The organism is Dyadobacter flavalbus, assembly GCF_006149045.1.
GTDB lineage: Bacteria > Bacteroidota > Bacteroidia > Cytophagales > Spirosomataceae > Dyadobacter > Dyadobacter flavalbus.
On record NZ_VBSN01000038.1, the window covers coordinates 115,344 to 230,686 of the forward strand.

Here is a 115,343-nt window from a genome sequence, read left to right on the forward strand (position 1 = left end):
GAATAACAGCATTTTTCGGAAATGGATTGTTATTCAGAAAACAGATGCTGACAGCTTCTGCAAGTTCAATGTATTCCTTTGCCGTAACCGGTTTGGTAATGTAAGCATTGATTCCAAGCTCATAGGCATTGTTGATCAGATCGGGGCTGGATGAGGTGGAAATCATCACAACCGGAATATGACTGCAGGAATCATTGGCTTTTATATGCGTCAGGATTTCAAGTCCGCTGACACGCGGCATATTCATATCCATCAGAATAAGTGACGATTGCTCGCAGATGGTTTTGTTGTTAATCAATTCCATCATATGCACCGCATCACTGATCTCGTAAATATCAATTTCTCCGATTACACTCTCGATTGCCTCCTTCATGAGCATACGATCATCATCGTCGTCATCAACAATGTAAATGGTTTTGATACTATTTTTTATTTCATTCATTTAACAAAAGTAATGGGCTATTCACGTTGTTTTTTCCTGTCTGACGGCGTGCGGAGACGTAGTGGAAAGAAATTGCAATGATAGTACAAATTAAGTTAATGCAGACCGTTTCCGGAAAGTTATGTATTTAATAAAATGAACCGGTTAAAGTACAAAATCAGGTTAAATTTATCAGCAGGTACTTTGCTATTTAAACTGCATTTAAATAAGTTGAACGCTCGGCTGTTTTGCAAAACAAAAACAGAAAGCGAAAATGATACTTTATTCCGCTTCCTGTTTTCAGTTATCAAACCGGTCATTTCCGGTATTACTTCCCGTTATTTACAGAAAGTGCCCTGAAGATCATGCTTTGAAATTTTCATCCTCTGCTTGTTCATCTTCTTTGTCTTCATAATCGTCGTTGCGGTTTCTTTCCACGCCTCTGATTCCTCTTCCGCCTTTTATCGATTGTCTGGCTTCCAGTTCTTCTTCCGCGCCCGGCTTGGAATAATCTATGCCGTAGTCATCTACCGAATCATCGTTGAAATTATCCACTGCATTTCTGCCCTGTGCGGTCGGCGTGGTTTCTTCCTCATTTTGCTGTGTTTTATTATCGTCGTTCTGCATGATATTTCTGTTTAAATCTGGTAAGACAATACAAATATTATACCTGTTATTTTCTGTATTTACAGCGGGACTTTCCGGCTGTTTTCATGCTTTTGTCAACTTGTCCAAATAGTTGCCCGCGTTTCAGAACGTACTTTTGGACAAAAATTCGGGTAACACTTTTTCACCGAACACGTCAATAAACTGCTGCTGCTCGGTATTTACGTTGTGCAGATACAATTCCGTAACTCCGGCTTCAATGTCCCGGGCAAGCCATTCCAGATGCTGATCGGTACTGTCCGAAATGCGGACAGAACTTTTTAGATCTTCGGGCCTCACAACTGATCCGGCCGCATCAAAACCCTTTGCGCCCCGGATGTCAGAAAGCAATGCCGAAGAAAAAATATTATTTTTCCACTGATGATGCGCACCTTCCAGTGCTTTGGCGTAAGTTGTATCGTAAGATAGCTGGACTTTCAGATAAACCGGTTTTCCGGCACCGCCATTTTCCCGGAAAGCGTGCACCATTTTTTTCAATTCTTCGGGTTCTCTGGAAGTGGTGATCATGCCATCCGCCCAGGTTCCCACCCATGCTGCCGTTTCTACCGTGAGCGCCGGTCCGATAATCTGCGGAATGTAATCGGGGCGCGTGTATAGCTTGGCCTCAACTACTTTCACCAGGCCGTCATGTGTAACGGTTTCTCCGCGCCATAAGGCCCGCATGATATCCACGCATTCTTTCAGACGCTGATTTCTCTTTTCCTTGTAAGGCCAGAGTTCGCCTGTAATGTGTTCATTGAGAAACTGTCCGCTGCCCGCTGCAATCCAGAAACGGTTCGGAAACATTTCGCAAAGTGTTGCAACGGCCTGCGCAATAATAGCAGGATGATAACGCTGGCCGGGCGCGTTCACAATCCCGAAGTTCAACGACGTGGCATGCATGGCTGCACCAAGCCAGCTCCATGCAAAGCCGCTTTCGCCCTGGGTTTCGCTCCAGGGAAAAAAATGATCTGAACTCAGTGAGTTGGTAAATCCGGCCTGTTGTGCCTGAACAACAAGTTTCAACAGTTCACTTGGCTTAAACTGTTCGTGCGATGCATGATAACCGATGGCAATTTTGCTCATATAGAATGTGGTGTGATTACGCAACTTTTATCGGGTTGCACTTTTATAATTTACAACTACGCAACCGCTTGGTTAAAACTGTGCCATTGCAACATGGGCAACAATTTGTGGAGTACACTCTGGAGTCTATTTTTTATCCTTTTTGTTTTTCTTTTCCTTTCTGTCTTTCTTTTTATCTTTTTTGTCAGAAGTAAATATTTTCTGGAAGAATGTCTTTTTTTCTTCCTGCTGCGCTTTTACAGAACCGATATTGATTTCATTGTCGATAGAAGGCTGAATGGCATGGATAAATGCATTCTGCAGGATGTTGCTCAATGCAAACCATATGTTGGTGTTCAGGTCGTCTATCCGGCCTTTAAACGGAATTTTCGTTGCCACCTGATCTTTCTTCTGATTTTCAAATATTTCGCCTACACCGCCGGCCACAGCTTCCCACAGTTTCCTGAAAATGTTGTCTTTTCGGTCTTCTTTTCCAAGGATATCAAGATGGGTGATCAAGGGTTTGACGTAACCTGCAAACTGATTGTCTTTGGCTGCTGCTTCGGTATACAAACCAAACCGGCCGTCGTTTACATCAATTTTGGCATATGCCTGGAAAAAGTCATTAAGCTTCACCAGGTTGGTATTTTTCAGTTCCGCACTCATGTCAAAAGTCGGGCTTACTGCAAGCGGGTTCAGTTTTGCCTGCATGGTCAGTTTGCCTTCATAAATGGATGCCGAGGCATTGACAGAAGCGGGCAGCAATGCAGTGGAATCATAACTGTTGCGCAGGTTCTGCGCAAGAAGATCCAGGTTTGTCATGGCGATATCCACGTGCGGTCTGGTTGTATTGTCGTTATACTGCACAATGCCGTCTTCAATCTGAAAACGGTTGATATTAAGCGGCATAAAGCCGTCCAGTACTTTCATGAAATCGGCCGAGTCCTTTACGACCTGTTTCGGTTCCACACGGTCTTTGGTGAAGATCAGCTTCGGTTTGGTCAACACCACATTTCCCACAATATTTCCTTTGAGCAATGCTTTCCATTCCACGGATAAATCAATGGCCGAAGAGGCGAAAAATGGTGTTTGTTTGCTGGTGACGGTATCTGTTTTGTTCAGATAAATGCTGTCGATTTTATAGGCACCCCGGATAATGGCAAGGTCTACATCCTGAATATGACCATAATATCCTTTCATATTGGCCAGGCTTTTATTGGCAAAATGCAGTACAATGAAAGGAAGCAGTATCCGTATGATGATGAGGAGCGTAACAAAACCAAGTATAAACCATAGCGTTTTTCGTTTTCTGGATGTTGGTTTTTCGTTGATCATGCAGGAAGGATATAAGGTTCGTCGGAAGAATGAATCAGGATTTTTGCATACTATCGGCTTTACCCGGAAAGGTCGGAAAGTGGCCGAAGGACATGTTCAGGTTGAAACAGACCTTCGGCCTTGCCGGATTGAAACGGCAGATTTTTTCAGTACAGAAGGCATTTGGTTTTGCCCGGCAAAAACGACGCCAAACTGAATGATACGGCAGGTTAGGCAAGTGCTTCTGTAACCAGGCTGTTACGTCCGATTGCTTTGTTCAGCGGGCAAAAACCGGTTGTACCTCTTGTAATCAGTAATCCGCCGATGAAAGACATTCCTTTTCCCAGCATGGTTTCTTTTTTCGAAAGACCTGCAACGGTCAGGATTATACCGGCAGCGAGGGAGATAATGCGTTCGGAATTGCCAACGTTTTGAGCTTCATGAAGCGTATCTGCTGCTTCGTGCGCTTTGTCTTTTACCTTATCAATTGTTGATTCCATAATAAGTATTGGTCTGTAAATGGAAGAATTATTTTAAAATCTGCCGTTCAAGAATCATACCAGATTCCGAATCTCTGTCTCTGCGTTATCCAAAATGGCACAAGCTGGAAAATTGTTGAAAAAAATTGCCAATACTTGGATTGCAATGATAATAAAGTATGTTCCTCGCCGTTTACTAAAGTGTTTGTTGCATTACGCTGCTGTATGATCATTTCCTGTTCATAGATTAACAAAGATTTTTGACCTAAGCTGAATCAATTCTCCGGCGGTTACCGAACCGTCCATCCTGAAAACTGAATGTGAGAAGATACCGGGCTAATGAATTTCATTTTTCGGATGTTGCGGTTTTCATACGAACCCGCGGACAAATGGCGCCTTAAAAGCGCCATTTTTTTGTTGCATTTCATTAAAAGGAAAATGTATAATGAAAGATGCGAAATCTTGCGTATATAGGGCAACGTACAAGCAAAAAGCTCCGGCCTGTGCACTGCACTGCCGGAGCTATTTGCTTATCGGTGAAAACCCGGATTATGGTGCGAATACAACGCGCATGCAGTTGTCTGTTTTCTGGGTAAACATGTCATATCCTTCCTGACCTTGTTCCAGCCCCATTTTATGCGTAACCAGAAACGACGGATCAACCTGACCGCTTTGTACGTATTCGAGCAGCTGCGGGATGTATTTTTGTCCGTGCATCTGACCCATTTTAAAAGTCAGGCCCTTGTTCATGGCAGCGCCCATCGGAATTTTGTCAACAAAGCCGCTGTAAACACCCACGATTGAAACATTTCCGCCTTTACGGCAGGCCATGATCGCATCTCTTAAAACCAGTGGACGGTCATTTTCCAGTTTGGCCCATTGCTTTACTTTGTCATAGGCATACCCAAAGCCCGAACCGGACGCCTCCATTCCCACGGCATCTATACAACAATCCGGTCCGCGGCCTCCAGTCAGATCCTTCAATGCTTCCAGCACATCGGCTTCTTCAAAATTGATGGTTTCTGCACGGCCTTTTTCACGGGCCATACGCAGGCGATAAGGTTCTTTATCAATGGCAATGACTCTTTCGGCGCCCATTAACCACGCACTCTGGATAGCCATTTGCCCGACGCCGCCACAGCCCCAGATGGCCACTACACTGCCCGGTTTGATATCCGCCATGTCTGCCGCCATGTATCCTGTTGGGAAAGCATCAGAGCAGAAAATAACGGAATCATCATGCAGTCCTTCCGGTACTTTGAACGCACCGATATCCGCAAAGGGAATTCGGATGTATTGTGCATGACTTCCCGAGTAGCCGCCGAAAGCATGCGTATATCCGAAAATACCGGCCATGGTGTCGCCATACATTTTTTCAGGCATGAAGGCATTCGGATTGGTATTGTCGCACAATGAAAAGGAATCGTGCTGGCAGTAATGGCATTCCCCGCAGGCAATCACCGATGAAACCACTACGCGGTCGCCTTTTACAAACTTCCTGACTTCACTTCCCGTTTCCACAACTTCACCCATGAATTCGTGGCCGAGTACGTCACCGGATTTCACGGTCGGGATAAACCCGTTGATGATATGAAGATCGGAGCCGCAAACGGATGAAAGCGTGACACGGATTATCATATCTTTCGGGCTGATAATAGCCGGGTCGGGAATGTTTTCTACTCGGAGGTCTCTGACGTTGTTATAACAAAGGGCTTTCATATTTTTTTTCTATTTTGTCCATGGAATTGTCTTCTGCTGTCGGTGTTTTGCCGGATGGCCTGGATTCACTGACCGGAATTTCACCGGTTTCGATCAGCCTTTTGAACCGGCGCAGGTCTTCTTTCACCATTTGCTTGAATGCAGGATTGAATACTTTTGCAAGTGTTCCGCCGATTGCTCCGGCAGGCGGCAGGTATTTGATGATCACATAAATCTCAGTCCCTTGCCCCGCGGGTGCATCTTTAAACAGGATTTCGCCTGAGTTGTCGACACTTGCATTCGGAACGGACCGCCAGATTATTTTTTCATTTTCCACTTCTTCTATAATTTCCGCTTCCCACTCTATCTTGCCGATACCGCCCGGAACCGGCGCAATCCAGTGTGATCTTTTGGAGTCGATCTGCGTCACTTCTGAAAGATGCTGCATGAATTTCGGCAGGTTTTCCAGTTTTCTCCAGAACTGGTATACTTCTGTTCTCGGCTTGTTGATCGTCAGGCTTTTTGTAATTTCAGTGGATTCCGGCTTTGCGGCCTGCGAGGTATCCCTTTTGACCATATTGTTGACCGGGCAATATCCCGAAGCGCCTCTTTCTACCAATGCAGCTCCCGCGGCAGCCACGAGTAACCGTGGAATGGAAAACTTGCGAAGGCCGAAGCTCATCAGGGCAAGGCCGGCAACTGCGGAAATAATGCGTTCCGATGTTCCGACGTTCATATAGGCTGACCCGCTGCCAATCGGATCGGGAAGTGCTTCGGCAATATATTCTGCCGACGTAACTTTGGTTTGTGTCATTTTCTTGTCTGTTTAATTGTTAAAGTGTAACCCTTACAAATTAATCCGAATACTGTCCGGCCACATTTTGAAATACTGCTTGCGGTGCGTAGACCTAATTCCCCAATTCAAAGAATTGTTCCGGATTTCAGCATTCCGGTGTGTATGCAGGCCTGCGGTGCATGTATAAGGACAAAATTTTCCGCTACAAATCAGTTGTTGGTACTGTTTGCATATGGGATAAAAACTATTCCTTAAGCATGTGTGAAAAGTAAAATGGAGGTAATCCGTGATGTCTGCCGGAAATAAAAATCCCGCTTTGCCAACCGTTGCGGTTGTAAAAGCGGGATGGTAATCAGGAGTGAACCGGAAATATGGTTGATACTGTTTTCCGAAATTGCAGATCCGGAAAACGGATCTATTCAATTGCGCATTTTGACCAGTTTATCATAATTCAGAATGGTGATCAGGCTTCCTTTGATGTCGATCAAACGTTCGTCCTTGAAATCAGAAAGGGTGCGGATCACTGTTTCCGTTGCCGTGCCGACGAGTGAGGCAATGTCTTCTCGGGTGATGGACATGGAAAATGGCTTCGACTGATCGTCCTGATAATGTTTAACGAGCATAATCAATGCCTGGGAAACCCTTTTACGCACCGAATTGTAGGCGAGCTGCAGTAACCTTTCTTCCCGTTCCTTGATTTCATTGGAAAGCATTTTGATAAATTTGGAAGAAACCTCCCGGTTTCCCTGCAAAAGGTTAAAGAAGTCTTCTTTCGGGATAATGGCTACTTCCGATTGTTCCAGCGAAATAGCCGTGTCACGGTACGGTTCACCCTGCAGCAGATCAAGATAACCGAAAAAATCACCTTCCCCGTAAAGGTCCGTGATGTATTCCTTTCCATTATCGTTTGATTTATAGGCTTTTACCTTGCCCTTCCGCAGAAAGTATACATTCGATGGCGAGCTGCCTTCGGTATAAATGGTATCCTTTTTACGGAGCAGTTTAACTTTCTTGTCTTCAGTCAGTTTGGAAATCAGGTCAAAGGAACGTGCTTCTTCTATAAACTGGTCAAAACCTTCGGGCGAGCGGTCGAACTGCTTTTTCAGTCTTTCACTCTTTTTCAGGCGCATTTCCACCACATTCAGAAGCTCGATATCATCATAAGGCTTTGTCAGATAATCGTCTGCGCCCATGGTCATGCCTTTGCGGTAATCCTGTTTTTCGGCCTTTGCGGTCAGAAATACGAACGGAATGGTGGAAGTGCGTTCATCTTTTCCAAGCATGTGCAGGACGCCGTAACCGTCCAGTTCGGGCATCATGATGTCACAAATGATCAGATCGGGTTTGTTTTGCGTGGCAAGCTGCAGTCCTTCTTTCCCGTTTTTTGCCGTAACCACGTTGTAATTGGCAAGTTCCAGGATTTCGGCCGTATTTTCCCGCATTTCGGGATTATCTTCAATCAGTAAAATTTTTCTATTTTCCACAAAAGGTTGTTTATCCTTGAAAAAACAGTTTCCATAAAATAAAATCTAAACAATGGCGCAGTTCCCGGATCAGGGTGAATGATTGGGTAACTGAAGCTGGAAAGTGGTGCCCGTGCCTACGTTGCTTGTAAACTTTACCGTGCCGCCCATCAACGTTACATAACTCTGTACGATATTGAGGCCGAGGCCCGTTCCCTGTGCATTGCCGGCATTGGCAGCCCGGAAGAAACGTTCGAATATATGCACCTGATCATTTTTGGGAATACCGATTCCCTGATCTTCAATTTCAACCTGGATACTTTTTTCTAAGGAAATAACCTTCAGAAAGATCCGTTTGCCGGCATCGCTGTATTTGATGGCATTGGACAGCAGGTTGAAAAGTATATTGCGCATCATTTGTTTATCCAGCCAGACCTCTTCATTTCCCCTGTAATCAAATATGATCTGCTGATCTTCCTTGCACAGTCCCTTCATTTCTTCCATCAGGCTCTGACAGAATTCTTTCAGGTCCATACGCGCCGGAATATTCTGAACTCGTCCTTCTTCCAGTTTGCCGATGGAAAGAAAATCATTCAGGATCTGTGTCAGGTTGGTCACCGTAGACTTGATGCGCTGGACGTGCTTATGCCTTTTTTCCTCATCTTCCGTCCGCGTGTATTTACCGATAATCGAAGCGGATGACAAAATGGTGGCCAGCGGCGTGCGGAATTCATGCGAAGCAATGGTCACAAACTGGCTTTTCATATTATTGAGCTCCCGTTCTTTCTGCAGCGCACGGATGACTTCTTCCTGCGATTTTTCCACGTTGATGATCGCAGCAGCCAGTTCCTTCGTACGTTGTTCAACCCTTGCTTCCAGCTCGGCATTCAGCTTCTGGATTTCCGAATGTGCTTCGATAATGCGGTTCTGCTGGATTTTCCTTTCGGTAATATCTACTACAAAGCTGACGACAAATTCGCCGTCCGTTGTCTTGAAAGGGCTGAGGCTTACTTCAACCGGAAATTCAGTTCCGTTTTTTCTTCTTGCAAAAAGATCCCTCAAATGGCCCATTCCGCGCGCCCGGGGCAAATGCAGATATTTGTCTCTGTAACCAATATGATTTTCGTTGAATCGTTCCGGAATAAGCCATTCAATTTTCTTGTTGAGCAGCTCTTCGTTGGAATAACCGAACATTTCACTTGCTTTTGGATTCAGTTTAACAATATTTCCCGTTTTGTCAATCACAACAATACCTTCTGTCGCATGCTTGAACAATGCGTCTAGCATTTCTATGTGACGTGTTATCATTAGGGCATATTTTAGTTTTTTCTTATCAAACATACCAAGTTACAGTACAAAGGTTAACTGCGCAAGCGTTTCCATATTAAATAGTTTGATTCCAGTTAATACATTGTTGTAATTTTCAGCTTTATAAAAGTAGAATATTGTATTATTATGAGTAGAATACATTCTATAATTTGGATTCGTATTCGTGTAATTTGTTTATAATCTTTGAACATTCGTTCTTTTGCCTCTTCTGCGGAAGTACGTAGTATTATTACAAAATGTATTTTTCCAAATTCACCCGTTCCGAACGACTTTATAAATTATGCCGTGAAAATCAAAATTAAACAAACGGATTTTGCGGGAACATGACGAAAATCATGTTTGCGGATAATAACCTTCCTGAAAAGACGCAGTTTTCCTGTTTTCTGCCGTATACGCTTTGCAGACAGAACCTTTACTATTAAAACACAGGCAAAACCGTCTTCACCGGCGCGGAAATGCCGTTCAGAACTCTTGCAAAAAACCGGGCAGGGCAGGGCAGAGCAGAAGCAAACCGCTTTTTAGCGCGTTATGATCCGGGCAATTTCCGTTTCTCCGTTGGTAAGATGCATAACGATAAAGTGAAGTCCCGGTTGCAAGGCAAGCCCGGATAGTTGTATTTTACAACCTTCCTCTGAAAACTGGATGTTTGTTCTTACGATATTCCGTACGCTGCCATCCGGTTCCATAATCTGGATTCCGGAAATTTGCTTGCGTATATCAGCCAATTCAATTTGTATGTGATCTGTAACGGGGTTCGGATAAAGCAGGGGTTTCATGCCGGCCTGTTTTTCTGCCGGAGTTTTTTCATAGCCCGTTTCACGCAGAAACCATTTTACAGCTGCTGTCCTCAGGCTGGAAGCCGCATCTTTTGCTTTAACGATGATAATGTAATTGGATGCACTTCCTGTTGCCGGACTCCGCAGGTTTCCGCCGATTGTTACCGATCCGGCCGGATAATCTTTGCTGTAAAGCAGTAATGTGTTGATGCCGGGTTCGTTGGTGCCAAGCTTTTCGGTGATGGGTTGCCAGCCCTGCAGCCATTCGGGCAGTGTGGTTGCACGCGGATCATAGGCTGCATAAACCGTCGCATCTTGCATCAGGCTGAAGGTGAGCACGGACGAGCTGTTGTTTTTCTTGTCATTATTCGGCGTTTTGATGAATGGTGCATCCAGCAGAAACTCGGGTACGGAAGTGATCACGTATGTACGGTCACTGTAATACAAGCTGTTGACATGCAGCTGCGACTGCTCGTAAATGCCGGAAGAATTTGTATGGATATCGGTTATCAGCGAATTGGAAGCCCCGGAAGTTACCTGCAAATTAACGCAGAATGATGCCGTGGAGCCGGTGGAAAGTCCCGTGGCTTTAATGGTACCGGTGTAGCTGCCGGCTGCAAGTCCAAGCGTACTGATGCTGACTTCCACATTCGTGCCGTTCAGGTTTACATTGCCGGATGCATTTTTCATTATTTTTAGCCAGCCGGCATTTGAAGTAACAAGGTATGGAGCCGTGTCCTCGATGCAGTAGAGCAAATTACTGAATACAGAAGAGGTTCCTGCAGCCAGCGTTCGGGACGTACACGGAACGGAAAAAGCAAGTGTCCTTGCATTGCTCCGCTTTACCTGGAATGAATAGGTTTCCTTGCGTTCATTGGCGTAATTGTCCAGAGCACCGTTGGTTATGATAAAAGAACTTCCCGCAACTTTGGATGACAATCCCAGAAAACTGCCGGGCAATTTGTATGTTGACAAATTGGTCCAGCTGCCCGAGCCGTTATTCGACTGAGGGGAAAACTGGTAAGTAGTGTTCTGCGTATGATTGCTTGCACCTTGTCCGGCAACCAGAAAAATTTTACCGTCCATGGCAAAAGTGGAAGCTTCGGCATGCGAGCGCTGAACCGGAATATCCGTAAGCCTTCTCCAGGTATTTGTCACAGGATCGTAAACAGGGCAGTATTTCTGATCAACTGCCAGACAATCATGCTTGAACTGGCCGCCGAGTGCATATATTTTACCGCCAAGAACAACATAGCTGAGGTGATTTCTGGGAATGGGCATGGGTGCAGACTTGTTTTCCCAAGTTGTGTTTAGGGGATCTGAAAGATATTTGTCCACGTCCAGCGTAAGATGCAGTTTCGACTGGTCTTCGCAGATCGTTGGCCCGAAACCGCCGAATACGTGAATGGTCCGCCCGACAAGACCGTATCCGCCGCCCCCGATCGGAAATTTTTCACCCGTTGCAGGATCAATCAGATCCGGACCGTTCGACCAGGTGTCTGTTGTAATATTGTAAATGATCACCTGACTGCTAACCGGTCCGTGCCCGTCTACAGACCTTCCACCGATGTGCCATACGTTATCATCAACCAGCACGACACCCTGATGCGTAATTTCCTTTCCGGCCGGAAATGGCGCCAGCGCTTTCCATTTGTTGGTTGCAATATCATAAACTTCATTTTTGCTTTCAATAACCGGGTTGTCGCCAAATCCGCCAAATACATAAAATTTGTTCTGGTAAATTACATTGTTGCCTTCAGCGCGTTTGTTAAGCTCGTCAGCCTTCCTGATCCATTGTGCATTTACTGTTGAGGCACTGAAAAAAAGAAGTAAAATAGCTTTATAGACAAGCCTTTGAAAACAAGCGGGAAGGTGCCAGAAAAACCGGGGATTGTAAAGGTGTTCCATAAATTCAATTCAGATATAAGATGTTGATTATAAGTTGATATTGTGGCGAAATCTATACAGAAAGCTGTCTAAATACAAGCTGATAAGTATTTGTTTCAGCACTATACGTATATTCTTAAACATGAATCGGTTTTATAATCCGGTTTTGCTATATAACCGGGATAAGGAAAATGCCGCGGCGGTTTATTTGTTTACAAGACAGCCGTTAAATAAGTGTTTTGCATATGCATGCTTCCCGGTTATAACCCGGCATGGTTATATAGACAAAAGAAATATCCCTGACCTCGGGCCGGGAAAAAAGGAAGAAACACACTTGTTCAGAAAGTGGCTTTGCCGAAACCGGAAAACCATTCGGATTGAAAAATTACTTGCTGCAAACCGGGTATAAAATTCCGAATGATTGCCTTACTATTAGCAAACAGCAAGAGCTGATATCATTCATAAAAAATCCGGAATTGTAACAACCCTTAAACCTTAATCCTGGATTCTGTGTACTCTCAGGATTAATGACAAATCAGGTTCATGTGCTTAGATGGTTGTGGTTATGGCAGATACGAATTACATCAATCAGATATTTAAAGCTTTGCCGACGCCCAGTCTGGTATTGCGAACGGATGCGCCGAAATTTACCATCATCGAAGTGAATGACGCGTACCTCAACATTGTAAAATGCACCCGGGAATCGATCCTGGGAAAAGGATTTTTTGAAGCTTTTGCCAACTATTTATATTATGAAACGCCCGGCGAAAACCTGCTTAAAAAACTGGTGGAAGACCATAAGCCGAATCAGACGCCGGTATGCAAGTACGAGTTTCACAATAACGGCACCGGCAATTATGAAGCAAGGCTGCTGATATCGTCCAATATGCCGGTTTTTAACGAATACGATGAAGTTGAATATATAATCCGTTCACTCACAGACGTTACAAGCATCAAGGTTCCTGCGCCGGAACATACGCCCGATCTCAATTTTCTCCGGAACATTCTTCTGGATTCCGTAGAGGCCAAAAGGTTTGAGAATCTGGAACGGCTGGAAAGAAACATTCTGCAGCTGAGTTCACGCAAATACAATCCGCTTTCAGATGTTTTAAAGGAATACCTTTTAGGCATTGAACAGATTTTCCCGCAGATGAAATGTTCGGTCATGCGCATCAAGGACAACATTCTCCAGAATCTTTCTTCGCCTTCCCTGCATCCGGATTACATCCGTGCGATCAACAATTTGCCGATCCGAAATGATACGGCAAGCTGCGGAAGTGCTGCCTATTACAAGAAAAGGATTGTTGTGAGTGATATTGCAACCGATCCGTTATGGGCAGATTACAAGGAAACTGCGTTAAAATTCGGTCTTCTGGCGTGCTGGTCCAGCCCGATTATTGATTCGGATGATAACGTGATCGGAACGTTTGCGGTTTATTATGACCGTATCAAAACGCCGGATGAAGATGAAATCAAGGGAATTGAACGTGCCATAACCATTCTGAATGTCATTCTGGAGAACAGGCAGAGTTCGGAAATTATTCTTGCCAGTAAGACCAAGCTGAAAAGCCTCGTAAAAGCGCTGACCAAGAGCAATGAAAAGTATGAGCTCATCAGCCGCGCCACAAATGATGCCATTTACGACTGGGATATAACTTCCAACCATATTGAATGGGGGCAGGGCTATTATAAAATGTTCGGTTTTGAAATGAACGACGGAAAGTTTCCGCTTGAATACTGGTCCATGCATATCCATCCCGCAGACCGGAGAAAAATTAAGGAAGGACTGGAAAATACCCTGGATGACAAATGCCAGAGCAACTGGATCGGGGATTACAGGTTCAGAAAAGCCAACGGCAGCTATGCCTGCATACAGGCAAACGGATATATCCTGAGAAAGCCGAATGGCAATGCTTACCGCATGATCGGGATTTTGCGCGATGTCACGGAAAGGCTGTCTTATATTGAAGCCATTGAAGAGAAAAACAAGAAATTTCAGGAAATTGCCTGGATGCAGTCGCATGTGATTCGGGCGCCGCTGGCCCGGCTGATCGCGCTTGTGGATCTGATCAGGAATTATGAAAATACCGAAACGGAAAGGAATGAGCTGATGGATTATTTACTGGAATCTGCTTACTCGCTGGACGATATTATCCGCAACATTTCAGACAAAACCGTGTCAGGCTAAAGTTCAAATTTTAATCCGAATGCAAGATTTACAATTTTCCATGGTTTGAGGTATTTCGGATTCTGTACATAACTGATCAAAAGTAAATCATACGTTCCGAGTTCGTAATATAGTTCAGCCTTTCTTTTCTTGTGGTTGAATTGAATGTCACGTCCGGCTTTTCCTCCAATGTAGGCTCCCGGACGGAAAGAGGTTGCCCACCAGTAATAACCTTTCGGGTAATAAGAAGGCCATTTGGTGTCAAATTGCGGCCCGAACGTATAGCTGAGATAAAATCCGATGGAAAACGGAACGATGTTCAGCGTGTTTTGCAATGGAATGCGCCATGGTGAATAAGTAGTTTTTGCCGTGATGGTCACCAGCGCGTCGCCACCGTATTTCTGGGGAAGGAACCCGAAAAGCAGATCCGTTTCCAGTGTTTTGTTGCGGGAAATATATCCGGGCCCGGCTGACAGAAATCCGATGTTTCCGGCAAACTGTAATTTTACATGGTCCGGTGCGTACCATTTTTTCAGCCCGGGCTGGTCATCCTGTGCAAAAGCAGTTGTAAAAAACAGTAACAAGGTTGCGGTAAGCAGGTTCTTTTTCATCATCAGTATTCGATTTGTTCCGCTTTGTATCCGCCTTTCCACGTTGTCATGACGATATATCCCCGTTTGCCCATAGCAGTTGACAATATATACTGCACGCCATCCTTATAGTATTCTTCGTTCCGAAACGAATGCTGATGCCCGTATAAAGAAAATTTTACATTCGGGTCATCGGCCAGCATTTGGGAATAAGGAACTTCCAGATCGCGGTCGAAATCGCCGTCAAACGGCGGCACATGTGCGATGACTATGGCGTTTTTATTTTCCGGATTGTTCCGCAGTTCTGCCCGCAGCCAGTTCAGGTCGGGAATGGTGCCGTCAAAGGCATACTCGCGGGAATTGGTATTGATAAAGATAAACTTGTTGTTGCCGTGCTCGAACGAGTAGTTGAGTGCGCCGTACATTTTGCGATAGGAGGCCGATCCGTTTGCAACGATATCGTGATTGCCGATTACTGTTAAATAAGGGTATTTCAGCCCGGACATGATCTCGTTTACCCATTTGAATTCCTGTGACAGGCCAAAATCGGAAATGTCGCCGGCGTGAAGTACAAATGAAATATCTTTCTGGCTGTTGGCGCTTTTTACAAACAGTTCCGCCTCATCGTACCAGCGCTGCGTGTCGCCCATCAGAATAAAACGGACGGTATCTTCCGGAGGAACTGAACGAATGCGTTCGATATTTTTGACAGTCAGGTTTTTTTCATTGTCACGAAAAATAACCTGATTGGGATTATACTGGAATATGCCGTTGCAGGATAACGAAACCAGTCCCGAAATCAGAACGGCATATACGGAGAAGTTCTTCAGAACGTTGGTAAAGGGAGCATTCAAGGCGATTATCGGTTTACTCAGCAATAAGAAGTAAACTCCTAAATCCGTGCTATAATTCCAGTCCGGGCCTTTTTAGCCTATTTACCCATCCACAGCTTGAACTCATTGGACTTTTCCCGGCTGATCACCGTTTCCTTGTCGTAAGCCGGGTTCAGCACAAGGGCTAGCCTGTTATTGTAGTACGGTTGAATCTGAACGACAGACTGATGCGTAATGATGATACTCCGGTTTATCCGAAAAAAATGTTCCGGGTCAAGGAAAGATTCCAGGTCGTCCATACGGTAATCCACCACGAATTTTTGTCCCTGAAAATTCTTGAAAAAACTGATTCCGTCTTCTATATAAAAATAGGCAATGTCACCAACTTCAATCGAAACCATGCGCTGGCCCTGCTTGACAAGAAAACGTTTTCTGTACTCTGTCGCGGGCTGATGCTGGAGCTGGATATTTTTCAGAATACTTTCCAGATTGGAGGTTAACGATTCTGTGTTCTTGCTGCGCTGCTGGCCGGTAAGGTCATAATATTTCCGGAGGCTTCGCTGAAGATCTTCTTTTTGGACCGGTTTCAAAAGATAATCGATGCTGTTGACCTTGAAAGCCTGCAGTGCATATTCATCATAGGAAGTCGTGAAGATGATCGTACTCCGGAGATCTACTCTGTTAAATATTTCAAAGCTTTGTCCGTCGGCAAGTTCGATGTCCAGAAATATAAGGTCGGGCTCGCTTTCTCCTTTTGCACGGTTGTCCAGAATCCATTCTACAGTTGCCTCGATACTCGGGGTATTTCCTTTGATTTCAAATTCAGGCGCAGTTTCTTCGAGCAGTTTGGTCAGCTTTCGTACCGCCAGTTTTTCATCTTCCACAATCAGGATATTCATTGGATTTCGGATTTGTCGTTCAGTAAGGGTAAAAGGATCGTAAAATAATCAGCACTCGCTTCAATCACAGGCTGGCGGTCAGAAAGGAGTTGATATTTGGCCTGAATATTGGCCAGGCCGAGTTTGGTGGATTTTACCGGGGTTGACTTTTCCAGCAGGTTGTTCCGTACTTCCAGCAGGTTATTCCCGACAGACCGGATTTCGATCAGCAGAGGATTTTTTTCAAGAATGGTATTGTGCTTTACGGCGTTTTCTACCAGCAACTGCAGCGTAAGCGGCGGAATGAGCATGGAAAGCTGGGATTCACCGACATCAACAACCATTTCCAGCCCTTCGTCATATCTGGTCCTGAGCAGGTGATAATACGACTGTATAAATTTGATTTCCGCTGCAAGCGTTGTCAGTTCATGCTGGTTGGTTTGTAAAAGATAGCGGTAAACTTTTGCCATTTCATCCACAAACTGTTCCGCACGCTGCGGTTCGTCCATAATCAGTGCGGAAAGCGTATTCAGGCTGTTGAAAAGAAAATGCGGATTAACCTGGCTTTTCAGGCTTTGCAGTTGTCCCTGCAGACCTGCTTTTTTGATCGCTTCTTTGTTCATTTTGATCTCTTTCCATTTTCCCAGCGAATAGTTTACCTCGTATAGCCCGGTAAGCAGCAGCACGGCCACAAATTCAAAGGAATATACATAAACCATTTTATCCATCGTAAGCTGCGCATTCAGCGGCTTGAACCGGATGATCGCAAACGCATAAACGGTAATGTACGTTCCGGTAAGCAGTAAAAAAGCCAGCGCAGTGTACAATGCCCTTTTGAAAGTGGAATTCAGCGCCGGATACCTTCCTGCAATATATTGCGCCGCCCAGTCGTGCGGGATAAAGGCCAGGATCGTCAGCAGCAGGATCAGCAGTGTGCCGTACACAAAGTTGCCGATGCTGGCAAAGTAAGGATCTCCGATCAGCAGATAGGTAATGGTGGGTACAAACCACGGAACAAGCAGCGCAAACATCCAGCGGCCAAAAAGGCTGAGCCAGATCAGTCGGCCGATGGAATGAAATTCAATAGAAGGCATTTACGTATAGATCAATGGCAAAACGACCGCAAAACCAGTTTCATCTTCTTTTATCTGAATGGTGCCCGCCTGATTAAACAATATTTTATAGCGCGTTACAAGCGTAGCCAGCCCGGACGTGTTGAACGGCATCCTTACTTTTCGTTTCTGCAGATTGTTTTTAACTTCCAGTTGTCCTGTGGCTGTCGTTCGAATGACAATGTGCAGCGGCTGGCCGGGTGATACAATGTTGTGCCGGACGGCATTATCCACAAGCGTCTGCAAAGTCAGCGGGCCCATTTGCCCGGTAAGGTAAATATCCGCAACGTCGATTTTTACATCTATTCCGTCTTCATATCTTGTCTTGAGCAGATAAATATAGGACTGAATAAAGCGGATCTCACTATCGAGTGTCACAAGATTGGTTTCAAGTTCAGCGGCATTTACATTCAGCAGGTACCGGTAAACTTTCGACATTTCATCTACAAATTTCTCGGCCGTTGAAGGTGCCTCGGAAATAAGTATGGACAGCGAATTCAGGCAATTGAACAAAAAATGCGGGTTAACCTGCTGTTTTACAACTTCCAGCTCTGTCTGGATCTGCTTTTGTTCCATTTGCTGCAGTTCGAGCTGATTGGTTTTCCACTGCCTGAAAGTATAGGCAAGTTCGGACAAACCCGCACCCGCAAGCGCAGCACCCAGAATGACAAAGACGCTCCATAATACATGATCCCTTTTCATGGAGAAACCAAACAGGCCGAACTGATCGTAAATGGTGAGTACAATGTAAAGAATGGAAATCGTTATGCCCGAATAAAGGATAAACCAAAGCAGTACGCGGTAAACAGATTGTCCGATATCCGGATAGAGCCTTGCAATAAAGCCGGCTACAACGTGGTTGAAATGATAAGTTGTCAGACAAATAATCAGGTTAAAAGTGCTACCGGCCAATGAAATCCGCCAGTCTGAAAAATAGTTTTGTCCCCAGGTAAGATAACCTGTTAACGGAACCAGCCAGAGAAATACAAAAAATAGTATAAAAAACCGGGTGTTCATCATAAAATTCAACCAGCATCTGTAAATATAGCAAAGCGTTGGTGCAGCTTTAAATGACAGGTTGTCCAAATGTTAATATTTACTTCTCAAATGTAAAATTTGTTGGGTTAAATGGTTTAATACCACAAACTGACCGGGTCTGTCATCCCAAAAATCAGCGGGCATGGTTATTGCAATCTTGGATTTATGCATTTAACTAAATAATAACATGATGAAAATGAACCGGATTTTAGGCACGCTGGGAATGATGCTGATGACATTGTCGCTGTCGGCACAGGTCGTATCTAAGGACTCCATGAATACGCTTAAAGCTGAGAAGGAACAGATTGAAGCCAACAAAAAACTGAATGACCGCAAACTGGAACTTGCCAAGTTGGAAAACGAGCTGGAAAAGAAAACCAGAGATGCTGAAAAGGCGGCGGACAATGCACAGAAATCTGCCGACGAAAATAAAAGGATTGCTGAAAAACTGGGCGATGATCCGCAGGACAGAAAGCTGGCGCGCAGGGCCAGCAAAAGTGCAGGCGCAGCACAGCGCGACGCAAAAAGGGCCCGGAAAGCTTCCGATGATCTGGACGAACTCCGAAAAGACATCAATTCATTACGTGATAAAATCGCTAGCGACGAGTCCAATGTTTCTGCAAGACCGTAACCGGTAAATCCGGCATTTGCCGAAAAATTCATCCGCCCGGAGTAACTGGAAGTGCTCACCGGCGGATTTTTTGTTCAAGGCATACTTTTTTAAATACTGAGTTAAAAACCAAAAACATCAATCATGGCAACTAAAAGCAACAGTACAACGAATCATGATGAAATCCGTGCTTGGGTTGAGAAAAGAGGAGGTAAGCCCGTTACGGTAAAAGGAACCGGCGACAGCGACGAACATGCCGGAATATTAAGGATTGATTTCCCGGGTTACAGCGGCGGCGATTCGCTTGAACCGATCAGCTGGGAAGAATTCTTTGAGAAGTTTGACGAAAGCGGTCTTGAATTCCTGTATCAGGAAGAAACCAGCGAAGGCAAGGAAAGCCGCTTCAATAAATTTGTAAACAAGTCCAAGTAAATCAAACGGACGTTTGCTGATTATAAACCGCTGAACGGCGGTTTTTTTTGTGCGATGTGAAAGGAAAATTTTGTGGTAAGATCATAAAATATTAACTGTACTTATTAAGAATAAAGAAAGTATTAAAAATATCATATAGATTTATATGTAATATATGTTTATCCCTTACTAAATGACTTGTACTTGCCATACATCGTATATTGCAGTAAAGTAAAAAAATCCGGATCAATGAATCCGGATTTTTATGCAACTGGTCATAGCAGTGTGTATAGTGTAAATAAATGTGTGTATAGTTTTAATAAAACTATTTGATGACTTCAATTCCATACAAACAAAATACTTAAACGATACTTCACCAAAGCAGATGATTGAGAGGCAGAATTCAGTTAACGATCGGTAAAAATGAACCGGAATGTTGTAGCCGAAGGTTATATATTTCTGTTTTTTACACGATAATTGACATACTGGTTTGTAAAAGTACCGTCATCAAAAAGATCTATAACGGCATAGCCGGCTCTTGTTTCCTGTACTTCCCCGAACCAGTAGTTGCCGCAGACGGCTCCGTTACAGCAGTAGCTTACATGATTGTAATCCACGCGGTCCAGCACATGTGTATGTCCGCTGATGGCCAGCCTGACATTGGGATGTTTGTTAAAGATGCCGATGATATCTGAAACATCGGTATGCATCCAGCTTCCGGAAATAAGCCAGTTGTCGTTCTTAAAGTTTTTGTCACGGACAAATACGCTAGCGCACAGAATCGGAATGTGCGAAACAACCATTACGGGCGTCTGCGATGAGGTCTGGTTCAGGTCTTTTTTCAGCCAGTCCGTTTGTTCCTCATCCAGCTTTGCATAATATGTAAAACCTTCTTTCCGGACATGAATGCTGTCCAGAAATATGAAATGCCAGCCATTTTTGTCAAGGCTGTAATACGGTTTCTGTAATTGGAATTCGTCCATGGCCCATTTTTTCCCGTCCTCAAAAGCTGCGCCCTGTTCCCTGTTGCTCCAGATATCGTGATTTCCGATGACAGAACAGAACGGCAGTGAGTTTTCGTCCTTCATCACCTGATGAAAGAGCTTCCATTGCGTGGCAAGCTTGGACTGCGTGCTGCCGCCGGCTCCCATAATGGAATCGCCGCCATTGATAATCATGTCAGGCTTAATGGAAAGGTCCTGGATATGATGAAGGCATTTTGCCATGCCGTTGGCTGCCCAAAGCTGAGGCTGAACGTGAATGTCCGTGATGTGTGCAATCCGCATAACCCTCGCCGGCGCTTTCTTGACCGCAGCATCTGCAGATTCCGGTAGTGAAAGTCCGGCCGCCATCAAACCTATATTCTTTAACAGACTTCTTCTTTGCATAACATGGAGTTGAGTTAACCATCTGGTAAATACAAAGAATAATGCCTGAAATCAGCAACTTAGCCTTAACCGCAATAATTTAATAAAACCTTGATCCGGCCAAATCCCGGAGCCGTGCGGTCAGGACGGATTCAGTTTTCCGGCTGCTCGATTTTGCTGATGATTTGTTCCAGATTAATGCCTTTTTCAAGAACGGGTTTAAACAGGTCACCTTCATTTCTAATCCGGTCCATTGCGTTGAATATGGTAAAGTTCTGAAGCTGCAAACCTTTTTTTACTTCATCCCAATGCAACGGCATGGAGACGGTCGCACCCGGTTTTGGCCTGACCGAATACGGCGCTGCGAGTGTCGCCTGCGGACGGTTCTGCATATAGTCAATATAAATTTTTCCTTTCCGGTCTTTGGTCATACGCTCGATGCTGGTAAAATCCGGAAGTTCCTGCTGCACCTGACTGGCAATCCACTGCGCAAACAGCTGGCACTGATCATAATTGTACTTTGCATCCAACGGAATGTAAATATGGATTCCTGTGGAACCCGATGTTTTGCAGTAACTCGGGACCTGCAGCGAATCCAGCAGTTGTTTGATGGTTTGTGCCGTGGTAATAACCTGTTCAAAAGAATTGGATTTGTCGGGATCCAGGTCCAGCAGGCACCAGTCGGGATAATCCGGCTGTTCAATCTGACTGTTCCAGGGATGCATGTCGATACAGCCCAGATTGGCTGCATAAAGCAGGCTGGCCTCATCCTTGCAGAGCATGAAATTTTTCTGCTCGTCATCGCCTTCGGCTTTGTATGGAAAAGTCCTGATCCAGTCCGGCACTTTCCCCGTTACATCTTTCTGGTAAAAACCTTTTCCGGTAATGCCGTTCGGGAAACGGTACAATGAAAGCGGCCTGTTTTCAAGATAAGGTAAAATATAAGGAGCAACTTCATGATAATAATTGATCAGATCGCGCTTTGTAATTTTCTCTTTTTCCCAGTAAAACTTGCCGAGATTTGTAAATTTCACCTCGTTGCCATTCAGTTTTTTAAGCTGCATTTCTTCTTCGGCGTTCAGCAGTGATTTACTTTTTTTACCTTTTGACTTTGCGGTAGGCTGATTTTCCATGTGCTTTTCTTCTGCTTTATCCAGGATCTTTTCTGTTGAAAGTTCAACTTCCTTCACTACTTCGGTTGCTTTTTTATCTTCCCGCATTCCTTCAAACGACGGATGCCGGAAAATGCCGTCGGCCGTAACTTCTGTAAAACTTACTTCGCAAATCAGTTCCGGTTTCAGCCACGTTGCATTCCATTTGGCCGGATTGGTTTTCAAATGCGAAGGTTTACTGTATTCGGGTGAATCTTTAAAAGGGTTTTTCTGGGTTACATACGGTTTGAAGGTTTCCAGCATCTGCCTTTGCTGTTCCATTTTGAAACCCGTCCCGACTTTTCCGACATATTTCAGAAAACCGTTTTCATACACGCCCAGCAGCAGTGCACTGAACAGCCTCGGCGTTCCGGCATTTTTGGTATAGCCCGCGATAATGACTTCCTGCCTTTTATGGATTTTTATTTTTAGCCATTCATTGGTACGCATTCCGGGAAAATACCTGCTGTCTGATTTCTTGGCCATGATCCCTTCAAGCCCCATTTCGGCTGCGGCCTTGAAAAACTCCGTTCCGTCGGCAACAATGCTGTAACCCGTTCTGACTACACCTTCCTGGGGTATGATGGTTTGCAAAATAGCTTTTCTTTCAGTTAGCGGCAGGTTTGCAAGTCCTTTTCCGTTCAGCCACAAAACATCAAAAACATAATAAACCAATTGTCCGTTTTCTTCACTGCGCCAGTTTTGCAATGCATTGAAATCGGAATGTCCTTTGTCGTTGATCACCACAATTTCACCGTCCAGAACAGCATTCAGTTTCATGGCGGCCAAGCTATTGTAAACCGGGTAAAACCGTTCGTTGTATGAAAGCCGGTTTCTGGACTGAAGCTCGGTTTTTCCTTCATTCATGAACGCAACGGCTCGGTAACCGTCCCATTTAACTTCATATTCCCATCCCGGATCGTCAAAAGGTTCGTCTACAAGCGTTGCAAGCATCGGGTCCAGCGTTTCAGGAAAGGGTTCCGTTTTGCCGCTTTCACCCGTAATAACCGGATTGTTTCCGGCTTCAGGGGCCGGGTTTTCAGCCTGATTTTCCTTTTCTTTACTGCTTTTCTTCAGCGATTTTCCCGGAGCTTTTTTCTCGCCTTCCGATGCCTTTTCGGGCGAATCGGGTTCGGATTTATTTTCACTTGTATTATTTATTGTTTCAATGGTTTTGTCCGAAACAACGGATTTGTCTTTTTCGGTAATGTCCGATTCGGAAGCAAATTCGTCTCGATGTTTGATCAGCAGCCAAGCATTTCCGCCCATTCCTCTGGTTTTGACCAGCGCAAATTCACCTTTCAGCTTTTTACCGTTCAGCCGGAATTTAATCGACCCCGATTCCAGTTCACGCAACAAAATCCGGATCTGGTCTTCTTTGTTATCTGCCGTTTCCAAAGACTCATAGGTGCCGTTGTCCCAAACCATTACTGTTCCCGAACCATAATTTCCTTCCGGAATGATGCCTTCAAAATCCTTGTAATCGTACGGATGATCTTCCACCATCATGGCCAGCCTCTTTACCGACGGGTCCGTGGAAGGTCCTTTGGGTACGGCCCAGCTTTTGAGCACGCCGTCCATTTCCAGCCGGAAGTCATAATGCAGTCTGGACGCATCGTGTTTCTGAATGACAAATATGAGCTGATCCGAATCGGCTTTTCCGCCTTCCGGCTCGGGTGTATGCGTAAAAGAGCGTTTTTCATGGTATGTTTCCAGACTCATTCCTTTTCATTTATACAAGTTAGGCAAACTTTTAATTTAAAAATCATCTTGCGCAAAAAGGCATTAGCTGTTATTTGATCCTGAAATTGCTTTAATTGTAACCGTTTTTCAGGAAAACAGCACCTGCAGAGTGGATTTACGGTTATCCTGAACAACGGCATCCATGCATTTCAGAAACCGTTTTCAGTAAAATAATTATACCGGTTGTAAATAGTGATTTTGCTTTACTGAAGGCGGGAAGGAACGGGATTTTTGCACAAAGTATATCAATCAGCAATTAACTTAATCGGATTTATACATGAGCGTTATAGATATTCTGGGTGAGCAGGAGGAAACGCTGGGGACTGCGGAAGACCTTCGGGAAGAAATCATTGTGGAAGTTGCACAGCAGGAAGTTTCCGGCAGTCTGGTAAAAATTGAATTTGAAACTTCACTCGGCTTGTGTACGGGCTATTATCATTCCAGCGAACTCGGCCATGAAGAAATCAACATGGATACGGATTCCATGAACATGCTGCAACTGCTTTTTCCCGCATGCAACGGCGTATTTGTGCATCAGAGTAACCGCGCTTGGGTTGAAATCAGCCTTGCAGAACATATTCACGGCCTTCCGGAATATAAAATTTATAACAGGATCATTACTGCCCAGATCTGAACCGGCAAGTACAACCTTGTATTTTTATGAAAGAAATCCATGCTGCCGATCTGAAGCAGATCGAAGCTTTTCACCATGTTCCTGAAGACCAGCTTGAATGGATGATCCGCCACAGCAGTCATTATGAACTGGCGGAGGATGCATTTGTGGCCCGGCCCGGCGATCCGCTGAATGCCACACATATCCTGATCAGCGGAAGAATAGAGATTTACCGTCTGCAAAACAATGCGCGGATTTTCGTGGCGGAACTTATGCCGGGAAGCATCACGGGCATGCTGCCGTTTTCAAGGGCTAAAAATGCATTCGCCTATCTGCAGTGCGTTGACGCTTCGCAGCTGATGTCGTTCCCGCTGGAAAAAATGCGGGAGCTGATCGTATCGCATTATGAACTGACGCAGGCGCTCGTCATTGTCATGACTTCACGCGTTCGGGAATTTACCGAGCTGGAACAGCAGAATGAAAAGATCATGGCGCTTGGCAAATTGTCTGCCGGGCTTGCGCACGAACTCAATAATCCGGCGGCAGCCATCATCCGGGGATCGCTTTCGCTGAAAAAACATCTTCAGCTTCAGCCGGAAGCATTCAAAAGACTGATTTCCGTTCAGATGGATCCGGAAGAAATTGACGTGATCAATGAAAAACTGTTTGCAGTACTTGCAAACAAGTCGAGGCCCACGCTTACGATGATGCAGCGATCGGAAAAAGAAGACGAACTGCTGGACTGGCTCGATGACAATCAAATTACTGATGTCATGGATATGGCCGAGAATTTTGTCGAGTTCGGAATTACCATCGACGATCTGGAAGAAATGCAGCGCCGCATTAAAAAAGTAGATCTTTCGCCTGTACTGACCTGGATCAATACCAATCTAACAACCGAAAGAATGGTCGCCGATATTCAGGAAGCGTCCGGAAGGATTGCCGATCTGATTGGTTCTGTCAAATCCTTTACGCATATGGACCGAGGCGGTGAAAAGGATTTTACGGATATTCATACCGGGCTCCGCAATACGCTGATCATGCTGAACTACAAGCTGAAACAAGCGAAGGTTAAGGTCATTGAAGAATTCGACCTCAACCTTCCGCAATTAAAAGCAATGGTCGGCGAGCTGAACCAGGTCTGGACCAACCTGATTGACAATGCCATTGATGCGCTGGACGGACAACCGGATCCTGAACTGAAAATTTCAACCTGTCTGGACAAGGAATACATCCGCGTGGCAATCTGTGACAACGGTCCGGGTATCCCGCCGGAAATCCGCAGCAAGATTTTTGACCCTTTTTTTACAACCAAACCGATTGGCAAAGGAACCGGCCTCGGACTTGATGTTGTCATGCGCATTGTCAAACAGCATGGCGGCTCGGTTACGCTTCATTCCGTTCCGGGGAAAACGGAATTTGTGGTATGTTTCCCGATTAACAGTTCATACACCTGAGCGGTTGTTGGCGATCCGCGGTTAGCGGCCGGCAGCTGGCGTCTGGGTTCCAGCTGTCAGAAAGGGAAACGAATGATACCATGCGGATTGTAAAAACTGATATTCTCAGCTAACTTTAAGTAATTACTTATTCATACAAAACAGGTTTCAAGCTATGGGTTTGCCCATTATTTTTTCAATTGATGATGATGCGCAGGTTTTGAGAGCAATCAGCCGTGATCTGAAATCGCATTACAGGCAGGATTACAGAATACTGAGCACCACTTCTGTCAGTGAAGCGATGGAAAGTTTGCTGGATCTTCAGAATAAAGGCGAGGAAATAGCCGTTTTTATCTCGGACCAGCGGATGCCGGAAATGCAGGGCGTTGATTTTCTTGAAAAGGCTATGGTGATGTTTCCGTTTGCAAAAAGAGTTCTGCTCACTGCCTATTCCGATACCGATGCTGCCATCAAAGCCATTAATGATGTTCAGCTGGATTATTATCTGATGAAGCCCTGGGACCCGCCCGAAGAAAAGCTGTATCCGGCCATTGATGAACTGCTGCACGACTGGCAGGGAAGTTACCGTCCCGAATTCAGGGGAATAAAAGTAATCGGTTACCAATTTTCGCCCAAATCGCATGATATCAAGGATTTCCTTGCCGGAAACCTGATCCCGTATGCCTGGCATGATGCCGCTTCCAGCGAACAGGGAAAGCAGATTACCAAAACAAATAATCTGTGCCCGATCGATTTTCCGGTGGTGATTCTGGAAGACGGTACTTTACTTAAAACACCGACACGGATTGACCTTGCATCGCATATCGGACTGAATGCCAAAACCAAGCAGCAGATTTATGATGTCATTATCATAGGAGCGGGGCCGGCCGGACTCGCCGCTTCCGTATATGGTGCCTCGGAAGGTTTAAGTACGCTGCTGATCGAACGCAAAGCGCCGGGCGGGCAAGCCGGTACAAGTTCAAGAATCGAAAATTATCTTGGATTTCCTTCAGGATTAAGCGGTGCCGATCTGACGCGCCGTGCCATCACGCAGGCAACCAGGTTCGGAACAGAATTTCTTTCTCCGCAGTCCGTCAAGGAAATCCGGCTGAAAGGAAAATACAAAACATTAATACTGGGCGACGGCAGTGAAATCAATGCGAAAGCCGTAGTGATTACAACCGGTGTGGATTACCGGAAACTGGAAACCAAAGGCATTGAAGAATTCACGGGCAAAGGCATTTATTACGGAGCGGCAAGTACGGAAGCCAGTTCCTGCGGCAACAAAGATGCGTATGTGCTGGGCGGCGGCAATTCTGCCGGGCAGGCAGCCATGTATCTGGCTAAGTTTGCCCGCAATGTATATGTTCTGATCCGAAAGCAGGACCTTACTTCTTCCATGTCATCCTATCTGATCGATCAGATTCGTGGAACCGAAAATATTACGGTTTTGGGCTGTACGGAGATTCTGGAAGCCATGGGTGACGAACATCTTGAATCGCTCCGGCTTGTAGACCTGAACACTTCGGAAGAGCGGGTGGTGCCGGCAGATGCATTGTTTATATTTATCGGAGCCAAACCGTTCACCGACTGGGTTGGGCTGGAAATAATCAAGAACAGCAAGGGATTTATCGAAACCGGCAGAGAAATGAAAAGCTATAAGGATTTCAAGCAGATCTGGAAAGCAGAACGGGATCCGTATTTACTGGAAACGAGTTCACCGGGAATATTTGCGGCCGGCGACGTAAGGGCAGGTGCTATGAACCGCGTTACTTCCGCAGTTGGTGAAGGCTCCATGGCAATCAGTTTTGTACATCAATATTTAAGCGAAGTATAATGAAAGGAATTTGTGAGCACATTAATGAAATTGCAGAACTGAAAATGCCCGCAGAACTTGTCTGTGAGGAATGTATGAAAACGGATGGAACCTGGGTTCATCTGAGAACCTGTCAGACTTGCGGCACAACTTTGTGCTGCGACAGCTCGCCGTCAAAACATATGACCAAGCATTTTCATCAATCCGAACATCCTGTCGTCATCTCAGCCGAACCGGGTGAAAAATGGCTCTGGTGCTACAAAGACGAGTCATTTGCAGAATACGAATAAACAGGATTTCCCTTTTTTAGAAGCGCCCTTTTCGTGGAAAAACACAAATTCGTGTTTATTCCGGAAAGGGCGCTTTTCTTTTTAGACATCTGTCATTTATGGAAACCAATAAAATACTTTTAGCTGCTTTTTAAAAAAAAGGAGCAACTTAAAAGGCCTCGCTACCAAAAAAATGATTTAAATATTTGAAGTGAAATACTTTTCCGGACAGTATTTACAAATTCCATTATATGGATTTTAGGTCACATTGCCGGTTTTCTAACAATGTTCATTTTTCTGCTGGTTGCAGATATGATTTTTAGCCGGAACAAAACTGTAATTCGATTATATTTAAGCTGCAATCTGATTTTGATTTTTTTATTCGAACTCCATCAATGCTGTTTGTTAAATTTAAATCCTTTTAATTGAAAATATTGTAGAAAAAGATTCAGAGAATTTAGAAACAACAAAGTGGAAGTCTGGAAATAATTCAATTTGCTGAATTCAACTTTTACTTTTTGAAGTGAACTTGTTGTGTCTGCTGTTCACTTAAACAGCATAATTCCTTTACAAATATGTACGGAAAAGCAGTATACAGGCCAAACGGAGAAAATATGTTGATGCGGTACTTTATACCATTCGCCCGAATTGTTATTGAATTGAATAAATCGGATATTTGTACCCGATTTAATTAATCATTCCCGGAGTAATGTCAAGAAGAGGACCAATCATTTCTATTGAAGACGACACTGACGATCAGTTGTTAATCAAAACAATCCTAAAAGAACTTGAAATAACAAATACGCTTAAATTTTTTTCAAATGGCCTGGATGCGCTGCTTTATCTGGAAACGACTCAGGAGCAGCCTTTTTTAATAATTTGTGACATCAATATGCCGATTATGAACGGCATTGAACTTCGCAGGCGCATTGAGCAAAATGAATATCTTAAAAGAAAATCCATTCCCTTTCTGTTTTTGAGCACAGCAGACAATCCGGTAGAAATCCAGATTGCCTATGATATGACAATTCAGGGATACTTTAAAAAAGACAACAGTTTTCACGACCTTAAAAGCAAGTTTCGTACCATTTACGATTACTGGCAATGCTGTCTGCATCCCAATAATAAAAACAGCTGACACATTTAATTTTCAGGAATCATAGCATTACATCCGCCAATATATTCAGGGCTTAACCCACAGGCTGTCAGTAAAATAATGCTTGCAATCCAGAAAATGCTCCATAACTTCAAAGCCGTTGTCAACAGCTGTTCTCTCAATTTCTTTTAACGTATACTTTTTAGACAATTCGGTCCAGATCAGTTCATTCTGTTTAAATTCGTAGTTTTTGCCAGTTTGTGAAATATGCACCCGCTGTGCCGCCAGACTTACCAGATAGCTTCTGACTTCGCCGTTGATCGGGTTGTAAAAAGAGTAAAATTCAAACTGGTTCAGGTTGAAATTTCCGCCGAGTTCGCGGTTGATCCTGTTCAGTAAGTTGAGATTGAAATCTCTGGTTATACCTTGCGGATCATCGTAGGCCAGCCGAATTGTTGACGGGTTTTTCTGAAGATCAAACCCAGTCAGTAATTTGTCGTTCGTTTTCATGTTCCGGTAAAATCCGGACAGAAGATCATGAACTTCCTTGGGTTCATAATTTCCGATGTTGCCGCCGAGAAACAGAAAAAGGTTTGGCGTGGAAGAGGACGACAGTTCTCCGATCATGGAAAAATAGTTGCCGGTCAGCGGTTTGATGTTCAGCGCAGGCAAGTGCGCAAGCATATTTGTTTTCAGTTCATCAATGGCTTTGCGGGAAATATCGACCGGGACATAGGAGAAATCGATGCCTTTTTCCACCAGTTGTTTCAGAAGCTGTCGTGTTTTTATCCCGTCCCCGGCGCCGAGTTCTACAATATTGAAGGGTTCAGCAAAGTTCAGCTTGTCAATAATTCTTTCTCCCTGCAAAGAAAGAATCTCGAATTCGCATGCCGTAGGGTAGTACTCAGGCATTTTCATAATGTCCTGAAAAATCACACTGCCAATATCGTCGTAAAAGTATTTGGAGGAAATGTGTTTGAAGGGTGCGGATAAGCCTGTATGTATATCTTCAGCAAAAGTATTGTCTGACATGTCAATCTGATTATCTGGCCAGTCTGATGCCGGTATATTGCCAGCGTTCGTGGGCGTGAAAAAAATTGCGGTAAGTTTTCCGGCTGTGTTCCGGTGAAGTGGCCACGGATGCGCCGCGAAGCACCATTTGGTTGATCATGAATTTGCCGTTGTACTCACCAACAGCACCTTTAGCTTTTGTAAAACCGGGATAAGGAAGATAGGAGCTGTTGGTCCATTCCCACCGCTGGCCCCATTGAAGCTGGTCGGAAGCAATTTCCCACTCTGCTTCGGTCGGCAGCCGCATTTCTTTCCATTGTGCAAACGCAGCGGCTTCATAAAAACTAATATGGCTCAAAATGGCATCCGGATTCACTTTCTGAAGTCCGGCAAGTGTGTAATAATGCCATTCGCCGCTTATTTTGTACCAGTACATCGGCGCTTCCACGGCATGCTGATTCACCCACGACCAGCCTTCGTCCAGCCACAAATTAAAATTCTGGTAACCGCCGTCCTCCATAAAACGGATGTATTCGGCATTGGTAACGAGCGATTTACTGATTTCAAATTCTTGAAGATAAACTTTGTGGCGGCCCAGTTCATTATCGAAGCAAAACCCGTTTCCTTCAAACCCGATACTATAAACGCCTTCTTTTATGTTCAAAAATCCGGTTTCTGAATTTTCGGCATTTACAAGATTATGTCCTGTCTTATAAACAGGAAACAGCGGATTATGGCCGAGAATATACTTGATATCCGTTACCAGCAGTTCCTGATGCTGCTGTTCATGATGCAGACCTAACTGAATCATGGAAATTGCATTCGTATCTGTCAGATTTTCCATGAGTTCGTTCATGCAACGATCCACATGTTGACGGTATGCATACACGTTTGCAGTAGTGGGCCGTGTAACATTTCCCCTGTCGGTACGAAGCGTGCGTTCGCCTACATTATTATAATAACTGTTGAACAAAAAACTGAAATCTTTGTCGAAAACCTGATAGTCCGGTATGAAGTTCTTTAATATAAATGTTTCAAAAAACCATGTTGAATGCGCCAGATGCCACTTCGGCGGACTTACAAAGGGTACGGGCTGCGGTACATAATCTTCTGTTTCCAATGGCTCGCATATACTTTCAGAATATTTTCTAACCGTGTTATACGACGCGCTGAGGCCGTTAATGTTCATTAGAGGAAAATTGTTTTAAATCCGTAATAGTAGTTATATTCAATGATTGTGCCTGTTCCTTGCGCATCATCAGTGCGTAGGCATTGTTGAACCCGATCGGTTTAAGCCATTGCAGGTTAAATTGTCTGGAAAATTCACTTCTGACAAAATCATAAACTTTTTCACGGCTTCCGGATATCCGTTTCATTGTATTTGCATCCGGCTTTAGAATTACGAGCAGTCCGGTTCCGGTATATTCGGGATAAAGGTCAATTTTGCCGTTCACAAGTGCGTCAAAGCATATTTTTGTGCCGCCCAGACCTGTATGTGTCTGCACTTTAAGCCGTGTATTTCCTTCAATAAGCGCTTTATACATTTCTACGAGAATGTACTGCTCTGCAAATATTTTTGATCCCAGTCTGATTACACCTTTATCTCCGTTCAATGGTTTTTTATAAAGTCCTTTTGCCTTCAGGAATTCATGAGCCACTTTTTCCGGTGCAAGTTTCAGATAATCCACTTTGTAGTTCAGTTCTGTCATGATGGAATCATTAATCGTTCCGGAAAGCAGGTTTAAGGCCGTTTCGACCTCGGGATAATGTTCAAGAACTTCCTTTCTGATCAGCGGACATGCATAATACGGCGGAAAAATGTGTTGATCATCCTGTAAAGTCAGCAAATTGTACGCTTTTAACCGCCCGTCTGTACTGTAACCGCTTATTACGTCGAGTTTCTTTTCAAATGCGGCTTTATACATGACAGCATCACTGATCACAACCGTTGGAATATCCAGTTTATACTTAGATTTCAAACCGAGATAACCGTCTTCGCGACCCATGAATTCGGGAGTAAAGCCGCCAAGCAATCTGTTTCCGGTATAAGGTACAAGGTAAAACGATGATAAAAAAAGCAGCAGAACCGGTAAGATGACGGTTACTTTGTTCATGCGCCGTATGCCCGACTTTTGTAACAAGGAAAGAAGGAAATCCAGAAAAATGGAAAGCAAAGCAGCCGGGATTGCGCCAGCCAGGATCATATTGGTATTATTCAGTGCGATACCTCCGAAAATGAATTCGCCCAGTCCGCCCGCGGCAATATAAGCTGCCAAAGTTGCCACGCCCACATTGATGACGGTAGCAGTACGGATCCCGGCCAGAATAACCGGCATTGCCAGCGGCAATTCCACACTGGTCAATATTTGCCATTTGTTCATGCCCATTCCTTTTGCCGATTCCGTAACAGCTGCTTCAACGCCCGAAATTCCGGTATAGGTATTGCGGATTACCGGCAGCAAAGCATACAAAAACAAGGCCGTAATGGCAGGAAGGGGCCCGATTCCCAGTAACGGGATCATAAAACCGAGCAAGGCAATACTTGGAATGGTCTGCATAATCCCTGCAAAACCAAGCACGATCCATGCTGCCTTTTTTCTGTCCGCAATCCAGATTCCCAATGGAACTCCTACAAGTACGGCCATCAACAGCGAAATACAGGTTAATCCAATGTGTGCAATCGTTTGGCTCCACAGCTTGTCGGATTGCTGAAAAAGGAATTCCCATAAGCTTTGCTGCACTTCCATTATATGCGTTCTTTATACTTTTTGTATGCGGTCTGAATAGTTGTTAAAGTAAAGTACTTTAATGATTTATCTGCTGATTTATAAACATTTAGCATCTTTTCGTTCAAGTTGGACAGCTTTTCCATGCCGTCCCATAAACTGGTTGAGCTCGTGAAATCTTTTGTTCCAAAGGGCTCGTCAGCAGTTTCCAGTTCATTCCATACATCGTCGAATGTTAAAGATTTCAGTTCAAGAAAAAACCGCTGCTGACCGAAAAATGATTTTACAAACGCATTCTTTGGTTTAAATACCAGTTCCTTTGCCGTTCCTGACTGCACGATTTCACCTTTGTCCATCAAACAGATTGCATCACCGAGTTCAAAAGCTTCCTGAACATCATGCGTAACCAGAACAATGGTTTTTCTCTTCAGAAATGGCATTGCAGTAAACTCCGCTCTGACCTGCGCGCGCGTGATCGGGTCCAATGCGCCGAATGGTTCGTCCATCAACAAAACAGGCGGATCTGAAATAAGCGCCCGGGCCAAAGCGACGCGCTGCTGCTGTCCGCCGCTGAGTTCGCTCGGGTATATGTCTGCAAATTGCTCAAACGGCAACTTCAGCTGATCCAGCAGTTCTTCTGTTTTGGCATGTATTTCCGCCTTGTTCCATCTCAGCAAATTGGGGACAATGGCAATGTTTTCAGCAACCGTATAATGCGGAAACAAGCCGTTATTTTGTGAAACGTAACCGATTGTACGCCGCAGCAATTCCGGCTTCTGATCAAAAATATTGTGTCCGTTGATATGAATGGTACCCGAAGACGCTTCAATCAAGCGGTTCAGCATTTTCAGCGTTGTTGTCTTGCCGCAGCCGCTTGTTCCCAGCAGAACAAGCGTTTTTCCTTCTTTGACTTCAAAAGAAACGTTTTTTACCGCATGAATGCCACGGAAATCTTTACTGATGTTTTCTGCAATGATCATGCATGACAGTTTATACCGGAGAAATCAGGCAGTTTGCACCTGCCATTTCAAATTACTAAAATTTGTACAAAACGCAATGGTACCGGCTATTTTTCGAGTGTCATAAACAGGTTGTTAAGTGATTCCGCATAAGTGGGGTGTGCAAATACACCGTTAAGGATCTGATCGTACGTTACGCCGCCCATCATGGCCATCTGCAGAATGGTAACGATTTCTCCTCCTTGTTCGGCCAGAACGGAGGCACCCAGAATTTTGCCGGTTGCCGTATCAACAACAGCTTTCATCATGCCTCTTTCGTCGCCGGTTTCAATGGAACGTGCGACACTGCTGTTTTTCAGTGTGGCTACTTTCACGTTCAGTCCTTTTTCCTTTGCTTCCTGCTCCGTAATACCGATTCTGCCCAATTGCGGATCAATGAACATGCAGTAAGGCACCATTCTGTCTTCCGTCGTCCTGTTTTCTTTATTGATGACATTGGCTGCAATGATCCGGTAATCGTCAAATGCAATATGCGTAAAAGCCGGTCCGCCTTTTACATCGCCCAGAGCGTAAATGCCTTTTACATTGGTTTCCAGCTTCTCGTTTACTTTAACATAACCTTTGTTGTCGATCTCAATGCCGGCTTTTTCCGGCTTCAGTGCTGAGGTTTGCGGCTTTCTTCCGGCAGCAACAAGAATGTGTGTACATTCAATGGTGTTTTTCTCACCGTTACTTTCCACGCTGACCGTAATCCGGTTTTCGTTTTTTGAAACTGAAACGGCCTTGCTGTTGGTAAGCAGCCTGATGTTTTCCTCCGACAGAATTTTTGTTACATCTTCTGCAATATCCGCGTCTTCTCTCGATAATATACGTTCCGAAGGTTCCAGAATGGTAACTTTGCTTCCAAAGCGGCTGTACATTTGTCCGAATTCAAGACCAATGTATCCGCTTCCGATCACAAGCAGCTGTTCCGGAATTTCGTTGAGTTCCATAATGGTTGTGGAAGTCAAGTATCCGGTTTCTTCAAGACCTTCAATGTCCGGAATCTCCGGTTTTTCACCGACATTGATAAAGATCTGATCCGCAGTAAATAGTTCGGTATTGCCGTCATTCATGGTTATGCTCAATTCCTTTTCAGCAGTAAATTCGGCTGAACCGTAATACAGATCCAGGTTTTCTGTTTCAAGAATCCCTTTTTCGGAGTTTTCACGCATCATTTGAACAATGCTGTCTTTGCGCTTCAGAATGGCTGCAAAATCCAGTTTTACAATTTCTGAAAAAACGCCAATATTCTTGTTGTGATACGCAGACCATACTGCTTTTGCAGATGCAATCATGGCTTTGGTAGGAGAGCAGCCGTCATTGACGCATGTGCCGCCAACCCATCTTTTCTCGATTAAAGCCGTTTTCAATCCCGCATTTGCAAGCTTTTTGGATAAAGGCGTTCCTGCCTGGCCGGAACCAATGACTATCGCATCATAATGTTTCATATATAGAGGAAATTAATTACTGCACAATTTTGACGCCTTTCCAGAATGCAACATAGCCTTTAATGTTGGCGGCAGCTTCCTTGGGTTCAGGATAATACCAGGCGGCATCCTTATTGATCGCACCATTAACGTTGATATGATAATAAGAAGCAATTCCTTTCCACGGACAGGTTGTATGCGTTTCCGAGGTGGTAAAAAATTCTTTGTTAACAGCAGATTCAGGGAAGTAATGATTGTTTTCTACAACAACGGTTTCAGTACTGTCGGCTATGACTTGATCGTTCCAGATGGCTTTCATTCGGGCAATGTTATGAGGTATACGTCCAATAATAATAAAAGCGTGCCTGTACAGACACGCTTGAAGGATATATTTGAAGAATGAGGCCTCAGGAAAAGAATGCCAGCGAATGCTGCTTGTCCACATTAATTTGCTGAACAAGCTTGTCGAGGCTGTCAAATTTTTGCTCCGGACGTAAATAATGCAACAATTGAAGTTTCAGATCTTCGCCGTAGATTTCCTTATCAAAATCAAACAAATGAGCCTCAATCGTTCTGATGCTGCCATCCACAGTGGGTCTTACGCCGATATTCAGCATGGCATTATACCTTTTTTCCTGATGTGTCGCCCGGATAATGTAAACACCGTTTTGCGGAACAAGCTTGTAGGATTCATGCAGAAACAGGTTTGCCGTTGGAAAACCGATTGTGCGTCCCAGCTGTTTTCCTTTCACAACCGTTCCTGAAAGCGTGTAAGGTCTTCCCAGCAAGTCATTTGCTTCGCTGATGTTGCCCGAATTCAGGGAATTGCGGATGCGGGAAGAACTGATCGCCATGTTTTCAATATCTTCTCTGGGAATCTCTTCTACTTCAAAGCCGTATTGCAGACTGTTCTTTTTCAGGAACTCAAAACTGCCTTCCCGGTTCCTGCCAAAACGGTGATCGTAGCCAATGACCAGCTTTTTAGTCCCGATTTTTTCAACAAGTATCTGCTGGATAAATTCGTCTGAAGATAATTCCGAGAATGCGCGGGTAAACGGAACAATGGCAAGATGCTGAATGCCCAGTTCGGAAAACAATTCTATTTTCTCGTCAATGGTGGAAAGCAGGTGGAGTCCCTGGCTGTCTTCGGAAACAACCGTACGCGGATGCGGCCAGAAAGTAAGAACAACGGATTCGCCGCCCGACTGTTCACTGATTTCTTTAAGCCGGTTAAGTATTTTTTTATGTCCAAGATGAACACCGTCAAAAGTGCCGCTTGTTACGACGCCATATTCCAGTTTATGAAAGGAATCCAGGCTGTGATAAATATTCATTCGTTGACTTCTAACTTCAGTTCCAATCTTTTCTGCTGAATGAAATCGGTCAGATTCCAGGCATTCTTCAATTCAAATGCGCCGATGCGCGTTCTGCAGAGTGCGCTCATGTAAGCACCGCTGCCTGCTGCCAGACCAAAATCACGAACAATACTGCGAATATAAGTACCTTTTGAGCAAATGATCCTGAAATCAACTTCCGGAAAGCGGGCCGCATCTATTTCAAAAAGGGATATTTCCACATTTCGCTTCTTGATTTCCACTTCCTCGCCGCGTCTTGCTTTTTTGTAAAGGCGCTCGCCATCAATCCTTAACGCGGAATAAACAGGCGGTATCTGTTCAATGTGGCCGATAAACTTCAGACGGGCATTTTCCAGTATCTCCGGTGAAATATGTGCCGTTGGAAATTCGGCGTCAAATCCGGTTTCGAGATCAATGGAAGGAGTTGTTTTTCCAAGTACAAGCGTGCCGGTATATTCCTTTTCCTGCGCCTGAAATGTATCGATCTGTTTGGTTTTTTTGCCGGTACACAATATAAGCAGACCGGTAGCCAGCGGATCAAGCGTTCCGGCATGGCCTATTTTCCTGAATTTGCAGGCCCTTTTCAGCTTGTTGGCAACATCAAATGAAGTCCAGGTCAAAGGCTTGTCAATCAAAATGACTTCCCCTTCGTCCGGTTGGTTGTTATCGTTGTTCAAATCTTAATAAACAAGTTAAAGGTTCCGCTGAAAATTTACACAATATCCAGCTTGTAACCCGATGCAAGCAATCCCAGCAGAATCAAACCAAGAATAATGCGGTAATATCCGAAAACCTTGAAACCGTATTTGGTCAGAAAGCTGATGAAAAACTTGATGGCAAGCATGGCCACCACAAACGCAACCAGATTTCCGATCAACAGCACTTTGATGTCTGTAGCCTGAATGGTATCGTACGTTTTGAGCAGTTTGTAACCGCCTGCCGCAGCCATGGTCGGAACGGCGAGAAAAAATGAAAATTCGGCTGCCTGCTTGCGCGACAATCCCTGAAGCATACCGCCGATGATTGTGGAAGCAGAACGGGAAACGCCCGGAATCATGGCGATGCATTGAAAAAAACCGATTTTTAGCGCATCAAAATAGGAGATTTCCCTATCTCTTGTATTCGGGTTGGCAATCTTGTCAATAAAAACAAGTATAACGCCGCCAACCAGCAACGAAATGGCTACAACCACTACATTTTCGAGCATGGCATCAATAAAATCATTCAGCAAGAAACCGATGACTGCGGCCGGAAGAAATGCAACGAAAAGTTTAAAATAAAAATCAGTAGATTGGAAAAACCGTTTCCAGTATAAAACCAGAACGGATAAAATGGCGCCGAACTGGATGTTAACGGTGAACATTTTGGTAAATTCCAGATGACTGATCCCCATAAAGGAGGAAGCAATAATCATGTGGCCGGTGGAAGAAACGGGCAAGAATTCGGTAATTCCTTCAACAATAGCTAAAATAATGGCTTGCCAGATACTCATGAATTGGTGGGTTTACGTAAAATCGCCCAGAACTCAATGACAAAGCCGACAACGGTAATCAACGGGCCGAGCGTCAGGCCCAGAAAACCAAAGCCGAATTCTTCACTGTCAAACGTCATGATCAGAAAACCGCTTAATATGACGGCAATACCGATCAGCATCATGGTGTAATTGGACGACGAAAATGGAAGTTCGTTTTTATTGTTATTCATTTTTATGGCTGTTTATGCGTTGATAAATTGTTGAAATCTGTCATCAATACAGATCGTCCAGCGCCATTCTGAGGTAACGCGAAAGGGACTGGTAAGTACTGGATACGCCGATCAGTACGCCGAGAATCAGCACGATGGCGACAAGAATAACAAGCTTGTTGTATTCCTGCAGCATTGCCAGTCCTTCCACATTACGGACCGCAACCTGCTGCAGTACAATCAGTAAAACACCCGCCAGGATTCCGCCGATCAGACCCTGAATGGCGCCGCGCATGACAAACGGTTTCTGTATAAATCCATTTGTTGCACCAACAAGCTGCATGCTCCGGATCAGGAAACGCTGTGAATAAATGGCCAGTTTGATCGTATTATTGATAAGCAATACAATAATAATCAGCATGATCAGGGCGAAACTTGCCAGAACAATATAGATTTTCGTCACATTGCGGTTGATGTTGTCGGCCAGATTTTCCTGATATACAACTTCATAAACACCTTTTATTTTTTCAAGGTCTTTTTTGATCAGCTGCAATTTGGCTTCTTCAAAATAATCTTCCTGAATTTTGACGCGATAACTGTCACGCAAAGGGTTTTCGCCCAGAAACTCTGCAAAGTCCTCTTTGGTACCCTGGATAAATTCCTTGGCAGCTTCTTCTTTGGAAACAAAAATGATGGGCTGTGATTCTGCTGAAACAAGTACGTAAGGTTTTGCCTTGATAACACTGAGAATGGAATCCTGGCCGGCTTTATTTACCTCTTTGTCAATGAAAATACGCACTTCTATATTTTCACGGATAATGGAAACCAGTTTTTTGGATTGGATCACCAGAAGTCCGCAAAAACCGATCAGGAACAATGCAGCCGTCAGGCTAATAACAATCATGGTATTGGGATAACTTCCAATCTTCTTTTTTTTAGGCATAGCAGCGTAAAATTTCGCTTATCGTTATAGAGGATAAAACGATCAACAGCAAAAATAAGGATTAAAATCTTAAATGAGCGAACCGGAGCAATCCTTAACTATTTTTAACTCTGTGGAAAAACGGGTGCCTCAATTTCTGCGGCCCATTTCGTCACGGATTTTGGCAGCTCTTTCGTAATCTTCCTTCGACAAGGCATCTTCCAGCATGCGCTGAAGTTCGTCATAAGCAAGGTCACGAAGCTGGTTTTTACCGGCTCCCGCGGTTTTAAGTGTTTCTCTCACGGCCTCTTCATCTTCATCCTCATCTTCGGACAACGAGCTGGAAACAATTCCGGCTTCGGACAAAATGGCTTCGTATGTATAAATAGGTATGTCAAAACGCAGACCGATTGCTATGGCATCCGAAGGCCGTGCGTCAATTTCAATTTCGCGCAGCGTGTCGGTACAAACGATTTTTGCGTAGAAAATCCCTTCTTTGAGATCTGAAATGACAATTTCCTTTAATGTATAATTCATTCCGTCCGCAAATGACTTGAACAGATCATGCGTCATCGGACGGTTGGGAATAATGTTTTCAATCTGAACAGCGATAGCCTGGGCTTCAAATACACCGATAATAATAGGCAGACGTCGGTTGCCTAATTCTTCTCCAAGAACCAGGGCAAAGGAACCCGCCTGTGACTGGCTTGGGGAAAGCCCCAGAATTTCTAACTTGATTTTTTTCACGTTAAACTAAATGCAGTAGAATTGTTTTAATTGCAATGAACTGTGCTTGCGTTCTGTAATGATTGCTCCTGTAAGCAAGCTACTTTTAAAATCCTGATATCTGAATTGATAGTCAATGCATTAACATCCGGATAATAGAAAGTGTTCCTTGCTTTTCACATCATGGATATGAATGAAGGTGCAAAAATAAATAACCCATGCTGCATAAAAAAATACAGTATGGGCTAAAAACGGGTTTTACAATATTTAATTTTAACTATTGCTGTTAAAACTCTGATTTATAAGCTACTTCTTCAATAATAAGATAAAATTTACAGCTTAATTAATTAAAATAAAGCAAATGAACGCTTATTTCAGCTTTTTTGCAGCTTCGGTAAGTCTGGGCAAAATCTCGAAGATATCACCGACAATGCCGTAATCCGCAGCCTTGAAAAAGGGCGCTTCCGGATCCTTGTTGATCACAACAATGCATTTGGAACCATTTACGCCGGCAAGATGCTGGATCGCACCGGAAATCCCGCAGGCAATGTACAGATTTGGCGCAACCTTGATCCCGGTCTGGCCGATGTGTTCATGATGCGGACGCCAGTCAAGATCGGAAACGGGTTTTGAGCATCCTGTTGCAGCGCCGAGTGCACGGGCTAAATCCACCAGCGGCTGCCAGTTTTCAGGGCCTTTCATGCCGCGTCCGCCGGAAACAATGATATCCGCTTCGGTCAGTGAAAGTTCGGTATTTGCCTTTTCAACCTGCACGACGGTGGCCTTGAAGTCATCTTCACGGAATGCCGGTGAGAAAGGAACGATTTCAGCGTTTTCGGTTGCGACGGCATTTTCATCCATTTCAATGACATTCTTTTTGACAACCAGAATCTTGATTTCCGAATGGATCTGCGTTTTTGCAAATGCTTTACCGGAAAATACGCTTCGCGTTACGGTGAAAACGCCATCGGTTTCCGGAAGCTGCGTAACGCCGGAAACAACCGCAGCTTTCAGTCGTGCGGCTGCGCGTGCCGCCATGGCATCGCCCAACCCTGATTTGGCAAGAATGACCACTTTGCTGTTTTCCTGCTGAACAGCCTGCACCAGAATGTCGGCATATGCCATGCTGTTTTCATGTTCCAGCTTCTGATCTGTTGCATGCAGCACTTTTGCAGCACCATATCTTCCGGCTTTTTCCAGTTCGGATGCATCGGCACTTCCAATGGCCAGTACAATTGCCTTTCCACCGGTTTTTTCCGCAACTTTGGCGCCGTAAGCAATGGTTTCCAATGATGTTTTTTTAATTGAACCGTTTTCCAGTTCTATATATATCAGGACTGACATGTTCTTTTATTTTAATGGTAAAAAAATCAGTGATTAAAGAACCTTCGCTTCCGTTTGCAAAAGTCTTATCAGCGTTTCTGCCTCACTGGCCGGAATCATTTTGCACGCACCTTTTGGTGCAGGCAAGGTATATTTTTCAGGCGTTGTCAGGACTTCCGATCCAACAGATTCCACTACATTCAGCGGTTTGGTCCTGGCCGTCATGATGCCGCGCATGTTCGGGATTTTCCATTCGGCAATCGGTTCCTGGCAGCCCAGTACCAGCGGCAGTGATACTTTCAGAATTTCATTTCCGCCGTCTATTTCTCTGGTGATGGTTGCATTGTTCCCATCCAGGTCCAGCTTCATAACCGGCGAGTAGGAGGGGATTCCGAGCATTTCACCAACAAGCCCGTGAACAACCCCGCTGTTGTAATCAATCGATTCACGGCCCATCAGGATCAGGTCATAATTATTCTGCTTTGCGATATGTGCAATCTGAAGTGCTGTAAAATAGGAATCCAGCGGTTCTGCGTTCACACGAATGGCATCATCGGCGCCGATGGCAAGGGCTTTCCTGATCTGCGGATCGGCTTCGGCGCCGCCCACATGCAGTACGGTCAGTGTGCCTCCAGACTGTTCCCTGATTTCCACTCCGCGTGCCAGTGCATAATCATCATACGGCCCGATGATGTATTGTATTCCGTTTTTGTTTAGCTTGGTGTCGTTATCTGTAAAGGCTATTTTAGCGGTTGTATCCGGTACATTGGTTATACAAACGAGTATTTTCATGGTCATGTGGTTATGAATGGTAACACTTCTGAGAATAACTTTGTCCTCGCAATTTACGTAAAAACTTAAATAGTATGCAAGCATAATAATACCATGAAAAACTCCCTGCTCGAAAATTTACTGGCATTTTACAACGAAGATCCCGGCGATCCGTTCAATATATATGCGCTTGCCATGGAGTATGCCAAAAGCGATCCGGCCAAAGCCGCACAGTTTTACAACCTGCTGCTGACGGAGCATGGCGCTTATTTGCCGACCTATTATCATGCAGCAGCTTTTTTTGCATTGCAAGATAAAGTGGAACAGGCTGATGAAATTTACCGGAAAGGCATTGAACTGGCTCTTTTTCAAAAGAATAATAAAACTCACCAGGAATTGTTGCGGGCTTACCGGAATTTTCTGGATGAAATGGATGATTAAGTCATTTCATTTGAATTTGGTCATTGTTGCTAAAAACCGTACCTTTAAAAACTAGTAAGAGTTACTGCATTTCGACCGGATTTCGGTTAACACTTTTCCTCAGCACAGGTTAGTTATAAGTATATTGTGGAGTTCCCCATTATTGAGGGTAAAATTATTCGTTAAAATTTATGGAAAAGGAATTATATATTCCACTTGTTGTAAAGTGGGCCCAGGCTCATGGATTCAAAGACATTCAGGCAAATATGGAAGGGTATGAAATCCCGAAATCCTATGAAAGAGCTGCGGACAATATCAAATTCACACCCGATGTTACCGGCGTGAACATGTTTAACCGTCATTATCTTGAAGTTTCGGTTAAAACAGATCAGCTTCGCGGCAGCATCAGCAAATGGAAACTGCTGAGCGAACTGGCAGGAATGAAAGGCGCAAAACTTTACCTGATGGCGCCAAGAGGGCACGTAAGGTTTACACGCGAACTGATCGACCAGTATAATATTCCTGCAGAGGTTGTTAAAATTGACTGAAAACCAGAAATTAGCCTGTATATAGGTTTCAGGTGTTGTTATGAACGTTTCATAACAACACCTGATTTCAAATCATGTATCTTACTTCTCAGGCTTTTGGATATTTCCATTCGCCTCTGTATTCCCTGCTTAGTAACTTGTTGGCTTCTTCATCGCCGGTTATCAGCTCCTTTTCTCCGTCCCAGGCAATACTTCGTCCCAGTTTGTAAGACAGCATTCCCAAAAGTGCCACATTCGTCGAACGCTGACCGGTTTCTATATCGCAGACCGGAGGTGTGTTCGTTTTGATGGAAGTAAGAAAATTGGCCCAGAGCTGCTGTATGTTCTGGTCATCCGGCTTGTTCAGCTGCGCATCCTGATGAATGACAGGTTTGTTCGGATTAGTCGGGTAAAATGTCCAGCCGTCCAGCCAGCCCATGTGGAATGTTCCTTCCGTACCATAGAAATAAACACCGACAGCTTGCTGCGGATGCGTTTTTTCAGCATGATTGGCAGCAAAGTTACGGTGCTCCCATTCCAGTGTAAAGCCGTCGAAATCATAAACCGCAACCTGATGATCCGGCGCATCCGTATTGTCCTGACGAATGGCTCTTCCACCGGTCGAATACACTTTTTTAGGATATTTCTGTTCCGACCACCAAAGTACCTGATCCAGCCAGTGGATTCCCCAGTCGCCCAATGTACCGTTTGCAAAGTTGAGGTAATTCCGGAACCCTTTCGGATGAATGGTTTTATTGTAGGGAACCAGGCTGGCGGGCCCGCAGTAAAAATCCCAGTCCAGGCCTTTCGGCGGTTCTTCTTCGGCTACCTTTTGCCCGGGGCCGCCGCCATAATGTACAAACGCCCTGGCCATACCGATTTTGCCAGCCTTTCCTGATTTCAGAAATTCCATTCCGGAAACATTATGCGGAGAAACACGCCGGTGCGTGCCCACCTGAACAATTTTGCCCTGTTTACGCGTAACATTCACCATGGCGCGTCCTTCATTGATTGTGTGAGAAACCGGTTTTTCAACATAAACGTGAGCGCCTGACTCGACAGCCGCAATGCAGCACAGCGCATGCCAGTGATCCGGCGTAGCCACAATCACAATTTCCGGCTTTTCTTTCAGCAGCAGTTCCCTGAAATCACGGTACAGTTTGGGTTTGTCTGAAGTCAGTTTCCCGACTTCACTCTGACAGATTTTAAGCTGGTTTTCATCCACATCGCAAAGTGCAACTACTTTGCTTTCACCGGCCTGTATCGCACAGCGCAGAATATTTGTTCCCCACCAGCCGGCTCCGATTAACGCGGTCCGGTATGGAGCTGCGCGTTTTAAAGCTGTAAATAGCGGAAGTGAAGAAAGTGCTGCGCCCGCCAGTGAAGATTTCTCAATAAAAGTTCGACGATCCATATATGGCTGTTACTGAATGATTTTTTGATTTAATAATGAGCAATGGATTATGAGTTTTCAGGGATCAGCTATTAGCGATCAGCTTCATGCCTGTCAATATAAAAAAATTCCCTTCTCCCATCCTCCTTTGTTCCCTTTTCCCTTTTCACCTTTCACATCTTACCCCCCTTCAACTTCCCGATCAGCCAGTTATTCATCAGATCCTTTTCTTCCTGATAGGTCCAGTGACCGGTATCCTGATACAGTTTCAGTTCTTTAGGTGCAGTTGTCACATTGTAAGCGGCGTACATGGAGGTAGGAGGGCAGGTTTCATCGTTATAGCCCCAGATGTAAAATCCCGGAACTTTCAGTCTTCTGGCAAAATTTACAACATCGTAGTAACCAAGCGTAGCCAGCTTTTCCTTTGTATTATTTGCCTTCATGCTCCCTTTGTCAAAATAATGCGGCCATCCGCCGGCGCGTCCGTGAAGATAGCCCGTTACATCGCTGAGCGCAGGATAAAAAGCGCCGAGCCATTTTACGCGCGGGTCAAGTGCAGCCGTAACAATGGACAGCGCACCGCCCTGACTGCCGCCGGTTACAGCCAGATTTTGTCCGTCGAATTGCGGCAGACTGGTCAGGAAATCATTCGCGCGAACGCAGCCCAGGTAAACTCTTTTGTAATAAAACTTATCCTTGTCATCCAGATGATACGACTGGTAGCCATTCAGCGCGCCATTGCCAAGGTCGGAATAAACCGAAGGATCCATAATGACAGAAATGCCGTGTATGCCTATTTCCAGTGTAATGATTTCCTTTTCTGCCGTACCGATATCGCCGTAATACGGACGTATACCGGCGCCGGGAACACGCAGCAGCGCAGGATATTTTCCTTCTTTTTTCGGGATGCTCAGAATGCCGTAAACTCTGGTTCCCTGTCGGTTATTTTGTAAATTAAGGTGATAAACATTCGTTTTCTCCGTGCAGCGTTCCGGAATCAGTGTCATTTTTGCATCCATCGGAACGGCGGCAAGTTCTTTTTTTGCCGTTTCCCAGAAAGCATCAAAGTCATCCGGATTGGAAACTGTCGGCTGTATCTTTTCGGGTTCAAACCCGGCCGTTGCAAGCCCGCGGTATTCGCCGCCGTCGATGTTTGCATAAGCAATGCACCTCAGAAATCCGGGTGTTTTCAAAGTACCGCCGTCAATGTCCAGTTTGCCTTCGGCCAAAGTTTTGGATTGCTTTACAGTCGGGTCCATTTTTTCGAGGCCGATTTCATACCGTACCGGAACATTTTTAACCAGATTCCCATTTCTTAAAACGGAAACCGAGAATTTTACTTTTTCTCCCGTCCTGTAAGTCCAGTCTTCATGATCTGCCGTAACAATGACTTCAATGGCGCGTCGCGGAGGCTGCGCGTAAAGGCCGGAAATGAACAGCCATAAAAAAAGGTTAAAAAGTAAAATGCGATGTTTCATGAAAGAATGGAATGATTTGCTTGTGAATCTACTTTGAGATAAAGAAAACATAAGCCGGAATCTTTACCCGTAAATGCATATTTTTTACGATTTACTGTAATTTGCCGTTTAAAGCAGTTAACTTAAAAACAGCCTAATTTTAAATTTCAGGGATTTGATCAGGATCAATAAATACATCAGTGAAACGGGTTTTTGTTCAAGAAGAGAAGCAGACAAGCTCGTGGAACAAGGCCGGGTAACGCTGAACGGCCGGAAAGCGGTACTGGGTGACAAAGCTTCTGCCGAGGATCAGGTTTCCGTTGACGGCAAACCGTTGGTGGTCAAAAAAGCCGGCGTTTACATTGCATTCAATAAACCGGTGGGCATAACCTGTACGACGGAAAGGCATGTAAAAGGAAACATCATTGATTTTATAAGGCATCCCGAACGCATTTTCCCGATCGGCAGGCTGGACAAACCCTCGGAAGGACTAATATTTCTGACTAGTGACGGCGATATTGTCAACAAAATCCTGCGTGCCGGAAACAATCATGAAAAGGAATACGTCGTGACGGTTGACAAACCGGTTACCGCCGAGTTCGTGGCCAAAATGTCGGCCGGCATTCCGATTCTCGGAACGGTTACACGCAAGTGTACGGTACGAAAGGAAAGCAGTTATGTTTTTACCATTATCCTGACGCAGGGACTCAACCGGCAGATCAGGCGCATGTGTGAATTTCTTGGCTATAATGTGCTGAAACTCAAACGAACAAGGATTATGAACGTGACGCTGCAAAATCTTCCGGCAGGAAAATGGCGGAACCTGACTGCCGATGAACTGAAGTTTATTCAGGATGCCGTTGCCAACTCGGTCAAAACGGAAGAGGGTTCGCTGTCAGCAGACTGGGATGAAGAATAGCATGCTTACAGCATATTGAATTTACTGTAAACGGAGGTAATGATAAGGGAAATGTCTAAATTTATATGTAAATAGTAAAAGTATAAATTGGGACAAACATGAAATGCATGCTGCTTATTCTGCTTTTATCCGTTATCCGGCCGGTTGCATTTGCACAAAGTGCCGAACCCGTTTACAGGATCAAAGATCCGGGTGATATCAGCAGAATAATTCCGTTTAAAGACCGGTTTCAGTTCGACCGGTTTCAGGACGGGAAAGTACATTTCCGGAACGGAAAAGTATCCGCTGCGAAGCTGAATTACAGCTATGTTTATGCGGAAATCATGTTTATTAATCCTAAAAAAGATACATTGCTTCTGGCAGATCCGGATTACATCCATTTCGTAACACTTGCGGACCGCGTATATTATTATCTGAAAGGACATGGCCATATTGAGCAGATTGCCCGTTTCGGGCGGCTGGGACTGGGAAAGAAAACCTTTTATATGAACATGGGAAATGAAAGGTATGCGGCGTATGGCCAGTATTCATCCACTTCTGCTATTTCCAGCTATTCTTCTTTTATCAATCAGGACGGCATGATCCAGTTTCTGAAAGGAAATAATAAAGTGGTCATGAAAAAGCATGCTGCCTACTTTTTTATGGATCGAAATGAAAGGTTTTTGATCGCAAGCCGTCAGAATCTGCTTAAAACCAATTCATCGCACAAGAAAGCAATCAATCAATATTTCAAACAGCACAATCCTGATTTTGAAGAAGAAGCGGATCTGAAAAAGTTACTCGAATTCTGCAGTATGCTGTGAAATCCGGCTTTCGCACGTATAGCGGTGAACGAAAGTTTTTCATGCATTAAAAACGTTCTTTTGTTTGAAGCGTCATTTCTGATTGAAAAGATATAAGCCTGTCTTCCTGATAAAACTTCACCTCATCTGTTTGCTTTCATTTTAATGTTTTTTTAATCCGTGGAATGGTTTTTTGAAGTAACCGAAAAACTGAATTCATGAAGGAAGAAATATCAAAACTGCTAAAATGGGTATTGCTGCTGATCGCGATACCGGCCGGGCTATATCTAGGGAAAACTTTTCTGGCACCGCTCGCTATCGGTGCCGTTCTGGCCATGATGCTTATTCCGGTAATGGACTGGTTTAGGTCAAAAAACGTGAGCAAAGGTTTTTCCGTTGCGCTGAGTACAATGATTCTGCTGCTGTTCTTCATTTTTCTTGGCGGGCTATTATTCGTTCAGGTCAAAGTAATCACCAAAGACTGGCCGGAAATTGAAAAGCAATCCGGCCAGTATCTGGAAAAAGCGCAAAGTTTTATCGAGGAGAAATCAGGACTGAACCCGGATCAGCAACTGGATAAAGTGAAAAATGTGATTTCAAAACTGGGCAGCGCAGGGCCTGCGGCGCTGGGTTCGGTCGGAAGTGTATTGGCCAATTTTATTCTGGTTATTGTTTATGTAGTGCTTCTGCTTTCACAAAGAGAGCGTTTTACGGCCTTTGTTCTTCGTCATTTTCCTGAACAGGAACATTTCAGTGTTCGTAAGGCCATGAAGGAAATCAGGAAAACTTCGGGCGGCTATTTTTTCGGAATGCTGAAAGCCATGATGATCCTGGCCATTCTGTACGGAGCCGGATTTCTGATCGGAGGCGTTAAATATGCATTTTTGCTCGCGCTGATTGCGGCGGTTTTTTCATTTATCCCTTATGTCGGCAATGTAGTCGGCGGCGGACTGGCTGCGGTTCTGGCCCTTGTTTCCGGCGGACCTTCCAGCGTTCTGATCGTCGCCATTGTAATGACAGTTGCCCAAATGATCGATAATTATGTAACGCAGCCGTATGTTGTCGGTAAGGAAGTGGATCTGAACCCATTCATGACCATTACTTCGGTTATTGCTTTCGGTATTCTCTGGGGAATTCCGGGCGCCATTATAGCCATTCCGGTTACAGGAATCCTGCGTGTTCTGTTTGAATATCTTCCAAAAACAAAGTCTCTTGCTTTTTTAATGGGAAATGAGAAGCCGGAAAAGTTTTTGTCGGAGAAAGAACCGGATGTAAGTAAAAACGTCTGAGGGCAAGCGTTCTTTTTGCTGACTTTTGCTTTATGGCCATTGGAATTACGCAGGGAAAAAACTAAACTCGTATTTCCGGTTCGGAAAATTGATCTTAAGCCCCTATGAAAAACCTGTATTTACTCCTTATCTTTCTATCCGGCTTTCATGCGCTGCATGCGCAGGATCGCAATTACGGAAAAACTTTTTCCAGGAGATCCGTAGTCATGGCGCAAAACGGCATGGCAAGTACTTCCCATCCCTTGTCAACACAGGTTGCTGTCGAAGTTTTAAAATCCGGCGGCAATGCCGTGGATGCAGCCATTGCGGCCAATGCCATGGAAGGACTGGTGGAACCGCATGTGAACGGGATCGGCGGTGATCTTTTTGCCATCGTCTGGGATGCGAAAACGAAAAAACTGTACGGACTGAATGCTTCCGGCCGTTCTCCTTACAGTCTGACATTGGATGAGTTTAAAAAGCGCGGTCTTACTTCCATTCCGTCCAAGGGGCCATTGCCGGTATCGGTGCCGGGTTGTGTCGATGGCTGGTTTGAACTGCACAAAAAATTCGGTAAACTGCCGATGACGTCTATTTTATCCAATGCCATCAAATATGCCAGAAACGGTTTTCCTGTTCATGATGAAGCAGCCAGTTCATGGGCAAATATGATTAATGCTTTTGGTGACCTGCCTAACGTCAGAACAACCTATGCGCCGAACGGACATGCGCCGGCCCGCGGTGAAATTTTCAAAAATCCGGCTTTGGCAAATACACTCGAAAAAATATCCAGAGGCGGACGTGATGCGTTCTACAAAGGCGAAATTGCCAGGACGATTGATACTTTCATGAAACAGGTCGGCGGTTTTATCACGGAAAAAGATCTGGCCGATCATACTTCAACCTGGATCGAGCCGGTATCGACGAATTACCGCGGGTATGACGTGTGGGAATTGCCGCCGAACGGGCAGGGGATAGCAACCCTGCAAATGCTGAATATTCTGGAAGGTTACGATTTTTCCAAAATAGCCTACGACAGCCCGGAACGTATTCACTTGTTTACAGAGGCCAAAAAGCTGGTTTTTGAAGACCGCGCCAAGTATTATGCGGATCCTGAATTTGCAAAAATTCCTGTAAAGGCATTGATCTCAAAAGCGTATGCAGCAGAAAGAAGAAAACTGATCAACCCGAAAAGAGCGTCTTCCCGGCTGGAAGCGGGCAATCCGGCACTGAAAGACGGAGACACTATTTATCTGACCGTTGCGGACAGCGAAGGAAATATTGTTTCATTGATCCAGAGCAATTACCGGGGATTCGGCTCCGGAATGGTGGCTGAAAACCTGGGATTTATGTTCCAGAACCGCGGAGAAATGTACAGCCTTGTTGAAGGTGAAAACAACACTTATGCACCGCATAAAAGGCCGTTTCACACCATTATTCCTGCTTTTATTACGAAGGACGGCGTTCCGTACATGAGTTTCGGCGTAATGGGCGGCAGTTTTCAGCCGCTTGGCCATACGCAGATTGTCATGAATATGATCGACTACGGCATGAACCCGCAGGAAGCCGGCGATGCGCCGCGTATTGATCATCAGGGTTCATCAGAACCAACGGGTACAAAAATGACAGACAGCGGCATCATTACCTTGGAATCAGGCTATTCTTATGAAACCATTCGTGAACTTGTGAAAATGGGCCATAAAGTAGGCTACGCCGTCGGGGCCTACGGTGGGTATCAGGCCATTCTGTTTGATGCCGCCCATAAAGTTTATCACGGTGCCACAGAATCCAGGAAAGACGGACAGTCTGCAGGTTACTGATAATCTGGATATTATTCCAGTGCAAAGGCAACATACTTGTTGCCTTTTTTTGTGCCCAGTTTTGTTCCGCCGCAGGCAATGACCACGTACTGTTTCCCATTTACTTCATAGGTCGAAGGCGTGGCAAAACCTGCTGCCGGCAGCATCGTTTCCCATAACAGTTTCCCGTTCTTTTTATCAAATGCGCGGAACTTGCCGTCTTTGGTTGCTGCGATAAACAAAAGCCCGCTGGCGGTAACAACCGGGCCGCCGTAGTTTTCCGTTCCCGTAACAGAAGCACCTTTTGATTTCAGCGATTCCACTTCCCCGAACGGAATTTTCCAGAGGTACTCGCCGGTATTCAGGTCAATGGCGTTGAGTGTTCCCCACGGCGGCGCAATGGCAGGAAGTCCGCTGGCATCCAGAAATTTGTTATATCCGGTACTTTGATATGGAAGATACGTTTTTTGGGAAGCCGGAATGGAGGCAACCGCTTCGGTTTTTTCATCTCCGAACAAAAAGGAAATCACTGCCTGTTTTTCGGACGCAGACAGCATTGTAAATCCGGGCATTCTGCCTTTTCCGGCCGTTATGATCTGACTGACGTAGGCACGATCCCGGCGAGAACCGATGTCAACAAGCGATGGATAGCCGCTGATGGCATTGCCTTTTCGTTCCGGTCCGTGGCAGTTTGCACAGTAAGTAGTGTATGTTTTTTCACCCGGGCTCAGACTGGAAAGTTCATTTTCTTTCGGTGTATCTTTCATGGTCAGAATCCAGGCCATTTCATTGCTGTTTACGTACAGAATGCCTTGGTCCGGATCAGCGGCTGCGCCGCCCCATTCCGCACCTCCGTCAAATCCCGGCATGATGATGGTTCCTTCCTTGCTTGGCGCTGCAAACAATGCCTTTTTATAGCCTTTAAACTTTGCGATCAAGGAATCACGATCGGGAGCATACGGACTGATGTCTTTTTCCGTCAGTGTATAAGCATGGCGCGCAAAGGATGCAGGTTTTGAAGGTACCGGCTGTGTAGCCCACGGAAATTCTCCTTTCAGCGCCTCTTTCGGCGCAGCTACTTCCTTGATCGGGAACAAGGGTTTGCCGGTAACCCGGTCAAATATAAAAACATAACCCTGTTTGCTGACCTGTGCTACGGCATCAATGCTTTTTCCGTTTTGTTTTACGGTAATCAGGTTTGGCGGGGCCGGAAGATCCCGGTCCCACATGTCGTGGTGCATGGTCTGATAATGCCAGAGCCGTTTTCCGGTACGTGCGTCCAGTGCAAGTAAACAGTTGGAAAACAGGTTGCTTCCTTTTCTTTTGCCGCCATAGAAATCGTATCCCGCAGAACCCGTCGGCACGTACAATATGCCTCGTTTACGGTCGATGGCTGTTCCTGACCAGTTGTTTGCTGCGCCTGTATACGTGTTTTTATAAGCGTCAGCAGGAAACGTTTCGTAGCCGAATTCGCCCGGATACGGAATGGTATGGAACGTCCATTCCAGCTTTCCCGTGCGTACATTGAATGCACGGAGATCGCCCGGAGCCGCATCGGATTCTTCCGAAAGCCTTAACGGCATAATGATCAGGTCTTCAAAAACAGTTCCGGGGGTATTGGAAACCATGTATTTATTCAGGGCGATTTCGGGCAATCCGGTATGAAGGTCTATTTTGCCGTGATCACCGAAACTTTCAATCGGTTTCCCTGTTCTGGCATCCAGTGCATATAGATAATGACCCATGGCATGCATGATGCGTTTGTCGTCGCCGTCACTCCAGTAAGTAAGTCCGCGGCTTGTATTGGAACCATTGCTGGATTTGTCGCCAAACAGCCAGAGCTGTTTTCCCGTAGCAGCTTCCAGTGCGAACGCCTGAACGGTTGCCGTAACGCCGTAAAGCACGCCGTCCACAATGATCGGGTTAACCTGTGTCTGTCCGGAATCCGGCATGTCGTACGTCCAGGCTACTTTCAGGTTCCTGACATTTTCAGGATTAATCTGCGTCAGGGAAGAAAAATGGTTGCGGTCCGGACCGCCGAGGTATTCTGGCCATTCGGTTACTTCGGTTTCCTGATCGGGTCGAATATTTTTCCATGCACTTAATGTCAGTGCAGACAAGGCAAGGCAAATGGTCAGCGGGCGGAGGATTTTACGGAACATTCAGATATGGAGTTCAGATTTTAACTATTCAAATTTTTTGTCAACGGTTACGCCCGGCCACGAATCCGACCTGAAACTGCTTGCCGGAAATCCGTCGGTACTGTACAGGTTTACTTCGGCCGGCGCATCGGACCATGCGTATCTTACCGCCACAGGATTCGGAACTTTCGGATTGGACACCACTACGTTTTTGCCGCTGATTTCGGCTTTGGCATAATGAAAAACCTTGTCGTCACCGGCAATTTCAAATCCTTTCAGATAACCGTAACGGTCTTTCACCATTAACCCGTTTTCTGCATTTCTGAAATAAACTTCTGCTTTCCCGTTCCTGAATTCCACATGATCAAATACGGGGGAAGCGTAAGGTATATCCATACCGTAATCCAGTTTCAATGCATTGGCGGCAAGCCGGTGCGCAACGTCCTGCTTGTTGACTGGATGAATATTGTCCGGGTTTCCAACGTCTGTACTGACGGCCATGCCTGTTTTTGGAAGGCTCAATGTCATGTTCTGTGCTTCGCGAAGTTCTGCCCAGCCGCTGCCTATGTTGCTGCCGTTATCAGAACCGAAACTGGAAAGCTGAACCCAGTAAAATGAAAAGTCGTCATTCCAGCGTTTTCGCCAGTCATTGATCAGCAAGGGAAAAGTGCGGCGGTACTGAAAAGACCGGCCTGCATTGGTTTCGCCCTGGTACCAAAGCGTTCCGCGCACAGCAAACGGAATCAGCGGAACGATCATGGCATTGTAAATCGTCGTACCGACATTGTTCATCAAATGCGCATAGGCATGTTTTTCCGCAAAGGACGGCATTAGTTTCCAGTCCTTAGCAAGACTGATCTTGCGCTTGTTACCGTCTATATACAGATCATTTGCAGAACCCGAAAAGCCCGGTCCGAACCAGGGCGTATTCACCATATTGCCCAGTTTGATCACCAGCTGGTTTTTGCCTTCCTTCCACGTATTGGCTGCAACGGTAATTTTCCGGATGCCATTCTGAGTGCCCTGATAGACTGGTTTGCCATTGATATAAATTTCATTGGGACTGTCATTTTCTGGAAGCGACAGAATCGTTTCTTTCGAAACCAGGTCCGCAGGAATGGTCACTTCTTTTGCCATAAATCCATTGCCCCGGAAACCCATTAATCCTTTCCAGTCCCACTGTCCGATTGGATCGGCAGCTTTCTGCCAGTTTGAAAAATCGGCATTTCCGGAAACGTACTTTGTTTCGTCTTCCGAAGCCGGATTGTAAGATGCATTTTTAAACAACTGTTTACGCAGCTTGGCATCCATCATGGCATCTGCAGCTTCCCAGGTTTCAGGCAGATTCTGCGCATAGGATTTCAGTTCTTCGTCCGTCAGCATGGCTTCCTTACTGATCCAGCCTTCAATCTGGGAACCGCCCCACGAAGCATGCAGAATGCCGACGGGCACATTGAGTTTCTGATGTATTTCCCTTGCAAAGAAAAATCCGATGGCAGTAAAATCACCGACGGTTTCCGAAGAAGCCAATTTCCAGTCACCCGATTGAAGGTCGTCAACCGGTTTAAGCGTCACATCATGTTCAACTTTGAAATGACGGATTTGCGGGAAATCTGCGTTTTGCCTTTCAATTTCATAATCTTTGGCTGCAGAAACAGGCCATTCGATATTGGATTGCCCCGAACAAAGCCATACTTCGCCGATCAGCACGTCCTGAACGGCTGCCTTTCCGGACTTTGCCGAAACAGCGAGTGTATGCGGGCCACCGGCTTCCAGCGAAGTGAATTGTACCTGCCATTTCCCTGAATGATCGGCTTTTGTACTTGCGGTTTGTCCGGCAAGCGTTACTTTAACTTTTTCTCCGGCTTTGGCCCAGCCCCATACAGGAACCGGTTTCTGGCGCTGAAGTACAACATGATCTGAAAAAATACGGGCAAATTTTACCTGGCCAAAAGCGGCTGTCTGAACAAGGAAAAAAAGCAGAAAACAAAAACGGTTCATCGGGAAAAAGAAAATAGGAATATTGTTTATAAATGCTTCAGAGATGCAATTTCTACTTAAAATAGTAGTTTTGCATGCCTGATCAGCCGGATGCTTGAAGTTTTGTCCGGAAGAATCTGTGGCCATTATTTTTACTCATCGTTTGTGAATGATTTCAGTTATCATCTGTTCAGCCAATGCTGAAGACCTTTCGCTTGTCAGAAAAAATATTTCGGAAACCATTGGCGTAACCCATGAAATCATTGCCATTGAGAACAGTCATGCAAAAAGAGGCATTTGCGAAGTTTATAACGAAGGAACGAAGAAAGCTGCATACGATATACTTTGTTTCATGCATGAAGATGTGCAGATCAGGACGAATGATTGGGGAAAAACGGTCCTGAATATTTTTTCCGAAGATGCTGAGACAGGCGTGCTCGGAGTTGCCGGCGGCGGCTACAAATCACTTTCACCTTCCGGATGGTACCAATTCGAATTTCATTCGGAAGAAAGGTCTTATCAGAATGTGCTTCAGGGTTTCAAGCTGGACGAAAAAGATGAAATCCATGCTTATCATAATCCCAAAAACGAGAATCTGAGCAGCGTTGTGTGCGTAGACGGTTTATGGTTTTGTACCCGGAAAAGTATTGCATTGAAATATCCGTTTGACGCAAAAACACTGAAAGGTTTTCACGGATATGACATTGATTTTTGCCTGAGCGTATTCCAGGAATATAAGGTCAAGGTTACGTTTGACATTTTGATGAAACACGCCTCGGAAGGAAATTTCAATAAATTATGGCTGGACGAAATCCTTAAACTGCACAGGAAATGGAGTAAAGTACTTCCGCTGACAACATCCGATGTCAGCGACAGGGAATTCTATTTTACCGAAAAAAGGTGTCTGAAGAAACTGATAGAACAGATGCTTCGCTGGGATTATTCATTTTATCAGATTCACCGGATGATCATGAACACCGCGAAATCCAGAGTGCGCAAAAAACTGTATTTCAAGGCATACCTGCATTTGCTCAAACTTAAACTGAACATTATTCCTCTTCCGTCCAGAAGCTGAACATGCGTACCCAAAGCAATTTGGCGCGCAATCCCCAGATCTGCCGGTAAACGAAAGCTTTTTTGGTAGCTTTCCGGTACTTCTGGATAAAGTATAAGATGTCGAAATGCCTGTCAATGAACTGTGCATACCGGAAGGAAAAAAATGTATCCAGCCGTTCTTCAAAAAGGGTCAGGAATGTATGCAGGAATTCGGGATTTCTGTTTTTCTGAAAAGTGGCGCATTGTTTGATCCATTTGAGGTCTCTCCTGAGTTTTTTGATGTCGCGGTTTTCGTGGTAATTTCTCCTGAATTTTTTGCGCTTGTTCAGAATATCCGTTGACGTTGTTGGATGCTGGCGGTAGTTGACGAGTGCTTGCGGTACAAAGTCGATAGTGCCCAGATTTACAGCTACATAGGCGATCCAGTGATCATGAAAATGTTCGGGATGAAAAGGCAGGATTTCATTTACCAGTTCCTTTCTGAAAAAACAGGTATGCCCCGAAACGCAGTTGAAAAAGTAAAAAACTTCCGGCTGGTTTCCACGGTATAAATGTATGATATCCGACATTTTCATATCGATCATTTTACCGTTATCCTCCATAAATGCAGAATCGTGATAAATCAGCAGGTTTGAACCGATACTTTCGTATTGTATCCTGATTTTGTCCGGATGCCAGATATCGTCCTGATCGGAAAGCGCAATGAACTCACCGGTGCATAAACGGATGGCTTTTTCAAAATTCTTGACATAGCCCAGATTGACCTCGTTTTCAACAACTCTGAAAAAAGGAAACCGCTGTTGGTATTCTTTCAGAATGGCTCTGGAAGAATCCTTGCTGCAGTCGTCTACGGCAATAATTTCCAGATTGGGATAACTTTGACCTACGAGTGAATCAAGCTGTTCGCGCAGGAATTTTTCTCCGTTATAAACACAGATTGCTATGGATACAAGCGGAAGATCAGGTGATTTATCGTTGGGCGGATTGAACTGCATATTTAACTGAGAACCATTTTAGCTTTGGGTCCCCATATTTTTCTGATTGTAAAAAAAAACTTGCTTACTTCTGATTTTTTAAGCAGCGCAAGCAGGATTTTCCTGTTTCTCCATATGGTGATTGCATAGGGAACATACACGAATGAAGCGTTTCTGATAAGGCTTTGCTGATACAACTTCAAAGTAAGCTTTTGCGGTTCATCTCCGAACTTTTCCGAACAGAGTTTAAGCCATTTGCTTTCCCTTTCAAGCTCTGCAATTTTCTGGTTTGCGGATCGGGCCGTGGCATGCAAGGCCAGCATATCCGTATTGTTTTTCTGATGCTGTCTGTATTGGACAAGGCACTGATCCACAAAATCAACCGAGCCGTTTTTTGTCGCAACCAATGCAAGCCATTGATCGTAATGAAAATCGCGCGGAAACGGAAGTGCCTTTTGCAGGACGGACTGCCGCATGAAAATGCTGTGGCCGGAAACACAGTTCAGATAAAGGAAAGCCTCCGGACGGTTGCCGCGGTAAAAGTTAAACTTGTCCGAGATTTTCGTTTGCATGGAATTTCCGGCATGATCAATGAACTCGGAGTCGTGGTAAATTAGCTCGTTTTCCTGAATGGCATCCAGTTGAATCTGTAATTTGTCCCGGTGCCAGATGTCGTCCTGATCGCAAATGGCAATATACTTGCCCCGACAAAGTTGCAGTGCTTTTTCAAAATTTTTATTATAACCAAGATTCTGATCGTTCCGGTACAGCCTGAAACGGAGGTCCTTAGAAGCATAGCCATTCAGGATTTCCCAGGTTTCGTCTCCTGAGCAGTCGTCAACGGCCACGATTTCCCAGTTTTCAAATTGCTGTTTAAGAATGGAATCCAGCTGTTCTTTCAGAAATGCTGCGCCGTTATATGTACAAAGCGCAATGGATACCAGTGGCGGGTTCTCCATTCGGCTACTCGTTGAACGTTTGCATGTCGATCAGCCTTTTGTACAGGCCTTCGCGGGCGATCAGTTCAGTATGATTTCCCTGCTCCACTATTTTTCCTTCTTCCAGAACAACAATGCAGTCCGCTTTCTGAATGGTACTCAGGCGATGGGCGATCACCAGTGAAGTCCTGTTCTGCATCAGGTTATTCAAAGCTTCCTGAACCAGTTTTTCCGATTCTGTATCCAGCGCGGAAGTGGCTTCATCCAGCAGCATGATCGGTGGGTTCTTCAGAACGGCCCGGGCGATACAGATGCGCTGCTTTTGTCCGCCCGAAAGTTTCATGCCGCGGTCCCCGATATTGCTCTGATAACCATTGTCGGTTTCCATGATGAAGTAATGCGCATTGGCCACGCGCGCGGCAGCTTCTACTTTTTCCGGCGTAGCGTCGTGATTTCCAAAGGCAATGTTGTTATAAATGGTGTCGTTGAAAAGCATCGATTCCTGATTGACAACTCCGAACAAGGCCCACAACGATTCCTGTTTTACGTGTTTCACATCCATGTCATCAATGCTAACGCTGCCTTGCTGCGCATCGATAAACCTTGGCAGTAAATCCATCAACGTAGATTTTCCTCCTCCCGAAGGCCCGACAAGTGCAATCGTTTTCCCTTTCGGAATCGTCAGATTAATGGATTTCAGGACAGTTTTGGACTGATATGAGAAAGATACATTGCTGAGCCTGATCTGCTTATTGAATGCTTTGAGTTCGATTGCATCCGGCGCATCGTAAATTTCCGGTTTTTCATCGATCAGGTCCAGAACACGTTCTCCGGCTGCTATGCCGGCATGGATTGTACTGAAAGAATCGGTAAGTGCTTTCGCCGGGCGCATGACTTGTGAAAATATGGCAATGTAACCTACAAACTTAGCAACCGTAAGCTCGGACTGATTGTCAATGATCAGCGATCCGCCGTACAGCACGATCAGTGCAACCATTGCAACGCCCAGAAATTCGGATACAGGGCCGCTGAGCTGCTGTCTTCGGGCCATTTTGCGCCCGAGATCGGAGTAACGTACATTTTCCTGATGAAACTTGTCCTTGATATCTTCCGTCGCGTTGAATGCCTTGATGATCTTGATGCCGGAAAGCGCTTCATCCAGATAACTGATCATCAAACCAAACATATGCTGTGCAAGTGCAGCCTGCTGCTTTAATCTTTTAACAATCTTCGAAATGAGAAATGCAGAAATCGGGATAACCAGAATGGCGAACAGCGTAAGTTTGACAGATGTGGCAAACAGCACGAAAACATAAGCAATCAGTTGCAGCGGTTCTTTGAAAATAACCTGAAGCGTTCCCGTAACCGAGAATTGTACAACCTGCACGTCCGAAGCGATTTTGGAAATAATGTCGCCTTTGCGCTGGTTGCTGAAATAGCTGACATGCAGATTCATCACATTATTGAACACCGTCTTCCGCAAATTCAGCAGCGTATGAATCCGCAGGTTTTCCATGACCCTTTGCGAAAAATACTTGAATACATTGGAAAGCAGCACCGAAACGACAATCACGCCGCAAACAAGCTGCAGAGCACCGTGCGGACCGTACATGATGTTGGCCTGCTGTGCATAATAGCTCAGCATTCCGGCCACATCCCAGCTTTCCGGTCTTTCCATCAGCTGCGCACCTTCCTTGCTGCTGTTAAAAAGCGTGCTGAGCAGAGGAACCAGAAGTGCCAGGTTTAATGTATTGAAAATGACACCCAGAATCGTAAAAATGATGTAAGGAAACGCAAATTTGGCAATCGGCTGGGCAAAAGATAATAGTCTGAAGTATGTTTTCATTATTTAGGAAGGGCATAGTACAATATGCCGGAATGTAAATAGCCGGAAATTGTAAAATTTCCGGTTTGGGGTGCAAATTAATGCATATCGGTTAAAGTGCCGCTTAACTTTATAATTTAATTACCTGCTTGTATTTAAGCATCATCTTGATATTTTCAATCACATCAATGATTCCGATGTTGGATTTGTGATTTTTCATCTGCGTTTTGAACGCCGTTTTTTTCATCGAAAGCTCGTTCATATTTTTCAGGAAATCCAGATAGGCCTGTGCCTTGTAAAACTGGAAAGTAAGGATGCTTGGCAATACGTCGCTGAGGATCACCTGAAGATGATAAAAGTTCAGGTCCATGCCATGCAGATGCAGGTGATGCATGTAATAACGGTTCCTGAAATAAATTCTTTTTACTGAATAATTGTCCTTATGTCCTTTGGTGCTGGCAGAAACTTCGTGGCGGCAAACCGCATTGTGTTCATAATAGCATTTCCAGCCCAGCCTCCAAGCGCGGATCGACATTTCCTGATCTTCGCCGTAATACGGATTGAACATTTCATTGAACCCGTTGATGGCTTTCAGTTTCCTGGTATCCATCAGCGCAATGGCGCCGGAAAGGTAAAAGGTAGGCGTGAGGCTGTCGCTATCCTTAAGATAGAAGAAGTTGCTGGGTTTTATCTTTCTGCCCAGAATCTTCGGGGAACGCGCCGCATCCAGAATATTGTCGTCATCCATGCCGATAATCCTGCCCATGACGCCGAACGTGTCTTCCAGTTCAAAGTACTTGTAAAGCTTTTCAAAGTAGCCTTCTTCCAGCGTGACATCCGTGTTCAGCAGGAAAATCAGATCGTTGGTTGCTTTCTGGATGCCCAGGTTGCAAGTGTGGGAAAACCCTGAATTTTTTTCTTTCCGAATGATGGTCAGATTGTTTCCATAGTTTTTTTCAAGATATTCTACAGAATCGTCCTGTGAAGCATCGTCAACGATTATGATCTGGACTTTGGTACCAAGATTTTTCAGGATCCTGTAATTACTCTCGAAATATTTTTCGAACAAATGTTTACCGTTGTAATTAGGTATTACTACCGAGATGCTTTTCATTAATATTCCCATTTAAGTGTAGAGTATATTTTTACCCGATAGTTATTTGTTTAGATTAACCTCTTTACTTAAAGAAACGGCGTGCACTGACTGCCAATCAAACGCCTGTATTCCGTATTTCATTGCCTTTCTACAATTTTTCATCAACTCTTCTAAATTATCGAACCATTAACAAACCATTTCAGGAAGCAGATATCATGCATATACGTGTCCGCAGGAATGGATTCGGATCGGTGGTGAATGGATTCTGTTACGGCTTTACCATTTCATTATCCGTAAGCTGAACAGGTTCGCAGAACCGGATTGGCCCTGCAACAGGATTTCAGAGAAGTGTCCGCTGATCTGTTGTCAAAACATACATGAAGTTCTTCGCCGTTTGTATATTTTTACTAAAATCTTGAATGCTTTGTTGCAGGCAATATATACTTTTTCCGTGATCAGTAACCTTGAGTGTCATTTTGGTCAATTAATTCTTTGTGTTCGCAAATATGCTTTTTCTGATTTATACGACTCGTACAGATCTGCAAAGGTTGGAAGCTCTGGTAAATTATTTATACAAAAATGAAGGTATAATTAGTTTCCGGCCACAAATTATTTGAAACCAGCAAGTAGTTGCCTGGTAATCTGGGTGATAATCTTGCTAAATGAGCAAAAAAATACTCACAATTTTTGCCCAACTTTTTATCACTTCTGTTTGTTACTATTTTAAGATTGGCTCCGGACGCTTTCACTTGATATCTGCCTCCATCCGGCTTGTAAAACACTTTACTTTGTAAGTTGCTGATTATGATAATGAATAATATTGAATCGAACATTGCGAACGGAGAATCCGTGCCGGTGACAGCTTATAAGTCTGCCCGTGCGGTTGCCGGCCTTGTAGAAAGTCATTTTGAACGGCATCATCAATCGGTCAGCAAATATTATGATCAGGAACTTGCGCCGAAACCGGATGCAAAAACCATAGAAGCCATCATTGACACTACTTTCTGGGCCAGCCTGCGAAGAGAAGAAGGAAGATCGCCCAAAATATCCATTGCATTTATCCCGCCGGAGTGTGCAGTAAATCCCCTTGTGTTTGGAGAAAAGCTGCCATTTACATCCAATACGTTAACCAAACTGGCACCGGCAGTCGAACGTTCGGGCATTCACCTTGGGGTCTGGATGGAAGATAACATGCTGTATATCTGGGGTACGACCCGGGTTATTCCCGGACTTTGCTTTGTGCTGGAAGTCATTGAGCCCGGCATGCTGGTGATCAAACACCGACGTGTGGACGGCTTCGGCAAGTTTGTGAATGTGGCGGTGCTGAAAGGAGATCAGGTGAAAATTGTGGATGAAGAAAGCGGCAGTGTCCGCGACTGCCCGTCCATTATCAATTCCATGATCGGTTTTACATCGCCCAATTTATGGAATGATTCGCTTAATTTGCTTGTGCAGCTTGCCGTTTCCATGCGCGGCCACGAACGTGGAGGCATTTTGCTGGTAGTACCGACCAATCAGGATGAGTGGCGGAAATCCATTATACATCCGATTACGTATCAGGTTCAGCCGGCATTTTCCGAACTGTCCGAACTTTATCGCGAGTATCTTCTTGATCCGCATCCGGGCAAATCGCAAAGTCAGCTGAGCTCGGCCATTAACGGACTGGCAGGACTTACCGCGGTGGACGGCGCTACAATCATCAATGACAGTTATGAGCTGCTTGCATTCGGCGCAAAAATCGGACGTGCGCCGGGTGGTCATCCGGTGGAAGAAATGCTTGTAACAGAACCGGTAATCGGTAACAAAGGCGTCGTTGTACATCCGGTGCAAACGGGCGGAACACGGCATTTGTCTGCGGCACAGTTCGTATTTGATCAGCGCGACTCCATTGCGCTGGTTGCATCGCAGGACGGACGTTTTACCATTTTTTCATGGTCGCCTTGTGAAGGTAAAGTGCAGGCGCATCGGGTGGATGCCTTGTTGTTGTGAGAAGTGAAATGTATTTTGTGAGATGTAAATCAGGTTTTTAAGTGAAAAGTTCCAGTTGTTCGGGGTCTCTGGGTTTTCTGTAACGGATTTCGGGTTCACCGAAGTTTGAAAGTGAAATGCCCAGTAAGCGGACCGTTTTTTCTTCGAAGCTGACTTTTTCGAGCAGTTGCCGTGCTGTTTCGATGATCGTGTCAAGGTCGCCGACCGGATTGTTGAATGAGTGGTTCCGTGTAATCTGGGTAAAATCACTGAATTTGACTTTTAGCGTTACTGTCCTTCCTTTCAGCTGTTTTTTGACCAGCCGGTTATGAACGGTCACCGCGATCCGGTCAAGCTCTTTGTACATTTCATCTATATTTTCCAGATCATACTGAAACGTATCTTCCGCGCCTAGTGATTTGGTTTCCCGGTGCGTCTGAACTTCGCGGTCATCCATGCCGCGTACGATCTTGTAATAAAAATACCCTGTTTTCCCGAAGTGCCTTACAAGTTCGTCCTCCGTCAGCTTTTTCAGGTCTGCGCCGGTAAAAAGCTGCATGTTTTTCATTTTTTCCGCCGTTACTTTTCCCACACCAAAAAATTTTTCCACCGGCAGGTTATTAATGAAATTCTCCACTTTGGAAGGTCCGATGAATGTCAGTCCGTCCGGCTTGTTGATATCCGAAGCGATTTTTGCAACAAACTTGTTGATGGACACGCCTGCCGAAGCAGTCAGGTTCAGTTCGTCTTTGATTGCTTTTTTAATCTGCGCCGCGATTTCCAGAGCAGAGCCGATCTGCAATTTGTCTTCCGTCACATCCAGATAAGCTTCGTCCAGCGAAAGCGGCTCGATCAAGTCTGTATAACGATGAAATATTTCCCTGATTTTGGCAGAAACAGCCTTGTAAACTTCAAACCTCGGATACACAAACAGGATGTCCGGGCAAAGTTGCATGGCTTTTCGAGACGACATCGCCGACCGTACCCCGAATTTTCTGGCCTCATAACTCGCCGTTGCCACGACGCCTCTGCCGGAAGGAGATCCGCCGACCGCCAGTGGCTTGCCGCGATACTCCGGAAAATCGCGCTGTTCTACCGATGCATAAAATGCATCCATATCGATATGAATGATTTTGCGGAATTTTACCGGTGCCGTGTCTGACATATAGGAACGGTTTTATACGTACAAATTATGGATTAAATAGCTATTAAAATAGCATCATAGTGCATTGTTCAGGCACATTTCGTCGTACTACAGTATTATTCAGACCCATTTTTCAAGAAATCCATTTTACTTCAAGATATAGTAACAAAATAATGCGATATACTGTACCGGTTATTAAACATTTTTTCACATTTAGTCTGCTGTTTTTTTTCCTTGCGCCAGGTATTTTGTTTGCACAGGAGCGCTGCGGATCCATGAATTTACTGAATAAAAGATTTCAGGAACAACCGGCATTGAAAGTCCGGTTCAGTCAGCGGGAAGCCCGGCTCAAACAGATCATCCATGCGCGCATGGCCGCAGGGAAATCGTTGAAAACAACCGGTGAAATAACGATTCCGGTCGTTTTTCATGTTGTTCTCACGCGGCAGTCGCTGGTAACGGATGCACAGATTCTGGCGCAGCTGGACACCATTAATAAAGACTATGCCGGTCTGAATGCCAGTGCGGATAAAATCCCGCTGTATTTCAAACCGCTTTTCGGACAATCCGGCATCCGGTTCTGCCTTGCCCAGCGAACGCCAAACGATGTTCCTTCCACCGGAATTGTAAGATACACAACCCTGAAAACTTCTTTTGATTATACAACCAATCAGCTCAAACATGCTGAGTCTGGCGGTGCCGATGCGTGGGATACGGACCGTTATCTGAATATCTGGATCACCGATCTGTCCAGTACGACATTGGGTTATGCCACTTTCCCGGACGACGGTGTTCCTGACGAGCAGGGCGTTGCGATTGATTACAGCAGTTTGCCAGGCGGCAGTGCAACCGGTTATAACCAAGGCAAAACGCTTACGCATGAATTGGGCCATTATTTCAGTTTGTTTCACATCTGGGGCGATGACAACGGAACCTGCACAGGTACGGATGAAGTGGAAGATACCCCCAACCAGAGCAACAGTACAAGTACATGCCGGACCGGAATGGTAACCGACAGATGTACGACTTCGGCACCTGGAATCATGTACCAGAATTACATGGATTACACGCCGGATGCCTGTCTTTATATGTTTACCAAAATGCAGGTTGCCCGCATGGAAGCCGCATATGAAACGTATCGCTCCCTGCTGAGCCTTTCCAACGGCTGCGTGCCGGTGAATCTCAAAAACAAAGATGCTTCCATTGGTGCCATTACCGAACCCGAACAACGACTTTGCTCCAATGTATTTGCACCGAAGGTAACGCTTGTAAACAAAGGCAAGGAAATCCTGACTTCGGTGATTATTCATGCGGTTATCGACAATGGAACGGTTCAGAATTACAACTGGCGCGGATCGTTGCAGACGTATCAAGAAACCAGTGTAACACTTCCGTCCCTAACGACTATCGAAGGAAACCACATTTTGAGTGTCTATACCAGCAATCCGAACGGCGGAACGGACGAAGATGCCAGCAATGATGAAGCCGAGTTTGCATTTATTTATTACGAAGCGTTTGATGCCCCGGTTACTGAAAGTTTTGAAGGCCTGTTTCCGCCGGCAGGTTGGGATATTGTAAATCCGGACCGGGGTTCAACCTGGCAGAAAACAACTGCCGCAGCCAAAACCGGCAATGCGTCCGTCCGTATAGCCAATTTCAATAATCAGGAAATCGGGCAGAGGGATTTCCTGAGATCGCCGACGGTGAATATTGCAGGAGCCGATTCTGCGTATGTATCGTTCCAGGTTGCAGCCGCGACTTATACGAATGCATCCGCTGTTCAAAATGTCTGGGATACGTTGCAGGTGATGATCAGTACGGATTGCGGTCAGACCTACACGAGTGTTTACAAAAAATGGGGACCGTCACTCGTAACCCGAAGTACCGCAGTACAAACGGCATTTGTCCCTGTTGCCAATGAATGGAGACAGGAACAGATCAATATCACCGGTTTTATAAACAGCGGAGAAGTGCTTGTTGCATTTGTCAATACGAACGGCAATGAAAACAATATTTTCCTGGACGATATCAATATCAGAACCGTTACGGTTAATCCAAATCTGAAAGAAGCCGGATTCCTGGTTACCCCTAATCCTACAAACGGTGCAGTTTCAGTGCAGTTTTATCCGCATCCGGCAGGATTGCAGTCTGTGGAAATCTATAATGTGAACGGACAAAAAATTGCGGAACAGGTAATTGCAGGAGCGGTCAGCACGAATGTTTATGATTTTGACCTGACAAACAGTCCGTCGGGGCTTTACATAGTGAAAGCCGTGTTTGAAGACCGGGTACTTACAAAGAAGATTGTGAAAAACTAGGCGGGACAGCAAGAACGCATTCCGGTTGTTTTCATTTGCAGTGAAAATGGCCGGAATGCGATTGTTTTAATATATTCTTTTGACCACTACTTTACTGTTGGTCTGTGAAATGGCAAAATCCTTTGCATTTTCATTAGGCGGTGAAATAAAGATCTGTTTTTTCTTTTTGCCATCCGTACTGATCCAGTTGGCCGAGTAAATTTCCGGCAAAGCTCCCGCATAAATAGGGCGGTTATCCGAATACATGAATACTTCTTCTTCCTCGTAAGCCATTTCCAGATCACTTCCTTCTATGACGTCACAAATGATTTTCAGCTTGCCGTAATCGTCATCCACCAGACCTTTTATCCTGGCTTTTCCGAAAAAAGGATCCTCTTCAAAATCCCACCGGATATAATATTCAATTACATTACCTATTTGAGAATCAATATAATCAGCAGTTAGCAGTTGTTCCTGGCTCATGGTCGTATCTGGTTTCTTATACTCCTATTTTCTGTTCATGTTCAATCCCAGGAGATGTGGGCATTTTGACAAATGTAATCTTAAGGGTCATGTTTCCAAAAATTATGACCGGCGTTTCCGTTTTATTTGACGATAAGCAAATTACATACCTGCAAAGATTTCTGGATGATTATTTACAGATATAAAGGCAGGCTAGCAGCATCCTTTATCCTGGTCATTTCTGCTGCGTTAGGAATGCCGGAAAGCTTTGCATAAAGGCAGCAAATTTGTACGTCGGTATAATATTTGCTTTCCCAGCACTATCGTGTTCCTTTTCTGGACTTTGTCCAATCACCTAGCCAAGAAGCACATATGCAAAAAATTCAACAATTGAATTTCGCAAGGCAATGTTATAGCCGATTGATTTTTCCCCGATCCGGTATTGTTCTGCTGCTGTTGATGCTTTACCCGCCTCCGATCATTCTGGCACAACAGGTTCAACCCGACACTACTTCCAGACCTGATTCCATAAACAAGGCACCTGTTGTTCCGCCCGGTTCCCCGCAAAATTTCAACCCGCTTGTAAAGCCTGCACCTCTGGATACAAGCGCCAATTCAAAAAATACAATAGACAGCCCTGGCCATGCAGAGAACAGTAATCCAAGCCCGCCGGCAAATTCCCGCATTGTAAAAGGGACCGTTGTGGAAGAAAAAGGTTCGGGTCTGCCCGGTGTAAGTATAATCGTGAAAGACACCCAAATGCAGTCAACTACAGATGCAAACGGCCGTTTTGAAATCGCTGTTCCGGAATCCGGTGCGATTCTGGTTTTCAGTTTTATTGGTTTTAAGACAAAAGAAATTCCGGTAAATAATCAGAGTCAGCTGAATGTGCAGTTGCTGCCGGAAGCCAAAGCACTGAATGAAGTCGTGGTGGTCGGTTATGGCACACAGAGCAAGCGTGATCTGGCGGGAAGTACTTCCAGGGTTTCTGCTACGGAGTACAAATCGGCCGTGATCAATACCGTAGATCAGGCTTTGCAGGGCCGGACAACGGGCGTTCAGGTGGTGGAAACCTCAGGCGAGCCCGGCGCCGCTGCTGTGGTCCGGATCAGAGGCAATAATTCGCTGAGCGGAAACAATGAACCGCTGTACGTAATCGACGGCTTTCCAATGCCGCCTTACCGCGAAGCCGGGGCCAACTTTACAGGTGCGTACACGCAGAACGGGCTTTACGGAATCAATCCGAATGACATTGAAAGCATGGAAATCCTGAAAGATGCCTCGGCAACGGCCATTTACGGATCGCGGGGCGCAAATGGCGTTGTGCTGATTACGACAAAAGCGGGCAAACGCGGCGAAGGACGTATTGAACTGATCAATAAGACATCATTCGGGGCCATTGCCAATCCGGTCAAGATGATGAATTCCGGTCAATATGCCCAGATCATCAATGAAAGTTACAGCATCTCGGGCCGTACGCCGCCGTTTGAAAATCCGGACAGCGCCATGACCAGTACAAACTGGGTTAATGCCATCACACAGCCCAGTTTCCGGGAAGATATTACACTGAGCCTTTCCGGCGGTTCGCCCAGGTCATCCTATTACATTTCGGGAAATTACCTGCAGGAAAAAGGTACCATCATCAATTCGGACAACAACCGGGCGAGCCTGCGCGTAAATCTGAACAATGAACTCAATGACTGGTATAATGTAAAAGGCCAGTTTGCATTCACGCGGCAGAAGTCCAACCGCGCCGTTACCGCTTCAAGGGCATGGCCAAGTTCCGGTGGATTAATGGACGGGCTGCGCGCCGCACCCACCTTAAGCGTGGATTATCTGGGTAACAACAGTCTGGGAATTCCTGATTATCAGGGTTACTATTTTTCAAACCCGTACAATGAACTGACTGCCAAAACGGATCTGACGCAGAATGATTATACGGTTCTGAACCTGGAAAATTATTTTAAAATAGCTGACGGACTGCAGCTGGTTGTCAGTCTGGGCGGAAATCAGAACCTGACGCGCCGGAAAGTATTTCTGCCGCCATCAACGGCCGAAGGAAATCCGGTCAAAGGGCGGGGAAGCAACAATACTTCCAATACTTACAGTTACAATCTCAATGCATATTTCCTTTATGAAAAGACATTGAACAAAAACCATTACCTGAATGCCACGTTGGGTGTGGAATATAACGACCAGACTGTAGAATTCGTCAACACCAGTTATGCCGGTTTCAATGTGCCGTATTTCGGTGTTGACAATATCGGAAGCGCCCAATCGCAGGCGATTGGCTCATACAAGGAAAAACGCATTCTTCAGTCCGGATTTCTTCGTGCAAATTATTCTTATAAAGGCAAATATGTTCTGAATACTTCCATCCGTACGGACGGCGCTTCTGCTTTTGCAGCCAACAGGAAATACGGATTGTTCCCTTCAGTGGCGCTTGCCTGGAACCTTGAAGAAGAAGGTTTTATGAAAAGTTTTACGGTTATTTCCAATGCCAAGCTGCGGGCTTCGTATGGCGAAACCGGCAGTCAGGCGATCGGGCCGTATTCGTCGCTTTCTCAATACAGCAGCGGATTTTATGAAATGGGTCCTGCCGGCAACGGAAGTGTGATCAATACCGGCATTTATCCGAATACCATTGCCAATCCCAATCTTTCATGGGAACGTACGCGGCAGTTCAATGCCGGAGCGGATTTCAGCATGGCCCGGAACAGGCTTGTGTTCAGCTTTGACTATTATGATAAAGTGACTTCCGATCTTCTACAGCCCAGAAAAGTGCCGACGCAATCGGGTGTCGGAACCATTATCGACAACTACGGAACCATGCGGAACCGCGGTTTGGAACTGAGCATACAGGCATTTGTAGTACAAAAAAGTAACGTGACATTTTCTTCAAGATTCAACGTATCCCGAAACGTCAACACACTGGTTGATCTTGGGGAAAGGACACAATCCGATTACATCAGCATCAACGGAAACCTGCTGGGCGGTGTTTCCGGTATTCTTACGCCCGGGCAGGAAGTCGGACGCTTTTTCGGGTATAAAGTGGCAGGATTAACACAGCTTACCGATTTTGACGCCAACGGAAACCCGACTTTTCCCACCTTTGAAGGCCCGCGTCCGCCGGGCAGTACAGGAACTCCGCTGTACGGGGCATGGATTTATGCGGATACAAACGGCGATAACATCATTACTGCCGCCGACCGGATCGTTCTGGGCAAATCCACGCCTGATTTTACTTTCGGATGGAGCAATGATGTAACGTGGAAAAAGTTTACTCTCAACGCGCTGATTACCGGTTCGGTCGGAAACGATGTGCTTAATCTGACCCGCTTTTATATCAATAACGGCGTTGTGGATTATGGCGGCGTGGGTTTCAACCAGTCCGAAGAATGGTTTAACAAACGGTATACCGCAGCCAATCCGCACAACAATCCCAAATATCCCGGTATACAGCGCGGTATTGCTTCGGGCGATATCAACTCCACCATGCTGGAAGACGGCAGTTTTGCAAGGCTGAAAATGCTCAGTTTGTCCTACACCTTCCCGAAAATCGGTCCGGTCAAAGATCCCCGGCTGTTTGTGACGGGCACCAATTTGTGGACGCTGACAAAGTACACCGGTTTTGATCCCGAAGTGAGTTCCTATGCACAATCGCTTTTGCAGCAGGGGATTGATTACGGCGCATATCCGTCGCAGCGCTCTTATACCATCGGTTTTTCCTGTAATTTCTGAAACGGCCTTCCTATGACAACCATAAAGTTTTCTGTAAAAATCGCCTCTGCCTTCGTACTGTTACTGATTTGCCATGCATGTCGTGAAAACCTGGAAGAATCCCCGTTTTCATCCCTGAGCAAGGAAGTTGTTTTCAAAGATGAAGAGGGACTGAACCAGGCCACGATCGGGGTTTATCAAGCCTGGACCGCTCCTGATTTTTCCGATATAACGAGCCGGTTCATTCTTGCCGAATCCGGCCATCGCTATGCAACTGCGGGTATTTTGGGTTCAGGTTCGGATCCTTATTACCGGTTTGGCCATGTGGCATCATCCGGTGCTTTCGAGGTCGTCTGGGCAAGATTTTACAAGATTATTTTTCGTGCCAATACGGTTATTGATAATGCGAAACTGGCAGTTCCGGGGGAAGCGGAAGAAGCAGATCCGTATGTGGCTGAAGCAAGATTTTTACGGGCATACGCCTATTTCAATCTGGTAAGGCTTTTCGGCGGTGTTCCGTTGATTTTGCAGGAAATCAAATCACTGGATGATACCGAGCTTGTATTTGCGCCGAGAGCAACGGACATTGCTGTGTATGATGCGGTTATTGCAGATCTGGCTTTTGCTGAAAACAACCTGCCGGATTCCAGGGGAGGAGCAGAGCTGGGCCGTGTTTCGGCAGGAACCGCCAAAGCGCTGCTCGGAAAAGTATATCTGACCATGGCTGGCAAGCCGCTTTCCAGAACGGAAAATTACCAGAAGGCCGTTGATAAACTTGGGGAGCTGACCGGGCCGGAGAATGAAGAAAAATATGACTTTGAGCTGCTCCCGGATTTTGCGGATGTATTTGCGCTCAGTAATGAACGCAACCGTGAAATTGTGCTTTCGTTTGGATATTTTATCAATTCTTCCAATCCGAACGGCAATATTCTGCCCTTCAATCTTTTTCCGACCGGCCTTGTCAACGGCGATGAACAAACCAATTACGGGCTGACGCCTGCGTTTTACCAGCAATACGAAAAGACGGATACGCGCCGGGATTTCACACTGGTGGAAAGATACGTTTTCAAGGGCAGTGCAAGAGCCGGCGCAGAGCCTGGCGACAGTATTGTTTATGATCCCGGAACAGGCAATTACATCAACAAACGTACCCAAACTTCTCTCGGGCATAACGATTTCAGATACGGTATGGCTTACGGGAAACTGGCTCGTGAACCGCGCCCGGCCGGTGCTGCCATTCAGGGTTACAGTGCCGATCTGATTGAAATGCGGTTCTCAGATGTTTTACTTTGCCTTGCAGAAGCATTGGTGGAAACCGGCAAAACAGCGCAGGCACTGCCGCTGCTCAACCGCGTTCGTACGCGTGCCAAAGCAACTGCGCTGAAGCCGACGACAGCCGCTGAACTGAGAGCTGCGATCCGGAAAGAACGGCGGCTGGAACTGACGGGCGAGTTCAACACGGTTTTTGATATCCGGCGCTGGGGAACGCTGAATGAAGAAATAGCAGCCATGTCCCCGGACCAGATTGTGGACAATGTGCTGCTGCCTTATTCGCCCAAACTGGAACTTTATCCGATCCCGCAATCGCAGATAGACGCCAATCCAAATCTTGTACAAAATGCCGGCTGGTAACGGATCGCATCATTCAGGTTTTTCCGGTTTGGCCAGAACGGTAAGTGATTTCATGCTACTTTTGAATTTAAATCGGCAACTATGAATTCTCCCGGGAAATACTTTTATCAAGCTTTGGTTCTACTGTATTCAGTTTTACTGACTGCTTCCTGTCACCGCTCCTTAACCGTTTCCAAAAGTGATTACACGCAGTATGCCATTGATGCACAAACCGGTGCAGATTCGGCTTTTATAAAATATTATCTGCCGTACAAAGAAAAGATGCAGGAGGAAATGGACAAGGTCATCGGCCAGACCGAACAGGAACTCACCAAACCTGCTGCGCCGGAAACGCTGATGGGTAACTTTTTTGCGGATGCACTGCTTACCGAAGGATTAAAGAAAGACCCGTCTATTCAGTTCACACTTTCGACTAAAGGCGGCTTGCGTACCACTTTTCCGAAAGGCAACATTACCGTTTCGCATGTGTTTGAACTCATGCCTTTTGAGAACGAAATGGTGGTACTGAAACTTTCCGGTGAAAATGTCCGTAAACTGATTGACTTCATTGTGAACAAAGACGGTGAACCCATTTCCGGCATGCGCATGAAAATCCGGAACAAACAGGCTTATGACGTTACAATCGGCGGACAGCCTTTTGACGTAAACAGGACTTACAACCTGCTCACTTATGATTATCTTGCAGATGGCGGCGACGATCTGGAATGTCTGCGCAATCCGCTGGAAAGACATGAAATCAACATGAAAGTAAGGGATGCACTGCTCGAAAATATCGCAGACTTAACGCGGCAAGGAAAAAAAATCAACGCTCAGCTCGATGGAAGAATTGTTATTGAATAAGAACAGCCGCAGGGATTTTCTCCGGAAAACGGGTGCCGCCGCAGCGTTAGTGACACTTGGTTCGGTGCCGTTTGCTGCATTTGGCAAAGATGCCGACGTGCAGCTTACGATTTTGCATACCAATGACGTACACAGTCGAATTGAGCCTTTTCCGATGGACGGCTCGCGCAATCAGGGCATGGGCGGCGTAGCCAGAAGGGCTGCATTGATAGAAAAAATAAGGCAGGAACAGAAAAACGTATTGCTGCTGGATGCCGGGGATGTTTTTCAGGGAACCCCGTATTTTAATCTTTACGGCGGCGAACTGGAATTTACGCTGATGAGCAAAATGGGTTACGATGCGGCTACCATGGGAAACCACGATTTCGACAACGGAATTTCCGGATTTGTCAAACAGCTTCCGCATGCAAATTTTCCGTTTATCGTCAGCAATTACAATTTTGAAAATACGGAGCTGCAGGGAAAGGTGTTACCGTACAAGATATTTAAAAAAGGAAGTGTAAAAGTCGGCGTTTTCGGGCTGGGGATTGAACTGGCCGGTTTGGTGAACAAGAAAAATTACGGTGAAATTGTTTATACAGACCCGGTTGCCAAAGCCAACGAAATGGCCTCGCTGCTGCGAAACGAACTGGGTTGTGAAATGGTGATCTGCCTTTCGCATCTTGGCTATAAATACAAGGACAACAAAGTTTCGGACCAGGTGCTGGCGCGCTCAACCCGAAATATCGATCTGATTATCGGAGGCCATACGCATACCTTCATGAAGGTGCCGGATGAAATCATGAACCTGGACGGAAAGCCGGTTCATGTCAATCAGGTTGGATTTGCAGGAATAAATCTGGGGCGGCTGGATTAATTTTTTCAATAAAGAAACCGGAAAGAAAAAAATGGTGGCTGCCGTTTGTCCGGTGCACGAATACGGTATCGTTTAAGAATAGGACAAACGTCAATCCATATGCAGGAACTGCTGCCGTATTTTTTCTTCTTCCAGATCAAGCTGAGCCAGATGCTGCCGGATTACTTCCTCTTCAAACATTTCTTTTTTGTTGAATCTGTGCAGCAGCGCCCGTTTGTTGGCAAGTAATTCCCTGGCGATGGACCGGTAAACCGTTACGTCCGCAAATCCGGAACTGATTTCTTCCGGCTGCTGAATGTGGTCCAGAAATCCGATATCGCCTTCAAGCTTGTATTTCAGGCTCTGCAACAGATCATTCTGTGTGATCTGATCTGCAAACCGGGTATTGATCATGTTCAGCGACTCTTCCGCCAGTTTCCTTCGGATCATTACATCCTGCTCGTGCGATGACATGGAATAATCCAGTTCTTTTACGTTCATCCATCGGATAACCATAGGCAGCGTAAGCCCCTGAAAGACCAGCGTCACGAGGATGACGACAAAGGTGATAAACAGGATCAGGTTGCGTTGCGGAAAAGGCTGTCCGTTATCCGTAAGCAAAGGAATGGACAATGCCGAGGCTAGCGAAACCACACCGCGCATGCCTGCCCAGCCAAAAATTACCGGCCCTCTGAGCCCCGGCCTGCTATCGGCTGTCTTAATAAATCTGCTGATCATTACGGTAAAGTAGGATGCGCCGATGGTGCTGGCCATACGGGTCAGGATGACGACTGCTGAAATGATCAGCCCGTAATTGATGGCTTCTGAAAGCGATGTGTCGCCCAGTTGCTGGATAATGACCGGAAGCTGCAATCCGATCAGCATGAAGATAATGCCGTTGAAAACAAACCCGACGGTAGACCAGACCGTATTGGTATACATGCGGCTTAAATGGCTGAACATAATCTGGCTCCGGCTCGAAAGGAACAATCCGCCGGTTACAACGGCAATAACTCCCGAATAATGAAATTCTTCTGCTGCAATATACATGGTGTACGGCGCAACAAACGTCAGCGTCGTGTCGATGCTGGGCGTGGTGGGCATCCAGCGGTGAATGGCATAAAACAGGAGTGCAATGAGCATCCCGATGGCAAATCCCATGATGATGACCATGAAAAAACTGCCGACCGCAGCGGAAAAAACAAACGTCCCTGAAGAAACAGCTATAACGGCAAACCGGAACACAATAAGGCTGGAAGCATCATTAAGCAGACTTTCACCTTCCAGAATCGTAATCAGCCTTTTGGTCACTTTTACATCTTTCAGGACAGAAGTAGCGGCAACTGCGTCCGGCGGTGAGATAATCCCGCCCAGCAAAAAACCGAGTGCCAGTGTAAATTCAGGAATCAGCATGTGACTGACATAAGCAATCACGCAGGAAGTCAGTATTACAATACCAAATGCAAATGAACCGATTACACGCCGCCATTTCCAGAAATCTTTCCAGGATGTCTGCCACGCAGCTTCGTATAAGAGCGGCGGGAGAAAAATCAGAAAAATCAGTTGCGGATCAACTGTAACAACCGGTAAACCCGGAACAAAACTCAGCGCCAGGCCGCCGATCACCAGCACAATAGGGTAGGATACCTTGATCCGCTGTGCCAGCATCACCAGAAAAAGAATAATGACAATCAGCGAAAGGTAAAGTATAATGGTATGATGCATAGGAGGATTGTGATGAGCAACAATGTTATTTTACAAACAGCCGGATTCCACTCGTCGATTTGAGTACAATCTGCGGCAGCATACCGACGGGATGAGAAGGATCATTTTCAAAAGTAAACCGCTTTACCACAGCAGCCAGTATCAGCTGCATTTCCATGAGCGCAAATTGCTGTCCGATGCAAATACGCGGTCCGGCACCAAATGGTAGGTAGTTGAACTTCGGCCTGTTCCTGACGTTTTCAGGGCTGAAATTTTCCGGGTCAAACGTGAGCGGATTGTTCCATATGTCGGGATTGCGATGAAGCTCAAATACGGACAGAAAAACGGAAGTGCCTTTTTCCAGCTGATATCCTTCAATTTCAGTATCTGAAATTGCTTCACGCGTCATGGTCCAGGCCGGCGGGTACAACCTTAATCCTTCTTCCACAACCTGTCGGGTATAAGGCATGATCATCAGCTGTTCAAAGGTAGGCACATCCTGAAAGATCTCTGCTTCTTTTCGGAGCTTTTCCACTATGGCGGGCTGCCGGGAAAGTTCCCATAAAATCCAGCTCAGGCCGGTTGCAGACGTTTCATGTCCGGCGGCAAACATGGTGATGGCCTCATCCCGTATCTGCTGATCGTTCATCTGTTCGCCCGTATCCTCATCGGTACTGTCAAGCAGCAGCTGAAGCAGATCGTTGGGTTTTTCTCCGGAAATCCGGCGGTCATGAATGAAGTCAAAAACTAGCTTGTTGAAATAATCAAGATCGGTCCGGAACTGTCGGTCTTCTCCGTTCAATGCCATGAGCGGAATGCGGTACGGCCTTCTTACACGTGTAACAAGGTATTTCTGTGTCCGGCTGACTTGCTCATAGATTTTTGCCTTATCCTCGGTAGTCATGTTCCCGAACAGCGTCTTAAGTGCAATATCGGCCGCAATGCCCATCATGCTGGCATCGATGTCAATGGCATCTTTTCCTCTGAAAATTTCCATTTCATCCAGAAACCGCGAGGTAAGCACACCCATCGTAAGGAAAAGTTCCTGCAGCCGTTCCCGATGAAAAGCCGGCTGGACAAGCCTGCGCTGCCGCAGCCAGAAATCGCCATCGCTGGTTACCAGGCCGTTGCCAAGAACCGGATAAAGCATTTTGGAAGAACTTCCCTTTTTGTAGTTGCGGTGATTCTGCTGCAATATGTGCCTGAAAAAAGCAGGGTCACGACTGATCACAAATTCTCTGAACAACCTCAGTTTATACGTGCTGCCGCAGGCTTCAAATCCCTGATTAAGGTAACGCAGCGGATCGCTTGCAAATTTAAACGGGTCAAACAGGCTTATTTTTCCGATTTTAAAAACAGGAACAGAAGGCATCGTCGCGGATTGATTGAGAACTGATGCAAGTAAACCAATAGATAAATAAAAAACCACCCTGATTTCAGGATGGTTTGATAAATTTCGTATAACCAGATTAAATGCGGCTGGCTGTCAGCTGTAAGAATTATTTCTTACCGGCAAAAGAACGAAGCATCCAGGTATTCTTTTCTTTAAACTGCATGAAGCGGTTAACCATATCATTGGTACCATCGTCGCCGGCTTCTTCCGTAGCCATCAGCAACACACGCTCCATTTCGATAAGCTTTGCCATGTCGTCAAGCAATGCATCCACCATTTGCAGATCAGCCATACCAATCGTATCAATTTCCTGGATGCTGGATTCATTGATATAATCCTGAAAACGGCTGTGCGGCGGTTTTCCAAGCGTCAGGACACGTTCTGCTATTTCATCAATTGTTTGCTGTGCGTTGGTATACAACTCTTCAAATTTCACATGCAGCGTAAAAAAGTTCTGTCCTTTGATATTCCAGTGGCAGCCTCTGAGTTTTTGATAATGGATATGGTAATTGGCAAGATAGTCGTTCAGAAGATCTACAACCGGTTTTACTTCCTGCTCATTCAGGCTGATCGTTTCGGCATTCATGATATTGTATATTAGGTTGATGTTAATTCAGTATTCCGTTTACCAAAATCATACCAGCAAACCATCTTGCCATGTATATACGTCAAAGGTAATCCACTCGGGAAACTGCCTTGTAAATGCATCCAGACATAATTTTTATTGGACCAAACTGTACAGCGGCACGATCATTTAGCGTTCCTTGTTGGACAATTATCCTATTTACAACATGCGTATTGAAAAACTTAGATTGCTTAAATTACAGATTGTATTATTCCTGGCTATCGGACTGATCGCACCCGCTTTTGCACAGGATAAGGAAGAGGAAAAAATTGAAGCTGCCATTAACGTACTGAATGGTTTCAGCGAAATGCAGGAGAATATCCCGGCACAGCTTCTGGCTATCTCCAAAGGGATTATCATCGTACCGAGAATGATCAATGCCGGACTGATGATTGGCGGAAAACACGGCAAAGGCATTGCCATGGTGAAAAAAAGCAACGGCGAATGGAGCGATCCGGTTTTCATCACCATTACGGGCGGCAGTATCGGGGCACAAATTGGCGTGCAGGCTGTGGATCTTGTACTGATCTTTAAAAACAGCAAAACGCTTACGGATATCGGAAACGGAAGTTTCACCTTGGGCGGTGATCTTTCGGTAGCTGCAGGTCCAATGGGCAGAAGTTCTTCCGCAAACACGGATTACAAGCTGGAAGCAGAAGTTTATTCCTATTCCAGAAGCAAAGGTCTTTTTGCTGGGATCACCCTGAACGGAGCGGCACTGGGTATTGACAGCAAAGCAAACAATGCGTTTTACAGTAACTTTTCAGACGCGAAAACCGTATTTACCCGTTCTAATGTTCCTTCCAAAACAGTTGCGGAATTAAAAGAAACACTGGATGATCTGAATTGATTTTTCTAATCAAAAGTCTGTCAGAAAACCTTACAGAATAAACACGGTCAAATGTTTTGTCAAACTGAGCCAAATATCCCAAACGCTCAGTTTGACAATCTCTATAATAACCCAGAACCCAAATCCCAGCCTTCCAAAAATTCCATAACTATCCATGACAATAAATGACAATTCATGACAATAAATGACAATTCATGACAATAAATGACATCAAATGACAATCCATATCGTCAAAACTTAAACCGCCTCGCAGTTCTTTTCGTTATAAAACTTGATTTCCCCCGTCTTTTCGCTTCTGCATTTGATCTTTCCCGTCACCTTTGTAACGGCTCCTTTCTGAATGGATTCATGATTCAGAATAATCCAGACATCTGGTTTTCCTTTGATTTTCACACGGGTACCGTCAAAAAATTTCTGAACACTGGCCATTGTATCTTTCTGCATTTTGTTGAACAATCCTCAAATATTGCCTTTTTTCATTTCTTCCACAGCATGGTTTACCGCTCGCGCCGTTATCGCCATGTAAGTCAGCGAAGGATTTTGCGTGGAGGTGGACGTCATGCAGCCGCCATCTGTTACCAGCACATTTTTGCAGTGATGCAGCTGGTTCCATTTGTTCAGCATGGAAGTTTTGGGATCGTTGCCCATTCTGATGCCACCCATTTCGTGGTTTTCACTGCCGGGATTCCGTTTGGTATCAGCCGTTTTGATGTTCGTAAATCCTGCTTTTGACAGCATTTCACTGAGTTCATTGTAAAAATCCCGGACCATTTTCATGTCATTGTCATCAAAAGCGACATGCATTCTCAGCTGCGGAATCCCCCAGGCATCTTTCAGTTGCGGATCGAGGCTTACAAAATTACTTTCCTTGGGAATCGTTTCGCCCATCATCTGAATGCCCAGGTTCCATCCGCCGTTTTCCTCGCCGAATAAACTTTCCTTTAAAGCCGTCCCGATTTCAGAAGTATCATTGCCCATTTTGGAAGCCGAAAATGAAGCCGCATATCCGCGCAGAAAGTCGGTTTCTTGTTTGAACACATTCCGGAACCGTGGAATGTAAGCGCCGTTTGGCCTGCGTCCGTCTACGGTAAATTCATGAAAACCGTCGTAATCCGCACTGACACGGCCGCGGTAATTGTGAAAACCGATGTATTTGCCAAGTACGCCGCTGTCATTGCCGAGTCCATTTGGAAAACGGCTGGACCGGGAATTCAGTAAAATAAGATTGGAGTTGATGGCAGAAGCATTTACAAAAATTATCCGGGCATAATATTCTGTCATTTCCTTTGTCAGCGCATCTACAACCCGCACGCCGGTGGCTTTCTGCTTTTTCTCGTCATAAATAATGGAATGAACAACGGAATGCGGTTTTAATGTCATATTGCCTGTTTTTTCTGCCCACGGAATGGTGGAAGCATTGGAGCTGAAATAGCCGCCGTACGGACAACCCCGCTGACACATGGTGCGGTGCTGGCACTTGGCGCGTCCCTGCTCGGTATGGATCGGCTGCGGATCGGTAATGTGTGCAGCCCGCCCAATGATGATCGGTCGTGTATTTTGGTAGTTTTTTGCTGTTTGCTCACTGAAATGCTTTTCCACGCAAGTCATTTCATGCGGTGTAAGGAATTCGCCGTCCGGAAGCTGCGCAAGTCCGTCCTTGTTGCCTGAAATTCCTGCAAATTTCTCCACATAGCTGTACCACGGAGCAATATCGGCATAGCGGATCGGCCAGTCAACGGCAAAGCCGTCGCGTGCCGGGCCTTCAAAGTCATAATCCGACCAGCGCTGCGTCTGCCGTGCCCAGAGCAATGATCTTCCGCCGACCTGATAGCCGCGCATCCAGTCGAACGGCTTGTCCTGCACATACGGGTGTTCTGCATCTTTCACTACAAAATGCATGGCATCTTCCTTGAAAATATAGTGTTTGCTCGCAATCGGATTTTGCTGCCGGATTTCTAGGGAAGGCTGGCCGAGATGTTCGAATTCCCACGGCTGCATCCAGGCCGTCGGATAGTCTTTAATGTGCCTGACATCCTTTCCGCGTTCCAGCATCAGCGTTTTAAGGCCTTTTTCGGTCAGCTCCTTGGCCGCCCATCCGCCGCTGATGCCCGTTCCGACCACGATGGCATCGTAAGTCTGTTCTTTAACAGCATCTATATTGAAGTATGGCATAATCATCGGTTTTTATTTCTTTTTCCACAAATTGGGAAGCAGTTTGTCATGCAGTAAAAGCCGCCAGGTTCCCCAGTCATGCGCGCCATCGCCGCCAATAAAATAGTCATGTCTGATTCCATGTTTTTCCAGTGCTTCGTGCAGGGCAGCGGACCTTTTTCCCACAAAATCAAGTTCGCCGCTTCCAAGTCCGACCAGCAGGTAATCCACTTTTTCTTTTACCTTCGGATCATTGAAAAAGGACGGATTGAGTTTTTCCGGTTCCATATCGCCGGCGCTCATGACGCCGAACGAGCTGAACATATCCAGTGCTTTGAATCCCACCGCTTCGGTATGCCTGCCGCCCATCGACAATCCGGAAATGGCTCGGCCTCTGCGGTCGGTTACCGTGCTGTATGTTTTATCTACAAACGGAATGATGTGGTTCCGTAGTTCATTTTCGAACAACGCATACGTTTTTTCCAGATGCTGCGGATCATTCCGGTGTAAAACCTGGTTGTTCGGCATCGCAATGATCATCGGAACAATTTTACCTTCTGATAAGAGATTATCCGCAATAAAATTGGCACGCCCATCCTGCGACCAGCCCGAAGCAAGTTCTCCGCTTCCGCCCAACAGATACAGGACGGGATATTTTTTGTTCTTGTCATACCCCGGCGGCGTGTATACAAAAATTTCCCGTTCACCATTGAGTACATCCGAATGATAAATATGCCGTGTCACGCTTCCGTGCGGAACATTGCGTGCATCGTAATAAGCCGGACCTTTATCATGAACGATCACGCTGCTGTAACCGGGCTGATTGGAAGAGCCTGTAAAAGTATTGTTGGGATCAACAACCTGAACGCTGTCCAGGATGAAACGGTACACGTAAATATCCGGCTTCACCGGCCCGACGGTCAGTGTCCATATTCCGTCAGCACCTTTGACAAACGGAATGGGTTGTTTGGTTTTCAATGCAAGCAGAATGGGCCCGCCGGTCAGTTCCGCTTTTTGTACGTCGGGCGCTTTCAGCCGGAACGTAATGGTATGGTCGTCATGAACTTCCGGAGAGACGACATTGCCGCCGTATGGAAAAAGGTTCTGGGTATTTTTTTGAGGATTCCAGTCCAGATTGACATTGGCTTGCTGCGAATAGGCATACGGAGCAACCGAGCATAAAAGGGCTGAAAGTATGCGGAAGCATTTACCTGATTTGTTCATTTATAAAAAGTTTCACTGTTTTCAATGACGGAGTATAGCCTACATTTCAAAGGCACGTCAATAGCCGGAATACTTGTAAATACCGGAATAAAGTAGCTTGCTGTCAGCATTTCGCTTCAAGCGTTTGGATCAATGCGAAAATGAGTGTCATGATTTTCTCAAAATATTCCATTTCTGAAAATCAACTTTACGTAAAGTCAAACAAAAAATCCGTGTATGAACCGATTGGATCATACACGGATTCAGGAACTGAATGGCAGGCTGAAAAACCTTTAAGACTTCATTTGGAATCAGATCTGTTTCAGCGTTTTGAAAATTTCGGCATGCGGCTGTTCGCCTTCAAAGGTTTTTACCAGTTTGCCGGACTTGTCGTAAATCGCAACGTAAGGAAATGAACGGATCTGATAGTAACGCTGCACGGCATAGGAAGTACCCTCGGTTCCTACCTTTACATTGGAGTAACTTCCCAGATTGTACCGCGATACAAACGGTTTCAGCATATCCATGGCCTGAAAGGTCACCATCACAACCTGCTTGTTTGTAAAAACATTGAAGTTCTTGACCATGTCTTGGGTAAAGTTCTGGCAATGTTCACAATCCGGGGAAAAGTATATAAGCACCACCGGACCGGCAGCCAGTTGCGAGGAAGTAAATTGCTGGCCGTTGGTCAGACGAATCTGAAACGGGGCGATTTTATTTTGTACCGCCTGCGAAAATGCAAGGTTTCCAACGCTTAAAAGAAAAAACAGGAATATTAGTTTACGGCTCATTGCTATCGGATTGCTACAAATTTAAGATCCTGCAAGTTATGACACTTTTGCTATTTTATGCCGATCTGCAGCACGTATGTTTGTTAAATATTCTTGCTGAACGACAGTTTTGCCGGTATTTTGCAACTGCAGGAAAACTGAAGATGATCCGATTGCTTCATGCAGGGAAAAGTTTCCGTATTTCTCAGTCAGGAGTAAAACTCACCATCCAGTTGATGCCGAACTTGTCTGTAAACATGCCGAAATAATCGCCCCAGAATGCTTTATCCAGCGGCACAATCACCTTTCCGCCTTTGGAAAGTCCGTAGAAAAGTTTATCCGCTTCCGCTTCACTTTCGGTTTGAACGGACAGGTTGTAATTGTTGCCTTCAATCAGCCTTTGCCCCATGGATTCCAGCGCATCGGTGCCCATCAGGATCGTTCCACTGCCAATCGGCAAAGCGATATGCATGAGCTTGTCCTGATCCTGTTCCGGCAGATTGCCGGCTTCAGGCGTTTCCCTGAATCGCTGAACATGCAGGAACTCACCGCCGAAAACGGATTGGTAAAAGTTAAATGCTTCCTCGGTATTGCCCGGGAAATTGAGGTAAGGATTGATTGTAGCCATCTTCGTTTTGTTTGAATGTTTGTCAATTCGGTCAGGAATAAATAGCGGATTCGGGCTTGTATACCTCATCGGCGAGAATTTCTGCATAAAACCCGAAGTCCAGCAGCAAACGGATCAGGCACTCGGACTGGACCGTACCTTCAGTACAGGATACACGCAGAATCCGGTCACAGTCTTCCAGATCAAAACTGGCCTGGTATCCGGTGAAAATGCGGTTAATCTGTTCAATCAGTAAAGTCGCCTGATCTTCGCTTTCAACATTGGTCTTGAAAATTTCTACCATATTCTGCATATCATTCCAAATTCATTTCTGAGTGATCAAATGCGCAAATAAAAACGGGTATAAAGGCAAATGTTGTTGTTGCAAACTAACTGCAAACCTGTCAGTCTGAAAGATGCAATTTGCGACATTCAGAGGGGGAGAACGTGACAATTACAACCGGTATATCCAGTTAACTCCGATTTTCTTTTCTACTCGCCGAATACCGTAATCATCAGGTTTCTTGCGCCTCCGTAATTTCGGTGTTCGCATAGGTATATTCCCTGCCAGATTCCCAGGGCAAGCTTTCCGTTCCGGACGGGAATTTGCACGCTGCTGCCCATTAAGGAAGCTTTAAGGTGTGCGGGCATGTCATCCGGGCCTTCGTCGTCGTGCCGGTAATCAGGATCATTTTCGGGAACTGCTTTGCTGAAATACATTTCAAAATCCTTGCGGACGGTCGGATCAGCATTTTCGTTGATTGTCAGCGATGCGGATGTATGCTGAATAAATACCTGACACATTCCGGCCTTTATTTCGCTCATCTGCGGAATAGCCTGTATGACCTCGGCGGTAATGAGATGAAACCCTCTGCGGCGTTCTTTTAATTGCAAGGATTGCTGAAATAGCTTCATACGATACCTGGATTGATCTGTTTAAACCGACTGCCGCTCTGTTTCATCGGTTACCGGCGGATGAATGTACTGTCGGGACAATGCTTTGTAAGCGGGCGTTTTCATGGCAATCAGTGTTACAATCAGTCCTATGATGCCGGTCACAATAAATAAAAGCGCCAGTCCGCGGGCAGTTCCGGTTCCGAACCAGGATCCGATGAGCTGGACGCCGGCGCCGGTTGTCATAAACGGAATGAAAATGTATTTGGCAATTGGTCCGATCATAAAAGCGGTCAGTGGCGAAGCGGCCTGTTCAATGCTTTGTGCAAAACCAAAAACCCGGCCCTGTCTTTCGGCAGGAATCACTTTCTGAAGAATGGTCTGTTCCGTTGCTTCCACAACCGGTATCAGGCAAAGGTAAATGAACATACCTGCGGCCAACAGTACGACGGATGCCTGAATAGTAAAAAAAATACAAATGCTCCACATGAGGATGTTGGAGATAAAAAGCACTTTCAGAGGGTTTTTGCCCAAACCTGTTTTGGCGACAATCAGGCCGCCGATGATAAATCCAAGGCTCAGCAGCCCCCACAAGATTCCCCAGGTTTGCACCGAAACCAGCGAAAGACCGTATGCATCCATCAAAGACATGAAAACGCCGCCCAGAAAGTTATTGAACGTATTGAAGAATATCAGTCCGAAAAGCCCGGGTACGATCCTGATGGCGGCAATTGTTCCGCGGAGGTCGATGCTTTCCAGATGGGACTGCGTATGTACAATTTCTTTTTCCCCGATGCTAATGGTCAGCAAATGCAGAATGACAAGCACCGTAAGTGCAATGGCAAGTACAAGCATCCACTGCATGCCCAGAAATCCGATAACAAGTCCGCTGAAAATAGAAGCCACCAGAAACGAAACGCCGTTTGCCGTTCCGACAAGGCCGTTTGCTTTGTCACGCGTTTCTTCGGGAATAAGGATCGTTACCACTGTGGATAATGCAATGGAACGTATGTTTCCGGTAATTGCCCCGAACAATGACAAAATAATAAAAAGCCAGAGGCTGATACTTTCCGGATTTTTGAACACGTTTTCCGGCGTGGATATATAAATGATCAGCGCAATTACGTACAGGATCAGTGTCAGAATGCCCGACAGCATCATGGACGTTTTTTTGCGGTAACGATCTACAATGGAACCGAGAAAAAAACCGGAAGCCGCCACGGTTGTCAGATAAACACCTGCCATTACCGAAGTAGCGACAACGGACTTCGTTTCCAGATAAACCCAGAATGTAACGGCAAACCAGACAAAGTTGTTGGTCATGGATGCAGCCAGCGAATTGGTCAGTATGGCATAAAATGTTCTCATATCTTTCTGTCTGTAAGCAGCAGTTGCCGTATCCGGTTCAGGCAAATCCAAATCAGGAAACAAATTTTGATATCGGATAATACAAAATTACAATTTCTGCCTGCTTTCTGCAGATGTTATAAAGGACAAATTACGGGTGTGATTGTGACATTCACGAAAATGTCCGGAATCATGCAACTGGCGTTGAGGTGCCACACACGGGCATGATTCCGGACATGAGAACTAGTTTAAAGGATTTTACCGGTCCCAGAAAGCAGGCGGCTCAATGCCGAGTGAACGCAGATAAACATAACCTTGTCCGCGGTGATGAATTTCATTATCAATCATATACAGCATGGTGCCGTAAACCGGACCAGCATACTGGCCGAAAGCAACATCGTGTTCCTGAAAGCGATGAGGCGGTATTTGCGGCCAGATGGTATGGAGCAGTTCCGTCACTTTGTCCCATTGTTCCAGTAATTCCTTTTTGCTTGCCGGCGTCGGTGCGTTGAAACCAATGGCCGGATCATCGATACTCCAGTCACCGAAGGCGATACCGCGGATGCCGGGTGCGGTCATGCCAATCATTTCCATGGCCATTTCGGCAAACGGACGCATGCCCCCGATGGAGTAAGTCAGCAGTTCTTTTTCGGGAAAGGCTTCAATGACCCTTCTGGTCAGTCCGCGGTGTCCCTGCCAGTGTTCGAGCAGCTGTTCGGGGGTGAATATTTCGGCAGGGTTGTTCAATGTGCTGTTTTCCATTTGGTTCGCTTCCATTTTGTCAAAGGTTTTTATGGATTGAATTTGTTTGCGGATCAAAATAAGCGGCTGCTTATGACAGCAGTATGTCAGCAGGGAAAAAGATTTTTTCGAATATTTTACCCAAAAAGTTTTTTACTAAACAGTGTTTAGTATATTTACAATGAAAAGCATTAAGCATGGCGATCAAGGAAAGAAAAGAGCGGGAAAAACAGGATATGCGGAATCTGATTATCGAATCTGCTACGCAGCTGTTTCTGAAACAGGGATATGACAAAACCTCTATCCGGAGCATTGCGGAAGACATTGAGTACAGCCCGGCTACGATTTACCTTTATTTCAAAGACAAAGATGAAATTTTCTATGTCATCCATGAAAACGCGTTCGCATTGCTTGAAAAGGTTTTCAGAAAGCATGATCCGATCCAAGATCCTTTTGAGAAGCTGACGGCGATCTGTAAATCCTACGTCGAATTTGCACTGCAGAACCCGGATTATTACGACCTGATGTTTATCATGCGTGCGCCTTTGTCGCAGATTGCCTGTGAAGACACCTGGAAAGAAGGCGATTCCGCTTTTGAATATTTGCTGAGGACTATTTCCGCTTGTGTGGACGAAAAGAAAATCAAGCCGGGGGATAAATTCGTTCTGGCCATGACGGTGTGGTCCTTTGGCCACGGCCTGGTTTCATTGTATGTACGCGGCCGCTTCGGCGTGATGAAAATGTCCGAGGAAATCATTTCGGAAATGATGGATCATGCAGTGGATCTTTTTTTGAGCAATTTAAAAACTTAAAAAATTTTGCCTATTACTAAACAGTGTTCACAAAATAAACATAATTTATATGGATCAAAAATACCTGTATCTTAAACGGATGCTTGTAATGCTCAGCATGCTCGCAGGCATTTACGGCCAGGCTGCTGCTCAGGAAAAAGTCCTGGACAAGTACATTCAGGACGGACTGAGTAACAATCAGGGATTGCGCCAGCAGCATTTTCTGCTCGAAAAAAGCCTGTATGCGCTGAAAGAAGCCCGTACCTTTTTTCTTCCCGAAGTGAATCTCAGCAGTTCATACCTGGTTTCGCGCGGCGGACGTAAAATCAGCATCCCGATTGGCGACTTGCTCAACCCGGTTTATTCCTCGCTGAATGAACTGACGAACTCAGCCGGTTTTCCCCAGGTTGCAAACGTTAACCAGACTTTTAACCCCAGCAATTATTACGATGCCAAATTCCGGACTTCCCTGCCGCTGTACAATGCAGAAATTACGTACAACATGCGCATTCGCCGGGAGCAGATCCATTTTCAGCAGGCCGAAGTGGACGTATATAAACGAGAGTTGGTAAAGGAAATTAAAGTCAGCTATTATGCTTACATGCAGTCGAGAGAAGCCGTCGCAATACTGGAAAGTGCGGTTGCGCTTGCAAAGGAAAACCTTCGGTTCAATCAGGTGCTGGTGAACAATGACAAAGCCATCCGGACGGTTGTGAGCCGTTCTGAAAACGAGCTGATCGGGCTGGAAGCGAGGCTTGGCGATGCCAGGTTCCAGTCTGCCAATGCAGCCGCGTATTTCAACTTTTTGCTGAACAATCCGCTGGATACGGTTATAGAAGCGGAAAAAACAAGTCAGGAAAACCCGCGGAATGATCCGGAACCAGCCGGCAAAAGAGAAGAACTGCTGAAACTGGAATCGGCTGCCAAAGTAAATCTGCTCGCGGAACAGCTTGCAAAAGCATCTTTTCTGCCCAAATTGTCCACATTCATCGATTTGGGATCACAGGGAGATTTTGCAAAATTCAACCGGAATACACGCTACTACTTGTTTGGCATTACGCTGGACTGGCGGGTGTTTGCCGGAAACCGCGTGCAGTATCAGATCAGGCAGGCCGAGCTGGAAGGCAAAGCCATCGGTCAGCAACTTAGTCAGGCAGAACAGCAGCTTAACTTACATACGCTGACAGCTTTAAACCGTTTTCAGTCCGCTGTGCAGGTGCATCAGGCCGCAAAAAATCAGGTACTGCTGTCACAGCAGTTTTATCAGGATCAGCAGAAACTTTACCGCGAAGGGCAACTGCTTTACATTGAACTGCTCGACGCGCAGAACAGGCTGATCAACGATCAGCTGCAGCAAAGTATCTCCTTCCTGAATGTACAGACGCGCTCCGCAGAGCTGGAACGTGCAAAAGCAAGTTACGTATTTTTATAATTCCCAAATGACATGAAAAAGCTACGGAAAAAAAGTATCATCCTGATTTTTGCAGCTGCATTTCCCATCCTGAATGCATGCAAAAAAGAAATAAAAGAGGCACCGGCGGATAGTACCATTCCGGTAAAAATCATCAGCTCTGCCGCACTCAGCCAGGCACAGGCCATCGAAACGTCCGGATTGCTTACTTCGGAGAATGAAGCAAAGCTGTCTTTTAAAACCGGCGGCATCATCAAGGAAATACTGGTAAAAGAAGGCGATCAAGTACGGAAAGGACAGCTGCTTGCAACTCTGAACACCACGGAGTTTGCAGCGCAGATGAGCCAGGCAGAAGAAAATTTCCTGAAAGCAAAACGCGATGCACAACGTACGCAAAACCTTTTCAAAGACAGTGTAAACACGCGCGAGCAGCTTGAAAACAGCGCCACGGCATTGCTGATCGCAGAAAAACAGCTGGAAATTGTCCGTTTCAATTACGCACAAAGCAGGATGATTGCGACAACAAACGGCGTAGTGATCAGTAAACTGCACCATGCAGGCGAACAGGTTCAGGGCGGAAGCCCGGTACTCCACATCAGCAGCAACAACAGCAGTGACTGGATCATCCAATGCGGGCTGACGGATAAAGACTGGACGCGGCTCAAAGGAAATGAAAAAGCCGAGATCGTATTTGACGCTTATCCGCAGATCTTTAAGGGAAGTGTAAAATCACTTTCGCAGGGAAGTGACGCGCAATCCGGATTATATCAGGCAGAAATCCGTCTGGAAGAAAAACCGGCCAAACTGGCAACCGGCCTCTTCGCAAAGGTGCATATTTATCCGAAAGAAAAAACAAACCTGATTTCCGTTCCGGTGGATGCACTGATAGAAGGCGAAAATGACAGCGCATTTGTATTTGTAAAACAAGGCGGAAATGCAAGGCGGAAGGCTGTTAAAATCGGTTTTCTGCAAGGGGACAAGGCCTTTATCCTTTCCGGGATCGATGCCGGCGCGCAAGTGATCCGGGAAGGTTCCGCCTACCTGACAGACGGTTCGGCCATTAAAGTAGTGCAGTAACCCTTAACCAAAAAGATCATGAAATTACCTGAATTTGCCGTCCGTAATTACCAGTTTACGCTCATTGTATTCCTCGGCGTGCTGGCACTTGGCATCTATTCGCTGATGACCATGCCGCGCAGCGAAGACCCCGACATTCATCCGCCGCAGTTTTCAGTCGTTGTTATTTATCCGGGCACCAGTCCGAAGGACATGGAGCAGCTTGTCGTGGACCCGATGGAAAAGAAGATCAATGAACTGGACGATATGAAGCATGTCATTACGGACATCCGCGACGGACTTGCCGTCATGCAGGTTCAGTACAAATACAGCTCTGATCCCGATGACAAATACCAGGAGCTTGTCCGCGAGATCAACAGTCTGAGAGCGGCACTTCCTGCGGATATCAATGAAATCAGGATCAACAAGCAGATCCCTTCCGATGTGAGTATTTATCAGTATGCACTCATCAGCGAGAATGCCACGTATGCGCAGCTGAAAAAATATTCCAAGGAATTAAAGGAACGTCTTGAAAAAATCAAAAGCCTGAAAAAAGTAGATTATGCGGGCGTTCCCGAAAGACAGGTAAATGTCAGTCTGGATCTGCAGAAAATCGCGCAGCAGAAACTTACACAGGATCAGGTCATTGCAGCACTGCAGAGTGAGAATGTAAATATTCCCGGCGGGAGCATCAGCATGGCCACCAAAAAGTTCAATATCAAAACCAGCGGCAATTTTCGTTCAATTTCTGAAATCGCCCAGACTGTTGTTTCTACATCCGGCGGTAAAATCGTTTACCTGAAAGATGTGGCAGATGTGAAGCTCGGATATGAGGATGAAACACATCTTACACGCCTGAACGGTTTCCGGTGCAGCTTTATCAATTTCAGTCAGAAAGAAGGCGAGAACATCATTGCGGTACGGGATTTGGTGGAGCCGGTTGCAAGCAGCTTTGAAAAACAGCTTCCTTCCAACATGGAACTGGTTAAAGTTTTCGATCAGGCCAAAAGTGTGAATGTGCGCCTTTCGCATTTCGCACGGGATTTCGGCATTGCTATTCTGCTGGTGCTGCTGACCTTGCTGCCGCTCGGGACACGCGCTTCCCTGGTGGTGATGATTTCCATTCCGCTATCCCTTGCCATCGGGCTGACGATGATGAATTTACTTGGCTACAACATCAATCAGCTGAGTATTGTGGGCATGATCGTGGCGCTCGGAATTCTGGTGGACGACAGCATTGTGGTCGTGGAAAATATTGAACGGTACCTGCGTATGGGCTACGGTCGTATCGAGGCTTCCATCCTGGCATCTTCGCAGATCGGCATGGCTGTTGTCGGTTGCACGATCCTGCTGATATTTGCATTCTTGCCGCTGGTTTTTTTACCCGAAGGCGCTGGGGATTTCATCCGAAGTTTGCCGCTTTCGGTCATCACCACCGTGTTTGCATCCATGCTTGTTTCGCTTACGGTGGTACCGTTTCTTTCCAGCGTGATCCTGAAACCGCATGCCAGCGAAGAAGGTAATTTTTTACTGCGCGGCATGAAAAAAGGCATCCACAAAACGTACGGCAGCCTGCTGGACAAGGCGCTGAAATGGCCGGTAATGACCCTGATGCTGGCCGGACTCATCTTTCTTGCATCGCTCGGACTGGTTCCGCTGATCGGGAACAGCCTTTTTCCAAAATCTGAAAAACCCATGTTCCTGATTGATATCGAGACACCGCAGGGAACCAATCTGAAAAAGACCAATGAAGTGGCCGCTTATGTGGAACGTATTCTCAAGAAAGAACCGCTGATTACATCCTTTGCCACAAACGTAGGAAAAGGAAACCCGCGCATCTATTACAACGTCGTACAACGCAATGAAAGCGAAAACTTTGCCGAAATATTCGTTCAGGTGGAAGGGCTCGAAACGGAAGAAAAGACCGAAGTGATCGAAAAACTGCGAAAAAAACTGGAACGTTATCCGGGTGCGGAAATCAAGGTGAAGGATTTTGAACAGGGACCGTTGATTGAAGCGCCGCTTGCGTACCGGATCTACGGCGAAAATCTGGACGAATTACGTAAAACCGCGTTCAGGGTAGCCGATCTGATCAGCAAAACGCCGGGTACGATTTATGTCAACAATCCGCTGCTTGTGCAGCCGACTGACCTTCGTGTAAACATCAACAAACAGAAAGCCGGAACGCTGGGTGTTTCGTCTGCCGATATCGACCGCGCGGTACGGCTTGGCGCTGCCGGCCTGAACGTGGCCACATACCGGGAAGATGAAGGAAAAGCGGATAATTACAATGTCAACGTTTCCGTTTCCAGAAACGCAGCCATTCAGGATTACAGCGTTTTCGACAAATTGTACGTCCCGACCGCCGCCGGCACAAGCATTCCGCTTAAAAACGTAGCCGGCATTGAACTGGAAAGCTCGCCCAACCAGATCCGGCATTACGATAAAGACCGGTATGTGACGGTTTCTGCATTTGCAAGACCGGAGTACAATGTGCAGCGGCTGAACGAGGAAATTACCGGTAAACTCAACCGTTTTACATTTGAAAAAGGACAGTCATTTACCGTAGCCGGTGAAAAGGAAAGCCAGGAAGAAAGTTTTGGCGGTCTGGGTTTGATCATTCTCATTACCGTTTTCGGGTTTCTGGGCGTGCTGATCCTTGAATTTAAAACTTTTAAAAGCATCCTGATCGTACTTTCAGTCATTCCGCTGGGGATTGTGGGCGGGCTGGCCATGCTTTTCCTGACCGGCGAAACGCTTTCCTTTACGGCCACTATCGGTTTCATTGCACTCGTCGGAATTGAGGTGAAAAATTCATTGCTCGTTGTGGATTTTACCAATCAGCTGCGGGAACAGGGAAAAGGAATTGAGGAAGCCATTATGGAAGCCGGTGAAATCCGTTTTGTACCCATTTTGCTGACTTCCATGACGGCCATCGGCGGTTTGCTGCCGCTTGTGATTGAATACAGCGCGCTTTATTCACCGCTTGCACTGGTGCTCATCGGCGGACTCATCAGCTCCACATTGCTTTCCAGACTGGTGACACCGGTAATGTATAAACTGCTGCCACCGGTGATCAGCAGAAAACAGACTGAAGAATTCATCCCGGAACTGCAATACTGAAATCCCAGGGCCAAATACATGAACAGTCCGGCTTGATTTTCCTGTATTTGAAATGATCAGGGCATAAAGAAGCACCTCAGAGGCAATACTTCCGAGGTGCTTTTTTATCTCCCTTGTACGTAAATTTAATCCATAAAAATGGCGGTCATCATGACCGCCCGCAACCCACAACAATAAGTAGCGCAGTTATATATCTGCGATTACGTGATTGTAATTCTGGACTAATTTCAGGTTTTGACGCCTGTATTTGTGTTCAGTAATCATCTTGGTTTAAGGAAAACAGCAAATTCAATTGCTTGCAAGGTTATGGAGCCACTGCAGAGCGGACACACCTTGTCTCGGATCAATCCGGTTCCGTTTAAGATTATGAAATAGGTTGCGGGTACTAAGCTAGTACAAATCGGTTCAGTATCAAATTAAGCCTGTGTTAAATATCCGCATGGGATTCCGGATTCCTGTTGGCACAGGTTTTTTGACGTTCAGCAAACAAGATCTTATTTATGTAACCGGTATATGCTTTTTCAGGCAGTTGCCAAGCTATCAAAATCCAATGCATTCAGCAAAAGGGTGCTTTGAATCATATGGAACATTCAGACCAACAAGAAAACAACGGAAGACTAATCATTGTAGCATACAGGCTGCCCTTCAAGATCATCCGTGAAAATGATCAGGTTCAGCTGTTTCAGAACTCGGGCGGCCTTGTTTCTGCGGTATTGTCGCTGGTGGCGAACAAAAACGGTCCCGCTTTCAATTCGTCCGAAAAAATACAGTGGATCGGTTTTTCGGAAAATTCCAGAGAAGAACTGGAAGGACAGTCGCTGGCAAATGAAAGTTTTCAGGCGCATCCGGTTTTTATCAGCGATGAAGTAAATGAGAATTACTATGAAGGTTTCTGCAATAACCTGATCTGGCCTTTATGCCATTACTTTCCGTCACTGGCCCGCTTTGATGATGCTTATTTTGAAGCTTACCAGACTGCCAATCAGCTGTTTTTCGAAAAGCTGGACGAAGTAATCAGGCCCGGCGACGTCGTTTGGGTACAGGATTATCAGCTGATGCTGCTGCCTGACATGATCAGGCAAAAGTATCCCGACAACAAAACCGGCTTCTTTTTCCATATTCCTTTTCCATCCTATGAACTATTCCGGTTATTGCCGGTAGCATGGCGGAAAGCTCTGGTGAATGGCATGCTGGGTGCGGACGTACTTGGATTTCATACCAACGATTATGTGGAGTATTTCCTTAAATCGGCCCGTCTGGTTTCCGGCCTGGGCAACAAGCTGCATTACATCAACATGAGCAACCGGATCGTGAAAGTGGACGCCTTTCCGATCAGCATTGATTTTGCCAAATTCAACGACGCTTTCGACGATCCGGCCGTGGTTACTGCCCGGGACGAGGCGCGTCATTCCTTGAAGGAAAAGATCATTTTTTCAGTAGACCGGCTGGATTATTCAAAAGGCATTATTCACCGGCTGAAAGGGTTTGAGCGCTTTCTGGAAAGATACCCCGAATGGCATGAGAAAGTGTCTTTTGTAATGGTTGTGGTTCCGTCGCGTGACAGCATCGAGCAATATCAGCAGATGAAATCGGATATTGACCAGACCGTCGGCAGGATCAACTCCGACTTTGGTAATATCTACTGGCAGCCGATTATTTATCAGTACCGTTCCATGCCGAACCATGAACTGGTCGGCATGTATACGGCCAGCGATGTGGCATTGATTACGCCGGTCCGGGACGGTATGAACCTGGTTTGCAAGGAATATGTGGCCAGCCGGAAAGACCGCAAAGGCGTTCTGATCCTGAGTGAAATGGCCGGTGCAGCCGCAGAACTGGGTGAAGCACTGATCATTAACCCGCTGGATAAACAGGATATTGCCGATGCCATCCACAAAGCTTTTGAAATGCCCGAGGAAGAACAGACCAAACGAATGGACGCCATGCGCGAACGCATCCGCAATTACGATGTCTTTGCATGGACCAATGACTTTTTTACCCAAATGACTATGCTCGAACACGAACATGAAAAGCTGAAACAGGTTTTTCTGACCAATAAAGGGATTGACAACATCCGTAAAGCCTATCAGTCGTCCTCCAACCGGATTCTGTTTTTTGATTATGACGGCACGCTAGCCCCGATCGTTTCCGATCCTTCCAAGGCCATTGTTTCCGAAGAAATGAAAAAAATCATTCTGGAAATTGCAAGGGAGAATACAGTCATCATCATCAGCGGCCGCGACCGTTATTTTCTGGACAATCTTTTTCAGGAACTGCCGGTGCATATCATTGCAGAACATGGCGCGCTCATCAAAAACAGGGAAAACAACGAGTGGATGCTGAACGAACATTATGAAGAAAACTGGAAAGAAAGTATCAGGCCGATTATGGATATGTATGCACAAAGGTGCCCGGGTGCGTTTGTAGAGGAAAAAGAAACCGCACTGGCATGGCATTACCGCACGGCGGAAGACAAGGAATATGCTACGCGCAGGGCACAGGAACTGCTCTGGCAGCTGAAAAGCTACATTCAGCCGGAACTGAACCTGCAGGTTATCGACGGAAGCAAGGTTGTGGAAGTCAAAAAGACCGCATTTAACAAAGGAACGGCTGCGAAAGCATTTGTAGAAAACGGTTCGTACGACTTTATACTCGCCATCGGCGACGATACCACGGACGAGGACATGTTTCAGGCACTTCCGGAAACGGCTTACACCATCAAAATCGGAGATGATCTTTCAGCAGCCCGGAATCATATCAAAAGTCAGGATGAAGTATTTCATTTTCTTAACTTTATGGTTTCGGTAAAATCGGAGTAATCCCCTATGATGCAGGAACCCCTCGCGCTCCTTAAGGCTTCCGTAAATGCAGTATCGCCTGTCTCCGAGGAAAGCTGGACGGAATTTGCCGCCATATGGAAACCGTTCCATGCCGGCCGAAAGGAAGTGATTTCCGGAGCCGGCGTGCAGGAAAATTACCTGTATTTTGTTACCGCCGGCGTTCAGCGCATTTATTTTCTGGATGATTCGGGTCGGGAAGCAACCCTGGTTTTTGTATATGCACCGTCGTTCGGGGGCATCATTGATTCGCTGCTGCTTGAAAAGCCTTCCATTTATATTTACGAAACACTGACGCCTTCACAGTTTCTAAGGGCTTCCGGTTCTGAGTTGCGTGAAATCATGCACACTTATCCGGATGTAGCGCATATGATCAGCACCGGAATCACACAGACACTTTCAGGTATAATGGAGCGGCTTGTGGAAGTGCAGTGTTTTTCATCAGAAGAAAAATTCAGGAAATTGCTGAAACGCAGCCCGCATATTCTTCAGCTTGTACCGCATAAATATCTGGCCAATTACCTCGGCATGGATGCGACAAATTTCAGCAAGCTGTTAAACCGGGTCAAAATATAAAATATTGGTATTTACCAACTTTCATAATTTTCGATTGCCGCAAATTTGTATCCAAACTAAATCTGCCTGAAATGAAACCAGTTGATAAATACCCGTTCCTGAAAAACCTTGAAAACATGGTAGAAAAGCACATTTCGGAAACCATCGCGCTCTTTCAGAACCAGCCTGAGGAATTGCTGAACAGGCCGTCAGAGACCGGCGGTTGGAGCATTGCGCAGTGCCTTGATCATCTGAACAGCTATGGGAATTATTACTTGCCGCTTATAAACAAAAAACTAAGCGCAGCCAAAAGCGATAGCGAATCGCCGTTTTCAGGAACATGGCTGGGTTCTTATTTTGTAAAAATGATGGAACCCGGACCGGCACAAAAGAAGTACAAAGCGCATAAAAATCATGTTCCCGCTGCAAAGCTGAATGCCGTACAAACCATTGAAACGTTTATTACACAACAGGAAACCATGCTGCTTTACCTGCGTGATGCACAAAGCAAGGATATCAACAATCCTAAAATCCCGTTGTCGGTTGCCAGGATTGTACGGATCAATGTCGGAGATGTTTTTCGTTTTCTGGTGACCCACAATGAAAGGCATATGCAGCAGGCAAAGAGAAACCTGGTTCATAAACCGGAACCCTGCGGTTTTCAGGCAACCTAAAAAAAACCGGCAAGGATTATTTTGCCGGTTTTGAAAAGCATATTACTTCCAGTTCCGTTCCAGAAACCCGACCCAGTTTTTCCACATAATCTGTTCGATGTCCTGAGTGGAATAACCTCTTGCTGATAAAATCCCGGTCAGTGTCTGAAGATCGGCAATGGAATCCATGTCGCCGGGCGACTGCTCTTTTCCGTAAGCGCCGTCCAGATCGGAACCGATGCCGACATGCAGTGCGTTTCCGGCAAGCTGACAAATATGGTCGATATGCTGCGCAATGTGTTCAATCTTCAGTCCGGTACTTTCCGGTGTGGATTTTCCTCTTTCCCAGCCGGGAATCATCATCCACGCGTCAAACGCCATTCCGATCACCGCATTTCTTTCCAGCAGTGCCCTGATCATTTCATCCGAAAACTGACGGTTATGCGGCGTGATTTTACGTACCAGATTGTGACTTGCCCATACCGGACCGTTAAATATGGAAAGCGCTTCCCAGAATGCCGTATCACACAAATGCGTGGCATCCAGAATGATATTTAGTTTTTCCATTTCACGCAGCAAGTCCTTGCCTTTCTGTGAAAGCGGCTGATCTGAATCCGTCCCATAAGCATAAACACCCGGGCCATAATGCGCCGGTCCAATCGCACGCAATCCGTAATGGTAGGCAATTTCCAGGTTTTTCAGGCTGATGAATGAATCCGCACCTTCCAGGCTTAATATATAACCGATCGGCAAATTTTCAGTGGATTCCGCTTGCTGCCAGAGCTGAAGATGGCTGTTCAGTTCGTTTAGATTGGTGATCTGAACCATTTCACCGGCATCTTCCATGGCTTTGTACCACGCAATCTGCGCCTGCGTTTGTGCCCACGCCTGCGCCTGTGAATGCCAGCCGGGTATTTTGCTGTCCGGTTTTACAAATCTTGCAATCTGGGTCGCTACGCAAATGCCGATATTGCCTTTTCTCATTTCAGGAAAGCTGACAACACCTTTTCCGCGGTCCGGTTTATCAGTAAGGTTTTTTTCACGCTCGCGGATGGAATACAGATCCTGTGTAAGATCGCGGTTCCATTCCACGGCATTCATGGAAAGGTCAAGATGTGCGTCAAAAAGGAACATGAATGAATTGGGATTAAATAGCTGACAGCTTCGGGATGCCAGCCATTGGCTGTTAGGAAGATTAATACTAATTGACCAAATGATGAAAAGCCATCAACGGAACTGATTACAGGCGGTTCCATGAACTTAAATCGTCAGCCGTCTGCTTCTTGCTGTGATTTTCCATTCTCCGGTTACAGCTCCGTTTTCGATTACGGTAGCGAAATCATGCAGGGCAACGGTCGGACAGATATGATAAGGAAGCGCATAAAACACATCGCCGGTCTGAATCGATTCCCACGCATCCGCACCCACCTGAATAACGCCGTGTTCTTCGCTTTGGCTTAATACCGTATAGCTGCTCAGGTTTAATAACCGGAACCGGTTTTCGATCGGGTTTTCGGCAGAAACCGCCTTGTGCCCCAGATCAATGGTGATGATACCGGACACCGGTTTGGAAACGACACGCGTGAGGATCAAAGCGGCATGCTGGAACGGCTGGCCATCAAAACGGTCGCCGTAGCCCCAGTCCCAAAGCACGTTGGTGCCCGGGCTCAGATATACTTCCGGCCGCATGGCATGTACGGTAAAGGACGGAGAACCGCCGGCAATGATCATGGGTTCCTTGCCGGTATCCGCTTTGATCCGGTCCAGAAGCGGCAATACTTTTTCAAATGCCTCGTCGGCAGCTGCTTTCCTGTCCGTAAATTCAGGATTCCGGATGTGCCCGTCGTACACGTGAATACCGGCCAGCGTAACGTTGGAAAGTCGGGTAATGTGCCTGTACAAGGAAAGAATGGATTCGTCCGTCGCATGTCCCGTCCGGTTCATGCCGTTATTGACATCTATAAATACTTCCGCTGTAAAGTTGTTTTCGGCAGAAAACCGGTTGAGGTCATCCACTGATTTTTCATTATCCACGAGCGAAGAAAATGTCACATGCGGAAACTTTTCCCTTAGCCGGAAAAGCCGCTGAATATTCGGGCCGACCATCTGATAAGCCAGTAGAATCCATCTTGCGCCGGCATCTGCCAGCATTTCAGCTTCGGCAATGGTGGCGCATTTGAATTTGCTGATGCCTTGTTCGAGCTGCAAAGCTACGATTTCACTGCATTTGTGCGTTTTAACATGCGGTATGAGCCGTCCGGCATCTTCTGCAATACTGACCATATTCCGGATATTGCTGTCCACACGGTCTTTATAGAATATCAGGGAAGGAGAAATTACTTCTTCCGGGTTCCGAAGCTGGTACCAGTTCATGTATTCGGGAGTGAAATGGGAAATGTAGTCAATTAGAAGTGAAAAGTCCGGTTATTTTTCTTCCAGTTCGAAAAGGGCTTCGATTTCTACGGGGATGTTATCGGGCAAAGTACCCATTCCCACTGCGCTTCTCACGCCGATACCGTTTTCTTCACCCCAGACTTTCGCAAACAGTTCGCTGCAGCCATTGATGATAAACGGGTGTTTTTCAAAATCGGTTGTGCAATTGACCATTCCCAATACTTTTATCACTCTTTTGACGCGGTTAAGACTTCCGAGGTTTGCTTTCAGCGTGGCCAGAATTGCCAGTCCGACCTGACGCGCAGCCAGTTTGCCCTGATCTGCATCCATATCTTTCCCGATTCTACCTTTGATAAGCGTTCCGTCTTCCTGAACGGTCCCGTGACCGGAAACATAAACCCATCTTTTATCGACGATCAGTAAAGGTTTGTAAACACCGACCGGTTTCGGGGCAGGAGGCAAGGTAAGTCCCAGCTGAGCAAAGTTTGATTCAGGTGTATTATCCATGATTTTAAGGTTGTAATTAAATTAATCTGATTTCTAAACGAACAAATTTAGTACTAATACGCCCAGTAATCCCATTATGGACACAATTGTTTCCATGACAGACCACGTGAGCAGGGTATCTTTGATACTCAGGTTGAAGTATTCCTTGAAGAGCCAGAAGCCGCCGTCGTTCAGGTGCGAAAACATCAGGCTTCCCGATCCGATGGATAAAACAAGCAGCTCAGGCGGTACCGGTGAGTTGGCAAGAAGCGGTGCAAGAATGCCTACGGTCGTCAGTCCTGCAACGGTCGCAGATCCTACGCAGATGCGGATCACTGCGGCAATTCCCCAGCTGAGGATCAAAGGTGAAATATCCATATTTTTCAGGTTCTCGGCTATGTAAGTACTTACGCCACTGGCTGTCATAATTTCCTTGAACACACCCGCACCGGCGATGATCAGCAGGATTACCGAAACACCTTTGAATGCTTCTTCCATGGATTTGCTGATGGCTTTCATGGTCATACCGCGGCGGCTGCCGAGTACGTAAGCTGCAAACAGCACCGATACGAGCATGCCGAAGTAAGGCTCGGCAAGCAATCCGATCAATCTGTTGTCAGGATTCAGTCTTTTAACTCCCGACATGGTGGTCAGTAAGAAAACAGGAAGCAAAGCCGTCATAACACTGATTCTCAGGCCGGGCAGTTCGGCCAGCGGACGTGGTTTTACATTAAACAGGTCTGCATCCGGTTTGGGCTGGAATCGTTTTAACGTACTTCCGAAAAGCGGGCCGGCAACGGCAATCGCCGGAAGGGAAACGATGATACCGTAGAAAAGCGTTTGTCCGAGGTCTGCATGCAGCTGGCTTGCAATAGCGGCCGGCGACGGGTGCGGCGGAAGGTAACCGTGCGCAACGGATAAGGCCGACAGCATCGGAATCCCGATGTATAAGAGCGGCAGCCGCGCCGTGGCGCTGATCATGAAAATGAGCGGAATCACAATGACAAACCCGGCATTATAGAAAAGCGGGATACCGATAACAAACCCGGCAAGCGCCATTCCCCACTGTATGAACTTTCTGCCGAAAACCCCGATCAGTGCATCCGTAATCCGCTGGGCTGCACCGCTGTCGGCCACCATTTTCCCGAGCATGGCCCCGAAACCGACGATCAGCACAAGGTCGCCCAGCGTGCCGCCGACCCCTTTCTGAATGGCTTTGCTGACCGTATCCACATCCAGGCCGCTTGCCAGTCCAAGTCCGATGGAAACGAGTAAAAACGAGATAAAAGTATCAATTTGAAGCCATGCAATCAGTAAAATCAGCGTCAGAATAGCTAGAAAGGTAAGAAGTAAAGGCATAATGAAAGTGATGGAAAAGATAAGCTTTAGGTAATAAGCGGGAAGAAACTAAAATTTAACGATTTATGCGAATTAACTTTTCCTGCGTTATTCCGGAGGTAAAATCGGAAGGATCAGAGATATACGGAAGTAATGTTCAATTAGCTTAAAAGATAGCTTGTTTCAATGCTTAAAAATCGCGAAATTTGTCTTCCTGGAACTTATAAAATTCATATACAGACTGGGCAGCTGGCCTTGCAGCGCTCAGTCAAATTTTCGATTCTTTTTTAATTCTTTATGGCAGAATCTTCTGGTGAAAACATTATCCCCATTAATATTGAGGATGAAATGCGTGGAGCATACATCGATTATTCGATGTCCGTTATTATTTCCCGCGCTTTACCCGACGTTCGCGATGGTTTGAAACCGGTGCACAGGCGTGTGTTATACGGGATGTCTGATTTGGGGGTAAATTACAATCGCTCGCATAAAAAATCAGCTCGTATAGTAGGGGAGGTTTTAGGTAAGTATCACCCGCATGGTGACTCTTCGGTTTACAATACAATGGTGCGTATGGCGCAGCCATGGTCCCTCCGGTATCCTCTGGTGGATGGCCAAGGAAACTTTGGTTCTGTTGATGGTGACAATCCGGCGGCCATGCGTTATACGGAAGCACGTCTTAAAAGGCTTGCCGACGAACTGCTGAACGATCTGGGCAAAGATACCGTGGATTTTCAGCCGAACTTTGACGATTCCTTGTCCGAACCTTCGGTACTTCCTGCCAAATTTCCAAACCTGCTTGTCAACGGCTCATCCGGTATTGCGGTCGGGATGGCAACCAATATGGCGCCGCATAACCTTTCCGAAGTGGTGGATGGCGTTCTTGCCTACATCGACAATACGGAAATCACGATCCCGCAACTGATGGAATACATCAAGGCACCTGATTTCCCGACGGGCGGTATCATATACGGTTATCAGGGTGTTCGTTCCGCAATGGAAACGGGCCGCGGAAGTATTATCATGCGTTCCAAAGCGCAGTTTGATGTTACCAAAAGCGGCCGTGAACAGATTATCATCACGGAAATTCCCTACATGACCAATAAGGCGGCAATGATCGAACGCATTGCTTCGCTTATCAATGAAAAGAAACTGGAAGGGATTTCTGATATACGGGATGAATCCGACAGAGACGGCATGCGCATTGTATTCGATCTGAAAAAAGATGCCGTACCGAATATCGTGCTTAATCACCTTTTCAAATATACGCCGTTACAATCTTCTTTCGGTGTCAATAACGTGGCGCTTGTAAAAGGACGCCCCGTAACGCTCAACCTGAAAGACCTGATCCGGCATTACGTCGATCACCGGATTGTTGTCATCACGCGCCGAACAGAATACGAACTGCGTGAAGCCGAAAAGCGTGCGCATATTCTGGAAGGTTTGCTGATCGCACTTGACAATCTGGATGCAGTCATCACGCTGATCCGTAATGCAAGAGACCCGGAAACGGCGAAAGTCGGTTTGATGGAGCAGTTTCAGCTGAGTGAAATTCAGTCCAAAGCCATTCTGGAACTTCGTCTGCAGCGTTTGACAGGTCTTGAAAGAGACAAAATTGTAAAAGAATACGAAGAGATCATGATCCTGATCAATGATCTGAAAGATATTCTTGCCAATGAATACCGGAAGTATGAAATCATTAAAACGGAGCTGACCGACATCAAAGACCGCTACGGAGATGAACGCCGTACGCAGATTGAATTTGCTGCCGAGGAATTCAGTGACGAGGACATGATTCCGGATGATGAAATGCTGATTACGATTTCCCATGAGGGTTATATCAAAAGAACGCCTTTGTCCGAATACCGTACGCAAACCCGCGGCGGCGTTGGGTCAAGAGGCGTAAAGACCAAGGATACGGATTTTACGGAGCATTTGTTTTCTGCAACCATGCTCAATTACCTGCTGATCTTTACCGAACTCGGAAAGCTGTTCTGGATGAAAGTATATGAAGTACCGGAAGGCAGCAAAACATCCAAAGGCAGGCCGATACAGAACCTGATCAGTCTGGAAAGCGGGGATTCCATCCGTTCGGTTATCAATGTACGTACATTGTCAGATGAGGATTATATCAACAATAATTACCTCATTATGTGTACACAGCAGGGCACTATTAAAAAGACATTGCTGGAAGCCTATTCGCGTCCGAGGGCAAATGGAATTATTGCCATTTCGATTAATGAAGGCGACCGCTTGCTGGATGTAGCTCTTACCAACGGGGATAATGACATTGTGATTGCATCGAGTGCAGGCCGTGCCGTCCGCTTCAATGAAAAGGGTGTAAGGCCGATGGGAAGAACTGCTGCCGGTGTGCGCGGTATAAACCTCAACGACGCTGAAAACAAGGTAATCGGTATGGTTTGTATCAACAGGGAAGATGCCCAGCTTTTGGTTGTTTCGGAAAATGGATTTGGAAAGCGGTCTGACATAGATAGTTACCGGATTACAAACCGAGGCGGCAAAGGTGTTTCCACGATGAATGCAACGGAAAAAGTGGGTAAACTGGTGGCAATCCGCGAAGTGACCGAACTGGATGACCTGATGATTATCACCCGCAACGGTATTGCGATCCGGATGAGCGTGCTGGATATCCGACTTGCCGGACGTAACACGCAAGGTGTCAAGCTGATCAGACTAAACAATGCGGATGAAATCACATCTGTAACCCGGATTCTGAAAGATCCGGATGAGAAAGCCGCCGAACTGGATGAAGACGGAAATATCATTGCAGCACCAGCCGAAATCATTCAGGGATCCGATGAAACCGGGATCATTCTGGCAGATGACAGTGAAGATGATCTGGACGAATCAGATGAAATCCTGGATGAATCGGAAGACGATGAAGAACTCCCGGATGACAGTGAGGTATGATTTTTGTGAAAAAATTGTATATTTTTGTCTCATAGTAACACGCGAACAATCAACCACAATCAAAGTTTATATTTTATGAAAAAACTGTTTTTTGTTTCTGCACTTAGCCTTTTCAGCCTGTCTGCATTTTCGCAGGATGCTGTTAACAAGGCCATGGTAGATCAATTTCGTAAGGATAAGGAAAAGAGTGATAAAGATATGTCCGATGCCAAGAACAGTGCGAAAGCATCATTCTGGATGGATCGGGCTAAACTATATGAAAATATTGCATTACAAGGTTCAGAAGTAGATTCCAGTGCAGCCAAAACGGCTTTGGAAGCTTATAAGAAGGTAGTAGAACTGGATCTTACCAAAAAGGGAGAACCGGGCAAATCTGCAAAAGAAGCCAAGAATATCCTGAGTGGGGGTGAAGGATCTCAGCTTTTCAATGCATTTGTAAAACAGGGAGCTGAGAAATACCAGGCTAAAAACCTGAACGGCGCATTGGAAATGTTTACAGCCGCACAGGAAATTAACCAGAAAGATACGCTTGCATCGCTTTATGGCGGTATCGCGGCACAGCAGCTGGATAAAAAGGATATTGCAAAAACTCAGTTTGAAAAGTATGCTGCGAACGGCGGTAAAGATCCTAGCGTATTTTATGGTCTTGCTCAGTTGTACCGTGCCGACAATGATTTTGACAAAGCCATCGCCACGCTGAACAAAGGGCTTGAAATGTCTCCGGGCAACAAAGACCTGAAAGCAGAAGTTGTGAACATTTTGCTGGCATCCGGTAAAGAAGATCAGGCAATCAATGAGTTGACTGCTTTGACAACCAGCGATCCGAACAATGCGCAGAATATAGTAAACCTGGCTATCCTTTATGATAATACCAGTTCCAAAATGAACCAGAAAATCAAAGAACTTCAAGGAAAACTGGGTGCCGGAAGCGGAAAATCAAACAGCGCCGCTGCCAATCTTGAAAGTGAAAAAGGTAAAATCGAGGTTTATGACGGTGAAGTAAAACGGATCAGCGCATTGATCAAGAAACAACCTAAAAATGCAGATCTGAAACGTCAGCTGGCGGAAGTAAATGCCAAGAAAAAAGAGTCAGTAGCGGCGATTGCCAAGCTGGAAGGAGAAGTGAAGGCATCTCAGGAAGCAGCAAAAGGAAATGATGTGGCTTCTCTGGAAAAAGAATTGGCGGACTTGAAAGCCAAACAGGCAGATGCAAGCAGCAAAGCCATTGAAAACTACAAAAAAGTATTGTCAATTGATGCAGCTAATTACGATGCACTTTACAATCTTGGCGTATTTTACTTTAATGAGGCTGTTCAGCTAAAAGGCGAAGTTGATAACATGAACATGACAGAATATCAGCAACGTGGAAAAGAAGTAGAAGGTCGTGTTTGCGGAAAATTCAAAAAAGCAAAGCCATACTTTGAAAAAGCAATTCAGTCCAAGGACGAAGCTGAAGCAAAAGAAAACCTTGCTACTGTTAATACGGTTCTTGAACAATTTGCAGGCAAAGGCGTTGCTTGTGTAGAAGAATAAGATCTAGAAAAATCATTAGTGTAAAAAGCAGCAACGTACGTTGCTGCTTTTTTTGTTGGTCCATTTCAATGTAAGCTGCTGATGCCGCTGATTTCAGGAGGAAGTAATTTTCTGATTGTATGATTGTCCAGCAGTTTTTTTAAACGTACGGAATCAGGATAAGGAATATGCATGGCTGGTTGCTGAAGGTAAACTGGATTGTGTGTTTGCAGATAGCTGGTAACGTTGTCCGTTTGAATAACGGAATATTCATGGACTCTTTGAATATCTTTCATATCAAACTTGAACCGTTTTTTGTGTCCATGGAAAAACAATGGAAACAGAGCAAGAATGATGTATTTCTGCCATTTCGGTTTTTTGTATTCCTCTATGTACCGAAGTGCAAACCAGGCATTGGCAACCAGTCCGATACTAAGTAATTCAGTGTACCGGGAAGGTACTGACGAGAGTTCCTGCCCGCGGCCATATGCAATGGCCATAGCCTGTGCAAACGACCACATATAACATCCTGCCATGAAGAGATCACTTTTGCAAAGCCTTTTATGTTTGATCAGAAATGGAACGGCAATCAATCCTGGCGACCAGAGCGGGGCAGCAATCCAGTTATGCGGGCCAACAGGCCAACTCAATATGCGTAAAAACGAGTGTGTCCATTCGGATATACTTCTGGCACGGTACATGTTATGCGCGGCAATGTGCGGTATTTGCATATACGCTAGCCCTGCAACAATCACCAAGGCTGCCGCAAACAATAAATTCTTCATCGCTCTTTCATGTTTGTCCAGCGAGTGGAGTACATATACGCCTGCTACGGCCAACGGTGTCAGAATACCCGATGCCATGGTGACAATACTGAGAAAGCACAGTATAAAAACTATAACTTTGGCAGTGGCACTTTCCGTATAGGTGACAGCCAGACCGACTGCAATAACTGTAAACAGAATCAGAAAGTAGAACTGGCTTTGAAATCCGACCAGCATATTTTCGAAAGAGAATGGAAGTGTGAATTGTGCAATCAGAACAGGTAAAATCAACCATTTATTACTGTTCAGACCAATGAACCGGAAAAGAAAGCCAAGCAAAGTTGCTGGGATAACGGCCGCAAGTATCACGTTTATACGTGCAGAAACAAGATTATTCCACTGACCATTAACCATATACGAAGCCAGGGAAAGCAGTCGGGTAGGGAAGATGCGGTGCTCATTGTGCAACTTCCACAAATCTGAAATTCTCAGTGTACCTTCAACCCAGGGCCTCAATAAAAAATCTCCTTCAGAATCCCATTCATCCCAGAATGGAACCGGCATCGCATAATGATTAACAAAATAGAACCGTATAATTAAAATGAAGATTACAGAGGCCGAAATAAGAGCAAGTTTGATAATATTATTCTGCACTATGAGCTGATTGAATTTAGATTTAATATACTATTTGGATCCCAGATTCTGAGAATGGATTCGTCCCTTTCTGCATTGGCTTCACGATCATGATTATAGAATTCCTGAATACTTCTTTTATGACCTGTATCAGCGCGCCCTCTTTCAAGCTTGAAATGATACTCTTCGAGAGATTTACAGAAATAATGATTTAATTGTATCTTGTTGACACTAACATCAATAAAAGAATCCGGAATAATCTTATAATATTCATTTACGCAGTAATAGTTTTCTTTAAAGAAAAATGCATGTGGACTGACGGCATGAATTACAAATTTAGGTTGTACAATGCATTTAATATGTCTGTTGGTATGAAAATCATAGGCGGCACGAAGCTGGAAACGTTCAAGGACCGGTTTATTTGACTTATTAAGATGCCCGCTGGATCCGAACACCAGCCAGTTAATTCCCAAACCGCCAAATTGCTCATAATCTTTAAGCAGTTCAACCAGGTTGCCTTTTGTACTTTTTGGAACAATAAATTCATCTACATTAATAAATGCCATCCATTGCGAAAACCTGCCGAATTTTTTTAAGCACTTGTTGTAAGCTTCCAGTTGTTTAATTTCTCCAAAAATACTACTTACTGTTACATAATCAGACAAACCTGCTTCTATTAAAGATTGTTTTACAGGTTTTTTGCTGCCGTTATCATAAATATAGAAATGCTGGACGCCAATTTTCCTGTGATAGTTGATCCATTCTTCTATGTATTCATTTTCATCTTTTACAATACAGCACACAGTCAGCTTGTATTTCAACCAGAACTTAAAAGTAAAAAGGCACTTGACAATTTCCCGGATATAGTGTGTTTTGTAAAACATACGATTATGATTTTAATTCAATTTTCTACGTCACGCACAACGATAATTAAGCATGATCGAAAACTTCATGTACATACGTATGTAATATTTAAATTTCAAGCACCTAGTTTGCTAAATAGTTATCCTGTGGCACGGCTGAATATATAACCGGTAATTAACTGTGCAGGCAAGTATCTGATTAAAGAAATCAAGATTTCAAGACGAATGAAGAAGTCGCAGTCAACAAAAGGCAGAGTGGGAGTGAACGGGACTATTTTGCACGCTGTGCCGCCAGCAATGATTTCAGCGGATCGGGTAGGAAAGAAGTGAGAGTCTTGTAAAAAAAATGGAGTCGGGCAGGCAGGGAGCCAGGTAAAAAAATATTATTAAATAATTTTATAACTTAACATAACATAATATAATTGTCTAATGCTTTTTTGCAAATACTTGAAAATCAACTTCTTGTTCTCCTGACGGTATCTGCAAAGCCTCTTGCCACTTTGTCATGCTACTCTTCCCGAGACTTACAGTGACAACGGTTGATATGTATCCTGCCGACCCATACATTCAATTACAATCATACCTACTCTTAAAATGAAATGCATGTCCGATCAGCCTGTTTTTTACATTCTGGCTGAACAATTCATATTTTATCAAACCTGCTTTCTGCAATGTTTGTTTTACGGATTTTTTACTCTCGTTGTCGTAAATATAGAATTGTTGTACGCCAATTTTCCTGTGATAATTAATCCATTCTTCCAGAGATTCATTTTCATCTTTCACAATACAGCAAATTGTAAGATAATGATTGTAACTCTGAATTATTTTCAGCATTTGAATGATCTCTGTTGCTTTGCACAGGAATCATCAGGAAAGCTTTGTTAAATACAGATGTAATTTTGATCAAATTACCGAATCGTCAATAATGCAATTACCTTGTGGTTACGATGGATATACAAAAGGAGAATAGCTGTAAATAGGATTACAGAAAATCCTCAAAAGTCTATTTAACATAATATAAATTATACAACAATTGGATGGAAACAAAAACGCCTGGATTCTGGCTATTCCCAGGCGTTTAGAATGCGTTAGACAAGGCTCAGTATAAGACAATGTTATTCTGTGCAAATGTCAGCGGTATAGAATAATCAATTTAATGACTTACCAACTTGAATTTCAGATTAATAAAGCCATTTTTAGATCACTGTTAACTGATGTCACAAATTTCAACGCACTTCTTTAATGATGAAATTGGCTCTCTTTTCGGGATAAATTCCTGCGCAACGAAGCCTTTGAAGCCGGTTTCAACAATTGCTTTCATAATGGCCGGATAATACAGCTCCTGTTCTTCATCAATTTCGTTTCTTCCGGGAACGCCGCCCGTATGGTAATGCCCAATATATTGATGATATTTTTTTATCGTTGCAATGACGTCACCTTCCATGATTTGCATGTGGTAAATGTCGTAAAGCAATTTGAATCTTTGCGAACCCACCATTTCGCACAGGCCCGCGCCCCAGGCGGTGTGGTCGCACATGTAATCCTTGTGATTTACTTTGCTGTTCAGCAATTCCATGATCATGGTAACGCCGTGCTTTTCAGCAGAAGGCATTAATCTTCTGAGCCCCATGGCACAATTACGCATGCCGTCTTCATCGGACATGCCACGGCGGTTTCCTGAAAAACAGATCACCGTTGTGTAACCCGCAGCCTGTAACTTGGGGAAAATCTCTTCGTAACTTTTTACAAGCTGGTCATGATTTGCAGGATCATTAAAACCTTTTTCGATGCCCATGCCTGCGCCTTGCGGCAAAGCGCAGGTCAAACCATATTTTTTTAATGTGGGCCAATCTTCCGGTCCAAGCAGCTCGATCGAAGTGATTCCGATCTTCTTGCATTCCTGTGCAAAAGTATCCAGGGGAATGCTGCCATAGCACCATTTGCAAACGGAATGATTGATCCTGCCATTCAATTTAGTACCCAATGCTTTTTCATTTGCTGCAAAAACTTCCGAAAGCGATAATACTCCCGCTCCTGCTGCGATATTCTTTAATACGGAACGTCTACTTGACATGTTGTAATGGTGAATGATTAATTGGATTGTTTATGGTTTTGCACTGCCTTTTGATGCAGTCGGAAAATTGTCAGGCACTTTTTGGGTGACCTTTCCCGTCGCTGCCCATTCTGTGCCGCGCTGTAAAGTGGTAATAAAACCGATACATTTCTGCGAATAGTTCTCATGGCCAAGCGTCGTATGAAAGATACGACCTTTTCCATATTGCAAAGTCATCAGGATGGGTTCATTTCTGCCGGAGCCTTTTTGTTCAAGCGGACTGAAAGCGGTTGCCAGTACGATCATGTTTTCTGCCGGACCTCTTAACCGGTCATACAGTTCATCTTTCTGGTGAAGCCATTCGGCCGGAAGCCCTTTCATGATCGGATGTTCCGGAACACGAGTCTTGACAATAAACTCGTGCTGATAACCATGACTTCCGCCTTTGCCCGCACTGGAATCCTGAACGATTTTCTGCTGACTTTCATCAAAATACACATACGGACCGGATTTTTCGTTTCTTCCTTCCCAACCGCCGATTCCGATCATTCTATTGTACGCTTCCCAGTTTGGAAACGCATTGTCTGCGGCATGGACTACCACGAGACCTCCCCCATTTTGTATAAATTGTTCAAATGCGTCGTTGGTTGCCCGGTTCCAGGATTCCCCGTTGTAATTGGAAAGGATAACGTCATAACCGTCAAAACTCGGATTGAAACCGGCCATGTTTTCGCCTTTTTTCGGTGCGGTAACAATAGTTGCAGTGAACAATCCGGTTTCTTCCAGAAAACCTTTCATCAGGACCGAGCCTTCTTTCATGTTCCTGTGATTGCTTTGCCCGTCAATAATCAGCACTTTGTACAGTTTTACAGGATTTAACCTGCTCACAATCAAGAAGCCGGATAGAATAAGTAAGGAAAAAACCGAAAGGACCGGCAATGCATAACCAAAAATTTTTCTCATTATGATGGTTTAAAAATACAATAGTGGCGCCTTGGGAAACGAATGATGTTTGAAACATCAACGTCAGCACCATGGCACCACTATCTTAAGACTGAATCGTTATTTTCTACTCAATACGGCAATGATCTATTTCCCGCCTTTCTGCGTTTTGCTGCTTTCTGTGTAAATCGGGTTCTGTTTGTTCCCGCCGGACATCAGATAAGCAACCAGATCCCTGAGTTCATCCGGGTTCAATCCGTTGATCAATCCCGGAAGCATGATGGAAACCGGAGACAATTTTGTTGAAACTACATCTTTCTTGCTGATTTTACGGATGGTTTTGGAATCAAACGGGTTCTGGGCGATGTGATAGAAATTGGCATCTTCATTGATCTGACGGCCTACAACGGATTGCCCGTCTTTCAAGGTATAAGCCACAGAAGCATATTGGTCCGAAACGGTTTTGTCCGGTAAAATAATGGATTCAAGCACATCCTTGGCTGAAAAACGTGTTCCAAGCTGCGTAAGATCCGGCCCCACATCGGAACCTTCACCCTGAATCATGTGGCAGCGACTGCAAAGTACGGCAGAGAAAATCATTTTACCCCGTTCAAAATCACGGTTTGCCAGACTGTCTTGTACCAAAGCCACCGCTTCTTCCACTTTCCAGCCCCGGCCCGGACCTTTTGGCGTGTACAATTTGGCAAGATCATTTCCTGTGCCTGTCAGCAATTCGGCTCCGGACAGCTTGTTGTAATAGGCAACTTTGTCTTTCGGAACATTTTTCAAAGCCATTTGTCTTGCCTTGTCAATGAAGCCGATGTAGCTGCGACCGCCCTGATAGCTGAATGCTTTATGGAACCATTTGAAATATTGCTCGCTCAATTGTGGTGTCCAGCCGGTTTTGGCGCTGCTCAGCATGATGGCGTAAAAAGTCTGCTGCTGTGGCGGCATTTTCTCCAGAAGTCCGGCAAGATCCAGGCCGTACTGCGGATTGCGCAGGATCAAATCGGCAGAAGCCGTAACCATTTCATTGTCCTTGTCATCGAATTTCTCATTTTTCTCGATTAATGCAAGTGTTTTTTCAACTGCTTTGGGTGCTTCCAGCGTGATCAGGATTTTGCTCAGAAAACGGTTCTGCAAGGCATTCGGAGAAGGATATTTCGGATTCAGGTAAGCAATGACGGCTTGTTTGGTAGCTGCGTCCGGCTGACCGGTACGGTAAAGCGTTACTTCCACCGCACGCAAAAGCGCCTGTTTCTGAAGATCGTCCAGTTTGTTATAATCGATTTTTGTCAAGCCTTTCAGAATAGGCCCTCCTACTTTGGAAGAATCTCCTTCCCGGGCCAGCGCGATGGATGCATAAATCAAAGTCTGCGGATCTTTTTCGGCATAAACCTTATTTTCCCATTCTGCAACAGGCTGATGTTCAATAGCTAAACGAGCTGCAAACCGCAGGAAGCGATCCGGGCTTTTCAGGTACGGCCAGGCTGTTTCCACTGCTTTCGGGTCTTTTTTCGCATGGAATTTTTCCAGTTCCGTACGTTGTTTGTGCTCTGCAGTAAGTTCTGGTTTTACTTCATTGGAACCAGCCGGAATGTTCTGATAATCACCGTAATAAACGCGGTAGAGATCCGATTCCAGGCGACGGCCGCCGGTCAGGAAATACAATGCGCCGTCCGGGCCAATGGCTCCGTCCGTCAACGGAAGCGGTGCACCGGAAAGGAATTCTTCATGATCGGCAGAGTAAGTCGAGCCGTTGGGTTTCAGGTGCAGGCCATGTACGATACCGAAACTCCAGTCAAATGCCAGCAGCGTGTTTTTGTATTTGGCAGGAAACCGCGCATTGCTCAGATAAATCAAATTTGTCGGTGAACCCTGACCGATGTTCATGATCGGCGAAAGAAAATCGGCGAATGCTGGCGAAGTATTGGCCGAACCCGTTCTCCACCCGTAATCACCGCCGCTAGTGGCATGACAAACGCGTGTCGGGCGATACCACGGCGTGCCGAAATCCCACTCCATGTCCGAATCATAAATGAAAAGGTCGCCTGCTTCGTTGAATGCAATGTCGTACGAGTTTCTGTAACCGGCACTTACAAGTTCCCATTTTTTACCTTCCGGATCGGTATGTGCAATCCAGCCACCCGGCGCGTTGCGGTCTACGGCATGGCCGCGCGGATCTTTTATCCATGGAAACAGGTTGTCGTTTTTCCAGTTTGGCATCAGCCGGTAAGAATCCATTTTAGGCAAATCGGTGAAATTGCCAGCGACTACATAAAGAGACTGTTTGTCCGGAGACAGCACAATGCTGTGCGGTCCGTGCTCGCCTTCACCAACCAGCGGTTTGATCAGCGTAATTTTGTCATACTGATCGTTGTTGTCGGTATCCTGTAAACGGTACAAGCCGCTTCCTTTCGGAAATTTCGGATTTTCACGATTGTTGATCATGACATAAAGGCTGTTGAAAGCATACAGCAAACCATGCGCGTAACCCATGGCTACTTTTGCCGTATCGCCTTCCACCCGCAAAGTCTCCACTTTCGGTTTTTCCGTTGAACCGATCGCAGGCAGCACAAGCCGGAACAATCCGCCATACTGATCGGATGTAATCATCCGGCCTTTGTCGTCAAAAGTCATGGAAACCCAGGAACCGTTTTTTTCTTCGGAAGGGCTATATAAATGTTCAGCCTTGAAGCCTTCCGGCAATTTAATTTTGTCGACCTTGGAGCCGGGCGGACGGTGTTTGGCAGTCCGGTTACTCAGCATCACTCCGCAAAAGACGCAGACAGCTACCAGTGCAGCCAGCATCATCGGAAGTTTAAACCATTGTTTTTTCGTGTACATTTTACGAATCAGCGTTTAAGTAATTATTAATGAAACAGGATTTAGATGAGACTTTCGGAAAGAAGATTGGTTATAATTAAACGTTCCTTGTTGCATGAACATATCTGTGAATACAGCATAAATCTTAAATAAAACTAACAAAAACTAAGAATAGTCTGATATGCAATGATAAAGCGAACCGATGAACGTTCCATCCTGCTCTGTCGGGAAAGACGTATATTTAAGGATATTCTAAGTTTTTAACACAAAAAGTGTAGTCAGTAATCATCTGCTACACTTTTTGTCTATTACGCTTTATGGATGTTGCTTTTAAAAATGCGGCGTCAATGCAGCTTCCACTGCAGGCAATCCGTAGTAATCATCCAGGACTGTAAAAGCATTCGGCGGCGGAACGGCTCCTTTCGGGAAATAGTAAGCGGCCGGATTAGCCTTCACTTTTGCACCATAAGCACCGATGATTTCCTTCACACGTCCGGTTCTGGTCAGATCAAACCAGCGCTTGTTTTCAAATGCAAGTTCCACACGTCTTTCCTTGAAAATGGCTTCCCGCATGGCAACCTGCGATGTGGCCGTTGTTGCAGCTAGTCCAGCCCGGGTACGCACCTGATTCAGATAAGTAGCTGCCTCGGTTGTTTTTCCCTGTTCATTCAGCGCTTCTGCAGCAAACAACAGCACTTCTACATAACGGTACACAGGCCAGTTCTGACCGGTATTGTTATGCTGTGCATGTGTTTTTGCATATTTCTTGATGTACGGGAACGTTTTGTTTTCCGTCAGCGCCTGGCTTAACGTAACATAACCGATGGAAGCATCCTTACGTTTGTCACCCGCTTCATAGGCGGCAATCAGATCCGGTGTCGGGATGTTGTTACTTTCCTGCGAAGTAGGCTGCGGATTGGCGGTTCCTGTAATCGGTGCGATTTCGGCTGCGGTAATGGGAGACGGAAGGAAACGGTAAATCTGGTTTCCGTTGTACCCGGCCGATCCTTCCATATACTGGATCTCGAAAATGGATTCCTGATTGTTCTTGTTTGCAGTCGTCGTCGAGAAAGCATTGGCGTAATCCGGCATGAGGCTGTATCCGTCATTGGCGATCACGTCTTTTGCCAGTGTTTCAACCTGCGCCCATTTTTTCTGTGTCAGGTAAAGATTTGCAAGTAACGTTTTGGCAGCTCCGGAAGTGGCACGTCCTGCTTCCTGTTTTGCTTTATTCGGCAGCATTTTACTGGCATCCAGCGCATCTTTCTCAATCTGCGCGTAGATTTCCTCAGTTCCGGAAAGCGGCAAAGCGGCATCTTCACGGCCCGTCACCGGTGTCAGATGCAAGGGCACTTTACCGAAAAGACGCACCAGGTCAAAGTATGCAAACGCACGAAGAAACAAAGCCTGTCCTCTTAAGTTGTTTTTCGATGCTTCGGGAAAATCAATGTTGTCGATGGAAGTAATCACCTGATTGGCCCTTGCAATGATTTGGTAGTTCAAACGGTACTGCACCAGTACGTTATCGTTGGCGGTAACACCGCCTGCTGTCGGAACGGCAAAATCAGCAACGTTCTCAGTTGGGTCAACAGCTCCGTAAAGGGTATTTCTGGCATAATACGTATTGTCCGAATGCATTTCTTCCAGTACCCAGGCCCTTTCGTTGAACATCTGGCGGAGCGGAACATAAATTCCGTTGACGGCCTGCTGGAAATCAGCCTCGTTTTTAAAGAATGTGGCAGAGCTCAGAGCCGTTTCGGGTACTACGGTCAGGAATTCTTCCCGGCATCCGGCCAATGCAAGTACCAGAAGACAGCTTGCGATATATTTCGTTTTTTTCATTTCTGATCAGAATTTATAAAAATTAGATTTTACCGACTTAGAAGTTCAGGTTTACACCCAATGTCCATGTACGCGGAACCGGATAGTTGGAAAAGTCAACCCCCTGGCTCAGGTTGCCGCCGTCGCCGTTTCCATCTCCCTGCGCGCTGGTTTCAGGATTCGGTCCGCCTTTGTATTTAGTAAATACATAAACCTGCTGGATGGAAGCATACAACCTTGCCGATTTGAATACTTTGTTCACTTTACCGATGTTGTAACCCAGCGTAATGTTCTTGATGGTGAAGTAAGAAGCATCAGCAACAAAGTGAGAGCTGTTCCAGTCGCGTTCTATACCGGTATAGTTACCACCGTTGTTGGTGGCACCAAACATGCCGTTTCCAGTGGAAATAACCTGTGTTGCCACGCCGTTTGCATCATTCTTGACACGAAAACGATCTTTAACGCCAGCCACCATATTGAATACACCGTCGAGGTTTGCCGTACTGTAAAGGTGGCGGACCCAGAGCTGGTTGCCTTGTGAACCTGAACCTGTAATGGACAGATCCCAGTTTTTGTAGCTCAGGTTATTGGTAATTCCGTATGTAAACTTGGGAAACGGGTTACCGATGATGGTTCTGTCATCAGCGT

96 protein-coding genes (2 of these 96 cut by a window edge) are annotated in these 115,343 nt (G+C 45.6%); 31 read left to right on the forward strand and 65 right to left on the reverse strand.

Annotated elements, in window-relative coordinates; genetic code table 11:
- The 10 genes from FEM33_RS12260 to FEM33_RS12305 form a co-directional block, all read right to left on the reverse strand.
- Nucleotides 1-442 carry the 5' end (the start) of a response regulator gene (locus FEM33_RS12260; RefSeq protein ID WP_139012311.1) on the reverse strand. It extends 455 nt beyond the left edge of the window, so 442 of the gene's 897 nt are visible here — the first part of the coding sequence; it begins with the start codon at nucleotides 440-442; its stop codon lies beyond the left edge, outside the window.
- A 342-nt stretch (nucleotides 443-784) separates the two neighbouring features.
- The gene (locus tag FEM33_RS12265) at nucleotides 785-1,048 is read right to left on the reverse strand and encodes a hypothetical protein (RefSeq protein WP_139012312.1); all 264 of its coding nucleotides are present in this window, start codon (nucleotides 1,046-1,048) and stop codon (nucleotides 785-787) included.
- Between the two features lie 123 nt (nucleotides 1,049-1,171).
- Entirely contained in the window at nucleotides 1,172-2,152 is a 981-nt protein-coding gene (locus tag FEM33_RS12270; RefSeq protein WP_139012313.1) for a TIGR03885 family FMN-dependent LLM class oxidoreductase, read from the reverse strand.
- Between the two features lie 126 nt (nucleotides 2,153-2,278).
- Nucleotides 2,279-3,466, reverse strand: coding sequence for a DUF748 domain-containing protein (locus FEM33_RS12275; RefSeq protein ID WP_139012314.1), 1,188 nt, complete (start codon nucleotides 3,464-3,466; stop codon nucleotides 2,279-2,281).
- A 209-nt stretch (nucleotides 3,467-3,675) separates the two neighbouring features.
- Complete coding sequence (locus FEM33_RS12280) at nucleotides 3,676-3,945, reverse strand: YgaP family membrane protein (protein ID WP_139012315.1); 270 nt, start codon at nucleotides 3,943-3,945, stop codon at nucleotides 3,676-3,678.
- A gap of 528 nt (nucleotides 3,946-4,473) precedes the next feature.
- A complete protein-coding gene (locus FEM33_RS12285; protein WP_139012316.1) occupies nucleotides 4,474-5,643 on the reverse strand; it encodes a zinc-dependent alcohol dehydrogenase in 1,170 nt (389 codons plus the stop codon).
- Nucleotides 5,624-6,436 (reverse strand): SRPBCC family protein, encoded by an 813-nt coding sequence (locus FEM33_RS12290; RefSeq protein ID WP_139012317.1) that lies wholly within the window; start codon nucleotides 6,434-6,436, stop codon nucleotides 5,624-5,626. Before FEM33_RS12290 ends, FEM33_RS12285 begins: the two co-directional genes overlap by 20 nt.
- Before the next feature lie 401 nt (nucleotides 6,437-6,837).
- Complete coding sequence (locus FEM33_RS12295) at nucleotides 6,838-7,902, reverse strand: response regulator (RefSeq protein ID WP_139012318.1); 1,065 nt, start codon at nucleotides 7,900-7,902, stop codon at nucleotides 6,838-6,840.
- A 69-nt stretch (nucleotides 7,903-7,971) separates the two neighbouring features.
- The gene (locus tag FEM33_RS12300; protein ID WP_229214216.1) at nucleotides 7,972-9,189 is read right to left on the reverse strand and encodes a PAS domain-containing sensor histidine kinase; all 1,218 of its coding nucleotides are present in this window, start codon (nucleotides 9,187-9,189) and stop codon (nucleotides 7,972-7,974) included.
- A 539-nt stretch (nucleotides 9,190-9,728) separates the two neighbouring features.
- Nucleotides 9,729-11,894, reverse strand: a complete 2,166-nt coding sequence (locus FEM33_RS12305) for a Kelch repeat-containing protein (protein WP_139012320.1) — start codon at nucleotides 11,892-11,894, stop codon at nucleotides 9,729-9,731.
- Between the two features lie 544 nt (nucleotides 11,895-12,438).
- Between FEM33_RS12305 and FEM33_RS12310 the strand changes: the two genes are divergently transcribed.
- The gene (locus FEM33_RS12310) at nucleotides 12,439-14,061 is read left to right on the forward strand and encodes a PAS domain-containing protein (RefSeq protein WP_161597111.1); all 1,623 of its coding nucleotides are present in this window, start codon (nucleotides 12,439-12,441) and stop codon (nucleotides 14,059-14,061) included.
- On the opposite strand, the gene FEM33_RS12315 is transcribed toward FEM33_RS12310, so the two are convergent.
- From FEM33_RS12315 to FEM33_RS12335, 5 genes are all read right to left on the reverse strand, one after another.
- Nucleotides 14,058-14,654 carry a hypothetical protein gene (locus tag FEM33_RS12315; protein ID WP_229214217.1) on the reverse strand — a complete coding sequence of 199 codons (597 nt, stop codon included), beginning with the start codon at nucleotides 14,652-14,654 and terminating at the stop codon, nucleotides 14,058-14,060. The genes FEM33_RS12310 and FEM33_RS12315 overlap by 4 nt on opposite strands.
- On the reverse strand, nucleotides 14,654-15,484 hold the full coding sequence (locus FEM33_RS12320) for a metallophosphoesterase family protein (protein ID WP_229214218.1): 831 nt from the start codon (nucleotides 15,482-15,484) through the stop codon (nucleotides 14,654-14,656). The genes FEM33_RS12315 and FEM33_RS12320 overlap by 1 nt, the downstream gene beginning before the upstream one ends.
- Before the next feature lie 77 nt (nucleotides 15,485-15,561).
- A complete protein-coding gene (locus FEM33_RS12325; RefSeq protein ID WP_139012322.1) occupies nucleotides 15,562-16,362 on the reverse strand; it encodes a LytR/AlgR family response regulator transcription factor in 801 nt (266 codons plus the stop codon).
- Complete coding sequence (locus FEM33_RS12330) at nucleotides 16,359-17,435, reverse strand: sensor histidine kinase (RefSeq protein WP_139012323.1); 1,077 nt, start codon at nucleotides 17,433-17,435, stop codon at nucleotides 16,359-16,361. Before FEM33_RS12330 ends, FEM33_RS12325 begins: the two co-directional genes overlap by 4 nt.
- Nucleotides 17,436-18,473, reverse strand: a complete 1,038-nt coding sequence (locus FEM33_RS12335; RefSeq protein ID WP_139012324.1) for a sensor histidine kinase — start codon at nucleotides 18,471-18,473, stop codon at nucleotides 17,436-17,438.
- A 214-nt stretch (nucleotides 18,474-18,687) separates the two neighbouring features.
- Here FEM33_RS12335 and FEM33_RS12340 point away from each other — a divergent pair, with 214 nt between their 5' ends.
- Nucleotides 18,688-19,122, forward strand: coding sequence for a hypothetical protein (locus tag FEM33_RS12340; RefSeq protein ID WP_229214219.1), 435 nt, complete (start codon nucleotides 18,688-18,690; stop codon nucleotides 19,120-19,122).
- Between the two features lie 123 nt (nucleotides 19,123-19,245).
- Nucleotides 19,246-19,533 (forward strand): hypothetical protein, encoded by a 288-nt coding sequence (locus tag FEM33_RS12345; protein WP_139012326.1) that lies wholly within the window; start codon nucleotides 19,246-19,248, stop codon nucleotides 19,531-19,533.
- Between the two features lie 428 nt (nucleotides 19,534-19,961).
- Here FEM33_RS12345 and FEM33_RS12350 read toward each other — a convergent pair whose 3' ends face one another.
- Together FEM33_RS12350 and ligD are read right to left on the reverse strand one after the other, a co-directional pair.
- The gene (locus tag FEM33_RS12350; protein ID WP_139012327.1) at nucleotides 19,962-20,900 is read right to left on the reverse strand and encodes a metallophosphoesterase family protein; all 939 of its coding nucleotides are present in this window, start codon (nucleotides 20,898-20,900) and stop codon (nucleotides 19,962-19,964) included.
- A gap of 131 nt (nucleotides 20,901-21,031) precedes the next feature.
- A complete protein-coding gene (ligD, locus tag FEM33_RS12355) occupies nucleotides 21,032-23,752 on the reverse strand; it encodes a DNA ligase D (RefSeq protein WP_139012328.1) in 2,721 nt (906 codons plus the stop codon).
- A 298-nt stretch (nucleotides 23,753-24,050) separates the two neighbouring features.
- Between ligD and FEM33_RS12360 the strand changes: the two genes are divergently transcribed.
- From FEM33_RS12360 to FEM33_RS12380, 5 genes are all read left to right on the forward strand, one after another.
- Nucleotides 24,051-24,407: a hypothetical protein gene (locus FEM33_RS12360; protein WP_139012329.1), complete on the forward strand. Its 357-nt coding sequence runs from the start codon at nucleotides 24,051-24,053 to the stop codon at nucleotides 24,405-24,407.
- Nucleotides 24,408-24,433: 26 nt separating this feature from the next.
- Nucleotides 24,434-25,843, forward strand: a complete 1,410-nt coding sequence (locus tag FEM33_RS12365) for an ATP-binding protein (RefSeq protein WP_139012330.1) — start codon at nucleotides 24,434-24,436, stop codon at nucleotides 25,841-25,843.
- A gap of 154 nt (nucleotides 25,844-25,997) precedes the next feature.
- Complete coding sequence (locus tag FEM33_RS12370; protein ID WP_139012331.1) at nucleotides 25,998-27,659, forward strand: NAD(P)/FAD-dependent oxidoreductase; 1,662 nt, start codon at nucleotides 25,998-26,000, stop codon at nucleotides 27,657-27,659.
- The gene (locus tag FEM33_RS12375) at nucleotides 27,659-27,928 is read left to right on the forward strand and encodes a UBP-type zinc finger domain-containing protein (RefSeq protein ID WP_139012332.1); all 270 of its coding nucleotides are present in this window, start codon (nucleotides 27,659-27,661) and stop codon (nucleotides 27,926-27,928) included. Before FEM33_RS12370 ends, FEM33_RS12375 begins: the two co-directional genes overlap by 1 nt.
- 688 nt (nucleotides 27,929-28,616) lie before the next feature.
- The gene (locus FEM33_RS12380) at nucleotides 28,617-29,045 is read left to right on the forward strand and encodes a response regulator (protein ID WP_139012333.1); all 429 of its coding nucleotides are present in this window, start codon (nucleotides 28,617-28,619) and stop codon (nucleotides 29,043-29,045) included.
- Nucleotides 29,046-29,090: 45 nt separating this feature from the next.
- On the opposite strand, the gene FEM33_RS12385 is transcribed toward FEM33_RS12380, so the two are convergent.
- From FEM33_RS12385 to FEM33_RS12450, 14 genes are all read right to left on the reverse strand, one after another.
- Nucleotides 29,091-30,035: an L-histidine N(alpha)-methyltransferase gene (locus FEM33_RS12385; protein ID WP_139012334.1), complete on the reverse strand. Its 945-nt coding sequence runs from the start codon at nucleotides 30,033-30,035 to the stop codon at nucleotides 29,091-29,093.
- Between the two features lie 10 nt (nucleotides 30,036-30,045).
- Nucleotides 30,046-31,203, reverse strand: a complete 1,158-nt coding sequence (egtB, locus tag FEM33_RS12390) for an ergothioneine biosynthesis protein EgtB (RefSeq protein ID WP_139012335.1) — start codon at nucleotides 31,201-31,203, stop codon at nucleotides 30,046-30,048.
- Nucleotides 31,193-32,761, reverse strand: a complete 1,569-nt coding sequence (locus tag FEM33_RS12395; protein WP_139012336.1) for an ABC transporter permease/substrate-binding protein — start codon at nucleotides 32,759-32,761, stop codon at nucleotides 31,193-31,195. The genes egtB and FEM33_RS12395 overlap by 11 nt, the downstream gene beginning before the upstream one ends.
- Nucleotides 32,761-33,720: an ABC transporter ATP-binding protein gene (locus FEM33_RS12400; RefSeq protein ID WP_139012337.1), complete on the reverse strand. Its 960-nt coding sequence runs from the start codon at nucleotides 33,718-33,720 to the stop codon at nucleotides 32,761-32,763. Before FEM33_RS12400 ends, FEM33_RS12395 begins: the two co-directional genes overlap by 1 nt.
- 86 nt (nucleotides 33,721-33,806) lie before the next feature.
- Nucleotides 33,807-35,189 carry a mercuric reductase gene (locus FEM33_RS12405; RefSeq protein ID WP_139012338.1) on the reverse strand — a complete coding sequence of 461 codons (1,383 nt, stop codon included), beginning with the start codon at nucleotides 35,187-35,189 and terminating at the stop codon, nucleotides 33,807-33,809.
- Between the two features lie 16 nt (nucleotides 35,190-35,205).
- Nucleotides 35,206-35,487 (reverse strand): DUF427 domain-containing protein, encoded by a 282-nt coding sequence (locus FEM33_RS12410; protein ID WP_139012339.1) that lies wholly within the window; start codon nucleotides 35,485-35,487, stop codon nucleotides 35,206-35,208.
- 88 nt (nucleotides 35,488-35,575) lie between these two features.
- Entirely contained in the window at nucleotides 35,576-36,502 is a 927-nt protein-coding gene (locus tag FEM33_RS12415; RefSeq protein WP_139012340.1) for a bifunctional riboflavin kinase/FAD synthetase, read from the reverse strand.
- Entirely contained in the window at nucleotides 36,499-37,200 is a 702-nt protein-coding gene (gene truB, locus FEM33_RS12420; RefSeq protein WP_139012341.1) for a tRNA pseudouridine(55) synthase TruB, read from the reverse strand. Before truB ends, FEM33_RS12415 begins: the two co-directional genes overlap by 4 nt.
- Before the next feature lie 35 nt (nucleotides 37,201-37,235).
- Entirely contained in the window at nucleotides 37,236-38,015 is a 780-nt protein-coding gene (locus FEM33_RS12425; protein ID WP_139012342.1) for an undecaprenyl-diphosphate phosphatase, read from the reverse strand.
- The gene (locus tag FEM33_RS12430; RefSeq protein ID WP_139012343.1) at nucleotides 38,012-38,227 is read right to left on the reverse strand and encodes a DUF3098 domain-containing protein; all 216 of its coding nucleotides are present in this window, start codon (nucleotides 38,225-38,227) and stop codon (nucleotides 38,012-38,014) included. Before FEM33_RS12430 ends, FEM33_RS12425 begins: the two co-directional genes overlap by 4 nt.
- Before the next feature lie 43 nt (nucleotides 38,228-38,270).
- On the reverse strand, nucleotides 38,271-39,149 hold the full coding sequence (locus FEM33_RS12435; RefSeq protein ID WP_139012344.1) for a cell division protein FtsX: 879 nt from the start codon (nucleotides 39,147-39,149) through the stop codon (nucleotides 38,271-38,273).
- A 129-nt stretch (nucleotides 39,150-39,278) separates the two neighbouring features.
- The gene (locus FEM33_RS12440; protein ID WP_138279868.1) at nucleotides 39,279-39,875 is read right to left on the reverse strand and encodes a bifunctional nuclease family protein; all 597 of its coding nucleotides are present in this window, start codon (nucleotides 39,873-39,875) and stop codon (nucleotides 39,279-39,281) included.
- A 348-nt stretch (nucleotides 39,876-40,223) separates the two neighbouring features.
- Entirely contained in the window at nucleotides 40,224-41,198 is a 975-nt protein-coding gene (locus tag FEM33_RS12445) for an electron transfer flavoprotein subunit alpha/FixB family protein (RefSeq protein WP_139012345.1), read from the reverse strand.
- A 33-nt stretch (nucleotides 41,199-41,231) separates the two neighbouring features.
- Nucleotides 41,232-41,969: an electron transfer flavoprotein subunit beta/FixA family protein gene (locus FEM33_RS12450; protein WP_139012346.1), complete on the reverse strand. Its 738-nt coding sequence runs from the start codon at nucleotides 41,967-41,969 to the stop codon at nucleotides 41,232-41,234.
- 93 nt (nucleotides 41,970-42,062) lie between these two features.
- On the opposite strand from FEM33_RS12450, the gene FEM33_RS12455 reads away from it, so the two are divergent.
- Nucleotides 42,063-42,389 carry a tetratricopeptide repeat protein gene (locus FEM33_RS12455; protein WP_139012347.1) on the forward strand — a complete coding sequence of 109 codons (327 nt, stop codon included), beginning with the start codon at nucleotides 42,063-42,065 and terminating at the stop codon, nucleotides 42,387-42,389.
- A gap of 170 nt (nucleotides 42,390-42,559) precedes the next feature.
- Nucleotides 42,560-42,916, forward strand: coding sequence for a hypothetical protein (locus FEM33_RS12460; protein ID WP_138279872.1), 357 nt, complete (start codon nucleotides 42,560-42,562; stop codon nucleotides 42,914-42,916).
- An 88-nt stretch (nucleotides 42,917-43,004) separates the two neighbouring features.
- On the opposite strand, the gene FEM33_RS12465 is transcribed toward FEM33_RS12460, so the two are convergent.
- Both FEM33_RS12465 and FEM33_RS12470 read right to left on the reverse strand, forming a co-directional pair.
- Complete coding sequence (locus tag FEM33_RS12465; protein WP_139012348.1) at nucleotides 43,005-44,309, reverse strand: Gfo/Idh/MocA family protein; 1,305 nt, start codon at nucleotides 44,307-44,309, stop codon at nucleotides 43,005-43,007.
- Nucleotides 44,310-44,461: 152 nt separating this feature from the next.
- On the reverse strand, nucleotides 44,462-45,766 hold the full coding sequence (locus FEM33_RS12470; protein ID WP_139012349.1) for an acetylxylan esterase: 1,305 nt from the start codon (nucleotides 45,764-45,766) through the stop codon (nucleotides 44,462-44,464).
- Between the two features lie 154 nt (nucleotides 45,767-45,920).
- Here FEM33_RS12470 and rluF point away from each other — a divergent pair, with 154 nt between their 5' ends.
- The 4 genes from rluF (at nucleotide 45,921) to ggt (ending at nucleotide 50,534) form a co-directional block, all read left to right on the forward strand.
- On the forward strand, nucleotides 45,921-46,664 hold the full coding sequence (gene rluF / locus FEM33_RS12475; protein WP_201747742.1) for a 23S rRNA pseudouridine(2604) synthase RluF: 744 nt from the start codon (nucleotides 45,921-45,923) through the stop codon (nucleotides 46,662-46,664).
- A 107-nt stretch (nucleotides 46,665-46,771) separates the two neighbouring features.
- Entirely contained in the window at nucleotides 46,772-47,467 is a 696-nt protein-coding gene (locus FEM33_RS12480; RefSeq protein WP_139012351.1) for a hypothetical protein, read from the forward strand.
- A gap of 197 nt (nucleotides 47,468-47,664) precedes the next feature.
- Nucleotides 47,665-48,735, forward strand: a complete 1,071-nt coding sequence (locus FEM33_RS12485) for an AI-2E family transporter (protein ID WP_139012352.1) — start codon at nucleotides 47,665-47,667, stop codon at nucleotides 48,733-48,735.
- A 104-nt stretch (nucleotides 48,736-48,839) separates the two neighbouring features.
- On the forward strand, nucleotides 48,840-50,534 hold the full coding sequence (gene ggt, locus FEM33_RS12490) for a gamma-glutamyltransferase (protein ID WP_139012353.1): 1,695 nt from the start codon (nucleotides 48,840-48,842) through the stop codon (nucleotides 50,532-50,534).
- Nucleotides 50,535-50,545: 11 nt separating this feature from the next.
- Here ggt and FEM33_RS12495 read toward each other — a convergent pair whose 3' ends face one another.
- The gene (locus tag FEM33_RS12495; protein WP_139012354.1) at nucleotides 50,546-52,675 is read right to left on the reverse strand and encodes an outer membrane protein assembly factor BamB family protein; all 2,130 of its coding nucleotides are present in this window, start codon (nucleotides 52,673-52,675) and stop codon (nucleotides 50,546-50,548) included.
- Nucleotides 52,676-52,699: 24 nt separating this feature from the next.
- The gene (locus FEM33_RS12500; protein WP_139012355.1) at nucleotides 52,700-54,655 is read right to left on the reverse strand and encodes a sialate O-acetylesterase; all 1,956 of its coding nucleotides are present in this window, start codon (nucleotides 54,653-54,655) and stop codon (nucleotides 52,700-52,702) included.
- A 148-nt stretch (nucleotides 54,656-54,803) separates the two neighbouring features.
- Between FEM33_RS12500 and FEM33_RS12505 the strand changes: the two genes are divergently transcribed.
- Nucleotides 54,804-55,709 (forward strand): glycosyltransferase, encoded by a 906-nt coding sequence (locus FEM33_RS12505; protein WP_139012356.1) that lies wholly within the window; start codon nucleotides 54,804-54,806, stop codon nucleotides 55,707-55,709.
- On the opposite strand, the gene FEM33_RS12510 is transcribed toward FEM33_RS12505, so the two are convergent.
- The 4 genes from FEM33_RS12510 to FEM33_RS12525 all read right to left on the reverse strand — a co-directional run bounded on the left by FEM33_RS12510 (nucleotide 55,684) and on the right by FEM33_RS12525 (nucleotide 60,541).
- A complete protein-coding gene (locus FEM33_RS12510; RefSeq protein WP_139012357.1) occupies nucleotides 55,684-56,685 on the reverse strand; it encodes a glycosyltransferase family 2 protein in 1,002 nt (333 codons plus the stop codon). The two genes, FEM33_RS12505 and FEM33_RS12510, sit on opposite strands and share 26 nt — an antisense overlap.
- A 2-nt stretch (nucleotides 56,686-56,687) precedes the next feature.
- Entirely contained in the window at nucleotides 56,688-57,623 is a 936-nt protein-coding gene (locus FEM33_RS12515; RefSeq protein ID WP_139012358.1) for a glycosyltransferase family 2 protein, read from the reverse strand.
- Between the two features lie 4 nt (nucleotides 57,624-57,627).
- The gene (locus FEM33_RS12520) at nucleotides 57,628-59,448 is read right to left on the reverse strand and encodes an ABC transporter ATP-binding protein (protein WP_139012359.1); all 1,821 of its coding nucleotides are present in this window, start codon (nucleotides 59,446-59,448) and stop codon (nucleotides 57,628-57,630) included.
- 109 nt (nucleotides 59,449-59,557) lie between these two features.
- Nucleotides 59,558-60,541 carry a glycosyltransferase family 2 protein gene (locus FEM33_RS12525; protein WP_139012360.1) on the reverse strand — a complete coding sequence of 328 codons (984 nt, stop codon included), beginning with the start codon at nucleotides 60,539-60,541 and terminating at the stop codon, nucleotides 59,558-59,560.
- Nucleotides 60,542-61,333: 792 nt separating this feature from the next.
- On the opposite strand from FEM33_RS12525, the gene FEM33_RS12530 reads away from it, so the two are divergent.
- Nucleotides 61,334-62,512 carry a putative sensor domain DACNV-containing protein gene (locus FEM33_RS12530; protein WP_139012361.1) on the forward strand — a complete coding sequence of 393 codons (1,179 nt, stop codon included), beginning with the start codon at nucleotides 61,334-61,336 and terminating at the stop codon, nucleotides 62,510-62,512.
- A 37-nt stretch (nucleotides 62,513-62,549) separates the two neighbouring features.
- On the opposite strand, the gene dinB is transcribed toward FEM33_RS12530, so the two are convergent.
- The gene (dinB, locus tag FEM33_RS12535; protein WP_139012362.1) at nucleotides 62,550-63,656 is read right to left on the reverse strand and encodes a DNA polymerase IV; all 1,107 of its coding nucleotides are present in this window, start codon (nucleotides 63,654-63,656) and stop codon (nucleotides 62,550-62,552) included.
- A 254-nt stretch (nucleotides 63,657-63,910) separates the two neighbouring features.
- On the opposite strand from dinB, the gene FEM33_RS12540 reads away from it, so the two are divergent.
- Entirely contained in the window at nucleotides 63,911-65,953 is a 2,043-nt protein-coding gene (locus FEM33_RS12540) for a M43 family zinc metalloprotease (RefSeq protein WP_229214220.1), read from the forward strand.
- A 66-nt stretch (nucleotides 65,954-66,019) separates the two neighbouring features.
- Here the strand turns inward: FEM33_RS12540 and FEM33_RS12545 are convergent, their stop codons facing one another.
- The gene (locus FEM33_RS12545; RefSeq protein ID WP_139012364.1) at nucleotides 66,020-66,415 is read right to left on the reverse strand and encodes a hypothetical protein; all 396 of its coding nucleotides are present in this window, start codon (nucleotides 66,413-66,415) and stop codon (nucleotides 66,020-66,022) included.
- Between the two features lie 399 nt (nucleotides 66,416-66,814).
- On the opposite strand from FEM33_RS12545, the gene FEM33_RS12550 reads away from it, so the two are divergent.
- From FEM33_RS12550 to FEM33_RS12565, 4 genes are all read left to right on the forward strand, one after another.
- Entirely contained in the window at nucleotides 66,815-70,135 is a 3,321-nt protein-coding gene (locus FEM33_RS12550) for a SusC/RagA family TonB-linked outer membrane protein (protein ID WP_229214221.1), read from the forward strand.
- A 12-nt stretch (nucleotides 70,136-70,147) separates the two neighbouring features.
- Nucleotides 70,148-71,746, forward strand: a complete 1,599-nt coding sequence (locus FEM33_RS12555) for a RagB/SusD family nutrient uptake outer membrane protein (protein ID WP_139012366.1) — start codon at nucleotides 70,148-70,150, stop codon at nucleotides 71,744-71,746.
- An 81-nt stretch (nucleotides 71,747-71,827) separates the two neighbouring features.
- Complete coding sequence (locus FEM33_RS12560; protein ID WP_139012367.1) at nucleotides 71,828-72,586, forward strand: 5'-nucleotidase C-terminal domain-containing protein; 759 nt, start codon at nucleotides 71,828-71,830, stop codon at nucleotides 72,584-72,586.
- Entirely contained in the window at nucleotides 72,564-73,442 is an 879-nt protein-coding gene (locus FEM33_RS12565; RefSeq protein ID WP_139012368.1) for a metallophosphoesterase, read from the forward strand. The genes FEM33_RS12560 and FEM33_RS12565 overlap by 23 nt, the downstream gene beginning before the upstream one ends.
- A 90-nt stretch (nucleotides 73,443-73,532) precedes the next feature.
- Here the strand turns inward: FEM33_RS12565 and FEM33_RS12570 are convergent, their stop codons facing one another.
- From FEM33_RS12570 to FEM33_RS12580, 3 genes are all read right to left on the reverse strand, one after another.
- Entirely contained in the window at nucleotides 73,533-75,146 is a 1,614-nt protein-coding gene (locus FEM33_RS12570) for a Na+/H+ antiporter (RefSeq protein ID WP_139012369.1), read from the reverse strand.
- 25 nt (nucleotides 75,147-75,171) lie between these two features.
- Nucleotides 75,172-76,497, reverse strand: a complete 1,326-nt coding sequence (locus FEM33_RS12575; RefSeq protein WP_139012370.1) for a cytochrome P450 — start codon at nucleotides 76,495-76,497, stop codon at nucleotides 75,172-75,174.
- A gap of 127 nt (nucleotides 76,498-76,624) precedes the next feature.
- Complete coding sequence (locus tag FEM33_RS12580) at nucleotides 76,625-77,104, reverse strand: Dps family protein (protein WP_139012371.1); 480 nt, start codon at nucleotides 77,102-77,104, stop codon at nucleotides 76,625-76,627.
- 205 nt (nucleotides 77,105-77,309) lie between these two features.
- On the opposite strand from FEM33_RS12580, the gene FEM33_RS12585 reads away from it, so the two are divergent.
- Nucleotides 77,310-77,993 carry a lipid-binding SYLF domain-containing protein gene (locus FEM33_RS12585; protein WP_139012372.1) on the forward strand — a complete coding sequence of 228 codons (684 nt, stop codon included), beginning with the start codon at nucleotides 77,310-77,312 and terminating at the stop codon, nucleotides 77,991-77,993.
- Nucleotides 77,994-78,230: 237 nt separating this feature from the next.
- Here the strand turns inward: FEM33_RS12585 and FEM33_RS12590 are convergent, their stop codons facing one another.
- The 9 genes from FEM33_RS12590 to FEM33_RS12630 all read right to left on the reverse strand — a co-directional run bounded on the left by FEM33_RS12590 (nucleotide 78,231) and on the right by FEM33_RS12630 (nucleotide 85,742).
- Complete coding sequence (locus FEM33_RS12590) at nucleotides 78,231-78,437, reverse strand: hypothetical protein (protein WP_139012373.1); 207 nt, start codon at nucleotides 78,435-78,437, stop codon at nucleotides 78,231-78,233.
- A gap of 15 nt (nucleotides 78,438-78,452) precedes the next feature.
- Nucleotides 78,453-80,165: a GMC oxidoreductase gene (locus FEM33_RS12595; RefSeq protein ID WP_139012374.1), complete on the reverse strand. Its 1,713-nt coding sequence runs from the start codon at nucleotides 80,163-80,165 to the stop codon at nucleotides 78,453-78,455.
- Between the two features lie 12 nt (nucleotides 80,166-80,177).
- A complete protein-coding gene (locus FEM33_RS12600; protein ID WP_139012375.1) occupies nucleotides 80,178-81,368 on the reverse strand; it encodes an esterase in 1,191 nt (396 codons plus the stop codon).
- 290 nt (nucleotides 81,369-81,658) lie between these two features.
- The gene (locus tag FEM33_RS12605) at nucleotides 81,659-82,138 is read right to left on the reverse strand and encodes a TlpA family protein disulfide reductase (protein WP_139012376.1); all 480 of its coding nucleotides are present in this window, start codon (nucleotides 82,136-82,138) and stop codon (nucleotides 81,659-81,661) included.
- Between the two features lie 184 nt (nucleotides 82,139-82,322).
- Complete coding sequence (locus FEM33_RS12610; protein ID WP_139012377.1) at nucleotides 82,323-82,745, reverse strand: VOC family protein; 423 nt, start codon at nucleotides 82,743-82,745, stop codon at nucleotides 82,323-82,325.
- A 31-nt stretch (nucleotides 82,746-82,776) separates the two neighbouring features.
- Complete coding sequence (locus FEM33_RS12615; RefSeq protein ID WP_229214222.1) at nucleotides 82,777-83,037, reverse strand: hypothetical protein; 261 nt, start codon at nucleotides 83,035-83,037, stop codon at nucleotides 82,777-82,779.
- 179 nt (nucleotides 83,038-83,216) lie between these two features.
- Nucleotides 83,217-83,639 carry a secondary thiamine-phosphate synthase enzyme YjbQ gene (locus FEM33_RS12620; RefSeq protein WP_139012378.1) on the reverse strand — a complete coding sequence of 141 codons (423 nt, stop codon included), beginning with the start codon at nucleotides 83,637-83,639 and terminating at the stop codon, nucleotides 83,217-83,219.
- A gap of 21 nt (nucleotides 83,640-83,660) precedes the next feature.
- Nucleotides 83,661-84,986 (reverse strand): MFS transporter, encoded by a 1,326-nt coding sequence (locus FEM33_RS12625; RefSeq protein WP_139012379.1) that lies wholly within the window; start codon nucleotides 84,984-84,986, stop codon nucleotides 83,661-83,663.
- Nucleotides 84,987-85,223: 237 nt separating this feature from the next.
- On the reverse strand, nucleotides 85,224-85,742 hold the full coding sequence (locus FEM33_RS12630) for a DinB family protein (protein ID WP_229214223.1): 519 nt from the start codon (nucleotides 85,740-85,742) through the stop codon (nucleotides 85,224-85,226).
- Nucleotides 85,743-85,903: 161 nt separating this feature from the next.
- Here FEM33_RS12630 and FEM33_RS12635 point away from each other — a divergent pair, with 161 nt between their 5' ends.
- The 7 genes from FEM33_RS12635 to FEM33_RS12665 all read left to right on the forward strand — a co-directional run bounded on the left by FEM33_RS12635 (nucleotide 85,904) and on the right by FEM33_RS12665 (nucleotide 96,153).
- Entirely contained in the window at nucleotides 85,904-86,518 is a 615-nt protein-coding gene (locus tag FEM33_RS12635; protein WP_139012380.1) for a TetR/AcrR family transcriptional regulator, read from the forward strand.
- Nucleotides 86,519-86,567: 49 nt separating this feature from the next.
- Nucleotides 86,568-87,929: a TolC family protein gene (locus FEM33_RS12640; protein ID WP_139012381.1), complete on the forward strand. Its 1,362-nt coding sequence runs from the start codon at nucleotides 86,568-86,570 to the stop codon at nucleotides 87,927-87,929.
- Nucleotides 87,930-87,941: 12 nt separating this feature from the next.
- A complete protein-coding gene (locus tag FEM33_RS12645; protein ID WP_139012382.1) occupies nucleotides 87,942-88,985 on the forward strand; it encodes an efflux RND transporter periplasmic adaptor subunit in 1,044 nt (347 codons plus the stop codon).
- An 18-nt stretch (nucleotides 88,986-89,003) separates the two neighbouring features.
- Complete coding sequence (locus FEM33_RS12650; RefSeq protein WP_139012383.1) at nucleotides 89,004-92,087, forward strand: efflux RND transporter permease subunit; 3,084 nt, start codon at nucleotides 89,004-89,006, stop codon at nucleotides 92,085-92,087.
- 581 nt (nucleotides 92,088-92,668) lie between these two features.
- Complete coding sequence (locus tag FEM33_RS12655; protein ID WP_139012384.1) at nucleotides 92,669-94,906, forward strand: bifunctional alpha,alpha-trehalose-phosphate synthase (UDP-forming)/trehalose-phosphatase; 2,238 nt, start codon at nucleotides 92,669-92,671, stop codon at nucleotides 94,904-94,906.
- 9 nt (nucleotides 94,907-94,915) lie between these two features.
- On the forward strand, nucleotides 94,916-95,500 hold the full coding sequence (locus FEM33_RS12660) for a Crp/Fnr family transcriptional regulator (RefSeq protein ID WP_139012760.1): 585 nt from the start codon (nucleotides 94,916-94,918) through the stop codon (nucleotides 95,498-95,500).
- 71 nt (nucleotides 95,501-95,571) lie between these two features.
- Complete coding sequence (locus tag FEM33_RS12665) at nucleotides 95,572-96,153, forward strand: DinB family protein (protein WP_139012385.1); 582 nt, start codon at nucleotides 95,572-95,574, stop codon at nucleotides 96,151-96,153.
- 42 nt (nucleotides 96,154-96,195) lie between these two features.
- Here FEM33_RS12665 and FEM33_RS12670 read toward each other — a convergent pair whose 3' ends face one another.
- The 4 genes from FEM33_RS12670 to FEM33_RS12685 form a co-directional block, all read right to left on the reverse strand.
- Nucleotides 96,196-97,266 carry a dipeptidase gene (locus FEM33_RS12670; RefSeq protein WP_139012386.1) on the reverse strand — a complete coding sequence of 357 codons (1,071 nt, stop codon included), beginning with the start codon at nucleotides 97,264-97,266 and terminating at the stop codon, nucleotides 96,196-96,198.
- Between the two features lie 126 nt (nucleotides 97,267-97,392).
- Nucleotides 97,393-98,505, reverse strand: coding sequence for a D-TA family PLP-dependent enzyme (locus tag FEM33_RS12675; RefSeq protein WP_139012387.1), 1,113 nt, complete (start codon nucleotides 98,503-98,505; stop codon nucleotides 97,393-97,395).
- A 51-nt stretch (nucleotides 98,506-98,556) separates the two neighbouring features.
- On the reverse strand, nucleotides 98,557-99,033 hold the full coding sequence (locus FEM33_RS12680; RefSeq protein WP_138279909.1) for a RidA family protein: 477 nt from the start codon (nucleotides 99,031-99,033) through the stop codon (nucleotides 98,557-98,559).
- 33 nt (nucleotides 99,034-99,066) lie between these two features.
- Nucleotides 99,067-100,371: a gluconate:H+ symporter gene (locus tag FEM33_RS12685; RefSeq protein ID WP_139012388.1), complete on the reverse strand. Its 1,305-nt coding sequence runs from the start codon at nucleotides 100,369-100,371 to the stop codon at nucleotides 99,067-99,069.
- 276 nt (nucleotides 100,372-100,647) lie between these two features.
- On the opposite strand from FEM33_RS12685, the gene gyrA reads away from it, so the two are divergent.
- Together gyrA and FEM33_RS12695 are read left to right on the forward strand one after the other, a co-directional pair.
- Nucleotides 100,648-103,281, forward strand: coding sequence for a DNA gyrase subunit A (gyrA, locus tag FEM33_RS12690; RefSeq protein WP_139012389.1), 2,634 nt, complete (start codon nucleotides 100,648-100,650; stop codon nucleotides 103,279-103,281).
- Between the two features lie 75 nt (nucleotides 103,282-103,356).
- Complete coding sequence (locus FEM33_RS12695; RefSeq protein WP_139012390.1) at nucleotides 103,357-104,814, forward strand: tetratricopeptide repeat protein; 1,458 nt, start codon at nucleotides 103,357-103,359, stop codon at nucleotides 104,812-104,814.
- 65 nt (nucleotides 104,815-104,879) lie between these two features.
- Here FEM33_RS12695 and FEM33_RS12700 read toward each other — a convergent pair whose 3' ends face one another.
- The 8 genes from FEM33_RS12700 to FEM33_RS12735 form a co-directional block, all read right to left on the reverse strand.
- Entirely contained in the window at nucleotides 104,880-106,121 is a 1,242-nt protein-coding gene (locus FEM33_RS12700; protein ID WP_229214224.1) for a hypothetical protein, read from the reverse strand.
- Nucleotides 106,122-106,210: 89 nt separating this feature from the next.
- On the reverse strand, nucleotides 106,211-107,074 hold the full coding sequence (locus FEM33_RS12705) for a glycosyltransferase family 92 protein (protein ID WP_139012392.1): 864 nt from the start codon (nucleotides 107,072-107,074) through the stop codon (nucleotides 106,211-106,213).
- Nucleotides 107,075-107,620: 546 nt separating this feature from the next.
- On the reverse strand, nucleotides 107,621-107,887 hold the full coding sequence (locus FEM33_RS27045) for a glycosyltransferase family 92 protein (protein WP_139012393.1): 267 nt from the start codon (nucleotides 107,885-107,887) through the stop codon (nucleotides 107,621-107,623).
- 373 nt (nucleotides 107,888-108,260) lie between these two features.
- A complete protein-coding gene (locus FEM33_RS12715; protein ID WP_139012394.1) occupies nucleotides 108,261-109,127 on the reverse strand; it encodes a hydroxypyruvate isomerase family protein in 867 nt (288 codons plus the stop codon).
- Nucleotides 109,128-109,157: 30 nt separating this feature from the next.
- Nucleotides 109,158-110,069 (reverse strand): ThuA domain-containing protein, encoded by a 912-nt coding sequence (locus FEM33_RS12720; protein ID WP_139012395.1) that lies wholly within the window; start codon nucleotides 110,067-110,069, stop codon nucleotides 109,158-109,160.
- Nucleotides 110,070-110,195: 126 nt separating this feature from the next.
- Nucleotides 110,196-112,895, reverse strand: a complete 2,700-nt coding sequence (locus FEM33_RS12725) for a c-type cytochrome (protein WP_139012396.1) — start codon at nucleotides 112,893-112,895, stop codon at nucleotides 110,196-110,198.
- A 309-nt stretch (nucleotides 112,896-113,204) separates the two neighbouring features.
- Nucleotides 113,205-114,716, reverse strand: coding sequence for a RagB/SusD family nutrient uptake outer membrane protein (locus tag FEM33_RS12730; RefSeq protein WP_139012397.1), 1,512 nt, complete (start codon nucleotides 114,714-114,716; stop codon nucleotides 113,205-113,207).
- Between the two features lie 37 nt (nucleotides 114,717-114,753).
- Nucleotides 114,754-115,343 carry the 3' portion of a SusC/RagA family TonB-linked outer membrane protein gene (locus FEM33_RS12735; RefSeq protein WP_139012398.1) on the reverse strand. Its footprint extends 2,602 nt past the window's final position, so only the last 590 of its 3,192 coding nucleotides appear in the window; its start codon lies off the right edge, out of view — the gene reads right to left on this strand; its stop codon occupies nucleotides 114,754-114,756.

What these genes read in the sequence shown, in the direction of transcription:
- FEM33_RS12310 (WP_161597111.1), top strand. Translation starts at nt 12,439, where the DNA reads ATGGCAGATACGAATTACATCAATCAGATATTTAAAGCTTTGCCGACG.
- ligD (WP_139012328.1), bottom strand. Translation starts at nt 23,752, where the DNA reads ATGAGTCTGGAAACATACCATGAAAAACGCTCTTTTACGCATACACCC.
- FEM33_RS12450 (WP_139012346.1), bottom strand. Translation starts at nt 41,969, where the DNA reads ATGAAAATACTCGTTTGTATAACCAATGTACCGGATACAACCGCTAAA.
- FEM33_RS12590 (WP_139012373.1), bottom strand. Translation starts at nt 78,437, where the DNA reads ATGCAGAAAGATACAATGGCCAGTGTTCAGAAATTTTTTGACGGTACC.
- FEM33_RS12265 (WP_139012312.1), bottom strand. Translation starts at nt 1,048, where the DNA reads ATGCAGAACGACGATAATAAAACACAGCAAAATGAGGAAGAAACCACG.
- FEM33_RS12520 (WP_139012359.1), bottom strand. Translation starts at nt 59,448, where the DNA reads ATGAAAACATACTTCAGACTATTATCTTTTGCCCAGCCGATTGCCAAA.
- FEM33_RS12660 (WP_139012760.1), top strand. Translation starts at nt 94,916, where the DNA reads ATGCAGGAACCCCTCGCGCTCCTTAAGGCTTCCGTAAATGCAGTATCG.
- FEM33_RS12470 (WP_139012349.1), bottom strand. Translation starts at nt 45,766, where the DNA reads ATGAAACATCGCATTTTACTTTTTAACCTTTTTTTATGGCTGTTCATT.
- FEM33_RS12325 (WP_139012322.1), bottom strand. Translation starts at nt 16,362, where the DNA reads ATGAATATCCTGATTGTGGAAGATGAAAAACTGGCGGTACGAAAGCTG.
- FEM33_RS12455 (WP_139012347.1), top strand. Translation starts at nt 42,063, where the DNA reads ATGAAAAACTCCCTGCTCGAAAATTTACTGGCATTTTACAACGAAGAT.
- FEM33_RS12655 (WP_139012384.1), top strand. Translation starts at nt 92,669, where the DNA reads ATGGAACATTCAGACCAACAAGAAAACAACGGAAGACTAATCATTGTA.
- FEM33_RS12645 (WP_139012382.1), top strand. Translation starts at nt 87,942, where the DNA reads ATGAAAAAGCTACGGAAAAAAAGTATCATCCTGATTTTTGCAGCTGCA.
- FEM33_RS12435 (WP_139012344.1), bottom strand. Translation starts at nt 39,149, where the DNA reads ATGCCTAAAAAAAAGAAGATTGGAAGTTATCCCAATACCATGATTGTT.
- FEM33_RS12725 (WP_139012396.1), bottom strand. Translation starts at nt 112,895, where the DNA reads ATGTACACGAAAAAACAATGGTTTAAACTTCCGATGATGCTGGCTGCA.
- gyrA (WP_139012389.1), top strand. Translation starts at nt 100,648, where the DNA reads ATGGCAGAATCTTCTGGTGAAAACATTATCCCCATTAATATTGAGGAT.
- FEM33_RS12530 (WP_139012361.1), top strand. Translation starts at nt 61,334, where the DNA reads ATGAATAATATTGAATCGAACATTGCGAACGGAGAATCCGTGCCGGTG.
- FEM33_RS12395 (WP_139012336.1), bottom strand. Translation starts at nt 32,761, where the DNA reads ATGGAAGTGCAGCAAAGCTTATGGGAATTCCTTTTTCAGCAATCCGAC.
- FEM33_RS12270 (WP_139012313.1), bottom strand. Translation starts at nt 2,152, where the DNA reads ATGAGCAAAATTGCCATCGGTTATCATGCATCGCACGAACAGTTTAAG.
- FEM33_RS12405 (WP_139012338.1), bottom strand. Translation starts at nt 35,189, where the DNA reads ATGAAACATTATGATGCGATAGTCATTGGTTCCGGCCAGGCAGGAACG.
- FEM33_RS12360 (WP_139012329.1), top strand. Translation starts at nt 24,051, where the DNA reads ATGAGCGTTATAGATATTCTGGGTGAGCAGGAGGAAACGCTGGGGACT.
- FEM33_RS12340 (WP_229214219.1), top strand. Translation starts at nt 18,688, where the DNA reads ATGAACCGGATTTTAGGCACGCTGGGAATGATGCTGATGACATTGTCG.
- FEM33_RS12510 (WP_139012357.1), bottom strand. Translation starts at nt 56,685, where the DNA reads ATGCAGTTCAATCCGCCCAACGATAAATCACCTGATCTTCCGCTTGTA.
- FEM33_RS12665 (WP_139012385.1), top strand. Translation starts at nt 95,572, where the DNA reads ATGAAACCAGTTGATAAATACCCGTTCCTGAAAAACCTTGAAAACATG.
- FEM33_RS12670 (WP_139012386.1), bottom strand. Translation starts at nt 97,266, where the DNA reads ATGTTCCTTTTTGACGCACATCTTGACCTTTCCATGAATGCCGTGGAA.
- FEM33_RS12715 (WP_139012394.1), bottom strand. Translation starts at nt 109,127, where the DNA reads ATGTCAAGTAGACGTTCCGTATTAAAGAATATCGCAGCAGGAGCGGGA.
- FEM33_RS12525 (WP_139012360.1), bottom strand. Translation starts at nt 60,541, where the DNA reads ATGAAAAGCATCTCGGTAGTAATACCTAATTACAACGGTAAACATTTG.
- FEM33_RS12630 (WP_229214223.1), bottom strand. Translation starts at nt 85,742, where the DNA reads ATGGAAGCGAACCAAATGGAAAACAGCACATTGAACAACCCTGCCGAA.
- FEM33_RS12730 (WP_139012397.1), bottom strand. Translation starts at nt 114,716, where the DNA reads ATGAAAAAAACGAAATATATCGCAAGCTGTCTTCTGGTACTTGCATTG.
- FEM33_RS12315 (WP_229214217.1), bottom strand. Translation starts at nt 14,654, where the DNA reads ATGATGAAAAAGAACCTGCTTACCGCAACCTTGTTACTGTTTTTTACA.
- FEM33_RS12415 (WP_139012340.1), bottom strand. Translation starts at nt 36,502, where the DNA reads ATGAATATTTATCACAGCCTGGATTCCTTTCATAAACTGGAATATGGC.
- FEM33_RS12385 (WP_139012334.1), bottom strand. Translation starts at nt 30,035, where the DNA reads ATGTCAGACAATACTTTTGCTGAAGATATACATACAGGCTTATCCGCA.
- FEM33_RS12335 (WP_139012324.1), bottom strand. Translation starts at nt 18,473, where the DNA reads ATGATGAACACCCGGTTTTTTATACTATTTTTTGTATTTCTCTGGCTG.
- FEM33_RS12430 (WP_139012343.1), bottom strand. Translation starts at nt 38,227, where the DNA reads ATGAATAACAATAAAAACGAACTTCCATTTTCGTCGTCCAATTACACC.
- FEM33_RS12705 (WP_139012392.1), bottom strand. Translation starts at nt 107,074, where the DNA reads ATGTTTTACAAAACACACTATATCCGGGAAATTGTCAAGTGCCTTTTT.
- FEM33_RS12700 (WP_229214224.1), bottom strand. Translation starts at nt 106,121, where the DNA reads ATGCCGGTTCCATTCTGGGATGAATGGGATTCTGAAGGAGATTTTTTA.
- FEM33_RS12410 (WP_139012339.1), bottom strand. Translation starts at nt 35,487, where the DNA reads ATGAAAGCCATCTGGAACGATCAAGTCATAGCCGACAGTACTGAAACC.
- FEM33_RS12680 (WP_138279909.1), bottom strand. Translation starts at nt 99,033, where the DNA reads ATGGATAATACACCTGAATCAAACTTTGCTCAGCTGGGACTTACCTTG.
- FEM33_RS12445 (WP_139012345.1), bottom strand. Translation starts at nt 41,198, where the DNA reads ATGTCAGTCCTGATATATATAGAACTGGAAAACGGTTCAATTAAAAAA.
- FEM33_RS12610 (WP_139012377.1), bottom strand. Translation starts at nt 82,745, where the DNA reads ATGGCTACAATCAATCCTTACCTCAATTTCCCGGGCAATACCGAGGAA.
- FEM33_RS12555 (WP_139012366.1), top strand. Translation starts at nt 70,148, where the DNA reads ATGACAACCATAAAGTTTTCTGTAAAAATCGCCTCTGCCTTCGTACTG.
- FEM33_RS27045 (WP_139012393.1), bottom strand. Translation starts at nt 107,887, where the DNA reads ATGCTGAAAATAATTCAGAGTTACAATCATTATCTTACAATTTGCTGT.
- FEM33_RS12290 (WP_139012317.1), bottom strand. Translation starts at nt 6,436, where the DNA reads ATGACACAAACCAAAGTTACGTCGGCAGAATATATTGCCGAAGCACTT.
- FEM33_RS12685 (WP_139012388.1), bottom strand. Translation starts at nt 100,371, where the DNA reads ATGCCTTTACTTCTTACCTTTCTAGCTATTCTGACGCTGATTTTACTG.
- FEM33_RS12305 (WP_139012320.1), bottom strand. Translation starts at nt 11,894, where the DNA reads ATGGAACACCTTTACAATCCCCGGTTTTTCTGGCACCTTCCCGCTTGT.
- FEM33_RS12595 (WP_139012374.1), bottom strand. Translation starts at nt 80,165, where the DNA reads ATGCCATACTTCAATATAGATGCTGTTAAAGAACAGACTTACGATGCC.
- FEM33_RS12280 (WP_139012315.1), bottom strand. Translation starts at nt 3,945, where the DNA reads ATGGAATCAACAATTGATAAGGTAAAAGACAAAGCGCACGAAGCAGCA.
- egtB (WP_139012335.1), bottom strand. Translation starts at nt 31,203, where the DNA reads ATGAACATTAACGGCCTCAGCGCGTCGTATAACACGGTTAGAAAATAT.
- FEM33_RS12545 (WP_139012364.1), bottom strand. Translation starts at nt 66,415, where the DNA reads ATGAGCCAGGAACAACTGCTAACTGCTGATTATATTGATTCTCAAATA.
- FEM33_RS12495 (WP_139012354.1), bottom strand. Translation starts at nt 52,675, where the DNA reads ATGTTCCGTAAAATCCTCCGCCCGCTGACCATTTGCCTTGCCTTGTCT.
- FEM33_RS12285 (WP_139012316.1), bottom strand. Translation starts at nt 5,643, where the DNA reads ATGAAAGCCCTTTGTTATAACAACGTCAGAGACCTCCGAGTAGAAAAC.
- FEM33_RS12540 (WP_229214220.1), top strand. Translation starts at nt 63,911, where the DNA reads ATGAATTTACTGAATAAAAGATTTCAGGAACAACCGGCATTGAAAGTC.
- ggt (WP_139012353.1), top strand. Translation starts at nt 48,840, where the DNA reads ATGAAAAACCTGTATTTACTCCTTATCTTTCTATCCGGCTTTCATGCG.
- FEM33_RS12460 (WP_138279872.1), top strand. Translation starts at nt 42,560, where the DNA reads ATGGAAAAGGAATTATATATTCCACTTGTTGTAAAGTGGGCCCAGGCT.
- FEM33_RS12620 (WP_139012378.1), bottom strand. Translation starts at nt 83,639, where the DNA reads ATGAAGCTATTTCAGCAATCCTTGCAATTAAAAGAACGCCGCAGAGGG.
- FEM33_RS12275 (WP_139012314.1), bottom strand. Translation starts at nt 3,466, where the DNA reads ATGATCAACGAAAAACCAACATCCAGAAAACGAAAAACGCTATGGTTT.
- FEM33_RS12605 (WP_139012376.1), bottom strand. Translation starts at nt 82,138, where the DNA reads ATGAGCCGTAAACTAATATTCCTGTTTTTTCTTTTAAGCGTTGGAAAC.
- FEM33_RS12650 (WP_139012383.1), top strand. Translation starts at nt 89,004, where the DNA reads ATGAAATTACCTGAATTTGCCGTCCGTAATTACCAGTTTACGCTCATT.
- FEM33_RS12515 (WP_139012358.1), bottom strand. Translation starts at nt 57,623, where the DNA reads ATGGAGAACCCGCCACTGGTATCCATTGCGCTTTGTACATATAACGGC.
- FEM33_RS12350 (WP_139012327.1), bottom strand. Translation starts at nt 20,900, where the DNA reads ATGCAAAGAAGAAGTCTGTTAAAGAATATAGGTTTGATGGCGGCCGGA.
- FEM33_RS12480 (WP_139012351.1), top strand. Translation starts at nt 46,772, where the DNA reads ATGCTGCTTATTCTGCTTTTATCCGTTATCCGGCCGGTTGCATTTGCA.
- FEM33_RS12330 (WP_139012323.1), bottom strand. Translation starts at nt 17,435, where the DNA reads ATGCCTTCTATTGAATTTCATTCCATCGGCCGACTGATCTGGCTCAGC.
- FEM33_RS12625 (WP_139012379.1), bottom strand. Translation starts at nt 84,986, where the DNA reads ATGAGAACATTTTATGCCATACTGACCAATTCGCTGGCTGCATCCATG.
- FEM33_RS12500 (WP_139012355.1), bottom strand. Translation starts at nt 54,655, where the DNA reads ATGAACCGTTTTTGTTTTCTGCTTTTTTTCCTTGTTCAGACAGCCGCT.
- FEM33_RS12465 (WP_139012348.1), bottom strand. Translation starts at nt 44,309, where the DNA reads ATGGATCGTCGAACTTTTATTGAGAAATCTTCACTGGCGGGCGCAGCA.
- FEM33_RS12375 (WP_139012332.1), top strand. Translation starts at nt 27,659, where the DNA reads ATGAAAGGAATTTGTGAGCACATTAATGAAATTGCAGAACTGAAAATG.
- FEM33_RS12575 (WP_139012370.1), bottom strand. Translation starts at nt 76,497, where the DNA reads ATGCCTTCTGTTCCTGTTTTTAAAATCGGAAAAATAAGCCTGTTTGAC.
- FEM33_RS12485 (WP_139012352.1), top strand. Translation starts at nt 47,665, where the DNA reads ATGAAGGAAGAAATATCAAAACTGCTAAAATGGGTATTGCTGCTGATC.
- FEM33_RS12300 (WP_229214216.1), bottom strand. Translation starts at nt 9,189, where the DNA reads ATGATAACACGTCACATAGAAATGCTAGACGCATTGTTCAAGCATGCG.
- FEM33_RS12635 (WP_139012380.1), top strand. Translation starts at nt 85,904, where the DNA reads ATGGCGATCAAGGAAAGAAAAGAGCGGGAAAAACAGGATATGCGGAAT.
- FEM33_RS12400 (WP_139012337.1), bottom strand. Translation starts at nt 33,720, where the DNA reads ATGATCATTGCAGAAAACATCAGTAAAGATTTCCGTGGCATTCATGCG.
- dinB (WP_139012362.1), bottom strand. Translation starts at nt 63,656, where the DNA reads ATGTCAGACACGGCACCGGTAAAATTCCGCAAAATCATTCATATCGAT.
- FEM33_RS12615 (WP_229214222.1), bottom strand. Translation starts at nt 83,037, where the DNA reads ATGCAGAATATGGTAGAAATTTTCAAGACCAATGTTGAAAGCGAAGAT.
- FEM33_RS12365 (WP_139012330.1), top strand. Translation starts at nt 24,434, where the DNA reads ATGAAAGAAATCCATGCTGCCGATCTGAAGCAGATCGAAGCTTTTCAC.
- FEM33_RS12425 (WP_139012342.1), bottom strand. Translation starts at nt 38,015, where the DNA reads ATGAGTATCTGGCAAGCCATTATTTTAGCTATTGTTGAAGGAATTACC.
- FEM33_RS12585 (WP_139012372.1), top strand. Translation starts at nt 77,310, where the DNA reads ATGCGTATTGAAAAACTTAGATTGCTTAAATTACAGATTGTATTATTC.
- FEM33_RS12640 (WP_139012381.1), top strand. Translation starts at nt 86,568, where the DNA reads ATGGATCAAAAATACCTGTATCTTAAACGGATGCTTGTAATGCTCAGC.
- FEM33_RS12720 (WP_139012395.1), bottom strand. Translation starts at nt 110,069, where the DNA reads ATGAGAAAAATTTTTGGTTATGCATTGCCGGTCCTTTCGGTTTTTTCC.
- FEM33_RS12565 (WP_139012368.1), top strand. Translation starts at nt 72,564, where the DNA reads ATGGAAGAATTGTTATTGAATAAGAACAGCCGCAGGGATTTTCTCCGG.
- FEM33_RS12570 (WP_139012369.1), bottom strand. Translation starts at nt 75,146, where the DNA reads ATGCATCATACCATTATACTTTACCTTTCGCTGATTGTCATTATTCTT.
- FEM33_RS12580 (WP_139012371.1), bottom strand. Translation starts at nt 77,104, where the DNA reads ATGAATGCCGAAACGATCAGCCTGAATGAGCAGGAAGTAAAACCGGTT.
- FEM33_RS12345 (WP_139012326.1), top strand. Translation starts at nt 19,246, where the DNA reads ATGGCAACTAAAAGCAACAGTACAACGAATCATGATGAAATCCGTGCT.
- FEM33_RS12560 (WP_139012367.1), top strand. Translation starts at nt 71,828, where the DNA reads ATGAATTCTCCCGGGAAATACTTTTATCAAGCTTTGGTTCTACTGTAT.
- FEM33_RS12380 (WP_139012333.1), top strand. Translation starts at nt 28,617, where the DNA reads ATGTCAAGAAGAGGACCAATCATTTCTATTGAAGACGACACTGACGAT.
- FEM33_RS12370 (WP_139012331.1), top strand. Translation starts at nt 25,998, where the DNA reads ATGGGTTTGCCCATTATTTTTTCAATTGATGATGATGCGCAGGTTTTG.
- FEM33_RS12675 (WP_139012387.1), bottom strand. Translation starts at nt 98,505, where the DNA reads ATGAACTGGTACCAGCTTCGGAACCCGGAAGAAGTAATTTCTCCTTCC.
- FEM33_RS12695 (WP_139012390.1), top strand. Translation starts at nt 103,357, where the DNA reads ATGAAAAAACTGTTTTTTGTTTCTGCACTTAGCCTTTTCAGCCTGTCT.
- FEM33_RS12505 (WP_139012356.1), top strand. Translation starts at nt 54,804, where the DNA reads ATGATTTCAGTTATCATCTGTTCAGCCAATGCTGAAGACCTTTCGCTT.
- FEM33_RS12600 (WP_139012375.1), bottom strand. Translation starts at nt 81,368, where the DNA reads ATGAACAAATCAGGTAAATGCTTCCGCATACTTTCAGCCCTTTTATGC.